The sequence below is a fragment of the Duganella sp. AC917 genome, from assembly GCF_979258245.1.
Genome location: NZ_OZ409848.1, coordinates 2,578,453 through 2,692,204, shown reverse-complemented (window position 1 = coordinate 2,692,204; position 113,752 = coordinate 2,578,453). Strand labels below are relative to the sequence as shown.

The 113,752-nt window shown below is 62.7% G+C and carries 99 protein-coding genes and 2 pseudogenes (1 of these 101 cut by a window edge); 61 read left to right on the top strand and 40 right to left on the bottom strand.

Annotation, left to right across the window (positions count from 1 at the left end; translation table 11 throughout):
* Nucleotides 1-37 precede the first annotated feature (37 nt).
* A complete protein-coding gene (locus ACZ0BA_RS11590; RefSeq protein WP_463451427.1) occupies nt 38-2,065 on the top strand; it encodes a hybrid sensor histidine kinase/response regulator in 2,028 nt (675 codons plus the stop codon).
* Between the two features lie 224 nt (nt 2,066-2,289).
* On the opposite strand, the gene ACZ0BA_RS11585 is transcribed toward ACZ0BA_RS11590, so the two are convergent.
* Together ACZ0BA_RS11585 and ACZ0BA_RS11580 are read right to left on the bottom strand one after the other, a co-directional pair.
* A complete protein-coding gene (locus ACZ0BA_RS11585) occupies nt 2,290-3,264 on the bottom strand; it encodes a D-2-hydroxyacid dehydrogenase (RefSeq protein WP_463451426.1) in 975 nt (324 codons plus the stop codon).
* Nucleotides 3,261-4,220, bottom strand: coding sequence for a LysR family transcriptional regulator (locus tag ACZ0BA_RS11580; RefSeq protein ID WP_463451425.1), 960 nt, complete (start codon nt 4,218-4,220; stop codon nt 3,261-3,263). The genes ACZ0BA_RS11585 and ACZ0BA_RS11580 overlap by 4 nt, the downstream gene beginning before the upstream one ends.
* A gap of 159 nt (nt 4,221-4,379) precedes the next feature.
* Here ACZ0BA_RS11580 and ACZ0BA_RS11575 point away from each other — a divergent pair, with 159 nt between their 5' ends.
* From ACZ0BA_RS11575 to ACZ0BA_RS11555, 5 genes are all read left to right on the top strand, one after another.
* The gene (locus tag ACZ0BA_RS11575) at nt 4,380-4,592 is read left to right on the top strand and encodes a hypothetical protein (RefSeq protein ID WP_463451424.1); all 213 of its coding nucleotides are present in this window, start codon (nt 4,380-4,382) and stop codon (nt 4,590-4,592) included.
* Complete coding sequence (locus ACZ0BA_RS11570) at nt 4,589-5,461, top strand: alpha/beta hydrolase (protein WP_463451423.1); 873 nt, start codon at nt 4,589-4,591, stop codon at nt 5,459-5,461. The genes ACZ0BA_RS11575 and ACZ0BA_RS11570 overlap by 4 nt, the downstream gene beginning before the upstream one ends.
* 154 nt (nt 5,462-5,615) lie before the next feature.
* A complete protein-coding gene (locus tag ACZ0BA_RS11565; RefSeq protein WP_463451422.1) occupies nt 5,616-6,872 on the top strand; it encodes an efflux RND transporter periplasmic adaptor subunit in 1,257 nt (418 codons plus the stop codon).
* 4 nt (nt 6,873-6,876) lie between these two features.
* The gene (locus tag ACZ0BA_RS11560) at nt 6,877-10,062 is read left to right on the top strand and encodes an efflux RND transporter permease subunit (RefSeq protein WP_463451421.1); all 3,186 of its coding nucleotides are present in this window, start codon (nt 6,877-6,879) and stop codon (nt 10,060-10,062) included.
* 1 nt (nt 10,063) lies between these two features.
* Nucleotides 10,064-11,593 carry an efflux transporter outer membrane subunit gene (locus ACZ0BA_RS11555; RefSeq protein WP_463451420.1) on the top strand — a complete coding sequence of 510 codons (1,530 nt, stop codon included), beginning with the start codon at nt 10,064-10,066 and terminating at the stop codon, nt 11,591-11,593.
* Nucleotides 11,594-11,667: 74 nt separating this feature from the next.
* Here the strand turns inward: ACZ0BA_RS11555 and ACZ0BA_RS11550 are convergent, their stop codons facing one another.
* A complete protein-coding gene (locus ACZ0BA_RS11550) occupies nt 11,668-12,015 on the bottom strand; it encodes a hypothetical protein (RefSeq protein WP_463451419.1) in 348 nt (115 codons plus the stop codon).
* 157 nt (nt 12,016-12,172) lie between these two features.
* Here ACZ0BA_RS11550 and ligD point away from each other — a divergent pair, with 157 nt between their 5' ends.
* Entirely contained in the window at nt 12,173-14,731 is a 2,559-nt protein-coding gene (gene ligD / locus ACZ0BA_RS11545; RefSeq protein ID WP_463451418.1) for a DNA ligase D, read from the top strand.
* Nucleotides 14,732-14,842: 111 nt separating this feature from the next.
* Here ligD and ku read toward each other — a convergent pair whose 3' ends face one another.
* Both ku and ACZ0BA_RS11535 read right to left on the bottom strand, forming a co-directional pair.
* Nucleotides 14,843-15,820: a non-homologous end joining protein Ku gene (ku, locus tag ACZ0BA_RS11540; protein WP_463451417.1), complete on the bottom strand. Its 978-nt coding sequence runs from the start codon at nt 15,818-15,820 to the stop codon at nt 14,843-14,845.
* A gap of 3 nt (nt 15,821-15,823) precedes the next feature.
* Nucleotides 15,824-16,819 (bottom strand): SDR family oxidoreductase, encoded by a 996-nt coding sequence (locus ACZ0BA_RS11535; RefSeq protein WP_463451416.1) that lies wholly within the window; start codon nt 16,817-16,819, stop codon nt 15,824-15,826.
* A 164-nt stretch (nt 16,820-16,983) separates the two neighbouring features.
* Between ACZ0BA_RS11535 and ACZ0BA_RS11530 the strand changes: the two genes are divergently transcribed.
* A complete protein-coding gene (locus ACZ0BA_RS11530) occupies nt 16,984-18,474 on the top strand; it encodes a GGDEF domain-containing protein (protein WP_463451415.1) in 1,491 nt (496 codons plus the stop codon).
* A gap of 151 nt (nt 18,475-18,625) precedes the next feature.
* The gene (locus tag ACZ0BA_RS11525) at nt 18,626-19,027 is read left to right on the top strand and encodes a DUF4019 domain-containing protein (protein ID WP_463451414.1); all 402 of its coding nucleotides are present in this window, start codon (nt 18,626-18,628) and stop codon (nt 19,025-19,027) included.
* 150 nt (nt 19,028-19,177) lie between these two features.
* Here ACZ0BA_RS11525 and ACZ0BA_RS11520 read toward each other — a convergent pair whose 3' ends face one another.
* A complete protein-coding gene (locus ACZ0BA_RS11520) occupies nt 19,178-19,678 on the bottom strand; it encodes a hypothetical protein (protein WP_463451413.1) in 501 nt (166 codons plus the stop codon).
* A 542-nt stretch (nt 19,679-20,220) separates the two neighbouring features.
* On the opposite strand from ACZ0BA_RS11520, the gene ACZ0BA_RS11515 reads away from it, so the two are divergent.
* The 7 genes from ACZ0BA_RS11515 to ACZ0BA_RS11485 all read left to right on the top strand — a co-directional run bounded on the left by ACZ0BA_RS11515 (nt 20,221) and on the right by ACZ0BA_RS11485 (nt 32,399).
* Nucleotides 20,221-20,580 (top strand): hypothetical protein, encoded by a 360-nt coding sequence (locus ACZ0BA_RS11515; RefSeq protein WP_463451412.1) that lies wholly within the window; start codon nt 20,221-20,223, stop codon nt 20,578-20,580.
* Between the two features lie 856 nt (nt 20,581-21,436).
* Nucleotides 21,437-23,068 carry an AAA family ATPase gene (locus tag ACZ0BA_RS11510; protein WP_463451411.1) on the top strand — a complete coding sequence of 544 codons (1,632 nt, stop codon included), beginning with the start codon at nt 21,437-21,439 and terminating at the stop codon, nt 23,066-23,068.
* 379 nt (nt 23,069-23,447) lie between these two features.
* Nucleotides 23,448-24,026, top strand: a complete 579-nt coding sequence (locus ACZ0BA_RS11505) for a TetR/AcrR family transcriptional regulator (RefSeq protein ID WP_463451410.1) — start codon at nt 23,448-23,450, stop codon at nt 24,024-24,026.
* 192 nt (nt 24,027-24,218) lie between these two features.
* Nucleotides 24,219-25,877 carry a SulP family inorganic anion transporter gene (locus tag ACZ0BA_RS11500; protein WP_463451409.1) on the top strand — a complete coding sequence of 553 codons (1,659 nt, stop codon included), beginning with the start codon at nt 24,219-24,221 and terminating at the stop codon, nt 25,875-25,877.
* 202 nt (nt 25,878-26,079) lie between these two features.
* Nucleotides 26,080-28,242, top strand: coding sequence for a sensor histidine kinase (locus ACZ0BA_RS11495; RefSeq protein ID WP_463451408.1), 2,163 nt, complete (start codon nt 26,080-26,082; stop codon nt 28,240-28,242).
* A gap of 148 nt (nt 28,243-28,390) precedes the next feature.
* Nucleotides 28,391-30,574: an EAL domain-containing response regulator gene (locus tag ACZ0BA_RS11490; RefSeq protein ID WP_463451407.1), complete on the top strand. Its 2,184-nt coding sequence runs from the start codon at nt 28,391-28,393 to the stop codon at nt 30,572-30,574.
* 64 nt (nt 30,575-30,638) lie between these two features.
* Nucleotides 30,639-32,399 (top strand): DUF885 domain-containing protein, encoded by a 1,761-nt coding sequence (locus ACZ0BA_RS11485; RefSeq protein ID WP_463451406.1) that lies wholly within the window; start codon nt 30,639-30,641, stop codon nt 32,397-32,399.
* Between the two features lie 48 nt (nt 32,400-32,447).
* On the opposite strand, the gene ACZ0BA_RS11480 is transcribed toward ACZ0BA_RS11485, so the two are convergent.
* Both ACZ0BA_RS11480 and ACZ0BA_RS11475 read right to left on the bottom strand, forming a co-directional pair.
* A complete protein-coding gene (locus ACZ0BA_RS11480; RefSeq protein WP_463450239.1) occupies nt 32,448-33,425 on the bottom strand; it encodes an IS110 family RNA-guided transposase in 978 nt (325 codons plus the stop codon).
* Between the two features lie 269 nt (nt 33,426-33,694).
* Nucleotides 33,695-34,603, bottom strand: coding sequence for an NAD-dependent epimerase/dehydratase family protein (locus ACZ0BA_RS11475; protein WP_463451405.1), 909 nt, complete (start codon nt 34,601-34,603; stop codon nt 33,695-33,697).
* A 237-nt stretch (nt 34,604-34,840) separates the two neighbouring features.
* Here ACZ0BA_RS11475 and ACZ0BA_RS11470 point away from each other — a divergent pair, with 237 nt between their 5' ends.
* From ACZ0BA_RS11470 to ACZ0BA_RS11435, 8 genes are all read left to right on the top strand, one after another.
* Nucleotides 34,841-35,716 (top strand): urease accessory protein UreD, encoded by an 876-nt coding sequence (locus ACZ0BA_RS11470; RefSeq protein ID WP_463451404.1) that lies wholly within the window; start codon nt 34,841-34,843, stop codon nt 35,714-35,716.
* A 16-nt stretch (nt 35,717-35,732) separates the two neighbouring features.
* Complete coding sequence (locus ACZ0BA_RS11465; RefSeq protein ID WP_209718341.1) at nt 35,733-36,035, top strand: urease subunit gamma; 303 nt, start codon at nt 35,733-35,735, stop codon at nt 36,033-36,035.
* Between the two features lie 70 nt (nt 36,036-36,105).
* Nucleotides 36,106-36,432 (top strand): urease subunit beta, encoded by a 327-nt coding sequence (locus ACZ0BA_RS11460; RefSeq protein WP_315212619.1) that lies wholly within the window; start codon nt 36,106-36,108, stop codon nt 36,430-36,432.
* Nucleotides 36,433-36,448: 16 nt separating this feature from the next.
* Entirely contained in the window at nt 36,449-38,155 is a 1,707-nt protein-coding gene (gene ureC, locus ACZ0BA_RS11455) for an urease subunit alpha (protein WP_463451403.1), read from the top strand.
* A gap of 6 nt (nt 38,156-38,161) precedes the next feature.
* The gene (gene ureE / locus ACZ0BA_RS11450) at nt 38,162-38,683 is read left to right on the top strand and encodes an urease accessory protein UreE (protein ID WP_463451402.1); all 522 of its coding nucleotides are present in this window, start codon (nt 38,162-38,164) and stop codon (nt 38,681-38,683) included.
* A gap of 13 nt (nt 38,684-38,696) precedes the next feature.
* Nucleotides 38,697-39,377, top strand: a complete 681-nt coding sequence (locus ACZ0BA_RS11445) for an urease accessory protein UreF (RefSeq protein ID WP_463451401.1) — start codon at nt 38,697-38,699, stop codon at nt 39,375-39,377.
* A gap of 22 nt (nt 39,378-39,399) precedes the next feature.
* The gene (gene ureG / locus ACZ0BA_RS11440; protein ID WP_463451400.1) at nt 39,400-40,029 is read left to right on the top strand and encodes an urease accessory protein UreG; all 630 of its coding nucleotides are present in this window, start codon (nt 39,400-39,402) and stop codon (nt 40,027-40,029) included.
* A gap of 22 nt (nt 40,030-40,051) precedes the next feature.
* Nucleotides 40,052-40,606 (top strand): HupE/UreJ family protein, encoded by a 555-nt coding sequence (locus tag ACZ0BA_RS11435; protein ID WP_463451399.1) that lies wholly within the window; start codon nt 40,052-40,054, stop codon nt 40,604-40,606.
* 12 nt (nt 40,607-40,618) lie between these two features.
* On the opposite strand, the gene ACZ0BA_RS11430 is transcribed toward ACZ0BA_RS11435, so the two are convergent.
* Nucleotides 40,619-41,236: a 1-acyl-sn-glycerol-3-phosphate acyltransferase gene (locus ACZ0BA_RS11430; protein WP_463451398.1), complete on the bottom strand. Its 618-nt coding sequence runs from the start codon at nt 41,234-41,236 to the stop codon at nt 40,619-40,621.
* A gap of 241 nt (nt 41,237-41,477) precedes the next feature.
* Here ACZ0BA_RS11430 and ACZ0BA_RS11425 point away from each other — a divergent pair, with 241 nt between their 5' ends.
* The gene (locus tag ACZ0BA_RS11425; protein ID WP_463451397.1) at nt 41,478-42,440 is read left to right on the top strand and encodes an MBL fold metallo-hydrolase; all 963 of its coding nucleotides are present in this window, start codon (nt 41,478-41,480) and stop codon (nt 42,438-42,440) included.
* A gap of 91 nt (nt 42,441-42,531) precedes the next feature.
* Here the strand turns inward: ACZ0BA_RS11425 and ACZ0BA_RS11420 are convergent, their stop codons facing one another.
* The gene (locus ACZ0BA_RS11420; RefSeq protein ID WP_463451396.1) at nt 42,532-43,587 is read right to left on the bottom strand and encodes an alkene reductase; all 1,056 of its coding nucleotides are present in this window, start codon (nt 43,585-43,587) and stop codon (nt 42,532-42,534) included.
* Between the two features lie 10 nt (nt 43,588-43,597).
* On the bottom strand, nt 43,598-43,888 hold the full coding sequence (locus ACZ0BA_RS11415; protein WP_463451395.1) for an ArsR/SmtB family transcription factor: 291 nt from the start codon (nt 43,886-43,888) through the stop codon (nt 43,598-43,600).
* Between the two features lie 175 nt (nt 43,889-44,063).
* On the opposite strand from ACZ0BA_RS11415, the gene ACZ0BA_RS11410 reads away from it, so the two are divergent.
* Nucleotides 44,064-45,128, top strand: a complete 1,065-nt coding sequence (locus ACZ0BA_RS11410; protein WP_463451394.1) for a hypothetical protein — start codon at nt 44,064-44,066, stop codon at nt 45,126-45,128.
* On the opposite strand, the gene ACZ0BA_RS11405 is transcribed toward ACZ0BA_RS11410, so the two are convergent.
* Nucleotides 45,129-45,488, bottom strand: coding sequence for a DUF1304 domain-containing protein (locus tag ACZ0BA_RS11405; RefSeq protein WP_090321476.1), 360 nt, complete (start codon nt 45,486-45,488; stop codon nt 45,129-45,131).
* Nucleotides 45,489-45,675: 187 nt separating this feature from the next.
* Between ACZ0BA_RS11405 and sugE the strand changes: the two genes are divergently transcribed.
* Nucleotides 45,676-45,993 (top strand): quaternary ammonium compound efflux SMR transporter SugE, encoded by a 318-nt coding sequence (gene sugE / locus ACZ0BA_RS11400; protein ID WP_315212634.1) that lies wholly within the window; start codon nt 45,676-45,678, stop codon nt 45,991-45,993.
* Between the two features lie 19 nt (nt 45,994-46,012).
* On the opposite strand, the gene ACZ0BA_RS11395 is transcribed toward sugE, so the two are convergent.
* From ACZ0BA_RS11395 to ACZ0BA_RS11385, 3 genes are all read right to left on the bottom strand, one after another.
* Nucleotides 46,013-46,972, bottom strand: a complete 960-nt coding sequence (locus ACZ0BA_RS11395) for a M14 family metallopeptidase (RefSeq protein WP_463451393.1) — start codon at nt 46,970-46,972, stop codon at nt 46,013-46,015.
* Between the two features lie 64 nt (nt 46,973-47,036).
* Nucleotides 47,037-47,411 carry a DP-EP family protein gene (locus tag ACZ0BA_RS11390; RefSeq protein ID WP_463451392.1) on the bottom strand — a complete coding sequence of 125 codons (375 nt, stop codon included), beginning with the start codon at nt 47,409-47,411 and terminating at the stop codon, nt 47,037-47,039.
* Nucleotides 47,408-50,677 (bottom strand): nSTAND1 domain-containing NTPase, encoded by a 3,270-nt coding sequence (locus ACZ0BA_RS11385; RefSeq protein WP_463451391.1) that lies wholly within the window; start codon nt 50,675-50,677, stop codon nt 47,408-47,410. The genes ACZ0BA_RS11390 and ACZ0BA_RS11385 overlap by 4 nt, the downstream gene beginning before the upstream one ends.
* A gap of 170 nt (nt 50,678-50,847) precedes the next feature.
* Between ACZ0BA_RS11385 and ACZ0BA_RS11380 the strand changes: the two genes are divergently transcribed.
* Genes ACZ0BA_RS11380 through ACZ0BA_RS11365 form a run of 4 tightly spaced genes read left to right on the top strand, consistent with a single transcriptional unit; the run spans nt 50,848 to nt 53,383 of the window.
* Nucleotides 50,848-51,225: a hypothetical protein gene (locus ACZ0BA_RS11380; RefSeq protein ID WP_463451390.1), complete on the top strand. Its 378-nt coding sequence runs from the start codon at nt 50,848-50,850 to the stop codon at nt 51,223-51,225.
* 34 nt (nt 51,226-51,259) lie between these two features.
* On the top strand, nt 51,260-51,898 hold the full coding sequence (locus ACZ0BA_RS11375) for a DUF1906 domain-containing protein (protein ID WP_463451389.1): 639 nt from the start codon (nt 51,260-51,262) through the stop codon (nt 51,896-51,898).
* Nucleotides 51,898-52,188: a hypothetical protein gene (locus tag ACZ0BA_RS11370; RefSeq protein ID WP_463451388.1), complete on the top strand. Its 291-nt coding sequence runs from the start codon at nt 51,898-51,900 to the stop codon at nt 52,186-52,188. The genes ACZ0BA_RS11375 and ACZ0BA_RS11370 overlap by 1 nt, the downstream gene beginning before the upstream one ends.
* Nucleotides 52,189-52,225: 37 nt before the next feature.
* The gene (locus ACZ0BA_RS11365; protein WP_463451387.1) at nt 52,226-53,383 is read left to right on the top strand and encodes an acyltransferase family protein; all 1,158 of its coding nucleotides are present in this window, start codon (nt 52,226-52,228) and stop codon (nt 53,381-53,383) included.
* Here the strand turns inward: ACZ0BA_RS11365 and ACZ0BA_RS11360 are convergent.
* The 3 genes from ACZ0BA_RS11360 to ACZ0BA_RS11350 form a co-directional block, all read right to left on the bottom strand.
* A complete protein-coding gene (locus tag ACZ0BA_RS11360) occupies nt 53,380-53,844 on the bottom strand; it encodes a hypothetical protein (RefSeq protein ID WP_463451386.1) in 465 nt (154 codons plus the stop codon). The genes ACZ0BA_RS11365 and ACZ0BA_RS11360 overlap by 4 nt on opposite strands.
* 75 nt (nt 53,845-53,919) lie before the next feature.
* Nucleotides 53,920-54,813, bottom strand: coding sequence for a pirin family protein (locus ACZ0BA_RS11355; protein WP_463451385.1), 894 nt, complete (start codon nt 54,811-54,813; stop codon nt 53,920-53,922).
* Nucleotides 54,814-54,859: 46 nt separating this feature from the next.
* A complete protein-coding gene (locus ACZ0BA_RS11350) occupies nt 54,860-55,459 on the bottom strand; it encodes an FMN-dependent NADH-azoreductase (protein WP_463451384.1) in 600 nt (199 codons plus the stop codon).
* A 130-nt stretch (nt 55,460-55,589) separates the two neighbouring features.
* Here ACZ0BA_RS11350 and ACZ0BA_RS11345 point away from each other — a divergent pair, with 130 nt between their 5' ends.
* On the top strand, nt 55,590-56,492 hold the full coding sequence (locus tag ACZ0BA_RS11345; RefSeq protein ID WP_463451383.1) for a LysR family transcriptional regulator: 903 nt from the start codon (nt 55,590-55,592) through the stop codon (nt 56,490-56,492).
* Nucleotides 56,493-56,501: 9 nt separating this feature from the next.
* On the opposite strand, the gene asd is transcribed toward ACZ0BA_RS11345, so the two are convergent.
* Entirely contained in the window at nt 56,502-57,347 is an 846-nt protein-coding gene (gene asd, locus ACZ0BA_RS11340) for an archaetidylserine decarboxylase (RefSeq protein WP_463454743.1), read from the bottom strand.
* 295 nt (nt 57,348-57,642) lie between these two features.
* Between asd and ACZ0BA_RS11335 the strand changes: the two genes are divergently transcribed.
* The 4 genes from ACZ0BA_RS11335 to ACZ0BA_RS11320 all read left to right on the top strand — a co-directional run bounded on the left by ACZ0BA_RS11335 (nt 57,643) and on the right by ACZ0BA_RS11320 (nt 62,522).
* Nucleotides 57,643-59,841, top strand: a complete 2,199-nt coding sequence (locus tag ACZ0BA_RS11335; protein ID WP_463451382.1) for a TonB-dependent receptor plug domain-containing protein — start codon at nt 57,643-57,645, stop codon at nt 59,839-59,841.
* 57 nt (nt 59,842-59,898) lie between these two features.
* Nucleotides 59,899-60,813, top strand: a complete 915-nt coding sequence (locus ACZ0BA_RS11330) for a LysR family transcriptional regulator (RefSeq protein ID WP_463451381.1) — start codon at nt 59,899-59,901, stop codon at nt 60,811-60,813.
* Nucleotides 60,814-61,209: 396 nt separating this feature from the next.
* A complete protein-coding gene (locus ACZ0BA_RS11325) occupies nt 61,210-61,500 on the top strand; it encodes an H-NS histone family protein (protein WP_463451380.1) in 291 nt (96 codons plus the stop codon).
* Nucleotides 61,501-61,907: 407 nt separating this feature from the next.
* Nucleotides 61,908-62,522 carry an LON peptidase substrate-binding domain-containing protein gene (locus ACZ0BA_RS11320; protein ID WP_463451379.1) on the top strand — a complete coding sequence of 205 codons (615 nt, stop codon included), beginning with the start codon at nt 61,908-61,910 and terminating at the stop codon, nt 62,520-62,522.
* Between the two features lie 22 nt (nt 62,523-62,544).
* Here ACZ0BA_RS11320 and ACZ0BA_RS11315 read toward each other — a convergent pair whose 3' ends face one another.
* The 3 genes from ACZ0BA_RS11315 to trpS are packed head-to-tail and all read right to left on the bottom strand — an operon-like array spanning nt 62,545 to nt 64,904.
* Complete coding sequence (locus tag ACZ0BA_RS11315; RefSeq protein WP_463451378.1) at nt 62,545-63,504, bottom strand: DMT family transporter; 960 nt, start codon at nt 63,502-63,504, stop codon at nt 62,545-62,547.
* A 12-nt stretch (nt 63,505-63,516) separates the two neighbouring features.
* Complete coding sequence (locus ACZ0BA_RS11310; RefSeq protein WP_463451377.1) at nt 63,517-63,816, bottom strand: DUF1294 domain-containing protein; 300 nt, start codon at nt 63,814-63,816, stop codon at nt 63,517-63,519.
* A 29-nt stretch (nt 63,817-63,845) separates the two neighbouring features.
* Nucleotides 63,846-64,904 (bottom strand): tryptophan--tRNA ligase, encoded by a 1,059-nt coding sequence (gene trpS, locus ACZ0BA_RS11305; RefSeq protein ID WP_463451376.1) that lies wholly within the window; start codon nt 64,902-64,904, stop codon nt 63,846-63,848.
* Nucleotides 64,905-65,158: 254 nt separating this feature from the next.
* On the opposite strand from trpS, the gene ACZ0BA_RS11300 reads away from it, so the two are divergent.
* Nucleotides 65,159-65,419 (top strand): hypothetical protein, encoded by a 261-nt coding sequence (locus tag ACZ0BA_RS11300; RefSeq protein ID WP_463451375.1) that lies wholly within the window; start codon nt 65,159-65,161, stop codon nt 65,417-65,419.
* 77 nt (nt 65,420-65,496) lie between these two features.
* Nucleotides 65,497-67,446: a CocE/NonD family hydrolase gene (locus ACZ0BA_RS11295; protein ID WP_463451374.1), complete on the top strand. Its 1,950-nt coding sequence runs from the start codon at nt 65,497-65,499 to the stop codon at nt 67,444-67,446.
* Between the two features lie 18 nt (nt 67,447-67,464).
* Here the strand turns inward: ACZ0BA_RS11295 and ACZ0BA_RS11290 are convergent, their stop codons facing one another.
* Genes ACZ0BA_RS11290 through ACZ0BA_RS11280 form a run of 3 tightly spaced genes read right to left on the bottom strand, consistent with a single transcriptional unit; the run spans nt 67,465 to nt 70,240 of the window.
* Nucleotides 67,465-68,277 carry a substrate-binding periplasmic protein gene (locus ACZ0BA_RS11290; protein WP_463451373.1) on the bottom strand — a complete coding sequence of 271 codons (813 nt, stop codon included), beginning with the start codon at nt 68,275-68,277 and terminating at the stop codon, nt 67,465-67,467.
* On the bottom strand, nt 68,274-69,548 hold the full coding sequence (locus ACZ0BA_RS11285; RefSeq protein WP_463451372.1) for an MFS transporter: 1,275 nt from the start codon (nt 69,546-69,548) through the stop codon (nt 68,274-68,276). Before ACZ0BA_RS11285 ends, ACZ0BA_RS11290 begins: the two co-directional genes overlap by 4 nt.
* Nucleotides 69,549-69,580: 32 nt before the next feature.
* Nucleotides 69,581-70,240 carry an HD domain-containing protein gene (locus tag ACZ0BA_RS11280; RefSeq protein WP_463451371.1) on the bottom strand — a complete coding sequence of 220 codons (660 nt, stop codon included), beginning with the start codon at nt 70,238-70,240 and terminating at the stop codon, nt 69,581-69,583.
* A gap of 243 nt (nt 70,241-70,483) precedes the next feature.
* Here ACZ0BA_RS11280 and ACZ0BA_RS11275 point away from each other — a divergent pair, with 243 nt between their 5' ends.
* Both ACZ0BA_RS11275 and ACZ0BA_RS11270 read left to right on the top strand, forming a co-directional pair.
* Entirely contained in the window at nt 70,484-70,978 is a 495-nt protein-coding gene (locus tag ACZ0BA_RS11275) for a chemotaxis protein CheW (protein WP_463451370.1), read from the top strand.
* Nucleotides 70,979-71,052: 74 nt separating this feature from the next.
* A complete protein-coding gene (locus ACZ0BA_RS11270; RefSeq protein WP_463451369.1) occupies nt 71,053-72,681 on the top strand; it encodes a methyl-accepting chemotaxis protein in 1,629 nt (542 codons plus the stop codon).
* 36 nt (nt 72,682-72,717) lie between these two features.
* On the opposite strand, the gene ACZ0BA_RS11265 is transcribed toward ACZ0BA_RS11270, so the two are convergent.
* The 4 genes and pseudogenes from ACZ0BA_RS11265 to ACZ0BA_RS11250 form a co-directional block, all read right to left on the bottom strand.
* The gene (locus ACZ0BA_RS11265) at nt 72,718-73,350 is read right to left on the bottom strand and encodes a reverse transcriptase-like protein (RefSeq protein WP_463451368.1); all 633 of its coding nucleotides are present in this window, start codon (nt 73,348-73,350) and stop codon (nt 72,718-72,720) included.
* 65 nt (nt 73,351-73,415) lie between these two features.
* Nucleotides 73,416-73,871 (bottom strand): YXWGXW repeat-containing protein, encoded by a 456-nt coding sequence (locus ACZ0BA_RS11260; protein WP_463454742.1) that lies wholly within the window; start codon nt 73,869-73,871, stop codon nt 73,416-73,418.
* Nucleotides 73,872-73,985: 114 nt separating this feature from the next.
* A pseudogene (locus tag ACZ0BA_RS11255) lies at nt 73,986-74,168 on the bottom strand (YXWGXW repeat-containing protein); the annotation flags it as partial.
* A 290-nt stretch (nt 74,169-74,458) separates the two neighbouring features.
* Nucleotides 74,459-74,683 (bottom strand): hypothetical protein, encoded by a 225-nt coding sequence (locus tag ACZ0BA_RS11250; protein WP_463451367.1) that lies wholly within the window; start codon nt 74,681-74,683, stop codon nt 74,459-74,461.
* A 211-nt stretch (nt 74,684-74,894) separates the two neighbouring features.
* On the opposite strand from ACZ0BA_RS11250, the gene ACZ0BA_RS11245 reads away from it, so the two are divergent.
* The 10 genes from ACZ0BA_RS11245 to ACZ0BA_RS11200 all read left to right on the top strand — a co-directional run bounded on the left by ACZ0BA_RS11245 (nt 74,895) and on the right by ACZ0BA_RS11200 (nt 89,028).
* Nucleotides 74,895-78,236, top strand: coding sequence for a penicillin-binding transpeptidase domain-containing protein (locus ACZ0BA_RS11245; RefSeq protein ID WP_463451366.1), 3,342 nt, complete (start codon nt 74,895-74,897; stop codon nt 78,234-78,236).
* 98 nt (nt 78,237-78,334) lie between these two features.
* Entirely contained in the window at nt 78,335-79,675 is a 1,341-nt protein-coding gene (locus ACZ0BA_RS11240; RefSeq protein WP_463451365.1) for a hypothetical protein, read from the top strand.
* Between the two features lie 11 nt (nt 79,676-79,686).
* On the top strand, nt 79,687-80,274 hold the full coding sequence (locus ACZ0BA_RS11235; protein ID WP_463451364.1) for a hypothetical protein: 588 nt from the start codon (nt 79,687-79,689) through the stop codon (nt 80,272-80,274).
* Nucleotides 80,275-80,280: 6 nt separating this feature from the next.
* On the top strand, nt 80,281-81,387 hold the full coding sequence (locus ACZ0BA_RS11230; RefSeq protein ID WP_463451363.1) for a hypothetical protein: 1,107 nt from the start codon (nt 80,281-80,283) through the stop codon (nt 81,385-81,387).
* Nucleotides 81,384-82,442 (top strand): hypothetical protein, encoded by a 1,059-nt coding sequence (locus tag ACZ0BA_RS11225; protein WP_463451362.1) that lies wholly within the window; start codon nt 81,384-81,386, stop codon nt 82,440-82,442. The genes ACZ0BA_RS11230 and ACZ0BA_RS11225 overlap by 4 nt, the downstream gene beginning before the upstream one ends.
* A gap of 99 nt (nt 82,443-82,541) precedes the next feature.
* Nucleotides 82,542-84,812 carry a hypothetical protein gene (locus ACZ0BA_RS11220; protein WP_463451361.1) on the top strand — a complete coding sequence of 757 codons (2,271 nt, stop codon included), beginning with the start codon at nt 82,542-82,544 and terminating at the stop codon, nt 84,810-84,812.
* Nucleotides 84,813-84,925: 113 nt separating this feature from the next.
* Entirely contained in the window at nt 84,926-87,247 is a 2,322-nt protein-coding gene (locus ACZ0BA_RS11215) for an SUMF1/EgtB/PvdO family nonheme iron enzyme (RefSeq protein WP_463451360.1), read from the top strand.
* Nucleotides 87,248-87,305: 58 nt separating this feature from the next.
* Complete coding sequence (locus tag ACZ0BA_RS11210; protein WP_463451359.1) at nt 87,306-87,650, top strand: zinc ribbon domain-containing protein YjdM; 345 nt, start codon at nt 87,306-87,308, stop codon at nt 87,648-87,650.
* Nucleotides 87,651-87,731: 81 nt separating this feature from the next.
* Complete coding sequence (locus ACZ0BA_RS11205; protein WP_463451358.1) at nt 87,732-88,130, top strand: OsmC family protein; 399 nt, start codon at nt 87,732-87,734, stop codon at nt 88,128-88,130.
* Nucleotides 88,131-88,134: 4 nt separating this feature from the next.
* Nucleotides 88,135-89,028, top strand: a complete 894-nt coding sequence (locus ACZ0BA_RS11200; RefSeq protein ID WP_463451357.1) for a pirin family protein — start codon at nt 88,135-88,137, stop codon at nt 89,026-89,028.
* Between the two features lie 27 nt (nt 89,029-89,055).
* Here the strand turns inward: ACZ0BA_RS11200 and ACZ0BA_RS11195 are convergent, their stop codons facing one another.
* Nucleotides 89,056-90,126 (bottom strand): SDR family oxidoreductase, encoded by a 1,071-nt coding sequence (locus ACZ0BA_RS11195; protein ID WP_463451356.1) that lies wholly within the window; start codon nt 90,124-90,126, stop codon nt 89,056-89,058.
* 101 nt (nt 90,127-90,227) lie between these two features.
* On the opposite strand from ACZ0BA_RS11195, the gene ACZ0BA_RS11190 reads away from it, so the two are divergent.
* The gene (locus tag ACZ0BA_RS11190) at nt 90,228-91,133 is read left to right on the top strand and encodes a LysR family transcriptional regulator (protein WP_463451355.1); all 906 of its coding nucleotides are present in this window, start codon (nt 90,228-90,230) and stop codon (nt 91,131-91,133) included.
* Here the strand turns inward: ACZ0BA_RS11190 and ACZ0BA_RS11185 are convergent.
* From ACZ0BA_RS11185 to ACZ0BA_RS11150, 8 genes are all read right to left on the bottom strand, one after another.
* Entirely contained in the window at nt 91,130-92,704 is a 1,575-nt protein-coding gene (locus ACZ0BA_RS11185; RefSeq protein WP_463451354.1) for an FHA domain-containing protein, read from the bottom strand. The genes ACZ0BA_RS11190 and ACZ0BA_RS11185 overlap by 4 nt on opposite strands.
* A 138-nt stretch (nt 92,705-92,842) precedes the next feature.
* A complete protein-coding gene (locus ACZ0BA_RS11180; protein WP_463451353.1) occupies nt 92,843-93,853 on the bottom strand; it encodes a protein phosphatase in 1,011 nt (336 codons plus the stop codon).
* A gap of 119 nt (nt 93,854-93,972) precedes the next feature.
* Nucleotides 93,973-94,467 (bottom strand): SH3 domain-containing protein, encoded by a 495-nt coding sequence (locus ACZ0BA_RS11175; RefSeq protein ID WP_463451352.1) that lies wholly within the window; start codon nt 94,465-94,467, stop codon nt 93,973-93,975.
* A gap of 11 nt (nt 94,468-94,478) precedes the next feature.
* Nucleotides 94,479-96,080 (bottom strand): hypothetical protein, encoded by a 1,602-nt coding sequence (locus tag ACZ0BA_RS11170; RefSeq protein ID WP_463451351.1) that lies wholly within the window; start codon nt 96,078-96,080, stop codon nt 94,479-94,481.
* Between the two features lie 3 nt (nt 96,081-96,083).
* Nucleotides 96,084-98,564 (bottom strand): FtsW/RodA/SpoVE family cell cycle protein, encoded by a 2,481-nt coding sequence (locus ACZ0BA_RS11165; RefSeq protein ID WP_463451350.1) that lies wholly within the window; start codon nt 98,562-98,564, stop codon nt 96,084-96,086.
* Nucleotides 98,564-99,601, bottom strand: coding sequence for a serine/threonine-protein kinase (locus tag ACZ0BA_RS11160; protein ID WP_463451349.1), 1,038 nt, complete (start codon nt 99,599-99,601; stop codon nt 98,564-98,566). Before ACZ0BA_RS11160 ends, ACZ0BA_RS11165 begins: the two co-directional genes overlap by 1 nt.
* Nucleotides 99,602-99,694: 93 nt before the next feature.
* Nucleotides 99,695-100,126 carry a glycine zipper domain-containing protein gene (locus ACZ0BA_RS11155; protein WP_463451348.1) on the bottom strand — a complete coding sequence of 144 codons (432 nt, stop codon included), beginning with the start codon at nt 100,124-100,126 and terminating at the stop codon, nt 99,695-99,697.
* A gap of 160 nt (nt 100,127-100,286) precedes the next feature.
* The gene (locus ACZ0BA_RS11150; protein ID WP_463451347.1) at nt 100,287-100,817 is read right to left on the bottom strand and encodes a GNAT family N-acetyltransferase; all 531 of its coding nucleotides are present in this window, start codon (nt 100,815-100,817) and stop codon (nt 100,287-100,289) included.
* Nucleotides 100,818-100,948: 131 nt separating this feature from the next.
* Here ACZ0BA_RS11150 and ACZ0BA_RS11145 point away from each other — a divergent pair, with 131 nt between their 5' ends.
* The gene (locus tag ACZ0BA_RS11145) at nt 100,949-102,382 is read left to right on the top strand and encodes a M20/M25/M40 family metallo-hydrolase (RefSeq protein WP_463451346.1); all 1,434 of its coding nucleotides are present in this window, start codon (nt 100,949-100,951) and stop codon (nt 102,380-102,382) included.
* Here the strand turns inward: ACZ0BA_RS11145 and ACZ0BA_RS11140 are convergent.
* Nucleotides 102,379-103,230 carry an MBL fold metallo-hydrolase gene (locus tag ACZ0BA_RS11140; RefSeq protein ID WP_463451345.1) on the bottom strand — a complete coding sequence of 284 codons (852 nt, stop codon included), beginning with the start codon at nt 103,228-103,230 and terminating at the stop codon, nt 102,379-102,381. The genes ACZ0BA_RS11145 and ACZ0BA_RS11140 overlap by 4 nt on opposite strands.
* Nucleotides 103,231-103,355: 125 nt before the next feature.
* Between ACZ0BA_RS11140 and ACZ0BA_RS11135 the strand changes: the two genes are divergently transcribed.
* From ACZ0BA_RS11135 to ACZ0BA_RS11115, 5 genes are all read left to right on the top strand, one after another.
* Nucleotides 103,356-103,595, top strand: a complete 240-nt coding sequence (locus ACZ0BA_RS11135) for a hypothetical protein (RefSeq protein WP_463451344.1) — start codon at nt 103,356-103,358, stop codon at nt 103,593-103,595.
* A 53-nt stretch (nt 103,596-103,648) separates the two neighbouring features.
* Nucleotides 103,649-104,056: a hypothetical protein gene (locus tag ACZ0BA_RS11130; protein ID WP_463451343.1), complete on the top strand. Its 408-nt coding sequence runs from the start codon at nt 103,649-103,651 to the stop codon at nt 104,054-104,056.
* A 68-nt stretch (nt 104,057-104,124) separates the two neighbouring features.
* On the top strand, nt 104,125-105,516 hold the full coding sequence (locus tag ACZ0BA_RS11125) for a TolC family protein (RefSeq protein ID WP_463451342.1): 1,392 nt from the start codon (nt 104,125-104,127) through the stop codon (nt 105,514-105,516).
* Nucleotides 105,513-106,877 (top strand): multicopper oxidase family protein, encoded by a 1,365-nt coding sequence (locus ACZ0BA_RS11120; RefSeq protein WP_463451341.1) that lies wholly within the window; start codon nt 105,513-105,515, stop codon nt 106,875-106,877. The genes ACZ0BA_RS11125 and ACZ0BA_RS11120 overlap by 4 nt, the downstream gene beginning before the upstream one ends.
* Before the next feature lie 99 nt (nt 106,878-106,976).
* The gene (locus tag ACZ0BA_RS11115; RefSeq protein ID WP_463451340.1) at nt 106,977-108,245 is read left to right on the top strand and encodes a voltage-gated chloride channel family protein; all 1,269 of its coding nucleotides are present in this window, start codon (nt 106,977-106,979) and stop codon (nt 108,243-108,245) included.
* Here ACZ0BA_RS11115 and ACZ0BA_RS11110 read toward each other — a convergent pair.
* A pseudogene (locus ACZ0BA_RS11110) lies at nt 108,234-109,129 on the bottom strand (DUF72 domain-containing protein). The gene ACZ0BA_RS11115 and the pseudogene ACZ0BA_RS11110 overlap by 12 nt on opposite strands.
* Nucleotides 109,130-109,298: 169 nt before the next feature.
* Here ACZ0BA_RS11110 and ACZ0BA_RS11105 point away from each other — a divergent pair.
* From ACZ0BA_RS11105 to ACZ0BA_RS11090, 4 genes are all read left to right on the top strand, one after another.
* Nucleotides 109,299-110,024: a MotA/TolQ/ExbB proton channel family protein gene (locus ACZ0BA_RS11105; RefSeq protein WP_463451339.1), complete on the top strand. Its 726-nt coding sequence runs from the start codon at nt 109,299-109,301 to the stop codon at nt 110,022-110,024.
* Nucleotides 110,014-110,442 (top strand): ExbD/TolR family protein, encoded by a 429-nt coding sequence (locus ACZ0BA_RS11100; protein ID WP_463451338.1) that lies wholly within the window; start codon nt 110,014-110,016, stop codon nt 110,440-110,442. The genes ACZ0BA_RS11105 and ACZ0BA_RS11100 overlap by 11 nt, the downstream gene beginning before the upstream one ends.
* On the top strand, nt 110,439-111,905 hold the full coding sequence (locus ACZ0BA_RS11095) for a hypothetical protein (protein WP_463451337.1): 1,467 nt from the start codon (nt 110,439-110,441) through the stop codon (nt 111,903-111,905). Before ACZ0BA_RS11100 ends, ACZ0BA_RS11095 begins: the two co-directional genes overlap by 4 nt.
* A gap of 571 nt (nt 111,906-112,476) precedes the next feature.
* On the top strand, nt 112,477-113,752 hold the beginning of the coding sequence (locus ACZ0BA_RS11090) for a TonB-dependent receptor (RefSeq protein WP_463451336.1). Its footprint extends 1,724 nt past the window's final position; 1,276 of the gene's 3,000 nt are visible here — the first part of the coding sequence; it begins with the start codon at nt 112,477-112,479; the stop codon falls past the right edge of the window.

Sequence of the window (113,752 nt, the reverse complement as noted above, 5' to 3'; positions counted from 1 at the left end):
CCTTCCATCGCTCAACTCAACAGTAACAGTACTTTCCGTGAATAATAACTTGCCTATAGAACAAGCATTTCCGCTCGCTGGCGCAAGTGGAAAATGCATCTCTAATCAGGACTGGTCCGCTCATCCATTGGGCAGTGTTAATGAGTGGCCATTCGTACTTCGCGCAAATTTAAGTACAGCGTTGTGCTCTAGCTTCGCATCGTTCGTCGCTTGGGGACCTCAGTTCTATACTTTCTATAATGACGAATATGCGAGAGTCTTAGGGGACAAAGCTTCGCTGGGACAAGGTCTTCCTCTGACAGAGCTATGGCCTGAGATTTCACACGTTGTGCAATCACTCGCTCAGGAGGCTTTCGCAGGTACAACCCAACATTTCGAAGACAGGCCATTCGTACTTCAGCGTCATGGCTACGCCGAGCGCACCTACTTTACATTCTGTTTTAGTCCCGTACACGACAAAGACGGCCTCGTTGGCGGCATCTTGGGAACTCTCGTAGAGACGACCGAAAAGGTAGCTGCGCTATCACGGATTCAGGAAAGCGATGAGCGCTACCGCCTAGCTTTGGAGGCTTCAGGAAATATTGGTACATGGGTTGTTGATCCCGAAACAAATGTGACCTCTATGGACGAGCGCTTTGCTACGCTTTTCGAGGTCGATCTCCAGGTCGCACAAAAGGGTACTGACATCGACGTCTTTACCGACCGGATTCACCCTGAAGATCGCTCGTTGGTGGAAGCAGCTGTCGCAGAAGCCATCAAGAATGGAGAACGCTACGACATCGATTACCGGATCAAACAACGGTCAGGAAAGGTGGTCTGGGTTACCGCGAAAGGGAAAATGTTTTCTGACGCGAGATCCGGTAAGCAGCGGTTTGCAGGAGTAGCCGTTGAAATAACAGAGCAAAAGCAGATGGAGGAAGCTTTGCTTGAGAATGACCGCCGCAAGGATGAGTTCCTGGCGATGTTGGCGCACGAACTACGCAATCCTTTGGCTCCCATCATGGCTGCTGCGGAAGTGCTTCGGCTTGCCCAGTTCGACGAAGCGCGTGTCAAGCAAACGAGCGAGATTATTTCGCGTCAGGGCAGGCATATGACCAGCCTGATTGATGACCTGCTTGACGTCTCTCGTGTAACGCGTGGCCTCGTGACGCTGGATACGATTGACCTTGATGCAAAACGTATCGTGTCGGAGGCTGTTGAACAAGTCCGCCCACTGATCGAAGTACGTCGCCATCACATCGCCGTTCACATATGCCCTGAGTCGTCCTATATTCGGGGCGATAGCAAGCGCCTCGTGCAGGTAGTCGCAAACTTGCTGAACAATGCTACGAAGTACACTCCTGAAGGTGGCGCAATCGATCTAAAACTAGCAGTGCGTAGCGACACTGTTATGATTACTGTAGAAGATAATGGCATTGGCATGGCGTCTGATTATTTGAGCAAAGTGTTTGACATGTTCAGCCAGGCGCAAAGAACAACAGATCGCTCGCAGGGTGGCTTGGGAATCGGACTATCACTGGCGAAAAGCTTAGTCGAAAAACACGGTGGTTCGGTGAAAGCGGAGAGTGCCGGCTTGGGCCAAGGTAGTAGATTCACGGTTTCGCTGCCACGAATTTCCGTTTCAACCACGGAAATAGAAATACAGCCAGATCGTTCGGACAGCATCCGGCATAGCGGCCTGCGAATCATGGTAGTAGACGACAATGTTGATGCCGCCACCATGCTCGCCATGTTCCTTGAAGCGGAAGGACACCAAGTGATTGTCGAGCATGACTCTCGACGCGCGCTTGAGTTGGCTCGCGGAAACCGCCTGGACGCTTTTCTGCTGGATATTGGCTTGCCGTATATTGATGGCAACGAACTTGCAAGGCGGTTGCGTGCGCAGCCCGAATCAGCATCTTCGCTTTTGATTGCAGTGACCGGCTATGGACAGGAGCAGGACAAGCGAAGCACCTCTGCTGCCGGATTTGATCATCATCTTGTCAAGCCAGTCGACATGACGCAGTTGGCCTTGCTACTTGCTAACTTAGCGCAAAAAAACGTCGCGGGACGTTGGCGACCTTGAGCGCTTTATCCTTTATGAACGCCACGAACTTACACTTGCTTCCAGCGTGATACACATCGCTGCGAGGCGAGGTCTGAACATTAGGCATGTCGAATGGCCGCTTTGGGGCGGTAGCTGCCGGTCGTCGACGCCCTGTGCCAGGCCAAGTCTGAACTAGCACGATTAGGCGCGGGCGGAGCTTGGCCGGTTACGCTTCGCTAACCCGCCGACGCGTTTTCGTGGTGTTAGCCGACGACATTGCGCGGCGCGCCGCCTTGCCACGCTTCGATGTTGTCAATCAGCTGATCCGCCAGCACCTGCATCGCTTGCGAACTGGCCCACGCCGAATGCGGTGTGAGGATGAAGTTCGGCAGCCGCAGGTTCAGCAGCACGTTGTCTTCCGGCGGCGGCTCCTTTACCAGCACGTCGAATCCGGCGCCGGCGATCACGCCGGTGCGCAGCGCGTCTGCCAGCGCCACCTCGTCCACCAGGCCGCCGCGCGCGGTGTTGATCAGCAGCGCCGAGCTTTTCATCCGTATCAATTCCTTGGCGCAGATGATGTTGCGTGTGTTGTCGTTGAGCGGCAGGTGCAGGCTGAGGACATCCGATGTCTCCAGCAGCTCGTCCCATGAGACCTGCTTGATGCCTTCGTCCGTCACCGGCGAGCGGTTGAATACAACCACCTCCATGCCGAAGGCGCGGGCGATCTGCGCCACCGATTTGCCTAGCGCGCCGTAGCCTGCAAGGCCAAGCCGGCTGCCGGCCAGATCGGAAATCGGGTGCCCGAACAGGCAGAATCGCTCCGACTTTTGCCACAGGCCCGCTTCGATGTCCTCGCGGTAGGCCACCAGCTGCCGGCGCAGCGCCAGGATCAGCGCGAAGGTATGCTCGGGCAGCGTGTGCACCGCGTAGTTGCGGATGTTGGAGACGACGATGCCGCGCTCGCGGCAGGCTTGCAGGTCGACGATGTCGGTGCCGGTGGCTGCCACCGCGATCATTTTCAGATCCGGCAACTGCGCCAGGTCGTCGGCGCGCAGCGGCACCTTGTTGGTGATGGCGATGGTGGCGCGCGCGTCGCGAAGGCGCTGCACCGCGTCGGCGGCTTTGGTGGCCGGGTATTCGCTCCACTCGTGCGCGAAGGATGGCTTGCGGACCTTGGCGATGACGCTGTCGCGGTCGAGGAAAACGATGCGCTGGGTGTCCTGCACGGTGTCGGTCATAGGGCTACCTCATAAGTTGTGGCGCGTGCCGCCGGTGGTGGTGCTTTCGGCAGGCGCATGCCTGGATGATTGGAGAACAGTTCGGCGACCCATTCGACAAATACCCGCACCTTGGCCGACAGGTGGCGGTTTTGCGGGTAGACCAGGTGCACTGGTATCGAGTCCGAGCTCCATTCCGGCAGCACCGTCTCGAAGCTGCCGTCGACGAGCATCGGGTCGAGCAAAAAATTCGGCATCTGCACGATGCCCAATCCGGCCAGCCCCGCCGCCGTATAGGCGGTGGTGTCGTTCAGGGCGATGTGGCCGGGCAGGGCGACCTGCACCCGCTCGGCGCCGCGCGAAAAGTCCCACTCGATGATTTTACCGGTCCTCGATGAAAAATAGTTAACGCACAGGTGGCGCGTCAATTCGTCCGGGTGCGCAGGGCGGCCGTACCGGTCCAGATACGCCGGCGTGGCGCAGGTGACGAAGTGCAGGATGCCGACGCGCCGCGCGATCAGGCTCGAATCGACCAGATGGCCGGCGCGTACCGCACAATCGACGCCTTCCTCGACCAGGTCGACCGCGCGGTCGCTGCAGCCCATTTCCATCTGGATGTCGGGGTAGCGCGTGAAAAAATCGGGCAGCGCCGGCACCAACACGCTGGCGGCCAGCCCGGTGGGGACATCGACCCGCAGCCGTCCGCTGGGACTCAGGCGCGTGCGCGACAGCGATTCCTCGGCGTCGCGGACGTCCGACAAGATGCGCAGGCAGCGCTCGTAATAGGCCGCGCCGTCGGCCGTGACGCTGACGTGGCGGGTGGTCCGGTGCAGCAGCTTGACCGCCAGCGACGCCTCCAGCGACTGGATCAGCGTCGAGACCGTGGCCTTGGGCAGTTGCATGATTTCGGCCGCGCGCGTGAAGCCGCCGGAATCGACCACGTTCACAAACACTTCCATCGCTTGCAGTTTATTCACTTGTGACCTCCATTGTTCACAATCCTGAACAATCAATTCGAATTTAAGCTATTTATCAGATTGTAGAACAAGTTTAAGATTGCTGTACTGCACCAAGGAAAGCATGGGCTGTTCCGGGGCAGAGGCAAGTTGTTACACCACGCAGGAAGGGGAACCATCATGAAACATCGGGACGGAATTTTTTCTACGGTTGCGATCGCGCTGACGGCGTTCGCGCTGGCGGGCGTCGTCTACACCGATGCCTACTTACAGACGGCCAAGGCCGAAGTGAGCGGCGTTCGTGCCCTGACCGAAGTGGCCAGCGGCGACGCGCTGGCTTGCGTTGATGCGTCGCTGATGTCCGCCGACGCGACTGGCACGGTGCAGCAGTGACCATCAAGCCACAGGATAAAGCGCTGCCGGAGCTGTCGGATCGGCTGAAGATCCGCAACCTGGAAGTGCGCGGCGCCGAAGGCCCGCTGCCGGCACGTCTGTACACCAGCGGCGACGCCGGCGCCAAGCGCGATACGCTGACGGTGTTTTTCCACGCCGGCGGTTTCGTCGGCGGCGATCTGGACGACGCGGACAGCTTCCTGCGCCATCTGGCCGACGACCATCCGGGGATGGCCGTGCTGGCCTCCGGCTACACGCTGGCGTGTGTCAGCCCGTTCCCCGCCGCGGTGGAAGACGCCCACGCCGTGCTGACGTGGGCCAAAAAGAACAAGGGCAAGATCGGCTGGACCGGCAAGCAGCTGATGGTGGCCGGTATCGAGGCCGGCGCCAATCTGGCGGCGGTGTGCGCACTGATGTCGCGCGACCGCGGCGGCCCGGCGCTGACCGGACAAATCCTCATCATGCCGATGCTGGACCCGGGCCTGACCACCTGCTCGATGCGCGAAATGCAGCAGGCGCCGGAGCTGCTGGACGTGGCCGACGCCTGCGCGGCGGCCTACCGTGGCTACCTGCCCAACGCCGCCGACCGCACGCACCCGTACGCGTCGCCGCTGCAATCGAGCCGTTTGAAAAACCTGCCCCCCGCGCTGATCCTGTCGTCCCAGGACGATCCGCTGCGCGACGAGGCGGAACAATACGGCGCCAAGCTGATTTCGTGCGGTGTCAAAACCACCGTCATCAGGATGGCGCCGCAACCCCTGCAGGATCCGGGGGCCCGTAACGACTGCGCGTGCAAATGTGCCGCGCTGGGCGAAATCGCCAGCTTTGTCACTAACCTGGAACGGTCCGAGACGCCGCCAGCTTCATAGATCACTAGGGACAGCACCCTAACCAATTGCAGTATCAGTAGTCACGTCCCCACTGGCTTGCCGGCGGGGCGCTAGTACCGTGTTTTCTCGATTTTCGTCGAGGCAGCCGGTGCCGCCATTTCTATTAAATATTTTCATACAAAAAGGAACTAAAATGAAAAACATTAAACAATTAACCGCTGTAGCCCGGCCGTTGGCCGCCGCTATGGCGCTGGCGGGACTGGCCGCTTTCGGTCTCACGGGTTGCGACGACGCCAAGGGCAAGACCGAAGCGCCGGCGGCGGGCGGCGGCGGGCCACCGATTTCGGCGGCCACCGTGGTCGAGAAAACCATCACCGAGACCCAGGAGTTCTCGGGTCGCCTGGAAGCGGTCGAGCAGGTGCAGATTCGCCCGCGCGTCGGCGGCTTCATCACCGCGATCAACTTCAAGCCGGGCAGCCAGGTCAAGAAAGGCGACGTCTTGTTCGTCATCGACGCGCGTCCTTATCAAGCCGAGGCCAATCGCGCCGAAGCGGCCGCCGGCTCGGCGCGCGCCAAGGCCGAACTGGCCAAGCTGGAACTGAACCGCGCCGAAAAACTGCTGGCCGATAAAGCCATCGCCCAGCGCGAATACGACGAACGCGCTTCGAACCAGAAGCAGCTTGACGCCGACGCCCGCGCCGCACAGGCGCAGTACGAAGCGGCCAAGCTCAATCTGGCCTACACCCGCGTCGAATCGCCGATCAACGGCCGCGTGTCGAAAGCGGAAATCACCCTCGGTAACCTGGTCGATGCGTCGGCCGTGCTGACCTCCGTGGTCTCGCTGGAAAACATCTACGCTTCCTTCGACGGTGACGAGGACACCTATCTGCGCGTCGGCGCGGCCGCCCACAAGGGCGAACCGGCCATCGTCAAGATCGGCCTGGCTAACGAAACCGGCTTCCCGCATGAAGGCAAGCTCGAATTCGTCGACAACCAGCTCGATCCACGCAGCGGTTCGGTGCGCATGCGCGCGACCCTGGCCAACAAGGACGGCACCCTGGTTCCAGGTCTGTTCGCCCGCGTGCAGCTGTCCGGCACCACCGGCGCCAAGTCGACGCTGTTGATCAACGAGCGCGCCGTCAGCACCGATCAAAGCCGCAAGTTCGTGTTCGTGGTCGGCGCCGGCAACAAGGCCGAGTACCGCGCCGTCACGCTGGGCCCACAGGTCGATGGCCTGCGCGTCGTGCGCGAGGGTCTGAAACCGGGCGAGAAGATCGTCATCAATGGTCTGCAGCGCGTGCGTCCCGGCGCGCCGATCACGCCTACCGTGGTGCCGATGGATTCCGATCCGCTGGCCGCCAACGTGGCCAAGCCGGAGTCGAAACCCGACGCCAAAAAAGATGAAAAAGTAGCCGCCGCTAACACCAAGGCCGGCACCTCCAAGGAATAAGAATATGAATATCTCCCGATTTTTTGTCGACAAGCCGATTTTCGCGGCCGTACTGTCGATCATTATCTTCGTCGCCGGCTTGATATCGATCTTCAAGCTGCCGATCTCGGAATACCCGGACGTGGTGCCGCCATCGGTGGTGGTGCGCGCGCAGTATCCGGGCGCGAATCCGAAGATCATCGCCGAAACCGTGGCCGCGCCGCTTGAGGAACAGATCAACGGCGTCGAGAACATGCTGTACATGTCCTCGCAAAACACCTCGGACGGCGCGCTGGCGCTGACCGTCACCTTCAAGATCGGCACCAACGTCGAGCAGGCCGAAACGCAGGTGCAAAACCGCGTTCAGCGTGCGCTTCCGCGTCTGCCGGAAGAGGTGCGCCAGATCGGCGTGACGACCGTCAAGTCGTCGCCCAATCTGACCATGGTGGTCCACCTGTCCTCGCCGAACGGCCGTTACGACGACCTGTATCTGCGTAACTACGCGGTGTTGAACGTCAAGGACCAACTGGCCCGCCTGCCCGGCATGGGCGAGGTGCAGCTGTTCGGCGCCGGCGACTATTCGATGCGCGTCTGGCTCGATCCGCAAAAGGTCGCGCAGCGTAACCTGACCGCCGGCGACATCGTCGATTCGATCCGCGAGCAGAACGTGCAGGTCGCCGCCGGTGTGATCGGCCAGGGCCCGAGCAAGGGCGCCGACTTCCAGCTGACCGTCAACACGCACGGCCGCCTGCAAAGCGAAGAAGAGTTTGGCGACATCGTCGTCAAGACCAATGCCGACGGCGCCGTGACGCGTCTGCGCGATGTGGCGCGCCTGGAAATGGGCTCGAACTCGTATGCCCTGCGCTCGCTGTTGAACAACAAATCGGCTGCCGCGATTCCTATTTTCGAAGCACCTAACGCCAACGCCTTGCAGCTGTCGGCCGACGTACGCTCGACGATGGAACGCCTGTCGAAAGATTTCCCGGAAGGCGTCGCTTACGACATCGTATACGACCCGACCCAATTCGTGCGGGAGTCGATCCGCTCCGTGATCCACACTTTGGTCGAAGCGATCATCCTGGTGGCGCTGGTGGTGATCATCTTCCTGCAAACCTGGCGCGCATCGGTGATTCCGCTGCTGGCCGTTCCCGTCTCGGTGGTTGGTACCTTCGCCGTGATGCTGGCCTTTGGCTTCTCGATCAACACGTTGTCGCTGTTCGGCCTTGTTCTGGCGATCGGTATCGTGGTCGATGACGCGATCGTGGTGGTGGAAAACGTCGAACGGAATATTCACGAAGGCCTGGCGCCGCGTGAAGCGACCATTCAGGCGATGAAAGAGGTGAGCGGTCCGATTATCGCCATCGCGCTGGTGCTGTGCGCCGTGTTCGTGCCGATCGCGTTCGTTTCGGGCTTGTCCGGCCAGTTCTACAAACAGTTCGCACTGACCATCGCTATTTCGACCGTGATCTCGGCATTCAGCTCGCTGACGCTGGCTCCGGCCCTGGCCGCAGCGCTGCTCAAACCGCACGATGCGCCGAAAGACGCGCTGACTCGTGGCATGGACAAGGTCTTCGGCCGCTTCTTCGGCTGGTTCAACCGCTTCTTCAACCGCGCCTCGGATCGTTATGAAAAGGGTGTGACCGGTGTATTGAAGCGCAAAGGCGGTTCGCTGGTTGTCTACGCTGTATTGGCTGTCGCCGCCGGCTTCATGTTCAAGCTGGTGCCACCGGGCTTCGTTCCGGCACAGGACAAGCAGTACCTGATCGGCTTCGCCCAGTTGCCTGACGCCGCATCCCTGGACCGTACCGACGCCGTGATCCGCAAGATGTCGGACATCGCCAAGGACATCCCGGGTATCGACAACTCGATCGCTTTCCCGGGCCTGTCGATCAATGGCTTCACCAACGCGCCAAACGCCGGTATCGTCTTCGTGGGCCTGAGCGCCTTCGACAAGCGTCACGGTAAAGAGCAGTCGGCTGAAGGCATCGCCGCTGAAATGAACAAGCGTATGGGTTCGATCGAAGGCGCGTTCGTGATGGTGCTGCCACCGCCGCCGGTCAACGGCCTCGGTACCACCGGCGGCTTCAAGCTGATGCTGCAGGACCGTGAGAACCAGGGTTACGACGCGCTGTATAAAGCTGTGCAGGCGGTGCAGGCGAAAGCGGCCACCAATCCTAAACTGGCCGGCGTCTTCTCGGGCTACCAGATCAATGTGCCGCAGCTGTTCGCCGACGTCGATCGCGTCAAGGCCAAGCAGTTGGGTATTCCGCTGCAGACGATTTACCAGACCTTGCAGATCAATCTGGGCTCGCTGTATGTGAACGACTTCAATCAGTTCGGCCGTACCTACCAGGTGCGCGTCCAGGCCGACCAGCAATTCCGTTCGCACCCGGAGGATATCGCCCAGCTGAAGGTCCGTAACGACAAGGGCGAGATGATTCCGCTGTCGTCGCTGATGCGCGTCAAGGATACCTATGGCCCGGACCGCGTACAACGCTATAACGCCTTCGTTGCTGCCGAAATCAACGGTGCACCGGCTCCCGGCGTGTCGTCGGGCGAAGCGCAGGCTGAAATGACGCGGATCGTCGAAGAGGTTCTGCCGAAGGGTATCGGCTACGAGTGGACGGAACTGGTGTACCAGGACATCCTGTCCGGTAACACGATGATTTACGTGTTCCCGCTGTGCGTACTGCTGGTGTTCCTGGTGCTGGCCGCCCAATACGAAAGCTGGACCCTGCCGCTGGCCGTGATCCTGATCGTGCCGATGTCGATTCTGTGCGCGCTGATCGGCGTCAAGCTGACCGCTGGCGACAACAACGTCTTCACGCAGATCGCATTGTTCGTGCTGGTGGGCTTGGCCTCGAAGAACGCGATTCTGATCGTGGAATTCGCCCGTGAACTGGAACACCAGGGCCGTAGCGTGGTCGAAGCGGCGCTCGAAGCTTGCCGCCTGCGTCTGCGTCCGATTCTGATGACGTCGATCGCATTCATCATGGGCGTGCTGCCGCTGGTGTTCTCCAGCGGCGCGGGTTCGGAAATGCGTCATGCGATGGGTGTGGCGGTGTTTGCCGGCATGCTGGGCGTGACCTTCTTCGGCCTGTTCCTGACGCCCGTGTTCTACGTCCTGCTGCGTAACCTGGCCATCCGCATGGAGAAAAAACCTGCCGCCGCTGGCGACGGCGCGGTGGTAAAACTGGAAGGGACCCACTAATATGAACAAGCTGCAAATGATCGCCAAAGGTGTGGCACCGGTACTGGCAGCGCTGCTGATGACGGCATGCGCCGCGCCGGAATTCAAACAGCCGGCGGTGGAAGTGCCAACCGCCTTCAAGGAATCGCAAACGCCAACGGCCGCCGATGTGTCGGTAGCGGTGCAAACCGCAGCCGATGGCAGCACCTGGAAACAGGCGCAGGCCGCCGAAGCGCAGCCGCGCGGCGAATGGTGGCTGGCCTTCAACGATCCAGCCCTCAATGAGCTGATCGCGGAAGCCGCCCGCGCCAACGCCAACCTGTCGGTGGCTGCCGCCCGCGTCAAGCAGGCCCGCGCCATCGCCGGCGTGGCGGAAGCGGATCGCATTCCGCAAGTCGGCGTCAACGCCGGCGCCCAGCGTCAGCGCCAGTCGGCGACGTCGCTCGGCCTGCCCACCGGCACGGACGTTCCGGCGGGCAAGGTATTTAGCGCCAACCTGACCGCCAGCTACGAGGTCGATCTGTTCGGCCGCGTATCGTCGAACGTCAGCGCCGCCCGCAGCGACGCCGCCTCGATCGAGGCGACCTACCGCTCGGTGCTGCTGTCGGTGCAAGCCGACGTGGCGCAGACTTACTTCCGTCTGCGCGCCACCGACGCCGAACTGGAAACGTTGAACCGCACGGTGCAGACGCGTGAAGAGGATGTCAAAGTCAACCAGCGTCGTTTCGACCTGGGCGACATCGGCGAATTCGATCTGGCGCGCTCCAAGACCGAGCTGGCAACGACGCGCTCCGAATTCATCGGCCTGCAGCGTCAGCGCGTGACCACCGAACATGCGCTGGCGGTCCTGCTGGGTAAACCGGCGGCCAGTTACACGGCCGGCGTGACGCCGCTGCTGGACACCGCGCTGCTGCCGGTGATCCCGGCCGGCATGCCGTCGTCGCTGCTGGAGCGCCGTCCCGATATCGCCGCCGCGCAGCGTACGATGGAAGCGTCCAACGCCCGCATCGGCGTGGCCCGTTCGGCCATGTTCCCGGCGCTGACGTTGAGCGCAAGCGGTGGCGGCTCGTCGGCCGACACCGTGGCCGAAGTGTTCAAGTGGAGCAGCCGTTCGTGGGTGTTGGGCGCGCTGATGTCGATGCCGATCATCGACGGTGGCCGCAACAAGAACAACATCCTGCGCAGCGAAGCCGCACTGGAGGAGTCGGTCGGTACTTACCGTCAGAGCGTGCTGGTGGCCTTCGCCGAGGTGGAAGACAACCTGGCCGGCCTGCGTATCCTGGCCGGTCAGACGGCGCAGATGGAAGCGGCCCTGGTGTCGGCACGCCGTTCCGCCGACCTGGCGCAAAAGCTGTACACGGCCGGCCGTTCGAGCTACCTCGAACTGCTGGACGCGCAGCGCAACCTGGCGGCGGTGGAACGCACCGCCGTGCAGTTGCGCGGCACGCGTGCGGTGACCACCGTGGCGCTGATCCGCGCCCTGGGTGGTGGCTGGGATAGCGCCGGCGGCACCGCCACCGCGCCTGCGGCACCGGCGGTCGCGCAGCAATAAGCCGATCGCCCATAGAAAAAGCGGACCCGAATCAAATCGGGTCCGCTTTTTTTTTACGTCTTACAGAACGAAGATTACTTCACGACGGCTGGAGATGCGACGCCATCGGTTGCTTCGGTCTTGGCGGCCTTGGCGTGTGCTTTGGCTTTGGTTTTGTTTGCCTTGGCGTGGGCGTCGGCCTTGTCGGCGTTGGCTTCAGCGTGAGCGACAGCGACGTCTTTCTTGGCGTCGGCTTCTACCTTGGCGGTTTTTGCGTCGGCCTTGATTTCAGCTTTGGTTTCTTTCGCTTCGGCTTTGACGGCGGCTTTGGTTTCTTTAGCTTCTGCCTTGGCAGCTGCTGGAGTAGCGGTGGTGGCAGGAGTTTGCGCAAAAGCTGCGGTTGCGAACAGGCCGGCGATCAGGGTAGCGATAAGTTTGTTCATGATGAAATCCTCATTCAGGTTTTGATTAGGGCCGGGACAATTCCCGTGTCACTGAGCAGAAAACGCGGCCCGGATTGCCCTCGTTGACGGGCTTTACAATCGCTTACATGTTCGTCATCGCACAGAAGTCGCATGCGCGCGGCGCTACGCTGAGGTTATGAGCGAATCCCTGAAAACCTATAAAGCCAAGCGTAACTTCGCGATCACCCCCGAACCTGCCGAAGGCGGCGAGGAAGGCGGAGAGTCGCTGACGTTCGTCATTCAAAAGCATTGGGCCAGCCGGCTGCATTACGACTTCCGGCTCGAACTCGATGGCGTCATGATGAGTTGGGCCGTCCCCAAGGGGCCGAGCTACGACACGCACGACAAGCGCATGGCGGTGCATGTCGAAGACCATCCAATCTCGTACAACGATTTCGAGGGCACCATCCCGCCGAAGCAGTACGGCGCCGGCAAGGTGATCATCTGGGATAAGGGCTACTGGAAGCCGCTGGACGACCCGCGCAAGGCGCTGGCCGCCGGGAATCTGAAATTCGAGTTGACCGGCCATAAAATGCACGGTAAATGGGTGCTGGTGCGGATGAAGGGCAAGGGCGAAAAACAGGAACCCTGGCTGCTGATTAAAGAGAAGGACGAACATGCCCGTCCGGCCGAGGAGTTTAGCGTGGTCGATGAGATGCCGGACAGCGTGAAGGCCTTGCCTTTGCCTGGGACATCCACCACGGTGCCGGCAAAAGTGGCGAAGGGCGCGACGAAAGCCCCAACGAAAACCACAACGAAGGCCGCTCCCAAGGCAGCCCCGAAGACCGCAGCCCCCAAAACCGATCTGCCGGAGACCTTGACACCGCAACTGGCGACGCTGGTCGACGGTCCGCCGTCGTCGCCGGAAGACTGGCTGTTCGAGATCAAGTTCGACGGCTACCGGATACTCACGCGTGTCGACGGCGCGGATATCCGCCTGATTACCCGCAACGGAAACGACTGGACGCACAAAATGGGTCCGCTGCACGACGCGATTGCGAAAATGAAGCTGCCATCGGGCTGGTATGACGGCGAGATCGTCGTGCACGATGAAGAAGGGCGCCCCGACTTCGGCCTGCTGCAAAACGCCTTCGACGAGAATCACGCCGGCGACATGGTGTACTTCATTTTCGACATCCCGTTCCATGACGGCCGGGACCTGCGCGATATGCCGCTTGAGGAGCGTCGCGCCATCCTGGAACAGGTACTGGCAAAGAAGGCCAACGACACCGTTCGCTACAGCGCCGCGCTGAACGCCACGCCGGAGGATATGATCGCCGCCGCCTGCAGCATGGGATTGGAGGGCATCATCGGCAAGCGGCGCGATTCGGCATACACGTCGCGTCGCAGCGGCAGCTGGATCAAGCTCAAATGCGGGCAGCGGCAGGAATTCGTCATCGGCGGCTACACCGACCCGCAAGGCTCGCGCAGCGGCTTCGGTTCGCTGCTACTGGGGACGTACGACAAGGACGGCAAGCTGCAATACGCCGGCAATGTCGGCAGCGGCTTTAACGGCGCGTCGCTGAAGGAGTTGAAAGCCAAGATGGATCAACTGACGGCCGACAAGAGCCCGTTCGTGCCGAACAAGGATATCGACAAGCATGCGCACTGGCTCAAGCCGACTTTGGTGGCGGAAGTGGCGTTCGGCGAATGGACGCGATCCGGTTCGATTCGTCATTCCGTATTCAAAGGCCTGCGCAAGGACAAAAAAGCCAGCGTCATCACGCGCGAGCTCCCTGCCCATATGAAGGAGAAGGAGAACACCGACATGGAAACCTCTAGCGCCGTGCAGGGCAAGCTTCCAGCATCGCTGAAAGTGACCAACCCCGATCGCGTGATCGACAAACAAAGCGGAGCGACCAAGATCACGCTGGTGCGGTACTACGCGCTGGTTGGCGCGCTGATGCTTCCGCACTTAAAAGGCAGGCCGGTATCGCTGGTGCGGGCGCCGGCCGGCGTCGGCGGCGAGCTGTTTTTCCAGAAGCACGTGGAGAGCAACAAGCTGCCCGGCGTGAAGAGTTTGAACCAGGCGCTGGACCCGGACCATCCGCCGATGCTGGAAGTGTCGACGGAGCAGGGCTTGCTGTCGTCCGCGCAGTGGAACGTGGTGGAGCTGCATACGCAAAACGCCAGCGCCACCAGTTATGAGAAACCGAACCGCATGGTGTTCGATCTTGACCCGGGAAAGAACGTCACATGGAAGCAGATACAGGAGGCCGCACAGTTGATGCGCGCTTTCCTCGATCATTTGGGTTTGCCGGCGTTTTTGAAGACCAGTGGCGGCAAGGGTTTGCACGTGGTGGTGCCGATCAAGCCGGGGTACGGCTGGGATGACGTGAAGGCGTTTTCGCAGGCGATCGTGGCCCATATGGCGCACAATATTCCCGAAAGGTTTGTGCTCAAGAGCGGGCCTAGTAATCGGGTGGGTAAGATCTTTATCGATTATTTGCGTAATGGGCGTGGCGCGACGACCGCCTGCGCCTGGTCGGCGCGCGCGCGGCCGGGGTTGGGGATTTCTGTGCCGGTGGCTTGGGAGGAGCTGGATAAGCTGACCGGTGGCGATCATTGGACCGTGGGGACCGTGCATACGCGGCTTGATGTCGGCAATTCGCCGTGGGACGGCTACGCGAAGGCGGCCAAAGGATTGGCGCCGGCGATGAAGATGCTGGATTTTAAACCGGGGGCGGGGAGCTGAACTGCCAGCGGTTCCGCTCCTTGATTTTCGCTGCTCGAACGAGGGCGTATTAAGGCTTTGCCTAATCCGCCCTACTTGCTTCCGTGGTTTGTTGGCGCCGCGGTGCGAAGCTTAAGCCGCCTTGCGTGATGTCGATGATTTCGCGGTGCTTTTGGCTCTTGCCGCTGCGGCGGGCGCCTTTTTAGCCGTGCTGGTTTTGCGGCGCGGAGCTGGTGCTTCTTCTTCTTCCTCCTCCTCGTCGGCCTTTGCGGCGCTTTTGCGCGGCGCCGGTTTGGCCGCACCTTTGCCAGGGCGCTTGCCCAGGCTGTCCTGCAACAGCGCGACCAGATCGACCACATTCGATGGCTTGGCCGGCTTGTCCTCCGCCTCGGCGGCGGTGATGGTCTTGGTCTGACCGGCCTTGACCTTTTTCTTCACCAGTTCGAGAACGTCGTCCTTGTAGGTGTCGCGATACTGCTCCGGCTTCCATTCCTCGCTCATGCCTTCGACCAGCGATAATGCCATCTGCAGTTCCTTGTCGCTGATGCCGGCCGCTTTGGCGCTCGCCGGCGGCAGCTTCAGTTCCTCGGCGCTGCGGATCTCCGCTTCATACCGCAGTGTATTGAGTACGATCTTGTCATCGATGCAGACCAGCGCGCACAGGTGCTGCTTGGTGCGGATCACCACCGTCGCGATGCCGATCTTGCCGGCCTTGCGCAGCGTTTCGCGCAGCAGCGCGTAGACCTTGGCGCCGCCCTTGGACGGCGCCAGGTAGTACGGCTGTTCGTAATAGGTCAGCGGCACGTCGGCGGCGTCGACGAAGGCCTGGATGTCGATGGTGCCGGTGGCTTCGACGTTGGCCCGTTTCAGGTCCTCGTCGGAGAGGACGACATATTCGTCTTCTTCATACTCATAGCCTTTGACGATGTCGTCCCAGGTCACGTCCTTGCCGGTCTTTTTGTTATAGCGCTTGTAGCCCACCGGTGAAAAGTCGCGGCGGTCGAGCATCGTCAAATCCAGCTCGTGCGTCTGCACCGCCGAATACAGTTCGACCGGAATATGCACCAGCCCGAAGCTGATGGCGCCTTTCCACATCGCGCGGGCGGCCATGGCTCAGGACCCCACGGAACCGGTAATCGGCAGCACGATGCCGCTGATATAGCTGGAGCACGACGGCGCGGCCAGGAACACGTAGGCCGGCGACAGCTCCTGCGGCTGCGCGGCGCGGCGCATGTCGGTAGCCTGGCCGAATTTCGCGATCTTCTCGGGCGACTGGTCGGCCGGGTTGAGCGGCGTCCACACCGGTCCCGGCGCCACCGCGTTCACGCGGATGCCCTGGTCCAGCAGATTGGAGGCCAGCGACATCGTGAACGCGTGGATCGCGCCTTTGGTCGTCGAGTAGTCGAGCAGCTGGCTGGAGCCCTGCAGACCGACCACCGAGCCGGTATTGATGATGGAGGCGCCGCGCTTGAGGAAGGGCAGCACCGCCTTGGCCATGTGGAAGTAGCCGTAGACGTTGGTTTTCATCGTCATGTCGAAGCGGTCTTCGGTGATGTCGGTCAGCTTCTCGGCGTGCTCCTGGAAAGCGGCGTTATTGACCAGGATATCGAGCCGGCCGAAGTGGTCGTGGGCCTGCTGGGCGGCCTGGCGGCAGAAGGCCGCGTCGCGCACATCGCCGCGCAGCAGCAGGCAGCGCTGGCCTTCCGCTTCGACATAGCTCTTGGTGTCGTTCGCGTCCTGGTCTTCGTCCAGATAGATGATGGCAACGTCCGCGCCTTCGCGCGCATACAGCACCGCCACCGCGCGGCCGATGCCGGAGTCACCGCCGGTGATCAAGGCTGTCATGCCGGCCAGCTTGCCGCTGCCGGCGTAGTCGGGCGCGAGGAATTCCGGCTTGAGCTGCATTTGCGCCTCCACGCCTGGCTTTTCCAGGTGCTGCGAGGGCATCGTGCCCGGATAGTCATGTTCGGTGGTTTGCACCGGTCCCTGACGGTCACCCGACTGGCTGCCAGAGGATTTTTCCTGCTGGTCCGCCTGGTCCTGGCGCTGTTGAATTTCGCGTTGCTGGCTCGCGGTACCCGCGTCTGCCCGGTTTTCCGAATTTGGCATAATTTTCTCCCTGTTGCGTAGAAGGTCTAGTATTCGTCTTGGTTGCCGAGATGACGGTGCGCTTTTTCACACATGGAAGCAGATGCGGACGGAAGTTTGGGAGCCGTTCTGTGGCACACTGGAAGCAAGCGGTTCCGCACAAAAATAAAGTACCTAGGGGCAACATGATGACCGACATTCCAGCGCGCTCCGGCAGCGTCGGCGCGTATTTCAATACCAGCCGCGAGCGGCGCGAGCATTTCCAGTCGATCTGTGGGGAGATGTTCTCCCGGCTCGTTATCGCCAACAGCGTCGATGACATAACGGTGGCTTCTGCGGGCAAGGCAACCGGCTTGCTGGTGCTGGACCTGAATGGTTACGCGCGTCCGGGCGGATTGGCCGCGATCGGCCATCTCATCGCCGACCGCGCCGGCGCGCCGCTGTTGGTGTTGTGCGGCTATGAGCAGTGCGCATGGTTACCCGAACTGATGGTTTTCGGACCCTTCGACTACCTGATTTGCCCCGCGCTGGATGACGAACTGCGGCACGCCGTCAGGCAGGCCTTGTCGGTGTCCGACGATCCGGCAGCCGCCACGCAACAGCGCCTGTTCGACAAAGAACGCGAGCTGCGCGATCTCGTCGCCTTGCAGCGCGGCGTGCAGCACGCCATCGGCGCCATCGACAATATCGACAGGATGGCAGCCAAGGTATGTCAGGCTTTGTGCGGTTTTCCGGGTGTTTATCACGCCTCGCTGCTGCATGTGAAGCACCACGGCGACCTGCGGCTGGTGGCGCAGGCGTCGCCCGATGATCTCAATCTGGCCACGCTGCTGGGACGGACCGACCATCTGCTGCAATCGGCGCTGCGTGACGTTTTTCCGCCGTTGATGGCGGTATCGTCAGGGCGCATGGTGCTGCTGGACGCGCCGGAGAAGACCGGCGATCCGGAATTGGCCATGCGCTTGCACGATCGTTACGTGCGGATGGTGCTGGCGCTGCCGCTGCGCTCCGAGGCGGGCAACCTGGAGACGGAATCGGTCCTCGGCGCGGTTTGTCTGATGTTCGACCGCCACATCGCCTTCTCCCGCGATCAATTTTCGACGTTCGCCAGCCTGGCGCAGTTTGTCAGCCTGGGTCTGGGTATGAGCGAATTAAAGCATCGGAACGACGAGCTTTCGGGGCAGCTCTCGCAACTGAGCACGGTCGACCATCTGACGGGCGCCGCCAACCGGCGCGCCGGCGAGGCGACGCTGGACAACGAATTGCAGCGCGCGCGCCGATACGGGCTGCCGCTGGCGGCGATGTCGTTCGAGGTAAGCAGCTTCCGCTCGGCGAACGACCCCTATGGACATCCGCTCGGCGACGCCGCCTTGCGTCTGGCGGCGGAGACGGTAGTGCGCCGGCTGCGCGCGTCCGACATGCTGGCCCGGATGCGCGGCCAGGAGTTTTTAATCATCGCCACGCACACCACGGCCGCCGATGCGATGCTGCTGGTGGAAAAACTGCGCCAGGCGATCGCTGACGCGGATTTGCCGGGTTGCGACAGCGTCAGCGTCAGTTTGGCCATCGCGCAGGTGAGGCCGGAGGAGGGTGTCGATGCGGTGCTGGACCGGCTCGACGCGGCATTGCAGCGCGCCAAACGGGCCGGGCGGAATCATATCGAGTTGGCTGGATAGCAGCGGCGGTGCGCGAAATCTGTCCAGCGGCTCTGCCCGAGCGCTGGCGGCCGATGAAGTGACAATGCGCGCATTTTCTACGATGTCAGCCTGCTATGCTTCCGCTTAATTATCGCTCTTGTGACGGGATCCCATGCGGAAGTTAATCTCCATGCTGCTGATCGCTTCGACTACGCTATGCGTATCTGTTCGCGCCGATAACGAAGATGCTGTTCGACAAGCACAGGAGGCCGCGCAGCGATGGTTTGCAGCGGCAGATGCTGGCCTCTATCAGAAAACATGGGAGCAGGCCGCAATCCCTTTCCAGCAAGCGGTGGCCAAGACCGAGTGGGAGAAAGCGCTAAGGACGGTGCGCGCACCAATTGGCGAGGTAAAGAATCGTTCGGTAACTTCTGCAACGTTCACCGAAAGACTTCCTGGCGCCCCCAAAGGGCAATATGTGGTGATTCAGTACGCCAGTAAATATACGAAAAATGCTGAGGTCACAGAGACCGTTATCCCGATGTTGAGTGAGGACGGCATCTGGAGAGTTTCCGGCTATTTCGTCAAATAGGGCACGCAGGCATGACTTCAGTGCATGCGCAGTTGCTAAGTGAAGACTTGCATGCAGGGTTGTGGATTAAAAAACTCAGAGCTACGGCTGGGATGGTATTCCAAGTTCGATCCGTTGTCCTCTGTGCACTAGCCAGACCTGCATGTTGGATCAGTTCTTGTCCTTATAGGTGATGCGACCGCTCAGTTTCATCGTGCCTTGGCCCGTGCTGATGTCTTCAGCGCCGGTCATGTCACCGCCGCCGCTGGCCTTGCTGAATTTCCCCGTGCCACCCGTCACTTGGAATGTCGCGCCACTGAATACGAAGTTCGACCCTACGCCCGTTGGAACAAACTGACCGCTGTAGTCGGCGAAGATCTGGTCGCCGGCGACAGTGAGGATAATCAACTTTCCGGCGCTGAACGTAAACAACGTGCCGCTCTGGGTGATGCAATCACTGGAGATGAATGCCACCGGGCCGGTAAGGGCGCCGTCGCCACGCCCGATGATCACGCCGCCGAACTTGGACGGACAGCGCAGCGACGGGCCGGGAGTTTCCGTCAGCATGCCGTTGATTTCAATTGGCACAGTAACGGAAGAATGAGCCATCGACGCGCTCGAAACCGCGAACCAAAGGGCGCCGGCAGCGACGCGCAGGGGCAATTTATTCATCGAGCATCTTTCGGGGAGAAGTGGATGCCTAATCATAAAGCTTAATTATAAAAATGACAATCTAACGTTGTCTTTTGTTGTTATTCCGCTCACCTGATTGTTCTAGTAACAGCTGCTTCGGGACGACTTTTAACCGACAGTGATAAAGCGTGAACCTTTCGCATGAGCAAGATGCTATGCTGCTGATGGCTACCGGCTGGGTCCGGCCAGAAGCGGACCTATACTTAGTGACGGGAGATGAGTGTGACAGAATTCCGATGGACGACTGCGAGTACAGTTTCCGAGGGCGAACTATTCGCCATCGATGGCGAGAACGTCTGGTCGCACAAATGGTTAAATATCAGCGATGATGCTGTCCAGTTGCCCCATCCTGATTACCGGCGCAGACACATCGTTTCAACATATACCGAATTGAAAAGCTAGCGGGGCGTGCATTTGCTGCATCCGAGGTTTCCCCCCAATGTGTGGGCTTTTTATGCCTAAGCCGGATACGGCCAAGAGCAGACGTCGAAAATTTTGAGTGCAATGTTGGGAGGGGCGTCATGAAGAGTAAAAGTCTAATTTTAATAGGGGCTTCAGCACTCAGTTTCGGCGCAGGTGCCGTTGCCGCCGAGATTGACTCCACGGTGGTGTCTGTGCATTACTCGGTGCGAGAAAACGACCCGGAGAAGCTAGTACAAATATTATTGAACCCGATAGAGCGCAGCATGCAAAAGCTTAACCGTGTCGTTGAAGTAAAGTCCGCCGCCAGCCACGGGGTAGTCGATATGGAAGTTGGCTTTGAAGGCAATGTGACGACGAAAGACTTGGCAGAGGTCATCACTCAAATCGAGATGCTGAAGCTCGCTGAGGGCTTAGTAGTTCTATCGTGCGTTATAGAAATGCGGCCAGCGCGTCTTTGACAAAGCCTCGACACCCATCGGCCAAAAGCGGTTTCTCATAAAATAGGAGCTCCAATGTCTATTAATAAGGTAGTTCTTGGATTTGTCATCGCTCTGCTAGTTTCTACTGCCAGTGCGCAGCAGGAGTTGCGTATCCCGGGAAATGCAAGCTATCTCGAACTGAATAACGGTGGTGTAATCTGCGGGCAGGAGTACGCGGGCTACCACGAAACCGTGACTGGTCTTGCTTGCACTGGAGGGCGTTACGCAGGCAACTATGAAAGTAGAACTGGGCAGGTTTCCTGCGGTGGAGATTATGGCGGTTCACAAGAAGGCCGCACAGGACTAGTATGTGCAGGAGGCCGCTTCGCGGGCTACCAAGAGAGCAGCGCCGGCGAGGTGGCTTGCGGTGGCGAGTACAGTGGCTCCCACGAAAGTCGCACAGGAAAAGTTTGCGCAGGCGGCCGCTATTCAGGCTACCAAGAAAGTCCGACTGGAGAAGTTGCCTGCGGCGGAACATACGGCGGCTATCATGAGAGCCGTACTGGAAAGGCTTGCGCCGGGGGCGGATATTCCAGCTACCATGAGAGCCGCACAGGGGAAATTGCGTGCGGCGGTCAGTTTAGTGGAATGCAAACGAGTCGCACTGGGCGCATTTGTTATGGCGGACGGTACGCGGGCGGCTCGGTGGAATAAGCTGACGGCGACTGTCTTGGCAGCTCTAGGCGCCGCCGCTGAAGTGGAATTGTAGAGCGCAAGATGCCAATCTAACCGGAGTCGTCCGAGTTCGGCCAAAAGCGGACATGGCTGCCCGAACTTTGGATATTGCATCGAGAAAAATGATGTTAATAGATGCATGATGAAGTTAAATTAAAAAATGACTGAGACAAAAATTTTGCTAGCCACTTCTTATATACCAACGAAATCAGGTCACCTGCCATTTGAAATTAATGCAGGACAGTCCATATTTATTCTTGGAAGAAATGGCACCGGCAAATCTGCCCTCGTGCACCTGATTAATAGGACACTAGGCGGAGCTGTGATATATATGCCAGGATCGCGACCTAGTTACTTCGATCAAGATAGCCTGTTGATGAACGCTACCTCCCGGAAAGCGTACGATAAGAATAAGATAAACTGGGATGCCTCGCCAGACACCCGCATTCGTCCAGTCTCAGGAACCACCAGAAACGAAAAAGCCATTCACGATATTCAGTCTGCACAGAACCAGTATCTAATTGACGCAACTGAGGACATCAAACTTAATGGTGTCAATTCCACTTCCATCAAGAAACTTCAATCCAACCAATCGCCTTTGGATCGAGTTAACTCAATATTTTCTCAAGCAAATCTGCCGATTCAAATTCTGCTGCAAGACGGGGAGCTACGCGCAAAACAAGGAGAAGCTATTTATAGTTATGCTCGCATGTCCGATGGTGAGCGTTCCGCTCTCGTTTTTGCATCTGAAGTTATAGCGGCTAAAGACGGCAGCATTTTTTTGATCGATGAACCAGAACTTCACCTGCATCCCGCTATCGTTGTACCTTTTTTGAAGGCATTAATAGTTGAACGACCCAATTGTGGATTCGTTGTTTGCACTCATGTGCTGGAGCTCCCGGAAAGCTCAAGCGATTCAAAGATTATTCTGGTAAGAGGTTGTCAATGGATAGGAGATTCCCCGCAATATTGGGATGTTGATATATTAGAATCCGTCAGTGAAGTTCCTGAGCAGCTTAGGGTAGATTTAATAGGGTCGAGAAGAAAGATATTATTTATAGAAGGAACGAAAACTAGCCTCGATCAACCGCTGTATTCGCTACTTTTCCCCACTCTTTCGGTAAAGCCTCGCCACTCTTGCCGCGACGTGATCCAAGCTGTCGAGGGCCTGCGTTCTACTAATGCCCTACATCGCGCTGAGGCCTTCGGCCTCATTGACCATGATGGTATGGATGCTGAACAACGAATGATGTTTGAATCTAAAGGTATTTTTCCACTTTCCATATTCTCGGTAGAAAGCTTGTACTATTGTGCAGAGGTTCTACACGCAATCGCTTCTATCCAGGCGAGTACCCGTGGCATAAACGAAGTGGAACTCTTGGAAAATGCCAAGATGACCGCTTTAGCTTCATTAAACGGCGCTGAAGATCAAGAACGATTGGTTTATAGGATTGTTGAGCGTCAAATTCGGGATAAGATTCTGCTCGCCCTTCCAAAACGTGAAAAGATAATCGCAATGGGGGCACAAAATATCGAACTAATATTTCCATCGCCATATCTTCGCGAATTGCAAATTTTTTCCAATATGTTGGAAAATAAAAATTTAGATGGCATCGTTGCTCGATATCCGGTCAGAGAGTCGAATGTATTAAGTACTCTAGCTAAATTGCTTCTGTTTATTAACCGTGAAGACTATGAGAGGTCCGTGCTAGCGCTAATACGGAACGATGCAAACCTCAAAAATTTGTTAAAAGCTAAGCTAGGTGTACTTGCCGAACATCTCAGTTCGTAGTACAACTCGAATTCGACCGCGAGCTTGCTGCCCCTTGGTGATTATACGAAAAAATAATTAAAAATCTTAGAATACTTGCTTTCGGCAGATTAATGAGCGGCATCCACTTTTGCAATCCGCCTAGGCACTGAAGATCGTGTCTAATTGCTAGCGCTTAATATATGAAGTTCGCCAGCTTTCGAACAGCGACCGCTACGGGGCGGAAGCTGCCGCGCACGTCTGCGATTCTTGCCCCCGCGCAGATATAACTCCACGGAGAAGTTGGACTCGGGCCGACAAAGACAATTCTGCTAATGCATATCTAGCTGATTCATCTATGCGTCAAACATTACGACCATCATGTATGATTGTGGCGATTGGTTCAGATCCGGAGTCGCATATGAAAGTCAGCAGGGAGCAGGTCGCGCTCAACCGTGAGCGCATCGTCGAGACGGCGGCGCGGTTGTTCCGCCAGAAGGGCTACGACGGCATCGGTGTGGTCGACCTGATGAAAAGCGCCGGTTTGACGCACGGCGGATTTTACGGCCACTTCGCCTCCAAGGAGGACTTGCTGGCCGAAGCCACCGCCCATGCGTTCAAGACGTCGGTCGAACGCTGGCGCGGCAAGGCGGCCGCAGCTCCCGACGCGCCGCAAAAGGCGATGGCGAGCATCGGCGATAGTTATTTGTCGGTGAGTCACCGTGATCAGCCGGAGTTGGGGTGCTCGATCACCTCATTGGGCGCGGATATCGCGCGGCTTGGTTCCAAGGCGCGCCAGGCCCTGACCGAGGGCGCTAAAGGCCAGATCGCAGTGCTGGAAGAATTGGTTCCGGGCCGTGACGAGGCGGCAAAGCGCAAGCAGGCCTTGTCCACTTATGCCGCGATGGTCGGTGCGATCGTGCTGGCAAGGGCGGTCGATGACGAGGAAATGTCGGTGGAGGTTTTGGAGGCGGTTCGGGCGTCGTTGCCTGGCATTTGACGGTGTCTGCGGCGCTTGGCGGATTACGCCGTGCCGGCTAATCCGCCCTAAGGTTTTGCGATGCCATTTGATGGTCTTGGCTTGGCTTTCTATATGCGTTTTTCGCATTACCTAATGTAAAAAACGAGTTTGGCTCTGGACCGGCTGTGCTCGATCGCGTACGCTGGCGGTTTTCAGGTTTTCGGAACGAAGATGCTGCATTGGCTGAAGCACTACCGGCGCGCGCTGCTGCCTGGCGATATCAGCGCCGGCTTGGTGGTGGCGATGATGATGATCCCGCAGGGGATGGCGTATGCGCTGGTCGCCGGACTGCCGCCGGTTGTCGGCATCTACGCCAGCATCCTGCCGCCGGTCGTCTACGCGCTGTTCGGCAGCAGCATGACCCAATCGGTGGGGCCGATGGCCATCGTGTCGCTGATGACGGCGGCTGCCATCGGACCGCTGGCGCCGGCCGGTTCCGCGCTGGCCACCGTGCTGGCGGCGCAGCTGGCGATGGTGTCAGGCGCCGTGCTGCTGTTGTGCGGCCTGCTGCGCATGGGCTTCCTGGCCAATTTCTTTTCCCGTCCCGTGATGAGCGGCTTCACCGTCGGCTCGGCGATCGTCATCGCTTTCGATCAAATCCATACGCTGCTTGGCGCGCCGCCGCACCTACTCGATCTCCACGTACACGCTGCCAGCGCGATGCTGGGCGTCGGCTCGCTGGTGCTGCTCTTGCTGTCGAAGTTTTATCTGGCCGGCCTGTTGCGCCGCTGCGGCTTGCCGCCGGCAGCCGCCGATATCGGCGCCAAGCTGGCGCCGATGCTGGTGGTCCTCGGCGGCATTCTGTTGATGGCCACCACCGGCCTGGCCGAGATGGGCGTGCGCACCACCGGCTCCGTGCCGCCAGGCTTGCCGCGCCTGAACCTGGCCACCTCCAGCGCCCACTGGCCGCAGTTGCTGCAACCGGGCCTGCTGATCGGCTTTATCGTGTTCCTGATGTCGATGTCGGCGGCGCAGTCGCTCGCGCTCAAACGCAACGAGAAACTTGTCAGCAACCATGAACTGATTGGCTTGGGCGCGGCCAATGTGGCCAGCGCGCTGTCGGGCGGCTTTCCGGTGACCGGCAGCCTGTCGCGCTCCGCCGTCAACTTCGCCGCCGGCGCCAACACGCCGCTGGCGAGCCTGATCACGGCGGCGCTGCTGGCCTGCGCGCTGCTGGCGCCGACAGGCTGGCTGGCGCTGCTGCCGCTGCCGACGCTGGCCGCGACCATCATCGTCGCCGTGTTGGGCATGCTGGAACTGGGCGTGCTGCGCACCGCCTGGCAGTACGACCGCAGCGATGCGCTGGCGTGGGGCGCGACTTGCCTGGGCGTGCTGACCATGGGCGTGGAAGCCGGCGTGATCGTCGGTGTGGCGCTGTCGATGGGCACCCTGATCTGGCGCGCCAGCCGGCCGCACATCGCGGTCCTGGGACGCATCGCCGGCAGCGAGCATTTCCGCAATATCGAACGCTATCCGGCCGAGACCAGGCCGGAACTGCTGGTGCTGCGCATCGACGCGAATCTATTTTTCGGCAACGTGGAGGCGGTGTCCGAGCGCATCGAGTGCGAGCTGGCGACCCACCCGAGCGCGCGCCATCTGGTGCTGGTGATGACTGCCGTCAGTTCGATCGACACCACCGCGCTGTTCGCGCTGTCGGAGCTCAATCAAAGCCTCAAGCGGCGCGGCATCGGCATGCATCTGGCCGAGGTGAAGGGGCCGGTGATGGACCGCCTGCGTCAGAGCGACCTGCTGCGCGACCTGAATGGCAAACTGTTTCTCAGCACCGCCATGGCGTCCGACCATCTGCAGGCGGCCGGCCGGATCGGATAAAGCGTTGTGCAAATAACCATTATGAATATTATTTATACATTTAATGCTTTTGGGTAATAATACGCATGGACTTCCGGTCGGTTTGAAACTATGATTTAACTCCTGGGTTATCGGGCTGACACCGCCGCCCCACAGACTAACTATCGACTGGTTGCCGATGCTGTACCGACTTGCCCGCCGTGCAGGAAGAATTTCCGTCGCCATGTTCGTCAGCGTTACGCTGACCGCCGTGGTGACCTTGGTATTGACCACCTTTGCGCTGTATTTCTACCAGGTCGAGCGGGTGCACCGCTGGGAGCAGCTGCGCCAGACGCTGTCCAACAGCGCCGACGAGCTGGCGTCGGCCGTGGCGCTGCCGGCCTGGAATTTCGACGAAACCCAGATCACCACCATCATGCGCAGCGGGTTGAGCAACCGCGATCTGTACGCCAGCGCCGTGGTGCCGGCCGTCGGCAGCCGTCCCTTCATCCTGACCCGCGACGACGCCGGACATCTGGTCGAGGTGGCGCGCGTGCCGGACAATCCGGAGCTGCTGTCGGAGCGGCGTTCGATCGTGGCCGCCGGCCGCAACATCGGCACCATCACCGTGTACGCCTCGCCGGTGGTGCTGCTCGAGCAGCTGCGCCAGCGGCTCTACACCATCGGCGGCATGATCTTCGTGCTCGATGTGACGCTCGTGCTTAGCCTCTATCTGCTGCTGTCGCGGCTTATCTTCAAACCCATCACCACCATCGAACGCTACGCCGCCAACGTCAAGGCGGGCCAGAATCCGGGCGCCTTGCCGCCGCGCGACTGGTTTTTCGGCGAGCTGAAAACCCTCAATTCCTCGATCCGCGACATGGTGCGCCTGATGGACAGCCGCTACGTGGCCATGCACGCCAGCGAGGAGCGTCTGCAGATCGCCAGCAGTGCGGCGTCCATCGGCATCTGGGACTGGAACATCGTTAGCGACGAATTGGTGTGGGACGAGCAGATGCATCGCCTGTACGGCATGAATCAGGGCACCGCCGCCGGCGCCGTCGGCTCCATGGACCAGTGGACCGCGCGCATGCATCCCGACGACGCGATTCCGGTGCGCGCGCTGCTGGAGCGCGCGCTGAGCGGGAGCGGCGATTTCGACGCCGAATTCCGTGTGGTGTGGCCGGACGGCTCGCTGCACTACATAAAGGGCGAGGCGATGATCTTCCGCGACGCCGACGGCCATCCGGCGCGCGTGGTGGGCGTCAACTACGACATCACCGGACAAAAGGTGGCCGAGCAGGAGCTACGCCGGCACCGCATCCACCTCGAGGAGCTGGTTGCCGAACGCACCAACGCGCTGTCGGTGGCGGTGCGCCAGGCGCAGGCGGCCAACCAGGCCAAGAGCATCTTCCTGGCCAATATGAGCCACGAGCTGCGTACGCCGCTCAATTCCGTGATCGGCTTTTCGCGCCTGATGGCCGATTCCAAGAACATGCTGCCCGAGGAAAAGCGCAACCTGGCGATCATCCACCGCTCCGGCGAGCATCTGCTTACCCTGATCAACGATATCCTGGAGCTGTCGAAGATCGAAGCCGGACGCGCGGTGCTGCAGACGGAGATCATGAGCATCGACGAGATTCTGCAAGAGGTGATGGACATGGTCAGCATGCGCGCCGGCCAGACCGGCGTCGAGCTGGAACTCGACAGCGCCGGCGTGCCGGCCGGGGCGCGGGTGGACGGCACCAAGCTGCGCCAGGTGCTGCTTAACCTGATGTCGAACGCGGTCAAGTTCACCGGCCAGGGCAAGGTGACGTTGCGGGTGCGCGGCGCCATGCGCAAGGTGGAGGGCGCATGCCAGTGCGAGCTGACGTTCGCCGTCATCGACGACGGGCCGGGCATCTCGCCGATCGACCAGACCCGCATTTTCGAGCCGTTCGTCCAGGCCGACGGACCTGGCGCGAAGGAGGGCACCGGCCTGGGACTGGCGATTTCGCGCGAATTCGTCCAGCTGATGGGGGGCGTGCTGTCGGTGCAGTCGGTGCGCGGAGACGGCGCCACGTTCCAGTTCGGGATCAAGGTCCCGGTGGCCGACGCCGAGGCGGACCAGGACGCGTCGGCGCTGGAAGCACCCCAGCGGGGACGCCGCGTGGTGGTGGCCGACGACGGCGCCGACGCCAAAGCGCCGCTGTCGGGCGCGGACCTGGCGCGGCTCGATCCGGCGCTGCGCAACCAGCTCAAGGTGGCGCTGCAGGAGCTCAATCTGGCGCGCGTCGCAGTGCTGCTGCGGCCCTTGCCGGCGTCGCTGGCTGGCGTGGTCCAGCGCATCGAGCACATGGTACGGCTGCACCAGTACCCGCAGCTATGCGCGTTGCTGGATCAGGCGGGTAGCGAACTGGAGGCTTAGGGCGGACAGGTATATCATAGTAGTTAGTGTATAGATCAGTAATATAGATAGTACCGGTTTAAAGATGAGTTTTCGGGGCGGTTCGTGACATCACGACCGCCGGTATCTGTGCGGACAGCGGCGGCGAAACAAGGCGAGAGAGTTTTACATGCACCGGGATTTATCGGAACAACACACCAAGGGCGAAGTGCTGATCGTGGAGGACACGCCGGCCTCGCTCAAGTTGCTGAGCGACTTGCTGACGGAGGCGGGCTACTACGTGCGCCAGGCGCCCAATGGGGAGCTGGCGCTGTGGACCGCCCAATCGCGGCCCCCGGAGTTGATTTTGCTCGACATCCGCATGCCCGGCATCGACGGCTTCGAGGTATGCCGCCGCCTGAAGGCGTCGCCGGAGCTGTGCAACGTGCCGGTGATCTTCCTGTCGGCGCAGCACGACACCGACGACAAGGTGCGCGGTTTCGCGCTCGGCGCGGTCGATTTCATCGCCAAGCCGTTCCAGGCCGAGGAAATCCTGGCCCGCACCGACGCCCATGTGCGCCTGAGCCGCGCGCAGCACGCGCTGACGGTCGAACGCGCGCTGCTCGAGCAGCGGGTGGCCGAACGCACCGAGGAACTGGCCAAGGAAGTCGAGCAGCGACGCGCCAGCGAGGAGTTCCTGCGCCTGGCCAGCCAGGTGTTCGAGGCCACCCAGGACGCGATCGTCGTCACGGACCGCGAAGCGCGCATCGTCGCCACCAATCCCGCCTTCACGCAGATCTCCGGCTACGAGGCGCAGGAGGTGATCGGCAAAAACGTGGTCATGCTACACGCCGGCGAGCAGGACGCCGCCGCCTTCGAGCAGATGCTGCAATCGGTGATGAGCACCGGCCTGTGGTCGGGCGAGATCATGGCGCGCCGCAAAAACGGCGACGTCTATCCCGGCCTGCTAAGCGCCTCCGTGGTGCGCGACGACACCGGCCAGGTGGTCAACCACGTGGCCGTGTTCATGGATATCACGGAGCGCAAGGCCGAGCAGCACCTGATCGACTTCCTGTCCAACCACGACGCGCTCACCGGGCTGCCCAACCGCCTGCTGGCGCGCCAGCGCTTCGAGCAAACCCTCGGCACCGCGCGCCGCGAGGGCGGCTGCGTGGCCGTCATGTGCCTGGACATGGACCGCTTCAAGAGCATCAACGACTCCTATGGCCACGAGGTCGGCGACAAGGCGCTGCAGGTCATCTCGCGCTTCCTGACCGATTGCGTGCGCGAGGGCGACACCGTCACCCGGCAGGGCGGCGACGAGTTCCAAATTATCGTGGCCGACGACGCCCAATTGAGTGCGACGATGCCGATGGCGCAAAAGATCCTGGCCGGTTTGCGCAAGGAGCTGGTGATCGACGGCCAGCAGATCACCGTCACCTCGAGCATCGGCATCGCCGTCAGCCTGACCGATGGCGACAGCTTCGATGAACTGCTGCGCAACGCCGACACGGCGCTGTTCCGGGCCAAGGAGATCGGTCGCGACAACTACGCCTTCTTCACCGAGCGCATGGACGCTGAAATCCGCGACAAGCTGGCGATCCAGAGCCAGCTGCGCGGCGCCATCGCCCGCAATGAGTTCGAGGTCCACTACCAGCCGCAAATGTGCCTGAAGAGCGGCGTGATGGCCGGCGCCGAGGCGCTGCTGCGCTGGAACAACGCGGTGCTGGGCAGGGTGCCGCCCAACCGCTTCATTCCGCTGGCCGAGGAATATGGCCTGGTCAATACGATCGGCGAGTGGGTGCTCGAAAGCGTGTGCGCGCAGATCAAGGTGTGGCAGGACCAGGGCTTGGGCGACATCAAGGTGGCGGTCAACCTGGCCGCCGGGCAGTTCGCCAACGACGCCACGGTGCCGTATGTCGAAAGCACCTTGCGCAAATACGGCGTCGCGCCGGCCTGCCTGGGCCTGGAGATCACCGAGGGCACCGTGATGGGCGATCCGAACAAGGCGGTGGCGGCGCTGCGCAAGCTCAAGGACATCGGCGTCAGCATTTCGCTCGACGACTTCGGCACCGGCTATTCGAGCCTCAGTTACCTGAAGCGCTTCCCGATCGACGTGCTCAAGATCGACAAATCGTTCGTCGACGATGTCACCACGAGCGCCAACGACGCCGCGATCGCGTTGTCGGTGATCTCGTTGGCGCACAACTTGAACATGCGCGTGATCGCCGAGGGTGTGGAGACGCGCGAGCAGGCGCGCTTCCTGACCGAGCGCGGATGCGACGAGATGCAGGGGTATTATTTCAGTCCTCCGCTCAACGCCGAGGCCTTTACCGCGCTGCTGCGCGAACGACGCAATCTGTTGGACATGTAATCAACCCTTCCACCACTGGAGTTCTATGGAAAAGAAGTTCGGCGCCGTTATCGCTGGCGCATGCATGGTTTTATCCCTCAATGCCGCCGCGGCCCCGGTGACTCCGGCTTCGGCTACGGCCGCCGCGCCGATGGCCAAACCGGGACCCGCCGACGCCCAGTTCAAAGCCATCTACACGCAAGAGTGGGCCTGGCGCCTGGGCCAGAAGATGGAGGAGGGCGAGGACGACGAAAAGGGCGGAACGACCACGCTGCCCCGCATCGACCCGGCCACCCAGCAAAAACGCCTGGCCTACTGGCAGGACGTGATGAAAAAGCTCGACGGCATCAAGCAAGACAAGCTGTCGGCCGAAGAAGTGATCAACTACCAGGTCTACAAGGCGCAGATCGCGGCGCTGATCGACGCGCAGAAATTCCGCGAGTATGAAAAGCCGCTCAACGCCGACACGGCCTTCTGGTCCAACATGGCGTCCGGCGCGCGCAATACGCTGACCAAGGAAAAGGAATATCAGGACTACATCAAGCAGCTGTCGGACGTGCCGCGCTACTTCAACGACCAGATCGTGAACATGCGCGCCGGGATGGCGCGCGGCTTCACGCCGCCGAAGGTTACCTTGATCGGCCGCGATGGCTCCATCACCTCCGTGACCGAGGCCAAAACGCCGCAGGACACTGTGTTCTACATGCCGTTCAAGGCGATGCCGGCCACGATTCCGGCGGCGCGGCAAGAACAACTGCGCGCGGAGGGCGTCAAGGCGATCGAGACCTACGTGCTGCCTTCGTACCGCAATCTGCTCAAGTTCATGCGCGACGAGTATGTGCCGAAGTCGCGCGAGGACTTGGCGGCGGAAAATCTGCCGGACGGTAAGGCCTACTACCAGTCGAAGATCGTCGAATTCACCACCACCACGATGAGCGCCGACGAGATCCACCAGATCGGCGTCAGCGAAATGGCAAATATCCGCGCCGAAATGCTCGAAGTGATCAAGCAGACCGGCTTCGAAGGCGACCTGCCGGCCTTCCTGCAGTTCCTGCGCACCGATTCGCGCTTCTATGCCAAGACGCCGGAGGAACTGCTGATGCGCTCCGCGTGGGTGGCCAAGAAGTTCGACGCCAAGGTTGGCCAGTACTTCGGCTACCTGCCGCGCCGCCGCTTTGCCGTGATTCCGGTGCCGGACGACCAGGCGCCGTTCTACACCTCGGGACGCGGTGGTCCGGGCGTCTATCTGGTCAACACCTACAACCTGCCGTCGCGCGCCTTGTACAGCATGCCGGCGCTGACCCTGCACGAATCGGCGCCGGGCCACGCCTTCCAGATGCCGGTGGCGATGGAGCAGAAGGGCCGTCCGGCGTTCCGCAACGCTTACATTTCGGCATATGGCGAAGGTTGGGCGCTATACAGCGAACGGCTGGGTGTCGAGATGGGCATGTACGAGACGCCGTACGAGGTGTTCGGCATGCTCAGTTACCAGGCGTGGCGTGCTTCGCGGCTGGTGGTCGATACCGGTATCCACAGCAAGGGCTGGACGCGCAAACAGGCGCAGGATTACCTGAAGGCCAATACAGCGCTGTCGGAGCACGAGATCGAGACGGAAGTGGACCGCTATATTTCGTGGCCTGGCCAGGCGCTGTCCTATTATCTGGGCGAGATGAGCATCATCAACGCGCGCAAGAAGGCCGAAGCGGCGCTGGGATCGAAGTTCGACATCCGCGCGTTCCACGACACGGTGCTGCAATTGGGTTCGGTGCCGCTGCCGGTGCTGGAGGCGCGTATCGACTTGTTCATCAAGGAAGGTGGCAAGAGCCCATATCCTAGCCTGGATTAAGTGCGACTCATGGTCCGTCGTCGATCCAAGTAGATACCGTCTTGATCGTCAAGACAGAATGGCAAAATTTTTATCGTAAGCCCGTCCAGTCTTGACGACACCGAAGCACAAATGTGCGAGCTTGCGCATGGCGGCCCCAATGGCGGACATTTTGGATTTGCCGCGCTCAAGCAAGCGCTCGTAGAGTGCTTTAATGTGTGGATTGCGCTTTACCGCCACGATTGCTGGCATGTACAACAGCTTCCTCAAATGGGCCGGCCCGGCTTTGGACATGTGTGGCGGTACGCGCACTGAGGTTCCGGACTCCCAGCTGACCGGAATCAGGCCAAGGTAAGCAGCAAGTTGCTCCCCACTTTTAAAATCACGCCCGGCGAGCAGGCAAGTCATGTGATTGGAGACCCGTTCCCCCACGCCTGGAATGGAGTTCAACAACTCTTTTTTCCCGCGCATGTCCGGATCGTTATCTATCAGGTCATCGATGCAGTGCTGTAGGCGCTTTAACTCGGCCTCGATGAATTTGATTGACCCTTCCACCGACTCAGTCACCAACTGGGGCGTCTCAGTGGCCTCCAGTTTTTCCTGTCGATTCTTCTCACGCAGCAGATCGTCCGCGACGGCGTCACGTCGTGCCAGCAAGGCTTTGAGGGTGCGGGCCGCAGCAGAAGGCGGCTGCCAGGGTGCGGGCTTTCGCTCGGTGCCAAAGCGAGCCAGGACCTGGCTATCCATCTTATCGGTCTTGGTTCTCACGCCCAGTCCACCAGCATATTCGCGAAGCTGGGCGGGATTAACCAATGAAATAGTAAGGCCAGCATCGACAAAAAAGAAGGCAGCTAACTCGTGATACACACCGGTGGGCTCCATGATGATGTGTGGCGACGGCGCGTCGTTCTTCGTCAACCACTCCAAAAGTTTTTTGAACCCATCAGCTGTGTTTGGGATTACCTTCGTCTTTACTTTGCCGCTGTCAGCGTTGCGCAAGGCGCAGTCTAATTTTACTTTGGAAACATCAATGCCGAGATAGAACATAAACTAAAATATTTTGAAGTTGATCAATCACACCCACTCACCTTGTACATACAGGGTCCTTGCCCTTGGCTACCGTCCAGTGTCAAATAATTGGTGTGGAGGAGAGGTGAAGGGCCTAATCTACGTCACAAGGTCGAGCCTTCAGGGCGGATACAGGATGTCCCTCACCTCAGTTAATGGTAGCTAACCACTAACTCGATCAAGATACAAGGGCGGATTAGGCGGCACGCCGTAATCCGCCACCGGAGCCGCCAGCGGCTTCCGCTTGGTCACGCGCCAGCGGAAGCCGTCAACATATCGTTGGCAATCCACTCCAGCACCGACGGCCGGTGCGGCTTCCACCCCAACTGCTCGCGCCCGCGCTTGCCCCGCACGCGGCTGTTGGATCCCAACCCGTACGACGCCATCTCGTACCCCCATTCCTCCTTGGCCTGCTCCAGCGGCCAATCCTGCGCCTCGCCAAATCCGAGCGCACGTGCCATGGCCGCCGTCATATCGCGGAACGACGCCTCTCCGCTCTCGACGAAGTAAAACGCGCCAGGCTCGGTCTTCTCCAACGCCAGCAGATACAGGTCGACCACATCGTCGATATGCACATTGGACCAGACATTCAACCCCGGTCCCACATGCCGCACTATGCCGCTCTTGCGCGCTTGCTTGAGCAGTCGAGGCAATTGCACGCTATCGCGGGGCAGCGCGCCATGGCCGTAGATCAGCGTATTGCACAGCACCGCCGACCGCACGCCATCCTTGGCGGCGGCCAGCACCAGGTTGTCGATGGCGACGCGGGCCGCCTTGTCCGGCGTCGGCTCCGGCAGCTGATCCTCGTAATAAATGCGGTCGGTGCCCAAACCGCCAGAGGCGTCGCCGACGATGCTCGATCCGCTGGTGTGCAGGAACACCTTGCCTGTGCCGGCGAGGCCCTCGATGATGGCTTCCACCGCCGCGCGGTTGTCGCTGCTGGCCGCGTTGATGACGGCATCCGCGTCCCGCGCCTGCGCTTTTAACAATTCGCGGTCATCGAGCGTCCCGACCACGCCGGACACGCCGATTTTCTTCAGTTCCTCGATCTGCTCCGGATTGCGCACCAGACCAACAACCTGGTGCCCGGCCTTGACCAGCCCCGCCGCGATTGAACCGCCGATAAATCCTGCCGCCCCTGTGACAAATACCTTCATGCTGCGCTCCCGTTAAATTTGCGTGCTCACAGTATGGCGATGCACAGTCCCCACACAAAGACCTCGCTGCGCAAAGCATAGTTGAAGCCGAGTCAATAATGAAGATGGGGTCATCGCACCGCAGTGGTGCGTGTGCGCCAAAGTGGTGCAATAAGGTCATGTGGGCTAGCCTGCATCACTCCTTCTGCTGGCACATAGCTTGCATAAGACAGACATTATTTAGAAAACCACCAAGCCATGCCCGATTGCACCGCACCTTCCGACTTTGCCGCCAGCGCAGCCCATGCCGCGTGGCAGGCCAGTCTCACGCTCGGATTCGCGGACGATGCCGGCACCACGCGGCTGTTCAACAATATCCACTATGGCCCGCTACGTGTGCAGAAGGCGCTGTACCCGGAAGACCGCAAGGTGTGCCACGCGATCGTGGTCCATCCGCCGGGTGGCGTGGTTGGCGGCGACCAGCTGGCGATCGACATCGGCGTCGGCGACCGGGCCCACGCCTTCATCACCACGCCCGGTGCGGCGAAATGGTACAAGGCAAACGGCAAAGTCTCGCGCCAGGTCGTCCATCTGCACCTGAACGAGGGCGCCACCCTCGAATGGCTGCCGCAGGAGACCATCTTTTTTGATACCGCTAACGTGACGCTGGAGCAGCATGTGGAGCTTGCCGCCGGCGCCACCTTCATCGGCTGCGAGATCCTGTGCATGGGCCGTCGCGGCTCCGGCGAGGTATTCAACACCGGCACCGTCACGCAGCGCAGCAGCATACGCCGCGACGGCAAATTGATCTGGTGGGACCAGGGCGCGATGGTGGGCGGTCGGCTGGGTAGTCCGCTGGCCCTGAATGGCCACACCGTCTGCGCCACCTTGATCGCCGCCGGCAAACCGCTACCCGCAGCCGTGCTGACCGAGCTGCTGTCACACATCCGCGCCGACATCGCCGCCGACGGCGACCACGCCTTCGGCATCACCCACACAAAAGGCGTACTGGTGGCACGCCATTTGGGCGACGACAGCGAAACCGCGCGCCGCCTGATGCTCACCGTGTGGCGCCGTGTGCGCCCGCATCTGCTGGAGCGCGAGGCCGTCACGCCGCGCATCTGGCAAACCTGATACTGGAATCCCGAACATGGACCTGACCCCAAGAGAAAAAGACAAGCTGCTGATTTTCACCGCCGGCATCGTGGCCGAGCGCCGCCTCGCGCGCGGCCTGAAACTGAATTATCCGGAGGCGATCGCATTGATCACTTGCGCCATCATGGAGGGTGCGCGCGACGGCAAGTCGGTGGCGCAGCTGATGGCCGACGGCACCCAGATACTGACGCGCGACCAGGTGATGGAGGGAATCCCGGAGATGATCCCGGACATCCAGGTGGAAGCTACTTTCCCCGATGGCAGCAAATTAGTCACCGTGCACAACCCGATACCGTGAACCGCATCATGAACACCCATTTACGATCCAACCCGAACCACCACAAGACAGCTTTTTCAAGGAGCTCACTATGATACCCGGTGAATATCTGCTCACGGAGGGCGAGATCGGCCTCAATGAGGGCCGCGAAACCGAAAGCGTGGTGGTAACCAACCAGGGCGACCGGCCGGTGCAGGTCGGCTCGCACTTCCACTTCTTCGAGGTGAACACGGAGCTCAAGTTCGAGCGCTGGAAGGCTTACGGACGGCGCCTGAACATCGCCGCCGGCACCGCCGTGCGCTTCGAGCCGGGACAACAGCGCACGGTGGAACTGGTGAAGCTGGGCGGGGACCAGAAGGTCTACGGCTTCAATGGAAAAGTGATGGGCAAGCTGGATACCAATCCACCGAAAAGCTAATAATAAAAAGGCTAACATGGCTACAATCTCGCGCCGCGCCTACTCGGAAATGTTCGGTCCCACCAAAGGGGATCGCGTCCGTCTGGCAGACACCGAACTGTTTATCGAAATCGAGCACGATTACGCCATCTACGGCGAGGAAGTCAAATTTGGCGGCGGCAAAGTGATCCGCGACGGCATGGGTCAGTCGCAGCGCGTGCGCTCCGATCCGATGGTGATGGACACCGTGATCACCAACGCGATCATCATCGACCATTGGGGCATCGTCAAGGCCGACATTGGCCTGAAGGACGGCATGATCGCCGCCATCGGCAAGGCCGGCAACCCGGACATCCAGTCCGGCGTGACGATGGCGATTGCCGGCGCCACCGAGATCATTGCCGGCGAGGGCATGATCGTCACCGCCGGCGGGGTCGACACCCACATCCACTTCATCTGCCCGCAACAGATCGAGGAAGCCCTGATGAGCGGCGTGACGACGATGATCGGCGGCGGCACCGGTCCGTCGGCCGGCACCTCGGCCACCACCTGCACGCCGGGGCCGTGGCATCTGCATTCGATGCTGGGCGCGGCCGATGCGTTTCCGATGAACCTGGGCTTCCTCGGCAAGGGCAATGTCAGCCTGCCGGAGCCGCTGGAAGAGCAGGTGCGGGCCGGCGCCATCGGCCTGAAACTGCACGAGGACTGGGGCAGCACGCCGGCCGCCATCGACAACTGCCTGAGCGTGGCCGACAAGATGGATATCCAGGTGGCGATCCATAGCGACACACTGAACGAGGGCGGCTACCTGGCCGACACGCTGGCAGCTTTCAAGGACCGCACCATCCACACCTTCCACACGGAAGGAGCGGGCGGCGGCCATGCGCCGGACATTATCGCCGCCGTCGGCGAGAGCAATGTGCTGCCGTCGTCGACCAATCCAACGCGTCCGTTCACCGTCAACACGCTCGACGAGCACCTCGATATGCTGATGGTCTGCCACCACCTGGACGCGGCCATCGCCGAGGATGTGGCCTTCGCCGAATCGCGCATCCGCCGCGAGACCATCGCCGCCGAGGACATCCTGCACGACATCGGCGCCATCTCGATGATGTCGTCCGACTCGCAGGCCATGGGCCGTGTCGGTGAAGTCATCATGCGCACATGGCAGACGGCGCACAAGATGAAGGTGCAGCGCGGACCGCTGGCGCCGGATTCCGCGCGCAACGACAACTTCCGCGTCAAGCGCTACGTCGCCAAGTACACCATCAATCCGGCCATCACGCATGGCATCGCGCACGCGGTGGGCTCGGTGGAAGTGGGCAAGATCGCCGACCTGGTGTTGTGGAAGCCGGCCTTTTTCGGCGTCAAGCCGTCGACAATACTCAAGGGCGGCATGATCGCCGCCGCGCAGATGGGCGACCCGAACGCGTCGATTCCGACACCGCAGCCGGTGCACTACCGGATGATGTTCGGCGCCTTTGGCGGCGGCCTGAAAAAGTCGTTCACCTTCGTTTCGCAGGCGGCGTTTGACGACGGCATCGGCGACAAGCTCAAACTGAACAAAACCCTCATCGTCGCCAAGGATATGCGCGCGCTGCGCAAACACCACATGATCCACAACGGCGCCACGCCGAAAATGGAAGTCGATCCCGAAACCTACGAAGTGCGCGCCGACGGCGAGCTGCTAGTCTGTGAAGCGGCCTCCGTGCTGCCGATGGCGCAGCGTTACTTCCTGTTCTAAACACCTATGCTGACACTTCATACCAAAATATCAGCGGCCGACCATGCGGCTGCAAACATCACCGCCCAACTGGTGCTGCCCTACGAACTACGCGAAAAATGCCGCCTGCGCGCCACGCTGGATACCGGGGAGGACGTCGCCGTGTTTACCGTACGCGGCACCGTCCTGCGCGACGGCGACCTGCTGACGGGAGAGGATAAGCGTGTGGTCAAGGTGGTGGCCGCGCCGGAGCCGACCTACAAGGTCACCTGCGCGGACGCCCACACCCTGCTGCGCTGCGCCTTCCATCTCGGTAACCGCCACACGCAGGCGCAGGTCGGTGACGGTTTCCTGCGCATTCGCGCCGACGCCGTGCTCAAGGAAATGCTGGCCGGCCTGGGAGCAAAGGTGGAGGAAGAGCAGGCGGCCTTCGAGCCGGAATCGGGGGCATACGGCGGCGGTCACGCGCACCACGACGACGGCGGACACCATCCGCTGGCGCCGATCCCGCTGCGCCAGAAGATCCACCGTCCTAGCGATCCGAAATGAGCGGGTCATTCTGATGCAAGCATCGGCGCTACTCCATCTGCTGCAATTCGCCAGTCCGGCCCTCCCGATTGGCGCGTACAGCTATTCGCAGGGGCTGGAGGCCGCACTGGAAAACGGCATGGTCGCCAACGCCGAGCAGGCGCGCGCGTGGATACTGCGTCACTTGCACGAGGTGGTGGCGCAATGGGAAGCGCCGGTCGCATGGCGGTTGATGCAAGCGTGGTCGCGCCGCGACCGCGCGGCGGTGTCCGAATGGGGCGAACGTTTCATTGCCTCGCGCGACAGCGCAGAATTCCGCGCCGAGACGATCCAGATGGGCTATTCGCTGACCAAACTGGTGGCAGAATTGGGCATCGTCGACGCCGAGATGCTGGCGCACCTGCAAGGCGAGCCGGAGGTGGCGCTGCCGACCGCTTTCGCCTGCGCCGTGGCCGCGCTGGAAATCCCGCACGACTCGGCGCTGCTGGCGATGCTGTTCGCGTGGGCCGAGAACCAGGTGCTGGTGTGCGTCAAGTCCGTGCCGCTGGGGCAGGTGGCCGGCCAGCGCATGCTGCTGTCGCTGCGCGAAGATATCGAGGCGGCGGCGCGCTACGCGCAAACCGTTTCCGACGACGACATGTGCAACTGGGCGCCCGGATTGTCGCTGCTGTCGATGCGGCACGAGGTCCAGTACAGCCGTCTTTATAGATCATAACCAGATAAACAATATAAAACATATGAATACTTCCAATCCTTTACGCGTCGGCATCGGTGGTCCGGTAGGCTCGGGCAAAACCGCCTTGTGCGAGATGCTCTGCAAGGGCATGCGCGACCAGTTCGACATGGCCGTCATTACCAACGACATCTACACCAAGGAAGACATGGAGATCCTGCTGCGTGCCGACGCGCTGCCTGCCGAGCGTCTGATGGGGGTGGAGACCGGCGGTTGCCCGCACACGGCAATCCGCGAAGATGCTTCGATCAATCTGGAGGCGATCGCCCGCATGCAGGCGGATTTTCCGAATCTGGATCTGATACTGGTCGAATCCGGCGGCGACAACCTGGCCGCCACTTTCAGCCCGGAGCTGTCGGATTTGACGATCTACGTGATCGACGTCGCCGGTGGCGAGAAAATCCCGCGCAAGGGTGGACCGGGCATCACACGCTCGGATCTGCTGATCATCAACAAGACCGATCTGGCGCCGCATGTGGGCGCGGACCTGGATGTGATGGCGCGCGACGCCAAGCAGCAGCGCGGCACGCGTCCGTTCATCTTCACCAATCTGCGCAGCGGTGACGGCGTCGCCGCCGTCATCGATTTCATTCGCGAACAGGGATTGTTGGGACAAACCCCGCACGCCGCATAACCCACTCGTACAGGAAAATCACATGTCGAATAAATCCGCACTCGCTGTTTTGCTGGCGCTGGCCAGCACCGCCGCCGTCGCCCATCCCCAGGCCGGCGGCGCCCATGCGCATGACTTCCTCAGCGGCTTTGCCCACCCGTTCACCGGCGTCGATCACTTGCTGGCGATGCTCGCCGTCGGCATCTGGAGCGTGCGCCAGTCCAACGCCCGTTGGCTGCCGCCGACCTTCATCGGCATGGTGCTGGTCGGGGTGCTGACCGGTGTGGCCGGCCTGACGATCCCCGGCCTGGAAACCGGCATCGCATTGACGGTGGCGACGATGGGCGTGTTGATCGCGGTGGCGGCGCGCTTGCCGTCGGCGGTTGGCGTGACGATGGTGGGCGTGTTCGCCGTCCTGCATGGCAACGCGCACGGCCACGAGCTGCCGGCGGCGGCTAGCGCCTTCGGCATGCTGTTGGCGACCACGGTGCTGGTCTACAGCGGCAGGGCGTCGGGCCGCATCAGCCCAGCGCTGGCGGTGAAGGTGTCCGGCGCGGCGATCGCCGCCACCGGCGTGATTCTGGCGGCAACGGTCTGACGACGGCCGAAGCTACTCGCGCGGTTCGGCGCGGCGCTCGGACAGCACGATCGGCGCCGCGTTTTCGGGATACAGGCCCTGGTGGCCTTTGAAACCGGCGCGGATGGCAGCCAGATCGGCCTCCTGGTCGCCGGTGAGGAACACATGGTCCACCAGCCCGAGCGTCTTGCTGGGATAGTCGAAATACACCAACACCAGCGGCACCTTGGCCTCCAGCGCCAGATGATAAAAGCCGCTTTTCCAGTGCGGACGATAGGCACGCGTGCCCTCGGGCGTGATGCCGACCCAATACCAGTCGGCCCCGTTCATGCGCGCCGCCTGCGTTTTGATGGTGCCGCTCGGCGTGCCGCGTTCGACCGGTTCGCCGCCGATCGCGCGCAACCATTTGCCCAACGGTGACTTGAACAGCGAATCTTTGGCCAGGAAGCGGAACGGCAGGTTCAGCGCCCATTTGCACAGCAGGCCGATGGGAAAGTCCCAGTTCGACGTGTGCGGGTAGATGAGCATGATCCCACGCGGACCGGGTAGCGGGCGGTAAAGCACGCGCCAGCCGACCATATTCAGCGCGCGCAGCGACAGGCGCTGCGCAAGGGTCGGCAACGTGTCCGGTTTTAATTCAAAATCGCTCATCCATCCGCCCTGTTTTAGTTTTAACTTATTATCACTCTTGACAGGCTGGCATGGACCTCGTCAAAAACCGCGCACGCATTCTATATTGGCGACCTTGGCCGGGCAAGGTTCAAAATTACCGCAGCGGATAGGGAGTACGCGAAAACGCGGTGTCAAGAAGGCAAATAGGTCGCCGGGCAGCACAATTAGTGCATTTGAGGTATTGTAGCGGTCCTGATAATTCTCACAAAAAAGGGCTGCCATGACCTCGACAACATTGACCCAACGTGCCGCCATCGTGGTGGCCATCGCCGGTGCTTTCGTGGCCGCAGCGGCCCAGGCTGCCGCGCCGATGGCCAAGTTCCAGGCGCCGGGCTTTTATCGCACCACCTTGGGCGACTTTGAAGTCACGGTGCTCAACGACGGCACCCTGGACCTGCCGGTCAACAAACTACTCAAGCAGCCGCAAGCGAAGACCGACGCGGCGCTGGCCAAGGTGTTTGAAAAGAGCCCGATCCAAACCTCGGTCAACGGTTTCCTGATTAACACCGGCAGCAAACTGGTCCTGATCGACACCGGCGCCGCCAGCCTTTTCGGCCCGACGTTGGGACAGTTGCTGGGCAACTTGAAGGCGTCCGGCTACAAGCCGGAGCAAGTCGATGAAATCTACATCACGCACATGCACAGCGACCACGTCGGCGGCTTGGCAAGCAACGAGCAGCGCGTGTTCCCGAACGCCATCGTCCGTGCTGGCAAGCTCGACGCGGATTACTATCTGAGCCAAGCCAATCTGGACAAGGCGCCGCCTGAGGGTAAGGATGGTTTCCAGGGGCCGATGCTGTCGGTCAATCCCTACGTTAAAGCCGGCAAGTTCCAGCCTATCGTCGCCAACAGCGAGTTGGTGCCGGGGATCAAGTCCTACTTCAATGGCGGGCATACGGTCGGCCACATCACCTATGTGATCGAGAGCAAGGGGCAGAAGCTGGTGTTGCTGGGGGATTTGCTGCACGTGCAAGGTGTGCAGTTTGACGATCCTGGCGTCGGCATCCAGTTCGACACCGACAGCACGGTCGCCATCGCCGAACGCAAGGAAGCGTTCGCGGCAGCGGCCAAGGGCGGATATTTGATCGGCGCCGCGCACCTGTCGTTCCCGGGATTGGGACACGTGCGCGCGCATGGCAAGGGCTACCAGTACGTGCCGGTCAATTACACCCAGCCCCGCTGATCCACCGGGGTCAAGTCTGTCATTCGGACACGGACTGGGCTTGAGCGCTGCTGAGCTCCTGTCCGAATGACAGACTTGACCCCCGATGGGGTTAAGCGAGCGCCGGATAGTCGGTGTAGCCGACGTCGTCCTTGCCGTAGAAGGTTTCCGGCTTCCATTCGTTGAGCGGCGCTTCGGTCTGCAGGCGGCGCGGCAAATCCGGGTTGGAGATGAATGCCTTGCCGAAGGCGACCGCGTCGGCCGTGCCGGCATCCAGCAACTTTTGCGCGCTGTGCTTGTCCAGGCTTTCGTTGGCGATGTAGACGCCGCCGAATTCCTTCTTCAACAACGGTCCCAGGCTGTCCTCGCCCACCGCTTCACGCGCGCAGATGAAGGCGATCTTGCGCTTGCCCAGTTCGCGCGCCACGTAGCCGAAGGTTGCCGCCGGGTCGGAGTCGCCCATGTCGTGCGAGTCGCGGCGCGGCGCCAGGTGCATGCCCACGCGGTCGGCGCCCCAGACGTCGATGCAGGCATCGGTCACTTCCAGCATCAGGCGGGCGCGGTTTTCGATCGTGCCGCCATAATTGTCGGTGCGCTGATTGGTTTTGTCCTGCAGGAACTGGTCAAGCAGGTAACCATTGGCGCCGTGGACTTCCACGCCGTCAAAGCCCGCCTTCTTGGCATTTTCGGCGCCTTTCTTGTAGGCGGCGACGATGCCCGCGAGCTCCGCCGTTTCCAGCGCGCGCGGTACCGGATAAGCGCGCATCGGACGCAGCAGGCTGACGTGGCCTTCCGCCGCAATTGCGCTTGGCGCCACCGGTGCTTCGCCGTTCAGCAATTCCGGATCGGAGATGCGGCCCACGTGCCACAGCTGCGCGAAGATCACGCCGCCGGCCTTGTGCACGGCCGCCGTCACTTCTTTCCAACCTTCGACCTGCTCGTCCGACCACAGCCCCGGCGTGTCGGCGTAGCCCACGCCCTGCGGCGTGACCGAGGTCGCCTCGCTCAGGATCAGGCCGGCGCTAGCGCGCTGCTCGTAGTACTTGGCCATCAGCGCGTTCGGCACGCGGGCGCCACCGATGGCGCGGGCGCGCGTGAGCGGCGCCATGATGATGCGGTTTTTCAGCGTGAGGTCGCCGATGGTGATCGGGTCGAAGAGGTTGGCCATGTCGAGTTTCCTATAGTGTCATTTGGTCGATGAAGGCCTGGATGGCGGCTTCATCGCGTTGAAAGTAGTTCCATTGCCCGACCCGGTTGGACTTGATCAGGCCCGCCTTGAGCAGAATGGACAAGTGCGCCGATACGGTCGATTGCGACAGCGCGGCGCGATGGTCGATCTGGCCCGCGCACACGCCGAAGCTGTGCGGGTGCGCCTGATCCGGGAAGTATTGCTCCGGGTCCTTCAGCCACGCCAGAATCTGGCGGCGCATCGGGTTGGCGAGGGCTTTGTGTATCGCGTCCATGTCCATCTGAGGTTCACCTGGGTCGAAAAATGAAATCGTCTTATGACGATATATGTATCGCTTTTTTCCGATTTCAATATCGGTATCTTACGATATAAAAGAAATTCGTGCTTGCGGCTGGCTTGCGGCCCGAAAATCCATTATGTTACTGGAACATTGACCGAATTCTAACGAGGCCTGTATGTCGAGTCATTATCTGGATGTGGCCATAGGGCTGTCGTATACCTTCCTGGCCGTCAGCCTGCTGTGCAGCGCGACGCGCGAGGCGATCGCCTCGTTGTTCCAGACCCGCGCCAAGGTGTTGCTCGACGGCGTGCTGACGATGTTGCACGAGTCCGCCGGCAAACCGCGTCTGCGCGGCATTGTTCCATCGATCAAGCGGCTGTTGCGCATGGATTCCAGCTTCGGGCTCGACAAGCTCGGCGCCGGATCGCTGACGGCCGCCGTCATGGAGCATCCGCTGATCCAGGGCATGGCGCAGCGGGGCCGCATGCCGTCGTACATTCCGTCGACCATCTTCGCGCGCGCCTTCGTCTCGACCCTGACGGGCAAATACGGCAAGGCGCAGACGGCCGCGATGCTGCTGGCGCAGGTCGGCAACGAAGGCCTCACCCGCACCTTGCTGGCGATCATGGGGGAGGGGCCGGACGATGTGGCGGCGCTGGAAAATGCCGTGCGCATCTGGTACGAAACGGTGATGGAACGCATCACCGGCTGGTACAAGCGACGCTCGCAGCTGGTGCTGTTTTGCGTCGGCTTGTTCTACGCGGCATCGATGAACATCGACGCGATTTCATTGAGCAAGCGCTTGTGGGGCGACGATCAGGTCGCGGCGCAGCTCGCTCAGCAGGGCGCCGACGGCATTGCCAGCGGCCTGGTGAAGCGCCCGGTGGCGCCCGCCACCGACGCGCCGGCCGTTACGCCGCTGGAGCAGGCCGCCATCGCCAAAAAAGAATGGCAGATGGTGGAAAAACTGCCGATCGGCTGGCCGTCGTCGCGCTTCGACGATGTCGCCGGCAAGGGCGTGGCGGCGTTTCTCGGCGCGCTGGTGTTCGCGTTGATGGGCTGGATCGTCACCGCGTTCGCCTCGTCGCTAGGTGCGCCGTTCTGGTTCGACGGCATCGGCTGGCTGCTGGCGCTGCGCGGCAGCGGGGCGCGGCCGCAGACCGATACCTCGCCGGTGGTGGTGCAAACCATCGCGTTGCCGAGCATGGCGGTCACCGTCGTCAAACCGCCGCTGGGCTGATTACGCCGCGAAATGCAAGGCCAGCGCGATCACCGCCGGCAGTGTCTGGATCAGCAGGATGCTGCGCTTGACGGTCAGGCCGCCCCACACGCCGGCCACTGCCACGCAGCACAGGCCGAACACCGTGAAGGCCGACGCGATGGCTGGGTTCGGATGGACGAAGCCCACCACCAGCGCGGCGACCAGAAAGCCGTTGTAGCAACCCTGATTCGACATGGCCGGCCGCACGATGTCCGCTTTCTCCTTGCTCAGGCCAAAGACCTTGCGCCCGCGCGTGTCGAACAGCGCCGTCTCCAGCAGCACGATATAAATGTGTATCAGTGCCACGATGGCGGTGACAATTTGGGCCAGTAAAAGCATGGTCGCTCCTTTTTTTTAGTTGAGCGTTGATTATCACCGAGGCAAGGCTTCGATGGACATAATTTTGTTGCAACTGGTATAGTTTCGGCTCACAGCTCCGGCGGGGACGACCCCGCAAACGAAGGAGCGCGGCGTCCGCAGCGGCGCTTTCAGGCGGGGACGACCCTGTCGCGAAACTGGAGTAGCAATGACCTGGATCATCCTCATCATCGCCGGCCTGCTGGAAGTCACCTGGGCGGTCGGACTCAAATACACGCACGGCTTCACGAAGCTCATGCCGACCTTGTGGACCTTGACCGCGATGCTGGGCAGCATCGGCATGCTGGGCCTGGCGCTGCGCACGCTGCCGCTGGGCACGGCCTACGCGATCTGGACCGGCATCGGCACGGTCGGCACCGTCATCTACGGCATCGTCGCGCTGAACGAGCCGGCCAGCGCGGTGCGGCTGGCGTGCATTGCCATGATCGTCGGCGGCATCATCGGGCTCAAGCTCACTACTACCTGAGTGTTACTGTGCGGCAGCGTCAGAAGGTCGGGTTGGCGCGGGTGAGGTAATACCACTCGCTGTTGGCGCCGGCCGCGCTGTCCGGGAACAGGATGCGACCGTCGAACTCGGCCAGCACCGGCGTGCCGTCGGCGCGCGTGCCGATCTGCTCGTCCTTGCGGACCGGATCAAAGCTCGACCAGGCGCGGGTGAAGGTATCGTCCGCACTGACCTTGTCGTAGACCGCGACCATGCTCAGCGCCTCCATCGCCTCGTCGGCGATCGGCTGCGGGGAGGGCGCGTCGATCAGGCCGAGGAAGGCGAGGGTGTTCATGATGGCGCGGTAGGCGACTTCGGGCGCTTGCGGATCGGTGTGTTCGCCGCATTCGAGCGTGAGCGCGTAGCCGCCGATGCTGCGCATGTATTCGGTGGTGCCCATGCCGTAGCGCAGGACGGTTTCCAGTTGGCTGTCACCGCGCAGGCGGCGTTGCACGCCAGCGCCGTAGGTGCGCAGCCAGCCGTCGACGAAGCGGCGCACGCCGAGGCGGCGCGCCATCGCGCGTTCCTGTTGTTCGTGTTGGAAGGGTTCGAGCGGGCCGTCGTTGTTGCGCGGACCGACCATAACGAAGGGTTCGCCGGAGGCTTTGAACGAGTGCAGGTCGAGCAGCACGTCGTGGCGGGCGAGGAGGGGGCACAGCCAGTTGGCGACGCGGTCCTCGAAATCCTGCGGGTGTTCGTTGGGGAAGAGATTGCGGTTCAGATTGCGGTCGCCGAAGCGTTCGCCTTTGGCGTAGGCCAGCGGGTTGGCAATCGGGACGAAGGTGACGGCGCCGTTGCGAATGACGAGGGCGCCGCTGTCGAGTTCCCGCATCACGCGCTGGATGGCCTTGGTGCCGCAGGTTTCGTTGCCGTGGACGGCGCCGGTGACGATTAGGCGCGTGCCGGCGTGTTGGCCGCCGTATTCAACGGATTTGAACTGCAATTGTTGGGTAAGGGTCATGCGGTATTTATACCAGCTAAGGTCTGCCGACGCTATTCTACTTGCGCCGGCAGGAATAAAATGTTTAGGCTGGTGGACGGTTGCTAATCTGCGGATCGTGACTGAATACGATCTCTGGCTTGAGCCGGTCCTGGAATTTGAGAGTGATATTCATGTTCATCTTTTCTGTGTTTGCGTCACTGAACGTCAGCAATTTTCCGCTGACGCTGACGCTGGCGGTGCTGAGTTGATTGTTGCTTTCCGGAATAACGGACATGCCCGTAAAGATAATGTCGTACCCATCCGTGTCGAAAATCTGGTAGTTGACGACCGTGTCTGTTTCAGTGATCACTGGCACAGCTGGCGCCGTTACAACGTCGTAACTACCTGGGGTGATCGCACTAGGCTTGACAAAAACCAGAATGTTGACGAACGAAGTAGATGCTGGAAATGTAGTCATGAGGTCGCTTTCTTTGCTGGGTGGGTGGATAAATACTTCAGGTAGTTCACGTCGCGATAGGACATCGTCTCGAGTTGCTTTTTGACGGTTTTTACTTGATCGTTTTGGTTGAGGCACGCATGTGCTTTAACCCAAGGGGCGAGTAGTTGGAAGTCCGAGCTTCCCGGGATAGACCGAATCAGTATTGCGCGTACGCTCTCGCAATGTTCAGTCCCATCTGATTCGTTTTGCAGGGAGCGCAGATCGGCAGCGAGCAGCAGGGCGTCAATCCTTGCATCCCGGATAGTGATGTCCGTCGGAGATGTTGAGCTGAGTCGTGTTAGCGTATTGAGGGCAGGCTGCAAGCTTTGCGAAGCGAGCATCAACTGGGCTTGTTGCATCAGTAGCGCCGCTTTTCTTTGATTTAGTTTCGCTATCATTATTTGCAGGTTGACCGATTTGGGCTCAAGATTGCTCATTTGGGCAACAACTTGCTGCAGCTTATCCAGCCGATTTAATAATTGGACTGGCTTTTGTTCGTCGTCCGTGTCAATGACGCGCAGTTCAGCAACATGCATTTTGCGGCGCCAATCGAGATTGCCCGGGTCTTTTTCGACCATTTTTTGTGACAGCGAAAATGCGATTTGTGCATCTTTAAAACTGCCACTTAGATCGCCGCGCGCTTGTTTCAGCTCGGACTGGCGCGACCATACGCCGGCCAGTTGTTCAATCCACAATGTATCTTCTGGATGGGTTTTATGCAGCGGTTCCAATATGGCCAGGGCACGGTGGTAAAGGGACTCTGATTGAACAAGTTGCCCTAATCGCAATTGGGCGCTGGCTTGCCAGGAAAGACTATCTGCCAAGTCTGCCGCTAGTTGCTTTTCATCGGGCGTGATGGCGTAGGCGCGCGTTTTGAGCGCGACCGACAACGCAAACTCGCTCGCCGCGCTTCGGGTATCGCCACGCTGCAACGCCAGGGTACCCAAGCTGTTATGCGCATAGGATTGCTCTATCCAGGCACTGACGTCGTCGGGATACGCTTCCGATTGGCGGTTTGCATAAGCCAAATACTCGTCGAAGTATCGCCGCGCTTCCGGCCATTCTTTTTGTTCATAATGAATCTGTCCCAGCCAAAAGGCGTTTTCTCCAGCACTTTTTAGCAAGGCGGCGTCTATGGGCCTCGCGTGGAGCTGTTGCTGCAAAATCTGACGTCCCGCTAACAGGGCGGTCTTCGCGCCGGCTGGATCGGAGCGCGCGATCCGCACTTCGGAAATCAGCTGCAGTGATTTTGCACGCTGCGCCAGCGCCGCCTCGCTATCGCCGACGCGCGATGAATCGGATAGATACGACAGAGCGCGACCACTGACACTGTCGAGCAAGTCCAGCTTTCCTAGCGGGCGCAGTTTCTCAACAAATTCGCCCAGCATATAACCCATAAGCCCCTCGGCTTCGGTCCTGTGCGTTTCTGCCTGGGTTTGCGCCGAGCGCGCTGCTAGGCCGAGACCAACGGCCAACACTGCCAGCGTCGCCATTGCAAACGTGATTCCTAGCCGCAGCCGTTCGCCATGGCGGACGCCCACCAGCGAGGCTTGGACGAAATCCTGTTCTTGTTGGGTGAAGCTGAATCCGGTTGTTTTTATTAATTGGCGCGCCTGATTTGCCTGGGTTCCGGAGGGCAGCAGCATGTCGCGCTTGCGGCCGCTGTCCTGCCAGCGTTTGGCTTGGGCGCTAATGCGGCTACGCGTCTGTAGCGCTTGGCGGTGCTCGTCGATCCAGGCGACCACGCGCGGCCAGCGGCGCAGCAGGGCTTCGTGGGCGATACCGAAGGCGGGAGCTCCGCCGTGCAGATCGCTGACGAAGAGGTGGGCGTCGACCAGTGCTTGCACTAACTTGATCTCATCGTCGCTGCTCAATGATGTCCACAACACGCGGCGGGATGTGACCGTCGATTCGTCCTCGGCCACGAGCACCAACCGCGACAAGAGCTGGGGCAGGGCGGCGATCTGGGATGCACCCAATTCGGAAATTACTTGTTCGGCGCGCGCACCGATTGCGCCCTCCAAGCCCCCCATATCGTGGTAAGCCTTGTGGCTCAACTCCCCATCGGGACTGCGCTGGCGATACAGTTCTTGTAGACAGTATTGCAACAACGGTAATGTGTCCGGTCCCGCCTTGGCGGCGCTGATCAGTATTTCGTCCAGACTCTCGCCATGCCCGTCGACCGTGTAGCGCAACTCCGCCACCTGCGCCGGATGGCGGATGATCTGTGCGATATCTGCGCTGCCGGGCGGCGTCAGGTCAAAATGGCCACCGCGCAGTTTCATGCTCATCAGCGCTGGGTAGGCCGTCAAGTGCGGGTAGAAATCGTTGCGGCAAGCCAAAACCAACAGCACACATCCGGAGCGCGCCAGTTGGTCCAGCACGTTGATGAAGACGGCGCGCTCCTGCTCACTAATATGTGGCAGGCGGAAGATTGCCTCGAAACGGTCGATGAACACCGCCAGCCGGATTGTTGGCAGCCGTTTTTGCAACTGTTCGACCAAACCCGGCAAATCCTGCGCCATATATTGCGCGAGGGTGGCGGCGCTGGTGTTTTCAAACAGCAGGCGGTCGTCGATTTCCGCGTCGAGCAGCACGCTGGCAAGCGTTTCCAGCAGGCCCGACTGCCCCATGTCGGCGCAATCGAGCTGCACATGGTCGCTGATCGCCAGTCCGGATTCCGCCGGCGCGGCGCCGGCCTTCAGCGCCGGAATCAATCCAGCCTGGACCAGCGAAGTCTTGCCGGCCCCCGACGGTCCGAGCACCAGCACCATCGCGCAAGCCGCCTGGACTTGCGCCACCACCACCTGCACCAACTGGTCGACGCTGAGCTTGCGGCCGAAGAAGATGGCCGCGTGTTGTTCCTCGAAAGCTTCCAGACCCCGGAACGGGGAGGCGTGCGTCCAGCTGCCGTTGCTGACGTCGTCGTCGTAGCTGAGCTCGGCTAACAGGCGGTAACCACGCTTACGAATAGTTTCGATATAGCGCGGCTCGGCGGCCGAGTCGTCGAGCGCGCGGCGCAGCTGGGTGATGATTTTGTGAACCGCGTTGTCGCTCGCCGGGGTATCGCCCCAGCAGGCGTCCAGCAGCGCGTCGGCCGAGACGACGTCGTGCGGGTGCTTGCAAAAATGTAACAAAACATCCATTGCGCGGGGTTCCAGCTGCCGGCTAAGCACACCAAAACTGAGCGTGTTGGTGGCCGGATCGACGCGCCACTGACCAAAACGGAAGCTTTTACGGTTCACTCTAACCTTCTTTGCCCATGAATAAAAACTTTTAAATCAAACAGTTAGCACTCCGAAGGTTTCCAGAAGGCCATTTGTATAGTTAATCCGTACAGTTAGTTCAAATCTGTATCTTTAATGAATATTAACATTAGGCTGGGGAAACTATTAAACATTCTGCACTCACTGTTGTGTCTTCGCGCGGTCGGTACGCCGGCGCCGCTTCCGTTCCCCATCCTAACGATGTGCAGGCCGAGCTGCGCCGCATCGCGGTCAGTCGCACCTTCGCGGCGTCGCAACGCTGCTGCGCGCTACTGGACCACCTGGTCCGTGACCATGGTAACCAAAAGTATCAAGGCGCTGATGCAGCGATCGCCGCCGGCGCCCGTTCGGGGCCGGGCTGCAGCTTTGGAATGGACCTGGCCGCCGCTGTCCAGTTGGCGCGTTTGCGCAACCGGCTGAGTGATTATTACGAGGTCGAAGGCCATCAAAATCCCTTGCGCATCCGCGTGCCGGACGACGGTTATCAGGTAAGCATCGAAGTCGCCGAACAGGCCCCAAGCCCATGAATTCAAACTTAACCCTGCATCCCACGGAGGTCCCATGGTTGTTTTAACCGGCGTCAAAGCTCCGTTCGAGCTGACCCAGCACGCGATACCAATTAAGCAACAAGGAATCGATTTCGCCATTCGCTATTACAGTCACCATGCCGGCAAGAACTTGTCGCTGGCGGAGGCGAGGGCGCTGACCGACGCCGGCATTCAGATCGGCGTGGTCTGGGAGACCATCGGCGCGCATTTGCATTCGTTCAGTCGTGCGCAGGGATTGGCGGACGGCGCCGCCGCGTACCTGATGGCGCAATCGGCCATTACGCAGCCATCGGGTTCGGCCATCTATTTCGAGGTCGACTGCCATCCCACCGACGAGGATATCGCCGGTCCCATCACGCGCTATTTCGAAGGGGTCAATCAGGCGTTCAATGCGGCGCGGCCGGGCGAGCCGCATTATCAGATCGGCATCTACGGGTCCGCTGCCAGTTGCCAAGCCATCGTCGCCAGCGGTTTGGCGTCGCTGAGCTGGCTCTCGCCATCGGAGGAGGCCTTCCTGGGCGGGGACTTCGCCGGCTATAACCTCAGGCAACTCTCATCGAGCGTATTGCCTGTCGATGACGGCAAGAAGATTCATGTCGACCTGGCCCGTAGCAACGACGGTTTACCAACCGGTTTATTCAGGGTGCTCTAGTGCCGACCATTCAATTCACCGAGATCCCCACGCTTAAGACCGTCAAGCCGTCCAAGACCGTCTTTCTGAATAGTACCGGGCAGGATCTGGTGCTCAAGTTCGTCACTGCGCCGGATCTGCTGCTGCCGGCGTACACCATCAGCACGCGCATCAGCGCGGCGATCGATTGCATTTGCCTGGGCGCGACCAATTATTATTCGACCCACAGCCAGAACTACGCGATCGCCGAGGATTGCACCGCCGTGCTGACACTGGCCGATCAAACGCTGGTCATGGTGATCTCGCCCTGACTTTGGGAAAACAGCGCGGCGCTGTAAGATGCGGGGCATGAATCTTCAGCTTACTGCCCGCGACCACGGCCGCAACGTCGGCCTCGATACCTTGCGCGCGCTTGCGATCGTTCTGGTGTTCATGAATCACTACATGATCTTCGTCAGCTTCCGGCCCACCTTCGGCTGGATGAGCGAGATCGGCTGGGCCGGCGTGGACCTGTTCTTCGCGCTGAGCGGCTATTTGATCGGCAACCAGATCCTGTCGGGGATACAGCGCCAGACCGGGCCGGAGCGGTTTTCGTTGCCGCGTTTTTACGCGCGCCGCTTCCTGCGCACGCTGCCGAATTTCTACTTTGTGCTGGCGCTGTATGCCTTGTGGCCGTATTGGCGCGGGGAGAGCGTGCTGCCGCCGCTGTGGAAGTTCATCACCTTCACGCAAAATATCCAGCTGACGCCGGGGACGGCCTTTTCGCACGCATGGTCGCTGTGCGTCGAGGAGCAGTTCTACGTGCTGCTGCCGGCGGTGGCGTTGTTGATCGCGGCTTGCCGCAAGTCGTTGCTTTGGGCTTGGGTCGCGGTGATCGGCACCCTGCTGGCCGGCATGGCGGTGCGCGGTTATTTATGGAACGAGGAAGCCGGCCTCGGCGGCCTCTATTACTACACCAATATCTATTACGCCTCCTGGTGCCGCTTCGATGAGCTGGTGTTCGGCGTGGCGTTGGCACTGGTGAAGAACTACCACGGCGGCGCCTGGAAGGTCATCACGTCGCGCGGCAACTGGGCGCTGGCCGCAGGGGCAGGCGTGCTGGCGCTGACCTGGTCGATGTTGCTGGAAGATCACTACGGCCACGTGATGACGGTGATTGGTTATCCGATGCTGGGCGTGGGCTTCACCTTGTTGCTGATCGCGGCGCTCAGTCCCGGATCGCTGCTGCAGCGCTGGCGCGTGCCGGGCGCGGCCAGCATCGCGCTGTGGTCCTACGCGATTTACCTGACGCACAAGCAGCTGTGCGTGCTGCTGCGCGTGCCCTTGCGCGGCTATGGCTGGGGGCCGGATACGTGGCAGGCGATCGCCATCATGAGCCTGGCCAGTGTCCTGGTCGGCTGGCTTCTGTTCCTGCTGGTGGAGACGCCGTTTATGAAATTGCGCGACCGCTTCGTCCCGGGCAATTTCGCCAGGCCGAAGGGGGCCACGGAAGCGGTCGCCGCCTAGTTCATCTCGATCACGTCGAACGGCGATTGGGTCGAGCCGAGGAAAGCCATGACGCTGCGGGCGCGCTCGCCCATGTCGTCCTGACGCGTGCCGGCGATGGCCGCGCGCAGACCGGGAATGATTTCGGTGATGTGCGGGCTGTCGTAAGCGTTGACCAGCAGCGCGGCCAATTCGCTGGCGCGGCCACGGTTGTTGCGCATGCGCTCTTCCAGCATCGCCAGCAAAGTGCGCTGCATGCGCGGCGTGGGATTGGTGATGTAGCCGAACACCAGCGGCGTGTTGCTGATCGCGTCGCACAGACGGCTCTCGATCTGGTCGGGTTTGACGTCGGAGGCGATGTCGAAATAGGCGCCGTTCCAGCGCGTGCGTTCGTACGGGTGGCCGGGCGGGAAGGAATCGGCCGTCTCGAAGCCGAGGACGTGGCTGAGATAGCGTAACCATTTAAGAATAGTGGGCATCATGGCAGCATTTTAACCCAGCCGCAGACGGGAGGAGGCCGCCCCGGGCAACGCATGCCCGGCGGCGGTTGTAACGGTTTAGACGTGGGCTTCCTCACCCAGTTTCCCGGCGCGGAAGTCCTCGACGGCGGCGAAGACTTCGGCCTGCGTGTTCATCACGAACGGGCCGTATTGCGCGATCGGCTCGTTCAACGGCTTGCCCGCCACCAGAATAAAGCGGCTGGCGTCGGTCGCATGGATGTTCACGCCGTCGGCGCCCACCGTGTTGGCCAGGATTGCCATTTTGCCCGACGCTACATCCTTGTCGCCCACGCGCACCGAACCGCGATACGCGAAGATGAAGGCGTTGTGGCCTTGCGGCAGCGCCTGGCTGAACGAGGCGCCGGCCGGCAGATCGACGTCAATATAGATCGGCTCGGTCACTTCGCGCTGCACGGCGCCATCGACGCCATGGCTGCTACCGGCAATCACTTTCACTTTCGCGCCATTTGCCGTGGTGAAGACGGGTACTTCGTCGCCGTTGAAGTCGCGATACCACGGATCGCGCATCTTGTCCTTGGCGGGCAGGTTCAGCCACAGCTGGAATCCCGACATCATGCCTTCTTCCTGCTCCGGCATTTCCGAGTGGATCACGCCACGGCCGGCGGTCATCCATTGCACGCCGCCGTTGGTCAGCAGCCCTTCGTTGCCGCTGCTGTCCTTGTGGCGCATCCGGCCTTCGAGCATGTAGGTGACGGTTTCGAAGCCGCGATGCGGGTGGCTCGGGAAGCCGGCCAGGTAGTCGCTGGCCTGGTCGCTACCGAAGTTGTCCAGCATCAGGAACGGGTCGAGGCGGCGCTGCAGGGGCTGGGTCAAGACGCGGTTGATCTTGACGCCGGCGCCGTCGGACACGGCTTGGCCGGTGATCACGCGTTCCACGGTGCGTTCTTGTAGTACGCGATCGCTTGCGACGTTGTTAAATACCTTGCTCATTGACTCTCTCCTTTACGGACCGCGCCACCCGGCGCGATCGATGAATTTATACCAGTACCGAATTGATGTCGGCGTCAGCCAGGGCTTGCGCCTTGGCGACCGCGTCCGGGCCCATGCCCATGCCTTCGGCGAAGAAGAACTGGACGTCGGTCAGGCCGACAAAGCCCAGGAAAGTCTTCAGGTGCGCCAGCTGGACATCGTTCGGACCATCCTTGTGCAGGCCGCCACGCGCCACGGCGACGTAGACTTTTTTGCCGGTCAGCAGGCCGACCGGGCCGGTCGGACCGTACTTGAACGTCACGCCGGCACGGGCAATCGCGTCGAACCACGATTTCAGCTGCACGGTCACGCCGAAGTTGTACATCGGCGAACCGATGACAATGGCGTCGGCCGCTTGCACCTGGGCGATCAGGGCGTCGTCCAGGGCCACGCGGGCGGCTTGCTCGGCGCTGCGTTGGTCGGCCGGGGTGAACAGCGCTTGCAAGGTCGGCTCGTCCAGCACTGGATGCGGGTGGGCCGCCAGATCGCGGCGCACCACGGTCGCGTCGGGATTGCCGGCTTGCAGTTTGGCGACGATGCTGTCGGCCATGCGGGTCGATTCGGAACCGGTGCTGCGGGCGCTGGAGTTGATTTGCAAGATGTTCATGGTGTTGCTCCTGTATGTGGTTGTTGGTTTGTTTGCTGCGATGGAGTTACTTTAATCGTTTCAAAACCAATGCGGAAGCCGTTAAAATGGATAACATTAATCCATTGATGGAACAATCGAGGAGCGTGACGTGGAAATAGACCCTGGCGACCTGCTGTTATTCGCCCGCATCGTTGAATGTGGCAGCTTCAGCCTGGCGGCCGAGCGGGTGCAGTTGCCGAAGTCGACGGTGTCGCGCCGGATTTCGCTGCTGGAGGCGCATCTGGGCGAGCGCCTGCTTCAGCGCACCACGCGCAAGCTGGTGCTGACCGAGTTCGGCGCGAGTTTGCTGGAGCACGCGCGCAAGGTGGCCGACGAAACCGAGGCGGCCGGCGCGCTGGCGCAGCACCGGCAGGGCGCGCCGAGCGGTTTGCTCCGGGTATCGATGCCGGCGGACTTCGCCAGCGTGGGTGTCAGCGAAATGATGGCGCAATTCATGCACCGCTATCCGGCCATCTCGCTGGAGCTCGATTTGTCGCCGCGCCGGGTGGACCTGGTTGCCGAGAATTTCGACCTGGCCATCCGCATGGGCAATCTGCCGGACGATGCTTCGCTGGCCGCGCGGCGCATCACCTTCAGTTCGCTGGCGCTGTATGCCTCGCCGGCCTATACCAGCTTGCGCGGGCTGCCCGAGCACCCGGACGATTTGTTCAAGCACGATTTGTTGAGTTTGCCGCCGCGTATGAACGGTTTGATACGGTGGACGCTGCTGCGCGGCAAGGTGCGCTGGGAGCGCGAGTTGCCGGTTAGGCTAATGGGCAATTCGCCGGAGATGATCGTGCGCATGGTCAGCAACGGGGTCGGGATCGGCGTCTCGACCGAGGCAATTGCGGCGCCGTTTTTAAAAGCGGGGACGTTGGTGCGGGTGTTGCCGGAATGGTCGTTCCCCGAGGTGACGGGGTGGGCGGTGTTCCCGGGCCGGCGCTTGATGCCGGCCAAGACCCGGGTGTTTCTGGATATGCTGGAGGAGGCGTTCGACCGGCAGCTACCCTGATAGCGCCAATTACTTTAAATCGGCCATCATCTCGCCCAGCTTGACCGGACCAGCCGGCTGCCACGCGGGATTGAAGCTCATTGTGTCCTTCGGGAACAGCATGACCACGGTCGATCCCAGCAGGAATCGGCCCAGTTCATCGCCTTTTTTCAGCAAAATGTTCTGATCGGCATACGTCCATTCGGTCACCTTCGCCAGGCGCGGCGGATTGATCACCCCGTGCCAGACCGTTGCCATGCTGCCGACGATGGTGGCGCCGACCAAGGTCATGACGAACGGACCGTTGGCGGTATCGAACACGCAGACCACGCGCTCGTTGCGGGCGAACAAGCCGGGAATGCCGCGCGCGGTGGTCGGATTCACCGAGAACAGCTCGCCCGGAATGTAGATCATACGCGTCAGCTTGCCGTCGCAAGGCATGTGGATGCGGTGATAGTCGCGCGGGCTCAGATACAGGTTGGCGAAGCTGCCATGCTGGAACTTGGCGGCCAACGTGGCGTCGCCGCCGACCAGCGCGTTGGTGCTGAACTTGTGGCCCTTGGCCTGGAAGATCTGGTCGTCGTCGATCGCGCCGAACTGGCTGATGCGGCCGTCGACTGGACAGATGAAGTCGGCATTGGCGAGCGGGCGGGCGTCCGGGTGCAGCGCGCGGGTGAAAAATTCATTGAAGCTGGCATAGCTGGCGATGTCCGGATTGAGCGCCTCGCCCATGTTGACGTCGTATTTGCCGACGAACCAGCGTATCAGGCGCGTGGTCATGGCGCCGCCCTTGGCCCCCGCAACGCGGCCGGCGAAGTTGGTCAACGCTCCCTTGGGGAGCAGGTATTGCGGCAGAACGGCAAGTCGGGACACGATGGCAATCCATACAAAATAGCGATCGAGCATTATAACGCCCCGGCCGGGGCGATTTACCTATTCCGGTCTATTCACGCGTCTATTCATTTTTTCACTATTTATGTTTATGAAAATTCGCTAATCGGGGACACGTTATCTTGGATTAAGGAAACTTTCGTTCGAATCAAGGCATAATGGCCGTTCTCTCTCGTCTCCCACTTGCCATTTTATGATGCCTGCCCGCCAACTCCGTTTGACGCAGACCGCTGCGGCCGTCCTTTGCTTATGTTTCGCTGCCGGCGCCCGCGCCGATATCGTGGCAGCGGCAGTCGAATCCGCCGAGGCGCCCGTGCCGGCCGACGGCAAGCCGACGGCGGCACAGCCCGCCGCCGCGCCGATGCAGACGGTGCGCATCAAAGGCAGCGCCGCGAGCTACGACGCACGCCGCGATGATACCGCTAGCAAGATCGTCGTCGGCAGCGAGGAGATCCAGAAATACGGCGACACCTCGGTCAACGATGTCCTCAAGCGGTTGCCCGGTATCACTGTCGGCGGCGCGGCGGGGCGGTCGGGCGGCGAGATCCGCATGCGCGGCCTGGGCGCCGGCTACACCCAGATCCTGATCAACGGCGAACGCGCGCCGGCCGGTTTTTCCATCGACAACCTGGCGCCCGACGTGATCGAACGCATCGAAGTGCTGCGCGCGGCCAGCGCCGAGTTCAGCACGCAGTCGATCGCCGGCACCATCAACATCGTGCTGAAGAAATCCGTGAAGGTGGCCCAGCACGAACTAAAAGTCAGCGGCGCCAAGGGCAGCAAGTTCAGCTCGCCGAGCGCCAGCATCCAACTGTCGGACAAGCGCGAGGACATGTCGTACTCGTTCGGCGCCAACGCTTGGCGCTATATGTATAACCGCATGACGCCATCGACCGAGTTCGGCACCGATGCAGCCGGCGTGCCGAACGTCGACCGTACCGGCACCTGGCAGGATCAGGGCCGTTCGGACGGCTTCAACCTGGCGCCGCGCATCAACTGGACGCTGGCGGGCGGCGATACGTTGACCTCGCAGACCTTTGTCAATCTGAACCGCTTTGAAAGCAACAGCCACGGCCGCACCACGGTGAACCTGGCCGCAGACGAAGGTCCGAACTTCGACCGCATCGACAATACCTTCAGCAGCCACAACGGCTACGGCCGCACCGATCTGAACTGGGTGCACAAGATGGCCGAGGGCGCCAAGCTGGATATCAAAGTGGGCGTCGCCAAGAACCGCAACACCGGCATGTCGCTGCAATTGGGCGGCAACCGCGACGGCTCGCCTAACCTGTACCGCACCGTGGAATCGCACAGCGGCGAGCTGAGCTACAGCACGCAAGGCAAATACTCGACGCCGCTGACCTTCGGCACGCAGGCCGAGGGATCGGAAGAAGCGCCAACGGAGCACGCGCTGGCGCTGGGCTGGGACGCCGGCCTCACGGACCGCGACGATACCCGCATCCAGCGCGAATTGCCGATTGCGGGCAGTCTGCCGCCGGACAACAACGACGAGGATTTTTCCGCCAGGGCGACCCGGGTGGCCGTCTACGGGCAGGATGAGTGGAATGTGACGCCGCGCTGGTCGATCTACACCGGCGTGCGCTGGGAAGGGCTGCAGACGGAAATTGAAGGCGTCAATCTCGAGCGCGTGAGCCAGCGCTCAAGCGTGCTCAGTCCGCTGTTCCAGACGTTGTTCAAACTGCCGAACAAGAAGGACCAGGTGCGCCTGGCGCTGACCCGCACCTACAAGGCGCCGTCCACGGCCAACCTGGTGCCGCGCCGCTTCACGTCGGCCAACAACAGCCGCCTGGACCCGGACCGTCGCGGCAATCCGCGCCTGAAGCCGGAAGTGGCGCTGGGCCTCGATGCTTCGTTCGAGCACTACTGGGGCGACGGCGGCATGCTGAGCGCAAGCGCGTCGATCCGCCGCATCGAAGATTATATGCACCAGGGATTGGTGCAGGAGGGCGACCGTTGGGTGTCGACGCTGATCAACGACGGCCGCGCCGAAACGCGCGGTATCGAGCTCGAGGTCAAGTTCCCGCTGCGCGTGGTGATGGACCACGCGCCGGCGCTCGACCTGCGCGCCAGTATCAGCCGCAACTGGTCGCAGGTCGATAGCGTGCCGGGTCCGGACAACCGCCTGGACCAGCAGGTCCCGCTGAGCGCCACGCTTGGCGTGGACTACAAAAGCCCGGACGGCATGCTCAGCACCGGCAGCAGCCTGAGCTTCCGCAACGGCGGCATGGCGCGCTTGAGCGAGACGCAGAGCGCCTACAACTCGGTGCGGCGCGACCTCGACGTCTACGCGCTGGTCAAACTGGATAAGGAAAACAGCTTGCGCTTTGCGGTGTCCAATTTGCTGGCGCAGGACTACACGACGGAAAGCATCTATTCGGATGCCCGTGGCACGCTCAACCGCGCGTCCGTGGCCGACGGCGAGACCCAGTTCCGGGTGACGGTGGAACGGCGCTTCTGATCCGGGCGCCGGGGCCGGTGGTATGATTCTTCGCTGAACTTCAGGCGCGGAACACCGATGAAAATCCCCAAGAGCACGCTGGAACAATGGCAGGTGTTGCAAGCGATCGTTGAATGCGGCGGTTACGCGCAGGCGGCCGAGGCTTTGCACCGCAGCCAGTCCTCGGTCAGCTACATGGTGGCCAAGCTGCAAGAGCAACTGGGCGTCGAACTGCTGGAAATCGACGGCCGCCGCGCCCGCCTCACGCCGAACGGCACGGCGCTGCTGAACAAGGCGCGCGAGCTGCTCGGCGGCGCCTTCCAGCTCGAACAACTGGCCGGCAGCCTGGCCGAAGGTTGGGAGCCGCAGATCAGCATTGCCGTCGACAGCCTGTTCCCGGTTCAGCTGTTGGTGCAGGTGATGCGCGAGTTCGAGCCCTGGGCCAAGCAAACCCGCGTCAATCTGGAGGAAACGGTGCTGTCCGGCTCCGAAGACGCGTTGCTCGATAAGCGGGTCGATATCGCCATCGCCAGCCGCGTTCCGGCCGGCTTCCTTGGCGACGCCCTGATGGATATCCACTTCGTCGCCGTCGCCCATCCTTGTCATCCACTGCACGCGCTCGGGCGGGAGCTGGAGATGGAGGACCTGACCCGCAATCTGCAAATCGTCGTGCGCGATTCGGGCACCTTGAATCCGCGCGATCACGGCTGGATCAATACCGACCAGCGCTGGAGCGTAACCAATCCACAAACGCGCATGGAGATGATTTGCAACGGTATCGGCTTCGGCTGGCTGGCCGAGCACAAAATGCAGGCGCAGCTGGATCAGGGCCTGCTCAAACCGCTGCCGCTGCGGGTGGGGCAGCGCCGCAAGCTATCGTTGTCGCTGATCGTCGCCAATCCGGAGGTGGCCGGTCCGGCCACATGCAGGCTCGCCAATCTGATACGCAAGGTGGTGGCCGAAGGCATCGAGCCACGGCCTTTGTGCGCCTGAGCGCAACATCCACAATTAATTGACCGGGCAAGCGCTCGGCAAGCATTTCTTGCTGACTTATTCCAGCAGTATTCGCGCCGCATTCCACAGCCATTGCCACCGTATTCACTCCGGATTACCATCGCACCAACGCGGAAATGGTAATGACGTGAGCTGGTTGTCACTATTCTTTATTACTGGACTTTCGGCCGGATTCTCAGCCGGAGGCCCCGAATTTCGTCGTGTTTCGATTGCGGAGTTGTGGAAAATATTCATATTTATCGCTATATTGGTATTTCGCACGTATAAGTCTGGAGAATCAAGGCAAAGTTATGGTAAATTGCGCTTTATAAAATTCTCACACATTCTCACATGTGGTATTTTAGAAACTAACCAGCCGATAAGAGGAAAAATAAGATGACGACTTACCAAGAATACAAAGCGAAGATCGCCGAACTTGAAAACCTGGCGGAGACCGCGCGCAAAAACGAAATCGCCAAGGCGAAAGAGCAAGTCACCGCCATCATGCGCGAGTATGGCCTGACCGTGGCGGATCTGGGCGCCGTGACCAAAGTTAAACCAGTCAAAACGCGCGCGCCGGTGCCGACCAAATACCGCGACGACGCCACCGGCCAAACCTGGACCGGCCGTGGCCGCGCGCCAAAATGGCTCGAAGGCAAAGACAAAAATCAGTTTCTGATTAAGTAATTCATCGGAAGCCGGTGTACTCTGGTTTATCGTCGATAAACCCGGCACCGGCTTTTGTTTTGTGGCCGCCGTTCCGCCGGGGGGGGCGCACACCCGCCGCATTGATGCCGTCTTCGAGCACGCTTATTCTCTCGGCATGGTTCGCTGTTTCTCTTGATTCAGACCATGCCGAGGCGATTGAGGCCTAAAAGCGATCTCTATACGGCGGGCCGCTCGAATAATCGCCGCCGAACAGATCTAGTCCGCCAGTGGCGCACCGCGCGCGTTGTCACAAACAGCTGCCGCAGTGCATGCGGCGCCAATAGGCGTTGCTTTTGTGATGAAAGTAGCCGTGCTTTGTCCGGTCTTTCCACACGTCCTGCAAGTCATGTTCGCCGAGCCCGGCTGTTTCATGAGATGATAATGGGATGTCATCTATTCCCTTATTCCCGCTGAATACAATCCTATTTCCGGATGGACATTTGCCGTTGCAAGTGTTTGAAGTGCGTTATCTGGATATGATCAAGCGCTGCATCGCGAGCGGCGAGGAGTTTGGCGTGGTATCGCTGGTGGAGGGGACCGAAATCCGCGTGCCGGACAAGCAGGAAACCTTGTCGGACGCCGGGACGATGGCGCGCATCGTCGAGTGGACCGCGCCGTTGCCGGGACTGCTGCAGGTATCGTGCATCGGCACGACGCGGTTTCAGGTCAAGTCGGCCGAGCAACTCAAGCATGGCTTGTGGATGGCGGAAGTCGACGCCGTCGCCGAGGATATGGTCGTGCCCGTTCCCACCGAGCAGCAGGATGTCGCCAATGCGCTGGGCGCGTTGATCCGCTCGCTGCAAAAGAAACAGATCTCCACCGCGAAGATGCCATTGGCACCACCTTATCGGCTCGATGAAGCCGGCTGGGTGGCCAATCGCTGGTGCGAGTTGCTGCGGCTGGACCTGGAGGAGAAGCAGCGCTTGTTGCTGCAGGAGAATCCGGTGCTGCGGCTGGAACTGATCCAGGATGTGCTGAGCGAGAACGGTCTGCTGGACTGACCCGGAAGCTACACCCGACAGGTCAGCCCGCATGCGCCTCACTGGCATCGTCCAGCGCGTGGATGCGCACCGACCACATGACGCCAACGGCCAGCAACACCATCGCCGCCACCTCCAGCCCGCGCGGCAGCTGCTGTTTATAGATGAAACCATATAGCAGCGCGAACAGCGTTTCGAACAGGATCAGTTGACCCGATAACGTCAGCGGCACCTTGCGGCTGGCGACATTCCACAGATGATTGCCGATCACCGACGCTCCCAGCGCGAGCAGGCCGTTGACGATCCAGAACAGCGTCCAGTCGCGCCCACTGGCCAGCGCGCCGGCGCCGGTGACGTCCGCATGGAACAGCGCCAGTGCCGGCAGCGCGATGACCAGCGCGATCAAGCCGCTCGACACGCCATACAACGCCGACCACTCGCCGCTGCTGAAATGCGGGTTGCGTTTCAGGTAGCGCGCGTTGTCGACCGAGTACCAGGTCCAGCACAGCAGCGCGCCGACCGCGCACAGCACGCCGAGCAGCTTGTCGACCAGTGGCGCTGCCTGCCCTTGCGTGTGCGTGAAGACGTCGATGTTGATGCAGACGATGCCCGCCGCCACCAGCAACAGCGGCAGCATCAGCTGCTTGAGCGGCACCGAGCCGTGATCCTTTTGCCCCATCAGCGTGACCGATATCGGCAGCACGCCGATGATCAGCGATGTCGCCGACACGCCGGCCAGCTGCACGCCCAGCGCAAGCAGCATGTAGTAGACGATGTTACCGGCCAGCGCGTGTTTGACCATCGCTGCCACGTCGCCACGGTCAAGTCGGCGCAGCAGCGCGGGCAGGCGTGGCAGCATCAGGCCGGCGGCGATGACGCCATAGGCGATATAGCGCCCGCAGGCCATCTCCAGCGCCGTGAAGGAGGTCAGGAACGCCGGCACGATGAACACCATGCCCCACATTGCCCCCGCCAGCAAACCGCACAACACGCCTTGCAACATCGTTCGATTTCCTCAGTAGAGAGTGCACAGCCACCAGACGGCGGCGACGTTGAAGGCGACGCTGCACCAGAAGGCGATCTGGAACGAGGTCTTGGCGGTTTTATGCCGCAGCCAGCGCTGCGCCAGCAGGCCGCCCGGCCAGCCGCAGGCCAGCCCCGCCAGCAGCAAAATGCGTTCAGGTATGCGCCGGCGATGTTCGACGGCGGACGATTTGTCGGCCGCGTAGACGATGAAGCACACCACGCTGGCGACGCCGTACACCGACGCCAGCCAAAGCAGCATGGGCAGCAGGGAAGGCAGCAGGGAAGGCACGACGGACGCGCTGTCCGGCGTCACCGCGATCAGAAGTAGCGCAGGCCGAGGGCGGCCTTGACTTCATCGGCGGTCTGCGCGGCCACTTCGCGCGCGCGCAGCGTGCCTTCCTTCAGCATCTGCATGATGTAGCCGCGATCCTCGGCCAGCTCCTCGCGACGCGCGCGGATCGGCGCCAGCATCTCCTGCAGCACCACTTCCAGGCGCTTCTTGACGATCGAATCACCCAGGCCGCCGCGCACATAGTGCGCCTTCATTTCCGCCAGCTTGTCCTTTTCGGGATCGAAGGCGTCCAGGTAGATGAAGGCGACGTTGCCCTCCAGGTGGCCCGGATCTTCGACGCGCAGGTGCAGCGGATCGGTATAAACCTTTTTGACGGCGGCGGTGATCTCCGCGGCGGTGGCGCCCAGGTTGATCGTGTTGCCCAGCGATTTACTCATCTTCGCTTTGCCGTCGGTGCCTGGCAGGCGGCCGATCTCCGGCACCAGCGCCTTGCACTCGACCAGGATGTCCTTGTTGGCGATGCGATTGAAGCGGCGGACGATTTCGTTGGTCTGTTCGATCATCGGGATCTGGTCTTCGCCGACCGGCACCAGCGAGGCCTTGAACGCCGAGATGTCGGCCGCCTGCGAGGCCGGGTAGGTGAGGAAGCCGGCCGGGATGTCGCGCTCGAAGCCGCGCAGCGCGATCTCGGTCTTGACGGTCGGGTTGCGTTCCAGGCGCGCCACGGTGACCATGTTCAGGTAGTAGAACGTCAGTTCGGCCAGTTCCGGAATCTGCGACTGGATCAGTATCGTCGATTTGGCCGGGTCGATGCCGACGGCCAGATAGTCCAGCGCCACTTCCACCACGTTGCGGTGCACCTTGTTGGTGTCGTCCATGTTGTCGGTCAGCGCCTGGGCGTCGGCCAGCATGATGAACTGCTTGTAATCGTGCTGGTAGGCGACGCGGTTGCGCAGGCTGCCGACGAAGTGGCCGAGGTGCAGGGGGCCGGTCGGGCGATCGCCGGTCAGGATCACGGTCGGACCCTTGGCGGCGGTGGCGGCGGGGGCCGAGGCGGTAACTTGGGACTGGTCAGGCAGACTCATCAGGGGTTCCTTTACGTTGCCCCATCCGGCGCGACGAATAAAAAACGCCACCAGAAGAGGGCGGCGTTGATAAAAATATCACATCACTATGGGTAGACAGTGGCCGCGCGCTAGGAGCGGCGCCAAGTCAGGCGGGCGTGAGGTGTGGTGAAAAAAATCATGCGCGTATGGTTGCAGTTCGGCGACGGTCTGTCAAGGTCCGTTCCGGGAACCAAACAGGGAGGGAGGCGGTCTAAACCAAACTGGAGAACGATGTGGCCGACAACTTCAATTCGATTGAGTTCATGGATACCCTGATTGAGGGTGGCTTTCCCGAAAAGCAAATAAAAGCGCTGTCGTTGGCGATGTTTCAGCTGATCGACAGCCAGCTCGTGACCAAGGATCATCTCGACATGCGAATGGCTGAGTTGCGTGGGGAGCTGGCGCAACTTAAGGCTGAGCTTATTCAATGGATGGTCGCGATCCTGATCGTGCAAACCGGCGCCACGGCTGTGTTGTTCAAACTGCTGCACTGAAGTTGTTCCGTTGCGGCATCCGCAATCCATGAGGTAGTATTGCCCATCGTACAAGGCAATCCCTTTTTGGAGTCTCCATGCGTCTTCCCGTCGTTGCCGTGCTGTCCTCGCTCGTATCCTCCCTGATCGCATCCGCCGCCGTGGCGCAAACCGCGCCGATGGCTCCCGATATTCCCGCCAAATTCGAAGCCGACATTCCCAACGCGGACTACGTCAAGCGCGACGTCATGATACCGATGCGCGACGGCGTCAAACTCCACACCGTCATCGTCATCCCCAAGGGCGCGCAGCACGCGCCCATCGTCCTGACCCGCACCCCGTACAACGCCAGCGGCCGCGCCCAACGCAATATCAGCCCCAGTATCACGGCCACTGTCGGCCAGGGCGACGAGGTGATGGTGGACGCCGGCTACATCCGCGTGTTCCAGGACGTGCGCGGCAAGTACGGCTCCGAGGGCGACTACGTCATGACGCGTCCCCTCAAAGGTCCGCTCAACGACACCCGCACCGATCACGCGACCGACGCCTGGGACACCATCGAATGGCTGGTCAAAAATATCCCCGAGACCAATGGCAAGGTCGGCATGATCGGCTCCTCGTACGAAGGCTTCACCGTGCTGATGGCGTTGACCGACCCGCACCCGGCGCTCAAGGTCGCGGTGCCGATGAGCCCCATGGTCGACGGCTGGCGCGGCGACGACTGGTTCCACAACGGCGCCTTCCGCATGCCAAACCTCAGTTACATCGCCAGCCAGACCAGCGCCAAGGGCAGCGGCAAGGCGCTCGCCACCGGTGTCTACGACGACTATGACGGCGTGCTGCGCGCCGGTTCGGCGGCGGACTACGCGAAGCAGTTCGGCCTCGATAAACTGAATTTCACGCGCAAGCTGTTCGAGCACCCCGCCTACGACAGCTATTGGCAGCACCAGGCGCTCGACAAGATCCTCGCCAAGCGCACGCTCAAGGTGCCGACGATGACGGTGGTCGGCTACTGGGACCAGGAGGACATCTACGGCGCCTACGCGACCTACGCGGCGGTCGAACCGCAAGATAAATCGAACAACAAGAACTTCCTGGTGGTCGGGCCGTGGCGCCACAGCGGCGTCAATTACGAGGGTTCGACCCTCGGCGCGCTCAAATTCACCGGCGACACGGCGCTGGAATTCCGCCGTGACGTCATGCTGCCGTTCCTGGATCAATACCTGAAGGACGGCGCGCCGGTCGCCGACACGCCGCCGGTGCTGTTCTACCAGACCGGCGTCAATCGCTGGCAGCGCCTGCAGCAATGGCCGCTGGCCTGCGCCGAAGGCTGCGCTGCGCCGCTCAAGCCCCTGTATCTGAAGCCGGATTTCAAACTGGGCTTCGATGCGCCCCCGTCGCAGTCGCAGGCCGGGGCGCCAGGCAAGGATGGTGGCAGCTACGATGAGTATGTCGCCGACCCGGCCAAGCCGGTGCCGTTCGTGGCGCGTCCGGTGCGCATGGGCGAGGCCGATGTTTGGCGCCCATGGCTGGTCAGCGACCAGCGCGGCTTTTCCGACCGCACGGATGTCCTCAGCTACGTCACCGAACCGCTCAACGCGCCGCTGCGGATCGCCGGCGCGACGATGGTCAATCTGTTTGCCGCCACCAGCGGCACCGACGCCGACTGGGTGGTCAAGCTGATCGACGTCTACCCGGACCAGGTGCCGTCGCAACCGGAGCTCGGTGGCTACCAGTTGGGCATCGCGATGGACATCTTCCGTGGCCGCTACCGCAACAGCCTGGAAAATCCGTCGCCGATTACCGCCAACGCCGTCGAGAAGTATCGCTTCGCGCTGCCGAACGCGAACCACGTTTTCCTGCCGGGCCACCGGGTGATGGTGCAGGTCCAATCCAGCTGGTTCCCGCTGTACGACCGCAATCCGCAAACCTACGTGCCGAACATCTTCCACGCCAAGGCTGCCGATTACAAGAAGGCGACCGTGAAGGTTTACCACGCCGGCGCGCAGGCCAGCGCGGTCGAATTGCCGGTGGTGGAGGGGAAGTAGTCGCCGGCTCCGGCCGCGCTAGCGCGGCCGCACGTTACCGTTCAACAGGTCGGCGCTGAAGTAGCGCAGGTAGGCATCCATCACCTGGCTTGACCTGGCCATTTTATCCAGCGCCTCTTGCAGCGTGCGCTGGTCCTCCTTATGCAGCGCATGCGAGATGTACACGCCGCTGTGCTTCCACTGCAGCTCCGGGATCGCCTCCACCCGCAGCCGCTCCGCCATGCCCTGCACGCGCGGCTCGCCGCGAATGGCGCCGGCGATCAGCGTCGGCCCAAGGATGGTCAGATCGACCGCCCCGGCGTGCAGCAGCCGCGCCACCGCCGTGGTATCGACCTCGGTGAACAAGCGTCCTTGTTTGCCCAGTTCATTGATCAGCGCTGTGTATTCCTCGCCGTAGTCGAAGCCGCGCACCACCGCCACCCGCAACTCGCGCCGCGACAATAGCTCGCTGGCGCTGGCGATCGGCGTGCGTTTGCCGGCAAGCGATATAAGCATGGGGCGGTTGTTGACCATCGGGACGAAGGTGCCCAGCTTGTCGCGCTCCGGCGTGCGGGTCGCCGGCAGCAGGATGTCGGCCTGGCCGACCCGGTACAGCGCCACCAGGCGCGCGCGCGGCACGACGTTGAAGACGAACTTGCAGCCGGTCTTGCGCGACATCTCGCGCAGCAGATCGGGGAAAATGCCTTTGATTTCAGGTCCGTCGACAATCACCCCCGACCCGCTGGCCGACACGGGAACGGCGATATCGCGCGAACAGCCGGCGGTCGCGTTCAGCGAGAATAGCGCCGGCATCAATGCGGCCACTGCGGCCGTGAGCAGACGCCTGGTCATGACCTGGTCTCCATATGATGGTTGCCGAAGTAGCGCCGCGCGACGACGATCGCCGCCGCCTGCATCGCCGCGCAGACGAAGAAGGTGGTGCCGATGCGCCAGTCGCCGGGCGGCAGGTGGCTGACTTTGCCGAGGATGGCGGCGCCGATCAACGGCATGAAGATGACGCCGATGCTGCTGATCGATTGCAGGGACCCCATCAACTCGCCCTGTTCGTCATGCGGGGTTTGTTTGGAGACGATGGCCTGCAGCGCCGGGCCGACGGCAAACGCCAGCACGTTACAGAGGATCAGCGCATACATCATCCAGCCGTGGGTGGCGAGGCCGTACAGCAGGTAGGTCAGGCAGCCGGACGTCAGTCCCAGCAGCGACAGGCGGATTTCGCCCAGGCGCTTGATCAACACGCCCAGCAGGCCGGCCTGCACCACGGCGGCGGTGACGCCGACGCAGAATAGCGCCGCGCCGTTCTGGCCCGGCGTCCAGTCGAAGCGGAACGTGGTGTACAGCACCCAGGTCGTTTGCAGCATCATCTGTGCGCAGGTCACCAGCGTGTAAGTGACGATCAGCCCACGGATGTCGCGCCGGCGCGCCAGCTTGACCAGCGCGGCGAACGGATTGATTTTAGCGATGCTGAACGGCGCGCGGCGCGACGGCGGCAGCGACTCCGGCACCGCGAAGTAGCCGTAGGCGAAATTGGCCGCCGACAGCGCGGCGGCGACATAGAACGGCAGATGCAGGTCGACCCCGCCCAGCAGGCCGCCCAGCATCGGCCCGCAGATGAACCCCAGCCCGAACGCGGCGCCGACCTTGCCGAAGCTCTTGGCGCGGTTCTCCGGGGTCGAGATGTCCGAAGCGTAGGCCGACGCCACCGACATGCTGGCCGACGACATGCCGCCGACCACGCGGCCGATGAACAGGCAGGCGAGGTTGGGCGCCCAGGCCGTGGCCAGGAAGTTGGCGCACATGCCGGCCATCGAATACAGCAGCACAGGGCGGCGTCCGACCCGGTCGCTGAAGGCGCCCAGCATCGGCATGAAGATGAATTGCATCAGGCCGAAAGTGGCGCTCAGGATGCCGTACCAGTACGACTGGTCGTCGCGCGAGCTGGTAAATTCGCCGACCAGCAGCGGTAGCACCGGCACGATCAGGCCGATGCCGAGCATGTCGATGAAGACGCAAATGAGGACGAAATTCAGGTTGCCCGGCGACGGCGCCGGTGGCGTTATGGCGGCAGGCGCGGCGTCCGGCGCTACGGAATCAGGGCCGCTCATGCGAAGTCGTTATCCAAGGTCATGATGCGCGGTCACGGGGCCGCCGGGCTGGCGGCCCATTCGGCGATGAAGTGGTCGCGGAAGGCTGTCAGCTCGTTCAGGCGCGTTTGCGCCAGGCGGCGGCCGGCGGCGGTCTGCATCTTGCCGGGGAGGGTGGCCAGCTTGGTGTCGATATGGTCCAGCGCATAGGCTTTTTCATCGAGCTCGCGGTGCAGCGCCATCGGATCGTCGGCGTGCGCCAGGGCGGTGCCCATGCGGCCGGCCGTGTAAAAAAGCCGCGCCAGACCGACGGCGCCGAGGGCGTCGAGGCGGTCGGCGTCCTGCACGATCTTCGCTTCGATGGTCTCGGGGCGAATGCCGGCCGAAAAACTGTGGCTCTCGATGGCGTGGGCGACCGCCGCCAGCTTATCGGGCGGGAAGTCGAGCGCCGCCAACTGGCGGCTCGCCAGCAGCGCCGCCTTGCGCGAGGCCAGGTGGCGTTCCGGGTCGTTTTTGGGAAGGTTGACCAGATCGTGCAGGTAGCAGCCGGCCAGCACGATCAGCGGATCGGCGTCCGGGTAGTCGTCCAGCAGCAGGCTGGCGTTGCGCCAGACGCGGTGCAGGTGGTTGGTATCGTGCGCTCCATCAGACCCCTGGGCGGCGCCGGCCAGAGCGACCAGGCGGGGGTGCCAGCTGTTCAGCAAGCTATTCATCGTTCTCCCATGACATAACAAACGGTTGATTTTTTAATCATACAGCCTGCCGTGACGGTTGTGCAGGCGAACCGGGTACCGGACAAAAATTGTTTGCTTGCCAAGTCGCCCGCCTTAGTTATAAGAAAACTAATTTTGAAAAAGCAACTGTCTTATTTGTTGCTCTGCCGCATTTTATTGCTGCTATAAATCTTTACTTGAGGTAACATCGGGTCAATAAATTTAGCAATGAAGGGAAATCTAATGTCCAGCAACGTCAGCGAACTACGCGCCAATGCTTCCGCCAGCGAGTACCTGGCCTTTACTCTTGGTCAAGAAGAGTACGGTATCGATATACAAAAAGTCAGCGAAATCCGCAGCTACGAAACCCCGACCCGCATCGCCAATGCGCCGGAATTCGTCAAGGGCGTCGTCAACCTGCGCGGCATCATCGTGCCGATCGTCGACATGCGCATCAAGTTCAATCTCGGCACGCCAACCTACGACCAGTTCACCGTCGTCATCATCCTGAACATCGGCCATCGCGTGGTCGGCATGGTGGTCGACCGCGTCTCCGACGTGACCACGCTGCTGCCCGAGCAGATCAAGCCGGCGCCGGAGATCGGCTCGGCGCTCAACACCGACCATATCGTCGGCCTGGGCACCATCGACGAACGCATGCTGATCCTGGTCGATATCGACAAACTGATGTCCAGCGCGGACATGGGCCTGATCGAAAACACCGCGATGGCCGCCTAACCGCCAGCCCTCCACGCCGGCATGTACCCGATGCTGACTTAACGTTGTATTGTTTTTGATCGAGAGGTACAAGAATGAATATGTTGGAAAACATCAGCATCGGCAAACGCCTGGCGTCCGGCTTCACCGTCATCCTGGCGTTCGCGATGCTGATCACCGGCATCAGCGTCTGGCGCCTTCAAGGCGTGGCTTCGGCCACCGCCGACATGATGCAAGTGCCGCTGGCCAAGGAGCGCCTGATCGGCGACTGGTCGAGCAATATTGATAGCGCTATCCGACGCACCACCGCCATCGCGCGCAGCACCGACACCACGCTCGGCACATATTTCGCGGACGAAGCCAAGGCGTCGTCGGCCAAGTCGAGCGACTACCAGAAGCGCATCGAGGCATTGATCACCGACGCCGACGAGAAGGATCTGTTCGCGCGCATCGGCGAGCAGCGCAAGATCTATCTGTCGTCGCGCGAAAAACTGACAAAGCTGAAAGCGGCCGGTGAGCTGGAGGAATCCAACAAAGTCTTCGAGATGGTTTTCCGTCCGTGTACCGTCGCCTATCAGGCGCTGGTCGGCGATCTGCTGAAAATGCAGCGCGCGAAAATCGACGCCACCGCCGCCCGCATCGACGCCGTCGCCGCCAGCAGCCGCAATCTGTTGTACGTGCTGGCCGCGCTGGTGCTGACCTTTGGTGTGGTGTGCGCATGGCTGCTGACCACCGGGATCACCCGTCCGCTGCGTGAAGCGGTGGTGGTGGCGCGCCGCGTCGCCAGCGGCGACCTGACCGGACATATCGACGCCAGCGCCAAGGACGAAACCGGCCAGCTGCTGTCGGCGCTGAAGGAAATGAACGCCAGCCTGCTCGGCATCGTCACCGAGGTGCGTAGCGGTACCGACCATATCTCCACCTCGTCGAGCGAAATCGCCGCCGGCAACCAGGACCTGTCGCGCCGCACCGAGCAGCAGGCCGGCGCGCTGGAGGAAACCGCGTCGTCGATGGAGGAGCTGACATCGACCGTCAAGCACAACGCCGACAATGCCCGCCAGGCCAACCAGCTGGCCGCGTCGGCCGCGCAGGTCGCCGTCAAGGGCGGCGCCGTGGTGGCCGAGGTGGTCGGCACCATGGATTCGATCAACGAGTCGTCCAAGCGCATCGTCGACATCATCTCCGTCATCGACGGCATCGCCTTCCAGACCAATATCCTTGCGTTGAACGCGGCGGTGGAAGCGGCGCGCGCCGGCGAGCAGGGACGCGGCTTTGCCGTGGTGGCGTCGGAAGTGCGCAACCTGGCGCAGCGTTCGGCGTCGGCGGCCAAGGAGATCAAGGCGCTCATCGGCGACTCGGTCGACAAGGTCAATCAGGGCAGCCGCCTGGTGGCCAACGCCGGCGTGACGATGGAGGAAATCGTCAGCAGCGTGCACCGTGTCAGCGACATCATCTCCGAAATCACCGCCGCCAGCTCCGAGCAAAGCGCCGGCATCAACGAAGTCAATCAGGCGATCGGCTCGATGGACGCGGTCACGCAGCAGAACGCCGCGCTGGTCGAGCAAGCGGCAGCCGCCGCCGAATCCATGCAACAACAGGCAGCGGCCCTGGCGCAAGTGGTCAGCGTCTTCAAGGTCAACGACTCGACCAGGCCATACCAGCCAAACAAGGTAACTGCACCCGCGCGTCGCCTACACCAGGTAGGGCGGATTAGGGCAGCATAATCCGCCATGCATGCGCCGCCACCGGCGCATGCCTCGTCACATCGCGGTCGCTCCATCAACGGCCAGCTGCGACAAGCGGTCCGCGTCTCCATTACGGTGACGCGGCACCCACCGCACACTCACCATCCCCAGCGGCGCCAGCAACTCCAGCACGCGCGCCCGATGCGCTTCCAGGCCCTTTGCCCCACGCCCGGCGGCCACCGCCTGCGCGCTCAGGTTGACGTCATCGACCACCACCCGGCTATCGCCGCTCACCACCAGATCCTTCGCACCCAGCCGCGCCGCCGCTTCCAGCAGCGCGGTCAGCGCCAGATACTCCGCCTCGCCGCTGTTGCCATAACCGGCGCGACGGCTGATTTCCAGCCGTTCCCCAGCAGGCCCGCAAAGCAGCGCACCGATACCGATTTGTCCCGGATTGGGATGCGCCGAGCCGTCGAACCAGCCGCGCCAGGCGTCGGCCGGCGCCTGCATGCGCGCCAGGCGCAGGGACTCCCGCTGCGCCTTCTCCTGCGCTTTGGCGGCGCGCCGCAGCTCCTCGTCAAGGCGCGCCTGCGCGCGCTCCTCAAGCAGACTGGCCAAACCGGCCAGACCGGCGACATCCGTCAAAACCTGATGCAGCGCGTCGGCCTCCGTCAACCGCATCCGCGCCGCCAAACGACGAGCGGCCACGCGCTCGCCCTTGTAGGCGGCCGTGGCCAGCTGTTCAAACCCGGTGTCGAGCATCGGCACGCCGATCAATTGCGGCGCGGATTATCGGGACGGTGATCGTAGCGGTTCGGCACGCCGTCACCATCGCGGTCGCGGTCATACCGGTTTGGCACGCCGTCGCGATCGCGGTCGCCACGGCCGCCGTCGCGGTGGTCGTTGCGGTAATCACCGCGATGGTCGCCACGGTAGTCGCGATTGTCGTGACGGTCGTAACGGTTGGGGATACCGTCATGATCGCGGTCGCCGTTAGGACCGCGCTCCCAGCGGCCGTCCAGTCGTTCCCAGCGGCCCCCATGATCGATCCAGCGCGGTTGGCTGTAGACGTAACCGGGGCGGGCGCCGACCCAATTGCCGCCTACCCAAATATGACGGTTGCCGCGCCAGTCCCAGTAGCCCGGCGCCCAGATATAGCCTTGACGCGGTGGCGGCACGACTTCATAGCGCGGCGGTGGCGGGGCGACGGTGATGTAATCGACCTGCACCGGGCGCGAATCGACGGTGACCCAGCCACCCTGGTCCAGGCGCCAGCCGTCGTTATCGCGTATCCACTCGGCGCGGCGGTACTGGGCGCCACGGCGCTCGGCTTCCCAGCGGCCGGCGGCCCACACGTGGCGATGGCCGTCCCAGTTCCAATAACCGGGCGCCCACACGTACCCGCGCCGGGCGACCGGAACGCTCTCGAAGCGCGGTGGTGGCGGGGCGTCCCCGATGACGATGCTCAGGCCGACCTGCGCGGATGCGGTGGCGGGAGCGAAGGCGGCGGCGCTCAGCGCGAGCATGGCGGCGGCGAAAATAGTGTGCGAGCGTTTGATCATGATGTTCTCCTGGACTGCGTCGATTGCGTCGATTGCGGCGCATGGACGAACTATATCAAGCGCGTAACGGAGGGGCGCCGAATGATGCAGTTTTTTACATATGACACAAACATGCGGGGCAAATTTGTACGCTGGCGTACAGATGAAGGGCTGCGTGAGGGGAGGGACTGCGGAGTGTGGAACGGTAGCGCTGGCCGGCTTCGCCTGTCACACCTTGTTGGGCATGTGCGAACAGGCGAAGGGGTGGCGCGGGTTCAAATCTTTGTCGACGTGGAGACGTCGGTTGCCAGTTTGGTGCTTTCATCGATGAGCGATTGCTTTTTTTGCTCTTCGGTCAGGCGTTTGGCGCTGACGACGACCACTTGCATCTCCTGTTTCGCCACTGGGTCTTGTACTGGCGCTTGCAGCGCGAAGTCTGCGGCAAATACCAGGCCAAGGGTGACGATGAATACGGCTTCGAAGTTTTTCAGGACGTTCATTTTGCTTCCTTTCGGTGGTTAAAAGTGTGTTTCGATGTGCTCACTTTATGCAAAGGCCCGTCAAGGCGCCACCGGATTGCGACGAGCCGCGTTTTTCGCGGCGCGAACTGCGAATAGGCGCGATAAGCCCGTGATCAGCCATGTCAAGACGGGAGTTTTCGCCGGCCCTCCGCTAAGGTTGGGCAGATACCGTTCACCAGCGCGAGGGCATATGCCGCCATTCATCAGCACTTTTCTGCAAGCTTGGGCCGAGCGCCGCCGCGCACGCCGCCGCCGGGCCAATCTGCGCGCCGGTGCACACGGCGATTCGGCTCACCCGGGCCGCCCGTCGCTAACGCTGATACGGTCCAATGCCGATGTCGATGCTGATAACGCTTCCACTCGCCCCAAAGCCGGGTCGCGCCGCGCAATCCGGATCATCGCCGCCGCTGTCTGCATCGCCGCCGGCGGCGGCGCGGTGATCGCCGGCCATGCGCGCCACCTGGCGGCGACCACCGCCAGCACGCCGGAGGCGGCCAACAACGTGCGCGCAGCAAACGCCTATCAATCCGTCCTGCCCGGCGTCTCCTTCACTGTGCCGTCGCAGCCGGGCATCACCACCAGTCTTCATCCGGGTGGCGTTTTGTTGGTGGCTGCGGGAATGCAAGCTTCGCCGGCGGTGCGGGTGGATCTGTGCAGCCAGTTGCGCAGCCCGACCGGCAATGATGGACGCCTGCTGCCGCTGAGGATCGGCTACCGCTTCGACGACGTCAAGCGCTGGGTCGCGCGCAATCAGGAGCCCAATGTTCAAATCGCGCTGCGCAACGTTCTGCTGGTGGCCGACAGCGGAGCTGGCGCGAACGCGATGCCGGAAGTGCAAATAGAGGGCACCGCGCGTGCCAACTTCACCGATCCCCTGGGCGAACCGCTGCAGCTACGATGGAACAGCCGTCGGGCCGACGTGCGCTGGGTGAGCGACGCCAGTTTGGGTCAGGTCGAGCAGGGCGCCAGCGGCCAGGTCGCGCTGCGCCAGCAAGGCTGGCTGCTGTGGGGCGCCGCGTCTGCGCTGCGTATCGAGCGACGCGCCAACGTCATGTGTCCACAGGCAGGCGAACTGCTGGTGCAGATGTACCGGCCGGCGGCGGATACTTCCGTCGCCTCGGGTTCTGCGCTCGTCACCGCCTTCCCCGCGCGCGGCAGGGCCGTCGGTGCGTATCTGGCCGCCGGACGGTACGAGGTTCCCGCGTCGGCCCCGAAAGCGCTGGAAGACCAGGCGTTGTTCACCGCGTTGCAGGAGCATGGGCTGGTGCGCCTGAACGCCGCCGGGGCCATCGAGCTGGCGCCGCGCGATTTGCCGCAATGGCTGGCTGCGGATGTATCCGCCCGCGCGGCGGAGCTGGCGGACTGGAAGCAGGTGAAGGCCGATACCGCCACCGTCAAATTGTTCAAGCGCCTGTATTACCAGGCCGATGGCGCCTACGTCCGTCAGCAAATCGATATATACAACAGCGAGCGCCGGTTGCTTGCATGGCGTGTCAAGGCTCCCGCCGGCATGGTGCCGGAATGGAGCGCAAGCGTGGGCGGGCCGTCGAACGCCGGCCGTGCGCCCGTGATGGTTGCCACCACCAGCCAGATGCCGGTGGCCGCCTCGCGCCTGTTCGCGTCGTTGCCGCAGGGCTGGCAGCCGTGGACGCGTGTGGCCCGCTGGCCGCAGGCTGGGGAGCTTCCCGGAGGCCGTCCGGTGCTGCGGCTCGCGCTGGCGCTGCCGCGTCCCGCGACCGGCGGCGAAACGCTGCAGATGATGGTGGCGGGCCGCCTTGTAAGCGGCGGCGTCTCCGGCGCCGTGGTGCAGATATCTGCCGCGTGCACCGGGCGCGCATGCGCCGACAAGAGCGATGTGCAGCAATTGACGCTCACGTTGCAGGCCGGCGCCCGCGAGGTGGCGCTCGACCTGCAACCGGTCGACTTCAACGCGCCGGAAGACCAGAAGTACCGCCACCTGCGCGTCGCCGGTGGCCGTCTTGGCTGGCAGGCGCTCGCCCTGGCCGACACCGGGGGCTATCCTGGCCGCGTTCCCGCAGCTGCGCCGGCGCCGGTGCGGCTGGAAGACCGCAACGGAACGCCGTTGTGGAACGACGGCGCGCCGACACAACCCGCCATCGATGCCGGCCTGGCGCCGCTGCTGGGCGTCGGGCCGGAACACGCCAACAGCGTCGCCGGCATGCTGTCGCGGCTACCGTCGGCGGGCACGCAGGTCGAGGCCAGGCTCACGCTCGACCTGCCGTTGCAGGCGCTCGGCCAACGCATACTCGATTGCGTCGGCATGCGCCAGGGGCGCTGGGATGGCAAGAGCTGCATCGGCGGCCAGGCCGCGCCGGAAGGCCGTCACGCGGGTCTTGTGATCCTCGATACCGAAACCGGCGATGTGCTGGCTGCCGCCGGCGCCGGCGCGGGAGAGCTTAACAGCGGCAACTGGGCCGAGGTGCGTGACTTCGACCGCACCAGCCCCGCGCGTAGTCCATTGCGCCTGCCGGCGTTGCAGCACGACGGCGGCGCCCATCAAAGCCCGGGTTCCACCTTCAAGGTTGTCAGCGCGCTGGGGCTCGAAATGGCCGCGAAAGCCGATCCACAGATCGACGCACTGCTGGGCGGTATGCCGCTGCCGGCCATCAATCGCCTGGCGCTGCAACGCGGCTTCGGCTTCCAGACCGACGCCGCGACCTACCCGCTCAATCCCAAACTGGCGCATATCACCAACTACCGCGAGCAAAGCCTCGACCGCCGCGCGCAGGAGGGACGTCTGGGACTGGCGCAGGCGCTGACCTACAGCCTCAATACCTGGTTCGCCTGGTCCAGTGAATTGAGCGATCATAGCCTGTTCGGCCGTCCCGACGGCGGCGCGCCGGACGTGCAGGCGCTGGACGCGGACGCACTCGATAGCGTACGCCCCATCGTCGCTGCCGCGCACCGGCTCGGCTTCGAGCAGGCGGTACGCCTCGACGGCGGCTTGCTGCCGGCGGATTTCAACTGGCGCACCTGGGATGCGCTGCAAGCCACGCCGGCCCACATCGACACCATCCACACCCGCCACGAGCTGCGGCAGATGGCGATAGGGCTGCGGATGCAGGTCACGCCGCTGCAAATGGCGCTGGCGTCGGCGGCGGTCGGGCAGGGCAAGGTGGTGGCGCCGCGTATGCTGCTGTCGCTCGATGGCGCCCACAGCGTGGTGCCGGCCATGAAGCCGATCGGCATCCGCCTGGACCGCATCAAGGCCGGCATGAAGGGCGTGGTCGATGTCGGCACCGGCGCCGGCGCCTTCGGTGGCGCCGCATTGGCCGGCGTTCGCCCTGGCCTGTATGGCAAAACCGGCACCGCGCCCACCGGCGACGACACGGCCACCGTCTGGTTCACCGGCTGGCTGGAGCCGGGCAGCCTGCCCGGCCAGACGCACCGGCTGGCGATGGCGGCATTTGTCAGCCATTCCGGCGTCACCGGTGGCGCCCACGCGGCGCCGGTGGTGGCGGCGGTGCTGTCCACGCTGGCCGGGCAGAATCGGGAACAGAAGGGGAAATAGGCTTGTAAACGGGATAATGAAAGTGGTCTGTCTGTGGCATCATTTACGAGCGTGAGCCATAGCGCCCATTTTTGTTTTTCTATCATTTACAGGACCTTATGCGGTTGCCAGGAACCCGGTATCAGGAGCACGGCTGGGAACAAGTGCGCAAGCTGTTGGGACACTGCTCGTTGCAGGCTTTCCGGCGGATTGAGATGCACCATATGCTCGAACCAAGTGCGCACGCGGAGCTGCTCGACACCTATACCGACGCGGTGGCGGTGGCCTTGCACGCGGGCGCGCGCTCGGCGCGCGGCGAGGCCGAGGGCAACAGCTATGGTGAAAGTGTCTACGAGCTGTCGCTCGGTTTGTTGTATGAACTGGGCGCGCATCCGGGCTTCTGGCACGCCTTTGTAGCCACGGTGGCAGTCGAACACGCGCGCAGCGGCGCCTTTTGGCTTGACGCGGCGGCCGATGGCGTGATGCGCAAAAAGGTCAACGACATGTACGCGGGCCTGCGCGACAAGGTCGACGCGGATAGCTACATCGTCACCACGGGGCGCGACTGCTCGCCCAACAAAATCTACACCTACCGGATGCTGGACACGGCCTATCGCGAGATTGCCGGCTTGTTCGCCGCCTGGAAGGAGCATGAGGCCCAGGTGGGTGCGATATTGGGACGGGCGCTGGAAGGCAGTCCTATCGAAGTGCGGCAGATGAAGTCCATCGGCGGGTGCAAGGCGGATTGGATCATCCGCTGGAGCGAATCACTGGAAAGCTTTGGCGGTGCTCCCGGTCCGCTGCACACCCGCTCCAAGCGCTTCGCCAGCCTGAAAAACAGTCCGGACAAAATCGCGGCGATGTTGGCCGAAATCGGCGATTATGAGGAACTGTCGTCGAATATGGATCGCGCGGACGACTGGCAGGGCGACGCCGGCGAGGCGGCGTCATGGCTGGAAGACTACTGGCGCGTGAACGGCGAATCCGAGCGGATGCAGGCGCAAGGCGGCGTGTTCGACGACGATCGCATATTGGCCGCTTCCGTCCCGCAAGGGTTTGGGGAGGAGGACGAGGACGAGCAGGGCGGGGACGCCTGCGTTGAGGAGGACGGGGCCAATCCACCGATTCCTGAGCCGACCGTTCTGGCGATGGAGCAGGCGCTGGCCGGCGGGCTTTCCCTGCCCCCCCGCTTCATGGAGTTGGCACGGGCCGCGCAGCAACCGGGCAGCTGGATGTCGCGCGTTTTGAGTGAAGAGTCGCTGCCGATACGCCTGGCCGTGTATCACAAGCTGCTGGGCCCCGCCGACGATACCTATCCGGACGCCTGGCTGGACCCGGCCACCGGCGAGCTGCCGGCGTTGCAGCAGTTGGCTGCGCTGGACCGGATTTCGATGCCGACGCTGCGCAAGCGCCGCAACGAAGCGATCGACAAGCTGCACGCGGCCAGTGCGGCAAAATGAAGGAGAACGAATTGAATTCAGCAAAAGATGAGCAGGACGTCAAGGCGTTGGACGCGCGGCTGCGCGAGCGCGCGCTGCTGGCGCGCGCCGTGCCGGGCGACCGGTTGATGCTGGCCGATGCGACGCTGCTGGCGGCGCTCGATGGCAGCCGGGTGTTGACGCCGAACGAGCGCCAGGCGCTGGCCGCGTCGCCGTTGACGTTGCGCCGGTTCCGTCAGTTGTCGCTGGAGCGCCACGCGGTATCGGCGCCAGCGGCCAACGACGCCCGCTGGTCGGGCAGTACCGGCATGTTGCGCGCGGCTTCCAGCGCGGTGGCGCTGGAAGCGCTGGTCACCGACGACAATTACTGGACACTGAATTTTTTGCCGCAGGATGGCGGCTGGCACGTAATCCTGTCGCTGTCGGCGCAGGCGCCGTTCGCCGCGCGATTGTTGAGCGAGCAGCCGCAGTTGCGCGTGATCGACGGCGGCGGCGCCATCGTGCTGCAAGGCCGTCTGGACGCCGACGGCGAGTGCGAACGCGCCTGGCCGTTCGATACCGCGCCGGCGCCGCATTTTCAGATGTACGGCGCCGGTTTCGCCGTCGAGCCGGTCGCTTAGCAGATCATGGGTTTTTTCACGCGCCGTCGCCAACACGCCACCGACACCGGCGGTCTGGGTGTCAGCCTGATCGCGCTGCGGCTCGATGGGGGTGACGTCGCGCCGGCCGACAGCATCGTCGTGGTTTTCAACGCCGCAGGCCATGCGCGACGCGCGACGTCGGGCAAGGTGGCGTGCGAGCCGGGCGAATCGGTGTTTTGCTTCCATCCCGGACCTTACACGATCGACTTGATACCCTTCGCCGCCGCCCCCGAGTGGGGCTTGCGATTGTGCTTTGTGGTCGATGCTTCCAATCCGCGCGTGTCGCAGCAGCGCTTCGACCTGTATTTGTACAGCGAGACGTCGGGACGTCTGCAACTGGCGGGCTTCGGCGCGTCTGTCCAGGCGGCGTTGCAGGCGGAGTTGGCGCAGGGGGCACTCGATCTGCCGCCTTGCACTTCGCTCGATGAATGGCACGCCTTCCGCGCCGGGCTGAATCAGCTGTTGTACACGCGCTATGGCGTGACCGTCGACGACTGCGTTCCCGTCGACCTGGGCGAGCAAGTCGATTTCGCCGACATTCTCAACGCCCGTGCCCAGCGCGCGGCGGAAACCGAGCGTCTCGCGGCCGACGAGATGCATGTGCCGGACGAGCAGGCAAGCGATTTGTCTCCCGCGTCAGACTCAGTGCCACCGCTGCCACCGCCGTCATCGCAGCCGATCGCGCAAAACGATGCGCAAGCATTGCGACGCCTGTTCCTGGAACTGCCCGTGTTGAGCCGTGATTTGCGACTGCTGCAACTGCCCCCAGGCCTGCCGATCTTCGAACAACATCAAGCATTGTTGCTGCGCCTGGGCATGGCAAGCCTGAATGTCACCACCATGCCGGCCCTGGCCTGGGCCGCGCCGGACCAGCCGCTGGCCGGGGAGGAGCAGAATCGCCGCAGCCGCCACACGTTGGTCGCCCGTGCCGCACTCGATGAAGCCTGGTCGTTGTTGGCGCGCTTTCAACTGGCCAGCCACGACCAATGGCCGCAATTGCTGGACGAAGCGGACCGCATCTGCGCCAACCTGGAAACCGGCTTGTCGCTGCGCCGCGCGCCGCATGCTGAACGGGTGGAGCCATCCTTATGACCATCATGTCCATCACCTCCGTGCCAACGATCGCCGAATGCCGCAGCATATTGGCCGACGGCCGAGTCGTCACGATCACCGCCAGCCGCCGTCCGCGCGCCAATCGGGCCGAGGTCAAATGCAGCGTGCCCGGAGCGCCGGCGGTCGCGGACCGTATGCAGGAAGTGGTGCGTCTTGCGCGGCACACCGAAGCGCGCTTCGACAGCCGCGATCAGGTTGTCCTGAGCATGGATATCGCGCCGGGCGACGCGGAGCGCGACTGGGAACTGGCGGCCGTGTTGGCCGACCGCTCGGTGCGCGGCCTGTTCCAGCCCGCAGCTGGCGTACAAACGCTTGCCCATGGCTGGTCCGACCGCTGGCATCTCGGTCAATTGTCGGGCCGCGCCGATGGCGGCAATGCCTCTGTCGGCACGATGCAAGTCACCCATCTTGGCGCCTTGACCGGCCACGCCGACCCGTCGGCCGCCGTGTCGACGGTGCGCGCCTGGTTCCCGCTGCACAGCGGGGGCATCAACGATGAACTGGCGTGGGTGGAGGTGAGCGTGTTCCCTATTAATTCCGGGGAGGCTGCCGTCGACGTATCGGCCGACGCCACGCACACCGCCGCCACCAACAGCGAGGAAGACACCATCGCCGCGCCGGGGCTGGACCTGAGCGCGCAGCAGCAGATCCGGCAGACGCTGGCCGGCGCGCGCCACTTTGACGGTAAATGGCTGGGCCGCTGGCGCAGCGTGGTGCGCTTCGGCCAACCGCGCTTCCAGGGCGGTTCGTACCAACTGGCGCTGGTGATGGCCGACCGCCTGGCGCGCGGGCGCGAGTTCGTGCCGCGCGGTCGCATCATCGCAACCGGCTGCTCGAGCGCTTGGCACGCCGGCCGTGTCGATACCGTCGAAGGACGCGAACCGAAGCTGGAGTTAATACTAAGACAAGTCAACGCGGGCGACAGGGTGCTGCTGCCCAAAGCCTGGGAGGAGGGGCTGCCACCCGGATTCCGCGCCGACGTACGCCAGAAGGGCGCGACGTTGGCCTGCATAGACCGTATTGGCATGATTTAAGCTAGCGCTGAATCGTGCGCAAGAATGAAACCGGCTTGCCCTGCTAAAATCGACGGATGACAGGGCGGCACGGAAGATGAATCGAAGAAGGAGTCTGACATGTTCCAAATGTTTGGTTTTGGCGGCGTTAAATGCCCGCGTTGCGAGCACAAAAACGATGACCAGTCGGGCTACTGCAAGCATTGCGGTTTGACCCTGGGCGCGCCGCGCAACGAGCCTGTCCTGCGCGACAACCGCTGGATTCCCGGCGATGACGAGCTGGCGGTCTATTTCGGCGTCAGCGCCTTGTCCGGCATCTTCACCAAAACGCTGCGCGTGCCGGCCACGTCGCGCGCCTACATCCTGCAAGCCGACAAGGCGACCGAGGTGCCGCAGGGCGAATACGAAATCGAAGGCTTCTTCACCCGCCTCAATCATCTGCTGCGCAACCAGAACGCGGAAATCCTGATCACCCGCAGCGCGCCGCTGCCGGTGGAGTTCTCGTTCAGCGACCTGCAAACGGCGGAGCACCTCAAGATAGCGGCGCGCTTCACCGTAGCCATCCGCATCGAGAACGTGCCGGCTTTCGCGCAGCACTTCATGACCGTGCCCGGCGTGGTCAGTACCTTGCATCTGCACGAATTGCTGTCGCCGTCGGTGCGTCAGCTGGCGGCGGAATTTGTCGGTAGCCGTTCGATGCGCGACATGGCGCAAAACGCCGATCTTCGACTGCAACTGGACGAACGCCTGCAGGCCGCGCTCAAACTGCGGCTGGCGGCCTACGGGCTGGCGGTCGAACGTGTCGAGACGGCGGCGCTGCGCCACGATAAATTCGATCATAACCGCGAGCGCATCGGCACCCTGTGGCTGGTGGCCGACGAGCGCCATGTGCAGCTCGAACATGTCAAGCAGCTTGACCAGATCTACGACGAGGAAGAATGGCAGGCCATCTGGCGTGAAGAGCAGAAGATGCGCTCCGAGTTCCGCCGCGCGGAGCTGCGCCAGGACGCCAGCGTCGACAAGGCCGAACTGACCCTGAAAGAGAGCGAGCGCCTGCAGTCGTTGCGCGCGCGCGAGGTCGAGCTGTATAGCCGCGTCATGGAATCGAAGACCCGCAAGGTGGCGCTGGACAAAGGCGCCGGCACCATCCTGGCCGACCTCGAACACGAGCTGGCGAAGGGCAAGTCACACCGCGCCGGCGAGCAGGCCGATTGGGAACATATACGCCAGCTGGCCCAGATCAAGATGCGCACCGAGTTGGAAGTGCTGCAGCAGACCGCCGCAGAGCAGCGCCAGTTGGCGCAGCAACGCCTGTCGCACCAGTTGCGCCAGCAGGCGATTGAAAACCAGATCGCCCAGGCGCTGCTGATCGAGGACGAATCGCACCGCCGCAACGAGCTGGCAGCGTTGCGCCAGCGCGAAAAAGACGAAAAAGCGCGCGAGCTGCAAGTGGAGTCGGAAGCGCACGAAGCGCGTATCCAGGGCATGACACTGGCCGCTGCCGCCCGCCGCCGCGAGGCCGAGCGGGTCCACGAATGGGAAGACCAGCTTGCGCTGGCGCGTCAGCGCGAGCTGCTGCGCGGCGACGCCGTCAAGGACGCCGCCAACGCGGTGCAGGTGGCCGAGATCAATCAGAAGATCGAGGAGTTGAAGCGCGCCGGCGCGCAGGCCGACTCCATCGCGCAATACGAAAAGCTGCTGCGCACGATCGAGGCGGACGGCATCCACGCGCGCCAGAACCAGGCCAACAGCAAACAGGCCTTGCTGGACCAGCTGGCGGTCGACGAGCAGCGCCAGATCCTCAAGCAAAAGGACCAGGAAGCGGAATGGCAACGCGAGCTCAAAAAGCTCGAGCACGAGCGCGAAGAGAAGTTTGCGCGCTGGAAGGGCGAGTACGATGTGCTGTTGGCGCAGCAATCGCATGAGATCAAGCGTATCGAAACCATCGGCGGCTTGAGCGACACCGGCAAGGTGGCCACCGCCGCCGAGCCGAACGCGCAGGCGCTGTCGCAGATCATGAAGATGCAGATCCAGGGCGGCATGTCGGCCGAACAGATACAGGCGCTGGCGCAGGTGGTGGCGGCCGAACATGGCATGACGCCGGCCGAAGCCTCGCAGCAGGCCTACGAGCGGGTGCTCGAAGAGCGCGCGCACCGCGACGCGGAACTGGACAAGGATCGCCGCCACCAGCTTGACCTGCTCAATGTGCAGAACGCGGCAAGCGCCAGTGCGCTGACGACCCAGAGCCAGTTGGGCATCGGCGTCGCACGGGCAGGCGTGCCGCTGCCGGCCACGCCGAAAAGTGTGGGCTACTGCGTCAACGGCCACCCGACGCGGATAGACCACCCGCACGACAAGTTCTGCGCCCAATGCGGCGTCCCACTAACTTAAAGGTACGACGGAAACCCGGAGCGGATTGGGCGCCAGCCGTAATCCGCCAAGCGCCGCCAACGGCCTGGTATTAGACGAAACGCCAAACAGCAGGAACGGTTACACTTCAGTCAATGATGCAAACGGCAAGAGACAAGATCCGCGAACTGCGGGCCTTACATGATGACGGTTTGTTGAGCCTCCAAGAGTTCGACCGTCGCAAGAACGCCATCCTGGATGCGGAGTACGCGCCGCCGGGAGGCAGCGCCACGACCGTCCAGATACCGGTACGCCAGGGTACGGAGCTTGGCTTGATGTCCGGCCAGGAGATCGGCCCGCAAAACCGCCGCTACCGGCTGGAGCGCCTGATCGGCATGGGCGGCATGGGGCAGGTGTGGCAGGCCACCGACCTGGCCACGCACGCGGAGCTGGGCCACAGCGAGATGGTGGCGCTGAAGATCCTGCCGCCGCAGCTCACCCAAAGCGCCACCCACGCCAAGCTGTTGATCGAGGAAGCGACCCAGGCGCGCAAGCTGGCGCATGAAAACATCGTCCGCGTCTACGAATGGGCGCAGGACCCGGCCACGTCCAGCTACTTCATCATCATGGAATACCTGGAAGGCCAGGATCTGGATGCCTACCTGGCCGCGCAAGGGCCCTTCCCGCTGGAGGCGGTCTTCAAGCTGCTGTCGCCGGTCGGCGAAGCGCTGCAGTACGCGTGGGAGAAGCACAAGCTAGTGCACCGCGACATCAAGCCCGGCAACGTCTTCCTGACCCAGCGCGGGGAAATTAAACTACTTGATTTCGGCATCGCCTCGCGTGCGCGCAGCGCCGGCAGCAGCCTCGGTCTGCAGACGCCCAACGCCGGCACCGCAGGCTATCGCGCGCCGGAAGCAGGCACGCATCAACGCCAGCCCGCGCCCAAGCTGGATGTGTATGCGGTGGCCGTCATGATCTACCAATTGCTGGAAGGCCGGATGCCGTTCGACGACATGCGACCCGCCGACTTTCATCCATCGCCTCCGAACGGCTTGAACGAGCGCCAATGGCAGGTGCTGCAAACGGGGTTCGCCTACCAGCAGGAGCGGCGCCCGGCGTCGGTCAACGAGCTGCTGGCGCAACTGCACCGCGCGACCGGACCGACCGACGACGAGCTGGCCGCGCAGGCCGCGCAAAAAGCGGCGCAGCAGGCGAAGGATCAACAGGAGCAGCTGGAGCGCGAACGGCAGCGCAGGAAGGAGCTGGCGGCGCAGGCCGAGCAAGCCCGCCTGGCGGAGCAGAAGCGTCAGGCGCAGGCAGTGGAGATGGCGGCGCGCCGCGAGGCGGAAGCCAAGGCTGCGGCGGTGGAGAAGGTGCGGCTCGACCAGCAGCGCCGCGCGCTGGAGGCCAAACAACGCGCGGAAGCGGAAGCCGCCGCGCTGGCGCGCAAGCAAACCTTGCGCGAGCAATTGCAGGCCCGTCGCGACGCCGATGCCAAGAAAGCCCGCGACGAGCGCGAAGAATTGCAGCGCAAGGCCGCGCAATTGAAGGCCGAAGCCGCATATCGCTCGGAACAGGAACGCCACCGCAAGCAGCTGGCCGAGCGCAATGCCGCCGAGCTGGCAGCCCTGATGCCGACGGCGGCCAGTCCGGTGGCGGACCCCAGCGGCGTGCTGCGCGACCGCTTTATCGACGGTACCGGCGTCGGTCCCGATCTGGTGTTGATCCCCACCGGGCGTTTTCAGATGGGGTCCCACGAGCACGAACACGCGGTCGCGATCAAGGCCGGCGCGCAGAAAAACTGGCTGGATCGGGAGACGCCGCAGCACTGGGTCGGCATCGAACAGCCGATCGCGATGGGGCGTTTTCCGGTGACGGTGGGACAGTGGCGCCAGTTCGTCCGCGCCACCGGCTGGGAATCGCAGTCCGACACCGACTGGCGCGCGCCCGGTTTCGCGCAGGACGACGACCATCCGGTGATAGGCGTCAGCTGGATGGACGTGCAGCTGTATCTGCGCTGGCTGTCCGAAAAGACCGGCCAGACCTATCGCTTGCCGAGCGAATCGGAATGGGAGTACGCCTGCCGCGCCGGCACCAAAACCGCCTTCAGCTTCGGCGACAGCATCACCACCGAGCAGGCAAACTACGACGGCAATTACACCTACAACGGCAGCGCGCGCGGCGCCTTCCGCCAGGGCACCAGCAAAGCGGGCACCTTCCCGCCCAATCCCTGGGGGCTGTTCGACATGCACGGCAACGTGTGGGAGTGGACCCAGGATGTGGTCCACGACAGTTACGTCGGCGCTCCGGTGGACGGCAGCGCGTGGGAAGAGGGCGGCGATCCGGTGCGGCGGATACTGCGCGGCGGTTCGTGGCTGTACAACCCGCGCTACCTGCGCTCATCGGTGCGCAATGGCTACTCGGCGGTGCTGGCTAACGATATCGTCGGCTTCCGCGTCGCCCGCAAGCTGGTCTAGTTGCTGATCGGAGGTGTATACTGCCGCCTTCTTTGCAGCACAACCACCAGGACCCACGATGAGCGCTTTGCCCCCATGCCCGAAATGTCACTCCGAATTCACCTATGAAGATGGCGCCCAGCTGGTGTGCCCGGAATGCGCGCACGAGTGGAGCGCAACGGCCGCCGACGCCGCCGAAGAGGGCGCACGCGTCTATCGCGATTCGGTCGGGAACATTCTGCAGGATGGCGACACCGTCACCGTCATCAAGGATCTGAAGCTCAAGGGCGGTGGCGGCACCGTCAAAGTCGGCACCAAGGTCAAGAACATCCGCCTGGTCGACAGCGACCACGATATCGACTGCAAGATCGACGGCTTCGGTGCCATGAGCCTGAAGACGGAATTCGTCAAGAAAGTGGTGTGAAGGTTCTCCGTTTAGGGGGAAGCGAAACTCTACCAAACGGTGTAAATTGTGGGTTCTGCTTACCGCCACAAGGAACTTGGAATGACTATCAAAGTACTGCGCGACCAATCGCTGCCGATGCGCCACATCGTCCATGTGCGCAATCACATCCTGTCGACCGACGGTTCGGTCGAAGAGGGCGGCAACGACGCCGGCCCGTCGCCGCATGACCTTTACGACGCGGCGCTCAGCGCTTGCAAGGCGCTGACGGTGGTATGGTTCGCCAAGCGCAAGAACATCCCGCTCCAACATGTGGAAGTAAGCATGGAGCGCGACGCCAGCGAAGAGCGACAGGGCGTGTATCGCCTGGCTGCCACGCTGCACCTCACGGGCGATCTGAGCGACACCCAACGCGCCGAACTGCTGGCCGCCGCGCAGAAATGCCCGATCCACAAATTGATGACGTCCGTGACCACGGAAGTCACCACCGTTCTGGGATAAGCCGATGACAATCTCGAATCTGTTGAAGGGCCATGAAAAGGATCTGGGCGGCGGCTTCGTCGTGCGCCGTTATCTGCCGTCCGCGATCAAGCAGGCCGTGGGCCCGTTTATTTTCTTCGACCATTTCGGTCCGGTCGACGTGCCGGTCGACGCCGACCATGACGTGCGTCCGCATCCGCATATCGGACTGGCCACGGTGACGTATCTGTTCGAGGGCGCGATGGATCACCGCGACAGTATCGGCACCTTCCAGCGCATCGAACCTGGTGCGATCAACTGGATGACGGCGGGGCGCGGCATCGTCCATTCTGAGCGCACGCCGAAGGATTTGGTGGGCAAGCCACACCGCACGCACGGCCTGCAACTGTGGGCCGCGCTGCCGGTGGCGCACGAGGAGGATGAGCCGGGCTTTTGTCATACGCCTTCCGCCGACATTCCTGAATTGACGGTCGACGGCGCCCGGGTGCGGGTGCTGATCGGCACCGCGTTCGGCAAAACTTCGCCGGTCAAAACCTTTAGTCGCACTTTGTATCTGGATGTGATGTTGAAGGCGGGGCAGGAGCTGGCGCTGAGCGGGTTGCCCGAGGAAGCGGCGATTTATCCGGTGGCCGGCGATCTCGAGATCGACGGTACGGCGCTGGAGAAAAACAATATGGCACTGATTGACACCGGCGGCACGCAGCTGGTGAAGGCGGCGTCGGACGCCCACTTTGTGGTCATCGGCGGCGAACCGCTGGATGGACGGCGCTTCATGTCTTGGAATTTCGTCTCGTCGAGCAAAGAGCGCATTGTGAAGGCCGGCGAGGATTGGGAGGCGCAGCGCTTCGACAAGGTGCCCGGCGAGACGGAATGGATACCGCTGCCGGTCAAGAAGCCGGCGGGCGGGCAGTACCTCTAAGCCACGCGTCGCCGGCTCGGTGCCGCTTTAGCCGCCCGGAATGATACGCTCGGCTTTCAAGCGCTCGAACAAGTCAAAGAACGCATCCGGCGTGCTTTGATACGCCAAAAAGCCCGCCTTGCGGCTCTTGGTCATGTCGGCGAGGACTTCCATTGGCCGGCCAAGGTCGGCGTCGGTGTGCCACCACGACGCCAGCTTGCCGACATCCGCCTCCGCCAGCCCGTGCCGGGACGCGATGTCCGTCCACGCACGCGGCGCGTCATCCATCCTGCCCTCCAACGGCTGGACAGCCCCGTCGAACGGCGCCGCCTCGACGCCGAAATACTCCGCCAGCTTAGGCCACAGCCACTTCCACCGGAACACGTCGCCATTCACGACATTGAAGTCCTCGTTGGCGCCCGCCGCGCTGGTCGCCGCCCATTCCAGGTGTGCCGCCAGCAGCCGCGCGTCGGTCATGTCGGTCAGCCCGTTCCACTGCGCCGCCGAACCCGGGAACACAAACGGTGCGCCGGATTCCTTGCACAGCGTCGCGTAGACTGCCAAGGTCAAGCCCATATTCATCGCGTTGCCGACCGCGTAGCCGATCACCGTGTGCGGACGATGCACGCTCCAGCTAAAGCCGCCGCGCTGCGCCGCCGCGAACAGCCGGTCTTCCTGCTCGTAATAGAAATTGTCGACCGGCTTGCGCCCTTGCTCCTCGCGGAACGGCGTCTCCGGTACCGCGCCCGTCGCATAAGCCTCGAATGGCCCGAGATAATGCTTCAACCCCGTCACCAGCGCCGCATGCTTCAGCGTCGCCGCGTCCTGCAAAGCGTCCAGCACATTGCCGACCATCGCGCCGTTGACGCGGATGTTCTCCTTTTCGTTGGCCTGGCGCGCCCACGCGGTAAAGAACACATGGGTGACGGCACGCCCGGCCAATGCCTGCGCCACTTCGTCGCGCGAGGTCAGGTCCGCGCGGATTGGCTCGACGCCGTCCAGCAGGGGCGTGCGGCCGCGTGACAGGCCAAGGACCGACCAGCCATTGGCGAGAAGCCGCTCGGCCAACGCGCTACCCGTCACGCCACTGGCGCCGACGATCAATGCGGTATTTTTCATTGGAAAACTCCTTCAAGTAAGCGATATCACATGATAAGCGCGAAGGGAATTCGTATTTACGATAAGATTTCAATCAATTCATGAAAATTATTCGGCCAATAATGCACGCCTCCGACCATTTGAAAGACATCGCTTACTTCGTGCAGGCCGCCGACGCCGGCAGCTTTACGGTAGCCGCCGCGAGGCTTCAACTCAGCAGCTCGGCCGTGAGCAAAAGCCTCGCGCGGCTGGAGGCGCGCATCGGCGTCAAACTGTTCGAGCGCAGCACGCGCAGCCTGACGCTGACGGACGCCGGCCGCAAATACCACGAGACCTGCCGTCGCGTGCTGATGGAACTCGGGGAGACCGAAGCCGCGCTGACGCAGGACGCCGAACCGGCCGGTCGCCTGGTCCTCGGCTTGCCGGCGACTTTCGGACGCATGCGCGTGATGCCGGAGCTGCTGCGCTTTTGCGCGCAATACCCCAATCTGCGTCCGCAGGTCGCCTTCACCGACCGCTTTGTCGATGTGCAGGAGGAGGGCTTGGACCTGGCGGTGCGTATCGGCGGCCCGGCACATTGGCCCGCGTCTCTGGGACACGTCCATCTGGGCGATGAGCGCCTGATTTTCTGCGCCACCCCGGCCTACCTGGCGCGTCGCGGCGTGCCGCATTCTATCGCCGATCTGGCGCAGCACGACTGCGTCGTCTACGGGCGTGCCGACGGTACTGCGAGTCCATGGCTGTTCGCGTCCGCAGGCGGGCAAACCGAGCGCCGCACCATGGCGCACCGGATCATGGCCGGCGACGGCGAGGCGCAAATGACGGCGGTGCTGGCGGATATGGGCGTGGCGCAGCTGGCGACCTGGCTGGTGCGCGAGCATCTGGCGTCCGGCGCAGTGGTGGAGGTGATGGCGGAAAAGGCGATCGACGGGCTGCCGCTACACATCGTGTGGCCACTGGCGCGGCCGATGTCGCCCAAGGTCGCGGCGCTGCTCGATCAGTTGAAGGCGGAACTGAAAATACGTTAAGCGGTATGCATGTCGCGCGCGGCGATGGTGTTGTACATATCGGCGGCGCCGGTGCGGATGATCCAGTGCTCCGGATACGGATCGCTGGCGAAACGGCTATGGCGCGGAATCCGACTCAGTTTGTCCAGCGAGACGCCCGGCGCCAGCGCGGTCTCCTTGCCGGTCAACTGGTCGAGGTGCCAGAAGCCGCCGTCGCGATGCAGCAGCAGCGGCAGCGCGGCCGCGTGCGGCGCGGCGGCAAACGATTTGACCGGGTAGCCGGGATGCGTTTCCGGCATCAGCACATAGAAGCATTCGGCGTTCGCGCCTTGGTCGACGCGGTGCAGGATCACGCCATGCGGCATGATGGCAGACACCGACAGCACGACGATGCCCTTGATGCTGGCGCTCAGTTCAATGCGCATGCCGAGGCGCAGCGTGGTCGGTTTGTTCTTGCCCGGCCAGACACCGTCGAGCAGGATACCGTAGCGGGACACGTCTTCGATCTCGAAGCCCTGGCCGCAACGGCGTATCACCGCATGGCGGCCGGATAGGCGCCGCGTCAAGCCATTGGTATCCTGGCCGTCGGCGGTGTAGTGCGTCAGCATGACGTCGGATTCCGGATCGACCAGTTCAAAGCGGCCCAACACGCATTCTTCCATCGCGAACAATCGGATCTGGCGCTGCGCGCCGCTTTCCGGCGCGGCGTTGACAAAGCTGGCCGCCCGGCTGGCGTGCGGATGCACGGCGTTGGTGACGGGGATGTCAATTTCGATCAGGTCCTCGTCCCAGGCGATGGTCGTAAAGCCCAGGTCCACTTTGCCAGCCGGCGCGTTCAGGTCCAGATGTGCGATGCCGGCGTTGCGGGCGGTGACGTCGATATCCAGGCTGTCGCCGCCTTGCGCGCTGACGCGGGCGATGGAGGCGTCGTCCGCCATCACGCGCACGTTCTTGTGGGTGCTCAGGAAAATGCGGTGGATTTCGGTCAGGGTGGCATCGAGGCGCGGCACCAGGATAACAAAGGTGCACACCCATTTGCGGGCCGCCATGCCGGGGTGCTGGCTTAGCAGCTCGATGCTGATCTGGTATTGGCCGTGCTCTTTACCGCGCGACGAAAACTCGGCAAACACCGGGCGCCATTCGCCATTGGTGGCGCGCACAAACTGCTGGCGCGCGGCGCCGTTGGGGATCAGGTCCGATTGCAGTTGCAGCGTCAGTTGGGGTGCGCAGGCGTCGGGCATGGCGCGCAGTTCCATCTTCAGCGTTTGACGGCCGCCGGCTGCGCGCGGGTCGAAGCCGCTGATATGCAGTTGCGGGCGCTCCGATTGGGCGCGTTGCAGCGGACGGGCATAGCCCGATGGCGCGGTGGTGATGTCGGCCGCAGCGGAGAGCAGCGGAGCGGTGATACCGGTCGCCGAGGCCTGCGCGGCAGCCGGCGTCGGCGCCGGCTCGCTGGCGCGCGCGCTGCGCACGGCATTCAGCAGGTCATAGCTGGACGGCTCGGCTTGGGCGTGACCGCCTTCGCAAGCTTGTTCTCCAGACATGACCCAGAAGGTGCAATGCGGATGCTGGGCATTACTGCATTTTTTCATGGCGTACCGACCGATGGAATACCTGTCAGTTTATGCGGTTTACGTCGTGCTTGCCAATCAAACCCGCATCCGATCGGCATATTTTTGCCTAAAGGCAAATGCGGCGATCACCACGCAACACTTACCCCCCGTCAAGGCTCAAAAATGCGGAGGGATTGATGCGGCCGGCAGTGCCGTTTCGTCAAGATTGCGGGTTTGCTTCGGCAGCTTTGGTTGTGCAAATTGCAGCACGATGGCGGTTACGTTATCGATGTGGAGGTCTGCCGGCGGATGGTCGGCATAATCATTGAACAACGCATCGAGGGCGGCGCCGGCGGCGTGGCCCGGGCTGACCATCAACGCCGGCCAGCGCGCGGTCCAGGGCAGCGGACGGCCGCACGACCAGAAGCCGTCGGTGGCGAGCAAATAGGTGGCGTCGGCGCGCACCGTCAGCGCGCGGCGGTCGGACAAATGCCCCAGAAACGGCGGCAGGTTGGCCGCGTCCAGCGGCAGCAGACCGTCCTCCAGCACCTGTGGATTGGCGAAGGCGTTGCCGAGAATGTAGGCCTGCGAGATCTGCGGCCGGTGTTCGCCGTGCACCTGCTGCCACCATTCGTCTTCGCCCAGCAGCCCGTGCATCGCGAAGCAGGTGGCCGGCACATGGTCCACCGTCAGCGGCCGTACCGATTGCGCGGTGATCTCGTACAGCCGCGAATCGCCGGCGTGGTACAGCATCGGCGCCTGGCCGGGCGGGATTTCCAGCAGCGTGAGCGTGGTGCCGGGCCGGCGGAAGCTGTCGGTATCGCCGGGCTGGCGGAAGCGCTGCTGCAGTTCGTCGTGCAGTCGGTCGAGGTGCTCGGCCAGTTCCTCCACGGAGCCGCAAGCGGGCACGCGCAGCAGGCCGTCGGCGACCGCCTCGGCGGCCTCGCGTCCGTGACCGTGACCGCCCATGCCGTCCATGACGGCGAGGCGCACATGGCCCTGCGGCCAATTCGGGAGCGTGGCCGACTGGCCGGCCTGGTCGCGCAGGAACACCGCGCGGCCGTTGGTATCGACGATGAACAGGTTGTCCTGGTTCTCCGGCACCTGCAGTTTGCTGATGCTGGCGCTGCTGCGGGCCGCGATATCGAGTCCGGGGCCGAAGTCCAGCATGTCGGTGATTCTAGTCATCGTGGCGGGCGGCGCGGCGCGAAGTCCGAAAGGCCACAGCTTAGCTGAAAAACCGGCACCTGCGGAAGCGGACGGCGAAGTGTGCATGGACGGGGACAAGGACGCGCTGCGCGGAGACGTCATTCGCCGCCCCGGCGCAGCCACAAGCTGCTGACCCAGCCGGTTTGTTCGCGTCCGTTCGCGCTGGTCGTAACCTGCCACCAGTCGCCTTCGCGCACGCCGGTGGGCGTGACGGTGGCGCCGGCGGGCACGGTGCCCAGACGCGCCGCGTGCACCCCGGCGGCGGCGCGCACGTTCAGGTCGCGGTGGACCTGGAAGGGCTTCCCGGCGGTGAGTTCAGCCGGGACGCGCGCCGGCGCGGATATCGCCGCCGGTGTGATAGACGATGACGGATCGGGAGCGCCATCCAGCGTGCCCGCCGCCACCGGTCGCGTACCCTGGACCGCGTACAGGATCAGGCTACCGAAACCCCATGCGCCAACCACCATGATCGTCAACGCCCGCGCGTTGGCGCGGCGCCACCATTGCCTTGGTGTCAGATAGGCGGCCAGGAAAAGCGTGATCACCAGTCCTGCCGGGAATGCAATTGCCGCGTACAGTTTTGCCGTCTCCATCGCAGGTCTCCTCAGGCGTCGAAACGCAGCACGTAGTGGCCGGCGACGAGATGATGACCGCTGGGCAGCAGATACGGGGCGTCGGTGCCGGTATCGCCGATGCTGGCGACGAACTCCATCTTCTCGTTCAGGTGATACAGACCCTGGGTGGCGGTCAGCCGGCCGATTTTGTAGCCATCGGCGGTTGCTTCAAAACTGAAAGCGTTGCGCGACAGGCCGATACGGTCGGCGCTTGCCGCGTTGACGCCGTCGGCGCGCTTCACGAACCGGGGAGAGTCGAGCAAACGCAACCCCGCCAGCATCGGCGAATTGCGCCCAAAGGTGAAGCGCGCGCCACCGGCGACCGCCGCGCCGACAGGCTGCGCGAGGCAGAGCAGCGCGCGATAGCGGTCGGCCATTTCCGGCGCTGCTGGCAGTAGGCGGATCGTGCGCCCGTCGACCGGCGAGAAGGTGGACGGCGCGTTGATGCGCTGGCGGCCTTCGGCGGTGCAGGCATACAGCTCGTCGGCCGCGTCGACCACGAAACTGATGACCGGCGCCGCGTCGGCGGACAAGGACAGCGCGCGGTCGAAAGGCAGCTCCAGCGTCTGGGCGCCGGTGTCGCGATAGCGGCTCAGGCGGGGCAGGGCCAGCGCCACCAGGTTGACGCGTTGCTGGGAGACCGGCGCGTAGGTGGCGTCGCTCTCGCCTGGCTTGTTGGCCGGCTTGTGGCTGACCGGGATGGCCGTCAATTCCAGCGGAGCGCCGTCGATGCGGCTTTGCCAGACCGCCGGCTTGGCGGGCATGGCGTGTGCTGCGGCCATAGGTGCGTGCATCGGCGCCTGCGCTGGGGCGGGATTGATGCTGATGCCTTCCTCGGCGCCGGTCTGCGTGGCAAGGGGCGCGCCCGAGGCACGTGTGATTTTGAGCATAAAACGGGGGCTGCCACCCGGCGCCTCGCGCAGGCATTTGATGGTGTAGTAGCCGCTGCGCGGATCGAAGCGGCATTCGAAGGCATCCTTGGGGCGCATCTGCACCACCGGCGCCGCATCGGGACCGTCGTTGATGATCAGGATCGCGCCTTCGGGACCGAATGGCCAGCCGCTGGCGGTCACGCTGGCCGCGCCGCCTTCGCCGCCGATGAGCGCCAGGCGCTGGTTCGGATAGATCGAGCAGACCGGATGCCAGATCGCGCTGTCGCGCGAGACGCTGACATTGAAGAGGATTTTTTCGTCGGCCGCAGGAAGATACACGGCGTGCCCGAACTTGACCTCGATCTCGCCCGGCGATAGCGCCTCGGTGCCGACGACGTCATAGCGCACCTGATCGCCGCCCAGCAGATCGCCGAAGTCTTTTTGATGCAGAGCGGTCAAGGTCTGCGCCAGATCGCGGGCGCGGGCGCCGCGTGTCAGGTGGTAGTCGTCGTCGACGTCCTCCTGCGGCAGCATCAGCGTCACATGGGAGAAGCAGCGGGTCGCGGCGCGGCCTTTGTGCTCGCGCGGGCTGCGTTCCAGCAGGTCGCGCAGCAGCGGACGGCGCGAGAACAGCGCCAGACCCGGAGCCTGCCAGATCGCCTCGCCGTTGAAAACGTCGGGAATACGGCCCAGGACTTCGTGTTGGACATAGATCGGCATGATTCAGTCTCCTTCTAAAGATTGCGCGCTGATGGCACTAAACGCTAGCAGGGGGCAGAGGAAAAATAGCAGATGGCTGCCGCCGGCCGACAGAAAACTCATCGGCTGCCCCATGATCGGGAAGATCGCCAGATTGGTCCCCCACGACAGCAAAAAGTGGCCGAGGACGAAGGCGCCGCCGCCGCACAGCGCGAAATAATGGAAGCGGCCGGACCAGGCCTGGCGGAAATTGCGCGCCGTGGCGCCGGCGTGGTGGGCGCGCAGCGCGGTCAGCACGATCCCGGTTAGGAAGGCCGCCTGCACGCCCCACAGCAGCAGCGCGCCGGCCAGGCCGTGGCGGTTGATGAAGAAGGTGGCCGCGAAATCGTCCTGCACGGCCGGGATCTGCACCACGCCGCCGGCCGGCTGGCCGAGGGCGCGCAATCCCATCCAGTGGTCCGCCCCCAGCCAGCCGCCTTCGCCGATGGCGCGGGCGCCCAGCAGCAGCTGCTGGCCGGTGTGGGGGTGTTCGGCGGGGTTGAGCCAGACCAGGAAGCGGTCGGCGTAGAAGCCCCAACGTATCAAATCATCGGTGCCGGCCAGGCGCAGGTAGACCACGGCGCCCACTGCCAGCAGTGTCATCGCCGTCAGCGCTGCAGCCAGCATGCGGTGGCGGGCGGCGAGAGCATAGGCGAAGGCCATGGCGGTGCTCCACACCAGTAGTAATATGAGTGGCGAGAAGTCATCGATCTGCACCAATGACACGCCGAGTAGCGCGAGGAAGAGCAGGGCCGGCGCGATCAGCTGCAGCCAGCGGGCGCGGTGATCGGCCGGGTGACGCGTTTCGCTATGCCAGCCGAAGCGCAGCGCCAGACAGTGGGCGGTCAGCGCGGTCAGAGCCAGCTTGGCCAGTTCCACCGGTTGCAGGTCGAAGACCCCGGTCTCGTCGCCCCACAATACCTGTGCGGCCAGCGCCGCCAGTGCGACGGCGGCGAACACCGCCAGTATCCATTCGACGCTGCGTTGCTGCAGGTGCGCGGCGCGAGCGGCCTGGTATTGCGCCCAAAGACGCAGCAGGCCGCCAATGCCGGCGCCGATCGCCAGCATCGCGGCGCTTTTCTGGTAGTAGCGCAGCCACGAGGTTTGCGGCGCGCCCAGGCCGAGTTCCAACTGCGCCAGCAGGCCGGTGGCCAGCAGCACGACGGCGGCGGCGGTCAACAGCGTGAGACGGCCGGGGAAGGACAGCCAAAGCAGCAGCGCGCAGGCTGCGAGCACCATTGACAGCGCGGCGCTGGGCGGCAGTCCCGCACGTTGCGAAATCAGCGCGGCGACGCCGGCGGTCAGCACGATCGTCGCGCCCAGCAGCTTGGCGCCTGTGGCCGCGCGGCGCTGCCACGGGCCTGCCGGCGACATCGCGCACATCGCGCCAATGGCGATGCAGGCCAGACAGCCGGCGATGGCGACCCACAGCACGTTGGCATGGCCGCTGTTCCACAGCGAGCGCTTTTGCCATTGCCAGCTGACCGCCTGCGGCAGTTTCAGATCCGGCACGCTGAACAGGCTCACATGGCGGCTCGGCGTCAGCGTCAACTGGTCGCGGGCTGGCGTCAGCTGGAAACGGGTGTGGCCGACGATCATCGCGCTCACCCCTGTCAGCGAGGCCTCCTGGCGACGTAAGTCGGTCTGTACGCCGTCGCTACGCACCAGCACCGAGGCGCGGTCGCCATCCGGATTACCGGCCGAAAGCTCCAGTCGGCCGTTGATGCGCGACAGCTGCGCGGCGCCCGGCGTGGTCTGCGCCAGCCCGAGGCGGTTACCGCAATACAGATTGCCGCCGAATGACAGCGGACGGGCGATCGTTAGCATCATAGGCATGGCGCGGTTCCACAGCGACAGCGCCTGTCCGGACAGGCGAGCGTCCGGGCAACTGGCTTGCGGACGGCCGTCGCGGTACAACACGGCGCCGTCGTAGCGCCACTCATGGCCGTCGCGGGCGAAAACGATGGTATTCCCATCCGAGGCCGCGACGTCGAACAGCGCGCCATCGATCTGGAAGCTTTGCCGGGCGCGTAGCACCACGCTGCCCATACGCTGCTCGCCGCCGTCGCGCAGCAGTATCACCTGCTTGGATGGACTGATGTTACGCAGCATCCAGCCGTCTTGTGGATCGCGGCGCAGCGAAATGTGGCTGCGGTCGGTCTGCGGCGCGGCCAGTTCGCGCTGGCCTAGCGTGATGGTCTCGCCGGGCGCCAGTGCGACCGCGATGGTGGACGGCAGCCAGCTTGCCGGTGCGCGCAGAAGGGCCAGCGCCTGCAAGCCGAAAAGTGCGGACAGCAGCGCGAGGGTGGCGGCAAGGCCGATGTTTTGCGCGGCGAAGCGCGCCAGCCATGCGGCGGTATCGGCGATGATCTCGCCGGCACGCCAACCATGCGGCCAGTGCAGCGGCGACCTCGCGCCGGATGGGACGCGCGAAGGCGCCTTTTGCAAACGCAGTGGTGCCGCCATCACGCCCCCTGGATGTGACGCCAGCCATTAATCGCGCTGGGGCGACGCATGGCATGAATCGGATCGGCCGGGTTGAATGAGCCGCGCGCCGGCTTCACGCCCTGGATCGCGTTGAGCATGCGGCTGATCTGAATCGCATGGCGCGGGCGTTGGGCCGGATCGACATGCAGCAGGGCGCGCAGCAGCTCCAGCGCCGGGTCGCGCGCTTCAACCGGTATGGCGAGGGCGAAGCGCGCCTCCTCCTCCGGCAGCAGGGCGCCGGGAATCGCGCCGCCGTGCATCTGGCGCAGCAGGTCGGCGCCGGCGGTGTGGTATTCGCGGTAGGCCTGGCCGCAATCGGTGCAGAAGCGCAGCGGCAGGCCACCGGTGACCATATAGTAAAACATCGCGCCCAGCGAAAAATAGTCGCTGCGCGGACCTGTCGCATAGCCGCCGCCATCGGCGGGGAAAAACTGCTCCGGCGCCTGCCAATTCGCGGTGCCGGCATACGAGTGCGCTTGCAGGCTGCCGAGATGGCGATTGGTGCCGAAGTCCGCCAGCTTGACGGTGTGCAGATGCCGGTCCAGCAGCACGTTGGCCGGTTTCAGGTCCAGGTAACGCCAGCCATATTGGTGGACCTTGGCCAGCGCCTGATTGATTTGAGCGATCCAGCCCAGCGCCATCGGCATCGGGACCGTGTCTTCGGCGCTTTTCAGGGCCGCCATGTGCTGGCCCAGATCCGTTGACATCAACTCCAGCGCGAGCACGGGCAAGCCTTCGTGCCATCCGCTGTCGAGCAAGCGCACGATGTGGCGCTCGTCCCACGGCTCCAGCGACTGCAGGAACGCGATCTCGTTGTTGGCGCAGTCCACCCAGCGCTCGCGCTGGGCGGGCAGGGCGCGCGCCATCTGCTCCTGGTTGATTAACTTGATCGCGACGTCGCCGGTGGGGCCGGGAGCGCTGGCGCGCCAGATGATGCCGTAGGCCGACCCGCCAATCTGCTCCCGCAGGCGGTAGTGTCCCAGTTCCAAAGCGATGATTGCGTCTGTTGTCGTCATGATTTCCCCTCGGCGCTGGCCGTCAAGGCTAGCTAGCGGAGGGAGACGAAAAAAAAGCCTGTCGGATGACAGGCTTTCTATATTGGCTACGAATTAACGGTCGTAGCGGTCATGGCGGTGGCCACGGTCGTAACGGTCGCCATAGTAATAGTCGCGGCGCGATTCGCGGTAGTACGGGCGCACCGGTTCCACATACACTACGCGTGGTGGCGGCGAGTAGTAGCGCGGTGGCGGCGCGTAGTACACCGGGGCAGGCTCGTAGTAGACCGGCGCCGGCTGCGAATACACGCGGGTCTCGACGTAACGGCCGCCGCGATCGTCGCGGTAGCCGCGATGACGGTCGCCCGAATTGATGCTGTTGCCGACCGCCGCGCCAACCAGACCGCCGACGATGGCGCCGTCACGGCCGCCGGCGCTGTTGCCGATCGCCGCTCCGACCACAGCACCGGCCACCGTGTTGAACCCACGGTCGCTCGCGTAGACCGACGATGATACTGTCGCTGCGGCCACTAACGCTACAGCCATAAATTTTTTACTCAACATGGTGATTCCCCTTGCTGCGGCTTCGGATCGGAATGATTCGTTAGCCAGTAATCCCACTATAAACTTCCGGGGAAAAACCGCTATTGGTTATACACATCCTTACAAAGGCGATGTTTTGGTAATGGCTTGTAACATTTACCGATCAGCGCCGCCGGGCTTCCCACTCCGGCCGCAGCAGGCCGAATATCTGCACATCCTGATACCTTCCGTTGATGAAAAAGCTCTGGCGCATCATGCCTTCGGCCGTGAAACCGCATTTTTGCGCGACCCGGATCGACGCCACGTTTTCGGGCGTCGACAGCAGTTCGAGCCGATGGTACTGGTGGACGTTGAACAGGTAGTCGACCAGCAGGCCGCACGCTTCGGTGACATAACCGCGTCCGGACAGCTTGGCGTCGAACAGGCGGTAGCCGATTTCCCGCGTGACCGGGGTGCGGCTTTTGAAGTGGGTGATGACGCCGACGATGTGGTGCAGGCTGTCCTCGATGACAAACAGTTCGCTGTCGTCGGTGACGAAGCTGTTCTGCATGAACTCCTTGCGCAGCGTTTCGGGCGACTTGAAATGGAGCGAGAAATGGTCGCCGCGCGAGGGCAGGTCGTTGACCAGCGCGATGAAGGTATTCAGATCGGTGCCGACCACGTGGCGCACCGTGCAAATTTGACCCTTGAGCATAGGCTTCCCGATGGTGTGAAAGCACATGGTAGTGCAGCGCCGATGACAAATCAATATGGATGACAAGTGCGCCACGATCGGTTATCGTCTGATTCGTTCTTGCAATTCACCCACTCATATACAGGACCCGCATGAAATCCGCCTTTCCGTTCAAACTGTCCCTGACCATCCTTGCCGGCGCCATGCTGAGCGCCGGCGCGATCGCCGCCCCGGCCAACGATCCCGCGACGCTGGGTCAAATACGCGACAGCGCGATGAAAGAGGATTGGGCCTACGCCCGCCTGGCCGACCTGACCGATCTGGTGGGACCGCGACTGTCCGGTTCCGCCGGCGCGGCGGCGGCCGTCGAGCAGGTGGCCGAGGCGATGCGCAAGATCGGCGCCAAGGTCACGCTGCAGCCGGTCAAGGTGCCGCACTGGGTGCGCGGCGTCGAGACGGCAGAACTGGTCGACTACACGGGACGTCCGGCCGGCGTCACGCAGAAGGTCGTGCTGACGGCGTTGGGCGGCTCGGGCGCCACGCCGGCCGCCGGCCTGACCGCGCCGGTGATCGTGGTGCGCGATTTCGATGAGTTGAAGGCGCGCGCGGCGCAGGTCAAAGGCAGCATCGTGCTGTTCGACGTCGCCTTCGACCAGGAGATGGCCGAGCGCGGACATGCCGGTCCGGCATACGGGCGTGGTTCCAACTTCCGCGTCAACGGTCCCAAGGTGGCGGCCGAGATGGGCGCGGCGGCGGCGCTGGTGCGTTCGGTCGGCGGCGCCGACTACCGCATCCCGCACACCGGCGTCACCGGCCTGGTGGACGGCGCGCGCATTCCGGCGGCTGCGGTGACGGCCGAAGACGCGATGCTGATCACCCGTCTGACGGCGCGCGGCCCGATCAAGATGCACCTGACCTTGACGCCGCAGAACCTGCCGGACGCCGACAGTTTCAACGTCATCGCCGACCTGCCGGGCAGCGACAAGGCCGACGAAGTGGTGATCGTCTCCGGCCACCTCGATTCGTGGGACCTGGCCACGGGCGCCCATGACGACGGCACCGGCGTCGCCGCCGCGATGGCGGTGATCGACACGTTGAAAAAGCTGAACCTGAAGCCGCGCCGCACGATCCGCGTGATCGCCTGGATGAACGAGGAAAACGGCACCCGGGGTGGTAAGGGCTATTTCGACGCCAATAAGGACAAGGTGGAGCGACACTTCGCCGCGATCGAATCGGACAGCGGCGGTGGGCGTCCGTTCGGCGTGATCGGCAGCGTGCGGCCGTCGGTGGTGAAGTACTTCGCGCCGCTGCAAAAATCGCTGGAGCCGATCGGCGCGTCGATGTTCGATCGCCGCGACGTGGCCGGCGCCGCCGATACCGGGCCGCTCGAACGCGCCGGGGTGCCGGTGTTTATGCCGCTGGTGGATTCGAGCAGCTATTTCAGCTACCACCACACACCGGCCGATACGCTGGACAAGGTCAATCCGCTGGAGTTGAAGCGCCATGTGGCGGTGATGACGGGGCTGACCTGGTATCTCGCCAATATGGATGAAAACATCGGCCGCACGCCCAAGCGCGAGGATTAAAAGGCGTTCAGCGGTATTTTTAAATATCGCACGCCGTTTTCCTCGGCCTCCGGCAGTTCTCCGGCGCTGATGTTGACCTGAATCGCCGGCAGTATCAGCACCGGCATGTCCAGGGTCGCATCGCGTTTGGTGCGCATCTCCACGAACTGCGCTTCGGTCACGCCGGCGCGGATGTGGATGTTGTTTTCGCTCTGCTCGGCCACCGTCACCTCCCAGCGCGCCTCGCGGCCCTCCGGCGGATAGTCGTGGCACATGAACAAGCGCGTTTGCGGCGGCAGCTCCAGCAGCCTGCGCACGGAACGATACAAGGTGGCCGCGCAGCCACCGGGGAAGTCGCAGCGCGCGGTGCCCACGTCCGGCATGAACATGGTATCGCCGACAAAGACGTTGTCGCCGATCTGGTACGCCATGTCCGCAGGCGTGTGGCCCGGCACATGCAGCGCGCGTGCCTGCAAGGCGCCGATGGTAAACGCCTCGTCGGGCTGGAACAGGTGATCGAAGCTGCGCTCTATGCCCGGCCGCTGCGGGAACAGCCGCGCGAAAGCCTGCTGCACGACCGAGATCTCGGCGCCGATGCCGGTGCGTCCGCCCAGCTGTTTCGAAAGATACGGCGCTGCCGACAGATGGTCGGCGTGGGCGTGCGTCTCGAGCAGCCACACGGTATTGAGACGGTGCGCGCGGACGAAATCGACCACCAGGTCGGCGGAGGCGGTGCAGGTGCGGCCCGATTTCGGGTCGTAATCGAGCACGGAATCGATGATCGCGCAGTCGCTGCCGTCGGTTTCGTACACGACATAGGTGACGGTACCCGTGTTTTTGTCGTGGAAGGCTTGTATAAGTGGCTTCATCCGTTCATTATAATTAAAAATCATAACGATTTCGCTACTCGCATGTTTTTAGTCGGAAAGATCCTCAGGCGTGCGCGTAAGCGATATCTCTTCATGATAGTCTGTCCTTAAATAAGGAGTCAGTTATGGATAAAATTCACTACAAAGGCTGGGAAATCATTCCAACGGCTTTGCCGACCAGCGACAACAAATGGACCGCCAGCTGCGACATCGAACGTGCGGACGCCAATGGCGTCGAGGTATTCGAGGGCGCGACCATGCAATTCGTCCGCGAGAACGAGGACGAAGCCATCGCCGCCGCGTGCGACGAGGCGATCCGGCAAATCGACAATATCATCGCCAACCCGCTGGTGCGGCTGGCCTGACGGCGCCGGGGGCCGACCCTCGCGTGGGTCGTGGCTTGTGATAACATAGCCGCATGACCCTGTTCCGAACCTTCATCGTCTGGCTGATGCTGCTGGCGCTCCCTTATCAGGGATACGCGTCGGCGGGGATGATGGTGTGCGCGCCTGCCGCTCCGGTGTCGTCGGCGACGTCGCCGATGGCCATGCCGGCCGGTCCGCACGACCATGCGGCGATGATGGCCTCCATGCAGGATCAAGATCACTCGGCATCGCCGGACCAGTCGGACCATGCCGGCCACTCCCACGGCGGCATCAAATGCGGCGGCGCTGCCTGCTGCGTCGCCAGCGCGCCGTTCACGGCGCAGACCATGGACGTGCCGGTGCTGCCGGCGGTATCCTCGGCCATTCCGTTTTACTCCGAATTCCCCCGCGCGGTCGATCTGGCCCACCCTGAACGTCCCCCTCAAGTCAATTTCGCCTGACCCCGCGACAGCTCCGTCCGTGAGCTGCGCAACGCATCCCATTTCTACATTTACCTGAGGTGTTGGACATGAATTGTCTGCATAAACTCGCCGGCGGCGCCAGCTTGGCGCTGCTGCTTGGCGGCTGCGCATCGCTATCCGGTGATGGCGGCTTCGGCGCCGCCGCCGGCGTCAGCGAACAACGTACGGGCCTGAGCGCCAGCGTCGCCGGCCGCCTGCCGCGCAACGACGACGACGCCCGCGCGCTGTCCGCCGTGATCGACAAAAAACTGGAGCAGCCGGTGGCTGTCGACGAAGCGGTGCATATCGCGCTGCTAAATAACCGCGGACTGCAGGCCAGCTATTGGTCGCTCGGCATCGCCGAGGCGGACCTTGTGCAGGCTGGCCGCCTGCAAAATCCCGTATTCGATTTCAAGCGCAGCCGCGGCGGCGGCGAAGTCGGTATCGAACGCACGCTGACCTTCAATCTTCTCAGCCTGATCACCGCGCCGCTGGCCGGCCGCATTGAGGGACGCCGCTACGAGCAGACAAAACTGCTGGTCTCGAACGAGGCGCTCAAGGTCGCCGCCGACACGCGCCGCGCGTGGGTGGAGGCGGTGGCCGCCAACCAGAGCGCCGAGTACGCGGTGCAGGTGGAGGAATCGGCGCAGGCCAGCGCCGAACTGGCCGACCGCATGCGCAAGGCAGGCAACTGGAGCGCCATGGACGTGGCGCGCGAACAGGCCTACCACGCGCAAACGGTGGCCGACGTCAGCGCCGCGCGCAAAACCGCTGTCGCGGCGCGCGAAAAGCTGACCCGCCTGATGGGACTAAGCGGCGCGCAGACCGCATACAAGCTGCCGGAGCATTTGCCCGAGCTGCCCGCCGTGCCGCAGGAGTTGGGCGACATCGAGCAGATCGCCGTCAACGAGCGGCTGGACATCCAGGCCGCCAAACTCGATACCGCGCATACCGCATCGACGCTGGGCCTGACCAGGACCACGCGCTTTATCAACGTGCTCGATCTGGGCGTGGTAAGCAACAGCGAAGGGCCGGCCAATGCGCGCGGCTATGAGCTGTCGCTGGAGATCCCGCTGTTCGACTGGGGTTCGACGCGGGTGGCGCGGGCGGAAGCGACCTATATGCAATCGGTCAATCTGCTGGCGCAGGCGGCCATCAACGCCCGCAGCGAGGCGCGCGAAAGCTACGCCGACTACCGCGCATCGTACGAGCTGGCGCGCCACTACCGCGACCAGGTGCTACCGCTGCGTAAAAAGCTGGCCGACGAAACGCTGTTGCGCTACAACGGCATGCTGATGAGCGTCTTCGAACTGCTGGCCGACGCCCGCGAGCAATCGACCGCCGTCAATGGCTATATCGGCGCGCTGAAGGACTACTGGACCGCGCAAGCCAACCTCGAAGCCGCATTGGGTGGTCGCCTCGGTGGCCGCCTGTCAACCAACAAAGGAGTAACACCATGACCACCCGCAGATCATTCCTCAGCGGCGCAGCCCTCATCGGAGCCGGCATGGTCACCAAGGCCGGCGCGGCCTCGCTGCCGGAGGCGCCGGTGCAATCGTCGGCCGCCACCGCGCCGCCGCTGATGCCGCCCAACGGCCGCCCGTACAATCCCGTCGTCACGCTCAATGGCTGGACTTTGCCGTGGCGGATGAAGGACGGCGTCAAGGAGTTCCACCTGGTTGCCGAACCGGTGGTGCGCGAGCTGGCGCCCGGCATGACCGCCAACCTGTGGGGCTACAACGGACAAAGCCCCGGCCCGACGATCGAGGTGGTGGAGGGCGACCGTGTGCGCATCTTCGTCACCAACAAACTGCCGGAGCACACCAGCGTGCACTGGCACGGCCAGCTTCTGCCGAACGGCATGGACGGCATCACCGGCCTGACGCAGCCCGGCATCCAGCCGGGGAAGACCTTCGTCTACGAATTCGTCGCGCGCCACGCCGGCACCTTTATGTACCATCCACATGCCGACGAGATGGCGCAAATGGCGATGGGGATGATGGGCTTCTGGATCACGCATCCGAAGGACCCCAGGCAGCATGCGGTGGATCGCGACTTCGTCTTCCTGCTCAGCGCCTACGACATAGACCCGGGCAGCTACACGCCGAAGATCAACACGATGCTCGACTTTAATCTGTGGACTTTCAACAGCCGCGCCTTCCCCGGCATCGACCCGATGGTGGTACGCAAGAACGACAGGGTGCGCATCCGCGCCGGCAATCTGACGATGACTAATCACCCGATCCACCTGCACGGCCACACCTTCGAGGTGACGGGCACGGACGGCGGCTGGGTGCGGCCGTCGGCGCGCTGGCCGGAAGTGACCACCGATGTCGCGGTCGGCCAGATGCGGGCGATCGAATTTATCGCCGACGCACCGGGCGACTGGGCCTTCCACTGCCACAAATCGCACCACACGATGAACGCGATGGGGCACAACGTGCCGACCATGATTGGGGTCGACCACACCGGCGTGGCCGAGAAGATCAACAAGCTGGTGCCGGGCTACATGGTCATGGGCGACAAGGGTGGCTCGATGGGCGACATGCAGATGCCGCTGCCGGAGAACACGCTGCCGATGATGAGCGGGGAGGGACCGTTCGGCGGGCTTGAGATGGGCGGGATGTTCACCACGGTCAAAGTGCGCGAGGGATTGGCGCGCAATGATTACAAGGACCCTGGCTGGTATCAGCATCCCAAGGGCACGGTCGCTTACGAATGGACCGGCGAGACGCCGCCGGCGCCACGCGCGCCGGGTGCGCCGCCTTCAAAACCCGCCGAGGCGGTGGACATCAAGCGCGACGCCAAGCATCATCATTGAGCCGGAGGGTAAGGGAGGCGGAGGTTTCCCTTACAGCCGGCGGCAGCGAGGGGCTCGTGTAGAATTGACAGCCCTGACCCCGGAGTTGCCGCTGGCTGCATGAAATTCTCTCTTTATCCCGAACAAACAGCCTTGCTGGCGTATGTCGCCAAATGGACTTGCATCGCCGGCGCGATCGCGGCGCTGAGCGGCACCGCGTCGGCCTTCTTCCTGTTTGCGCTCGATTACGCGACCCAGAGTCGCGAGGCGCATGCCTGGATCATCTGGCTGCTGCCGTTGGCCGGTTTCGCTGTCGGATGGCTGTATCTGAAGACCGGCGCGAGTGTCGAAACCGGCAACAACCTGCTGATCGACGAAATCCACGATCCCCAGAAGGTCGTCCCGCTGCGCATGGCGCCGCTGGTGTTGATCGGCACCGTTGTTTCGCATTTGTTCGGCGCCTCGGTGGGCCGTGAGGGCACCGCCGTGCAGATGGGCGGCGCCCTGGCCGACCAGCTGACCTACGCGCTGCGGCTGCGCCACGCCGACCGCCGCATCGTTCTCATGGCCGGCATCAGCGCCGGTTTCGCCTCCGTCTTCGGCACGCCGCTGGCTGGCGCCATCTTTGGCATGGAGGTGCTGGCCGTCGGCCGCCTGCGGTACGATGCCATTTTTCCCTGCATCGTCGCGGCCGTCGTGGCCGACCAGGTGGGCATGGCCTGGGGCGTGCATCACACGCACTATCCGATGGATACGGTGGTGGCGATCGGCTTTGCCAGCGTCGCCGCCGTGCTGGTGGCGGGCATCGTATTCGGGCTGGCCGGCATGGCGTTCGCCAAATCCACGCACGCGGCGTCGGCTTTCATGAAACGGCATATTTCGTACGCGCCTTTGCGGCCGATGATCGGCGGCGTGGTCGTCGCCGTTGCCGTGTGGCTGGTCGGCACGCGCTATATCGGACTCGGTATTCCAGTGATCGTCGAAGCGTTCCTGAAGCCGCTGGCGCCGTGGGATTTCTTCGGCAAGTTCGCCTTTACAGTGGTTTCGCTCGGCAGCGGTTTCAAAGGCGGGGAGGTGACGCCGCTGTTCTTCATCGGCGCCACGCTCGGTAACGCGCTCGCGCCTTTGCTGCATCTGCCTTTCCCGTTGCTGGCGGCGCTGGGCTTTGTCGCGGTGTTCGCGGGTGCGGCCAATACGCCGCTGGCGTCGACCATCATGGCGATTGAGCTGTTTGGCCCGCAGATCGGTCCTTTCGCGGCGCTGGCGTGCGTGGTCGCGTACCTGTTCTCGGGCCGCTGCGGCATCTACCGCTCGCAAAAACCGGGTATGGCCAAGTACCGCGTGCCGCCGGTGCCGCGCGACCGACTGCCGCCGCCTTCACCCAAATGACGCAAGGCCGTCGTCAAGTCCCAATTTTTCGATCAGGCTGCGCGCGTCGAACGGCGCCCGCACCTTGATGTCGTTGTCGAAGTAGCAGTAGACGTCGCGTTTGGCCCTTGCCGGCGGCGGCTTGTCAGATATCAGTCTGGCGTCATCCGGTTGCGCGCCCGTGCTCCAGGCGCGGATGCGCGCGGCCCAGCGTTCCAGGGATTCATCGTCATACCCGCTGGCGTACAGTTCTTCGGCGCCGTGCAGGCGTATATAGATGAAGTCCGACGTCACGTCTTCGTAGTAGGGGAATTTGCCGGCGGTGTCGGCCACCACCAGCGCCACCTTGTATTTACGCAGCAGCGCCACGAACGCCGGATCGATAAAGCTCTCGTGGCGGATCTCCAGCGCGTGGCGCAGTTTGTGGTTGGCGTCGATGTCGAGCGCGACCTTGCGTTCATGCGCGGTTCGTGCTGGCGCGCGAGGCGCTGCGCCTGTTCCAGGTCGTGCGGCAGCAGGCTGAAAAAATGCTCCAGCCGCTCGGCGTCGAAGCGGAAGTTGGGCGGCAGCTGCCATAGGAACGGTCCCAGTTTTTCGCGCAACTCGAACACGCCGGAGGCCATGACGTTGGCTAGCGCCTTGTCGATGCCGTCGCCCAGGCGCAGGATGTGGGTCAGGAAGCGATTGCCCTTGTGGCTGAAGACGAAGCCGGGCGGCGTGGCCTCGTACCAGGCGGTGTAACTGGAAGGGCGCTGAAGTGAGTAAAAGGCGCCGTTCAATTCTATCGTCGGCAGCGCGCGCGAGGCGAATTCAAGCTCGCGCGCCTGCGCCAGCCCGTCCGGATAAAACGCGCCGCGCCAGCCCTGGTAGCGCCAGCCGGAAATGCCGATGTAGATTTTTCCCATAACTAAAATATAGCCAAATCCACAGCGTGGCGAAGCACGGTTGCCTACAGGCAGTGTTCACTTTCGCACGGTCCAGTGTCCGGGAGCGGACAACTGGTGATGGGCCACCATGAGATACCACGCAAATGCGTCGGATCAGGCATGGCCCACAATTTGCTGTGCTCTGTGCATGAAAAAAAATCTCCCCATCCTGTTTGCCGCCACATTCGTCCTTCATAACATCGCCCACGCCGCCGATATCAATATCGTCGAACAGGCGGCGGAGGGTGGCGCGGCCATCGTCGTGACGCTAGGTTTGTCGATCCTGTTCCTGGCGGTGACGATCGAGCGCTTGAGGCACTTCCGGGCCCGCGCCATCGCGCCTGCGGGCTTGGTCGAAAGGGTCAAGCCACTGTGGTCGGCGCAGGATTTCACCAGGCTTCAGCAGCTGCTTGCCGACGAGGACAGCACGCTGGCGCGCGTGATCGCCTACATGGTCGCGCACCGCCAGCACGGATACGCCATCGTCAACAGCGGCGCCGGCGACATCGCGTCGATGGAACTGCGGCACCATCAGCAAAAGGCCTATCCGCTGGCGATCGTCGCCACCGTGGCGCCCATCGTCGGTTTGCTCGGCACCGTCGTCGGCATGATCGACGCCTTCCACGTGATCGCGTTCTCGGAGGGGATGGGCAATCCCGCGCTGCTGGCGGGCGGCATTTCGAAGGCGTTGATCAACACCGCCGCCGGATTGTGCGTGGCTTTGCCGGCGCTGGGCATGCACCATTTCCTCAAGAACCGCCAGGCGTTTTTCGGCCTGACGCTGGAAAAGCGGATCAATAGTTTGATCAACGAGTGGTTCCTGCCGGGCGACGCCGCGCCACAAAACCTGCACGTGGTGTCACATGCGCATTAACCTGGGCGAGGACGAGCAACCCGAAATCGGCTTGATCGCCCTGATCGACTGTATCTTTTTCCTGCTGATGTTTTTCATGGTGGCGACGTCGTTTAAACAGCCGGACCAGCGCAAGCCGCAGAAGGAATTGCCGGTGACCTTGCCAACGTCGCAGATCAGCCTTGAGCGTGACGAGGCCGGCCCGGCGCCGCTGGCGATCGGCGTCGACAAGGACGGCAAGTTTTTTCTTGATGGCGAGCCGGTGTCGACGCAGACCCTGCACGGCCGCCTGAAGGCGGAAGCGGCGCGCGATCCCGGTCGCCGCATCCGCATCGACGGCGATCAACTGGCGAAATACCAGGACATCGTGCACGTGCTGGATCTGTGCCAGTTCGAGCGGCTGACCAACATCTCCATGCATACCCGTGGCGCGCGATGAGATTCGGACAGGTCGATGATTGGGCGCCGAGCGCGCGCCACGAGGCGCTACGGCGGCATGGTTACGTGCTGGTCTCACTGGCGGTGCACGCGCTGTTGATCGTGCTGCTGTACTACTTTGGCGCCTATCAGGTGGACATGGCGCAGCAACGCGAACAGGCGAGCGTTGGCGCCCGTTTGTCCAGACAGTCCACCATCGAAAAGCGCGTGCAGGATATGGAGAAAATCAAGGACTTGATGGACCAAAGCCGGCCCGGTGCACCGCCCACCGATGGCGCAGGGAAGGTGGACGAGCCGGACTTCAGCGCCACCTCGCTGCCGAAGCCACCGGAGCAACTGCTCGCCCAGGCGAGGGAACTGGCGGCCGCCATCGCGCAGACTGAGAAGGATCTCAAAGCGGCCGAGTTGGCGAGGATCGAGAATATCCCGAAGGAGGAGGCGCTGGAGCGGTTGGAGCCGCCGCCGGCCGTGAGCGCGGTGGCGCCGCCGGTTGCCACGCCACCGCCACCGGGCGCCGCGCCGCCGGACGGCGCCGCAGCCGAGAAGTTAGCGTCGGAGATCCAACAGCTTGAAACGCGCGCACGCGCGGCGCTGGCGCAGCGCAAGCAGGAACTCGAACGGCGGCGTAACGGCGTGTCGGTCAAGAACGGCCAGGCTGCGTCCCCGCAGGCCATGGCCGGCCGCGGCGAACCCGGAACGCCGCTTGGCGGTATCGGCGCCGGCGATGAAAAAGGGGACGACCACGGCGGCGTCGCCCCCGGCACCGACGGCAACGCCATCGTGCAGCGGATGGTGGCCTTCATCAACCGGGAGGCCGCGTTGCCGACGGGCGCCGCGCGTAACTACGGCCGCGGCGGCGAGCCGATCTTCAACCCGGGAACCGGCGCCATTCCGCCGGTCGATGCGCGCACGATGATCAAGGGCGCCGGCCGCATGCTGGGCAAGGGCGGCGAATTTGCCAATCGCGTCTACGTCAACAGCTGGTATTTGATCGGTCCCTTTGAAGGCAAACATGGCAGCGGACTGTTTTCCAACAATCGCTATCCGCCCGAACGAGGTGTGATCCTCGACGCAGTCTATGTCGGCAAGGGCAACCGGCCGGTGAAGTGGCGCTACGTGAATGCCGCCAGCTATCCGCTGGTGCCGCCGGAACCGGACGAGGACGCGGTGTACTACGGCTATACCGAGGTAATGATGGACCGCGACCAGGAGCTGACGATGTGGATAGGTGCCGACGACGACGGCCAGATTTGGCTGAACGATGTGCAGGTCTGGGCAGGGGGCAATATCAACAAACTGTCGTTTTGGCCGGCGCTCTACGACGTTCCCAACACCCATGCACGCGATTACAACATGACCGAGGGCAAACGTACGGTCCGCTTCAGGAAGGGCCGCAACAAGATCTTCTTCAAGATGGCCAACGGGCCGACGCGTCTGTTTTTCTCGCTGGTGTTGACTAAATAAGCTGGCGCTTTAGGCGACAGGCACGCCATCACGGGTGCCTGTCCTGGCATTGCCAGAGAGCACGCGCTCGGCGACATGCCGGGGTATTCCATTCGCTTCCATATATGCGGCGGCGTCTTCCGCACCCAACATCTTCCTGAACACGATCGCGACGTCCACGCGTCCCGCCATTAATCTGTCCACTCTTCTCGATTCGCTCATATCCCTCCGTTGGTCGTCGTTCCGCCATGCGACGCAATCGTTCGCGCATGGGGTACGCACTATACTGTATTTTTGTACAGTATATAACATTTTGGTCGGTGTTGCGACCGGCAAGCACCTTCTCCGGTCGCTTGGCGGCAGCGCCCGCGTTTCGCGAAACGGCGCTAAACAATGGCATAAAAGCCTTGCAAAACCGTTCTCGCCTGAATGTAAGTGTAATAATCCGTACATCTACAGTTAATGTTGGCGATGATCTTCATCCCGGCAACGACCGTGGACTTGGCGCGAAAGCGCTCGTGTTGACATTGGTTCACCGTAAATGAACCAGCAAAGCGCCGCATTCGACGGCTTGATCTGATAAAGGGGACGTATGAAACGCTTCAACAAAACCGCCATCGCGCTCGCGGTGGCTCATCTCGCCTGGGCCGCGAGCGTGGCGCATGCTCAGACAACCAACGACAGTCCTGCCGTCGTCGTGGTCTCGGGCCAGCGCGCTGCGCTGGCTTCCGCGCAAAAGCTCAAGCAGGACGCCGACGAGCTGATCGACTCGGTCGTTGCCGACGATATCGGCAAGCTGCCGGACCGGTCGGTTACCGAGGTGCTGCAGCGCGTGGTCGGCGTCAGCATCAACCGCCAGGCGGGCGACAACGAACGATTCTCGGTGGAAGGCGCAGGCGTCAATATTCGCGGCTTGAATTACGTCCGCTCCGAACTCAATGGCCGCGAAGCGTTTTCGTCCAACGGCGGCCGCTCGATCAGCTGGGGCGATATTCCCCCGGAGTTGATGGCCGGCGTGGATGTGTACAAGAACCCGTCCGCTGAACAGACCGAAGGCGGCATTTCCGGCCTTGTCAACCTGCGCACTGCGTTGCCGTTCGATCACAAGGGGCAGCGCGTTGCATTGTCCGTGGAAGGCACCCATTCCACGCTCAGAAAGGGCAAACCCGACGCTTCGATTTCCGGCTTGTACTCGAACCGGTGGAAAACCGGCCTTGGCGAATTTGGCGTGGTGGTCGATCTGGCGTCGTCCGACAGCTCCACGCAGACGGACACGTTCCAGTTCGAGCCATTCTTCCCACGCACGGATATCGAGCCGGGCCGCACGGTGTGGATACCGAAAGGCGCGCAATGGCGCACCTACCAATACGACCGCAAACGCCAGGGGGCATATGGCGCGCTGCAGTGGAAGCGCGATAATCTGCAGAGCCACGTGACGTACTTCCAGTCGCGCTACAAGGACAGCGCGATCGAGCAGTCGATCTTTTCGTCAGCCAGTCCGTACGACCTGCAGGTGAGCGGCGATACCACGTACGATAGCAAGGGGGCCTTCCAGACCGGCACCATCAGCGACAAGAAAAACGGCGGTATTCCGTTTAGCAACGCCGGCGGCTTTAACAAAGGCGAGTCGAAGACGACCGACATTTCGTGGAACTTGCAGTGGAAAGTTGCCGACAACTGGACGCTCACGAGCGACCTGCAAAGCGTCCGTTCGTCGGGCAGCCATTTTTCGTCGGCCGTCGGGCTGGGCATGCTGATGCCGAGCGAAAATCTGGACCTGCGCGGCAGCCTTCCTAGAATCAACTTCACCGACGCGCAGCGCACCTTCCTGGCCGATCCCGCCAATTACTATTGGGAGTCGACCATGG

What these genes read in the sequence shown, in the direction of transcription:
- ACZ0BA_RS11355 (WP_463451385.1), bottom strand. Translation starts at nt 54,813, where the DNA reads ATGAGCAAGGTATTTAACAACGTCGCAAGCGATCGCGTACTACAAGAA.
- ACZ0BA_RS11325 (WP_463451380.1), top strand. Translation starts at nt 61,210, where the DNA reads ATGACGACTTACCAAGAATACAAAGCGAAGATCGCCGAACTTGAAAAC.
- ACZ0BA_RS11495 (WP_463451408.1), top strand. Translation starts at nt 26,080, where the DNA reads ATGTTCGTCAGCGTTACGCTGACCGCCGTGGTGACCTTGGTATTGACC.
- ACZ0BA_RS11525 (WP_463451414.1), top strand. Translation starts at nt 18,626, where the DNA reads ATGCTGCTGATCGCTTCGACTACGCTATGCGTATCTGTTCGCGCCGAT.
- ACZ0BA_RS11175 (WP_463451352.1), bottom strand. Translation starts at nt 94,467, where the DNA reads ATGGAGACGGCAAAACTGTACGCGGCAATTGCATTCCCGGCAGGACTG.
- ACZ0BA_RS11435 (WP_463451399.1), top strand. Translation starts at nt 40,052, where the DNA reads ATGTCGAATAAATCCGCACTCGCTGTTTTGCTGGCGCTGGCCAGCACC.
- ACZ0BA_RS11230 (WP_463451363.1), top strand. Translation starts at nt 80,281, where the DNA reads ATGGGTTTTTTCACGCGCCGTCGCCAACACGCCACCGACACCGGCGGT.
- ku (WP_463451417.1), bottom strand. Translation starts at nt 15,820, where the DNA reads ATGGCCGCCCGCGCGATGTGGAAAGGCGCCATCAGCTTCGGGCTGGTG.
- ACZ0BA_RS11250 (WP_463451367.1), bottom strand. Translation starts at nt 74,683, where the DNA reads ATGAACGTCCTGAAAAACTTCGAAGCCGTATTCATCGTCACCCTTGGC.
- ACZ0BA_RS11390 (WP_463451392.1), bottom strand. Translation starts at nt 47,411, where the DNA reads ATGACTACATTTCCAGCATCTACTTCGTTCGTCAACATTCTGGTTTTT.
- ACZ0BA_RS11180 (WP_463451353.1), bottom strand. Translation starts at nt 93,853, where the DNA reads ATGACTAGAATCACCGACATGCTGGACTTCGGCCCCGGACTCGATATC.
- ACZ0BA_RS11285 (WP_463451372.1), bottom strand. Translation starts at nt 69,548, where the DNA reads ATGAGCGGCCCTGATTCCGTAGCGCCGGACGCCGCGCCTGCCGCCATA.
- ACZ0BA_RS11095 (WP_463451337.1), top strand. Translation starts at nt 110,439, where the DNA reads ATGAGATTCGGACAGGTCGATGATTGGGCGCCGAGCGCGCGCCACGAG.
- ACZ0BA_RS11275 (WP_463451370.1), top strand. Translation starts at nt 70,484, where the DNA reads ATGTCCAGCAACGTCAGCGAACTACGCGCCAATGCTTCCGCCAGCGAG.
- ACZ0BA_RS11445 (WP_463451401.1), top strand. Translation starts at nt 38,697, where the DNA reads ATGCAAGCATCGGCGCTACTCCATCTGCTGCAATTCGCCAGTCCGGCC.
- ACZ0BA_RS11200 (WP_463451357.1), top strand. Translation starts at nt 88,135, where the DNA reads ATGACAATCTCGAATCTGTTGAAGGGCCATGAAAAGGATCTGGGCGGC.
- ACZ0BA_RS11220 (WP_463451361.1), top strand. Translation starts at nt 82,542, where the DNA reads ATGTTCCAAATGTTTGGTTTTGGCGGCGTTAAATGCCCGCGTTGCGAG.
- ACZ0BA_RS11350 (WP_463451384.1), bottom strand. Translation starts at nt 55,459, where the DNA reads ATGAACATCTTGCAAATCAACTCCAGCGCCCGCAGCACCGGTTCCGAA.
- ACZ0BA_RS11140 (WP_463451345.1), bottom strand. Translation starts at nt 103,230, where the DNA reads ATGAAGCCACTTATACAAGCCTTCCACGACAAAAACACGGGTACCGTC.
- ACZ0BA_RS11410 (WP_463451394.1), top strand. Translation starts at nt 44,064, where the DNA reads ATGTCGAGTCATTATCTGGATGTGGCCATAGGGCTGTCGTATACCTTC.
- ACZ0BA_RS11360 (WP_463451386.1), bottom strand. Translation starts at nt 53,844, where the DNA reads ATGATGCCCACTATTCTTAAATGGTTACGCTATCTCAGCCACGTCCTC.
- ACZ0BA_RS11105 (WP_463451339.1), top strand. Translation starts at nt 109,299, where the DNA reads ATGAAAAAAAATCTCCCCATCCTGTTTGCCGCCACATTCGTCCTTCAT.
- ACZ0BA_RS11395 (WP_463451393.1), bottom strand. Translation starts at nt 46,972, where the DNA reads ATGACCCTTACCCAACAATTGCAGTTCAAATCCGTTGAATACGGCGGC.
- ACZ0BA_RS11475 (WP_463451405.1), bottom strand. Translation starts at nt 34,603, where the DNA reads ATGAAGGTATTTGTCACAGGGGCGGCAGGATTTATCGGCGGTTCAATC.
- ACZ0BA_RS11460 (WP_315212619.1), top strand. Translation starts at nt 36,106, where the DNA reads ATGATACCCGGTGAATATCTGCTCACGGAGGGCGAGATCGGCCTCAAT.
- ACZ0BA_RS11330 (WP_463451381.1), top strand. Translation starts at nt 59,899, where the DNA reads ATGAAAATCCCCAAGAGCACGCTGGAACAATGGCAGGTGTTGCAAGCG.
- ACZ0BA_RS11245 (WP_463451366.1), top strand. Translation starts at nt 74,895, where the DNA reads ATGCCGCCATTCATCAGCACTTTTCTGCAAGCTTGGGCCGAGCGCCGC.
- ACZ0BA_RS11225 (WP_463451362.1), top strand. Translation starts at nt 81,384, where the DNA reads ATGACCATCATGTCCATCACCTCCGTGCCAACGATCGCCGAATGCCGC.
- ureC (WP_463451403.1), top strand. Translation starts at nt 36,449, where the DNA reads ATGGCTACAATCTCGCGCCGCGCCTACTCGGAAATGTTCGGTCCCACC.
- ACZ0BA_RS11170 (WP_463451351.1), bottom strand. Translation starts at nt 96,080, where the DNA reads ATGCCGATCTATGTCCAACACGAAGTCCTGGGCCGTATTCCCGACGTT.
- ACZ0BA_RS11100 (WP_463451338.1), top strand. Translation starts at nt 110,014, where the DNA reads ATGCGCATTAACCTGGGCGAGGACGAGCAACCCGAAATCGGCTTGATC.
- ACZ0BA_RS11470 (WP_463451404.1), top strand. Translation starts at nt 34,841, where the DNA reads ATGCCCGATTGCACCGCACCTTCCGACTTTGCCGCCAGCGCAGCCCAT.
- ACZ0BA_RS11185 (WP_463451354.1), bottom strand. Translation starts at nt 92,704, where the DNA reads ATGAAAAAATGCAGTAATGCCCAGCATCCGCATTGCACCTTCTGGGTC.
- ACZ0BA_RS11190 (WP_463451355.1), top strand. Translation starts at nt 90,228, where the DNA reads ATGCACGCCTCCGACCATTTGAAAGACATCGCTTACTTCGTGCAGGCC.
- ACZ0BA_RS11375 (WP_463451389.1), top strand. Translation starts at nt 51,260, where the DNA reads ATGGTTGTTTTAACCGGCGTCAAAGCTCCGTTCGAGCTGACCCAGCAC.
- ACZ0BA_RS11520 (WP_463451413.1), bottom strand. Translation starts at nt 19,678, where the DNA reads ATGAATAAATTGCCCCTGCGCGTCGCTGCCGGCGCCCTTTGGTTCGCG.
- ACZ0BA_RS11500 (WP_463451409.1), top strand. Translation starts at nt 24,219, where the DNA reads ATGCTGCATTGGCTGAAGCACTACCGGCGCGCGCTGCTGCCTGGCGAT.
- sugE (WP_315212634.1), top strand. Translation starts at nt 45,676, where the DNA reads ATGACCTGGATCATCCTCATCATCGCCGGCCTGCTGGAAGTCACCTGG.
- ACZ0BA_RS11210 (WP_463451359.1), top strand. Translation starts at nt 87,306, where the DNA reads ATGAGCGCTTTGCCCCCATGCCCGAAATGTCACTCCGAATTCACCTAT.
- ACZ0BA_RS11480 (WP_463450239.1), bottom strand. Translation starts at nt 33,425, where the DNA reads ATGTTCTATCTCGGCATTGATGTTTCCAAAGTAAAATTAGACTGCGCC.
- ACZ0BA_RS11555 (WP_463451420.1), top strand. Translation starts at nt 10,064, where the DNA reads ATGAACAAGCTGCAAATGATCGCCAAAGGTGTGGCACCGGTACTGGCA.
- ACZ0BA_RS11145 (WP_463451346.1), top strand. Translation starts at nt 100,949, where the DNA reads ATGAAATCCGCCTTTCCGTTCAAACTGTCCCTGACCATCCTTGCCGGC.
- ACZ0BA_RS11425 (WP_463451397.1), top strand. Translation starts at nt 41,478, where the DNA reads ATGACCTCGACAACATTGACCCAACGTGCCGCCATCGTGGTGGCCATC.
- ACZ0BA_RS11155 (WP_463451348.1), bottom strand. Translation starts at nt 100,126, where the DNA reads ATGGCTGTAGCGTTAGTGGCCGCAGCGACAGTATCATCGTCGGTCTAC.
- ACZ0BA_RS11535 (WP_463451416.1), bottom strand. Translation starts at nt 16,819, where the DNA reads ATGCCAAATTCGGAAAACCGGGCAGACGCGGGTACCGCGAGCCAGCAA.
- ACZ0BA_RS11270 (WP_463451369.1), top strand. Translation starts at nt 71,053, where the DNA reads ATGAATATGTTGGAAAACATCAGCATCGGCAAACGCCTGGCGTCCGGC.
- ACZ0BA_RS11510 (WP_463451411.1), top strand. Translation starts at nt 21,437, where the DNA reads ATGACTGAGACAAAAATTTTGCTAGCCACTTCTTATATACCAACGAAA.
- ACZ0BA_RS11320 (WP_463451379.1), top strand. Translation starts at nt 61,908, where the DNA reads ATGTCATCTATTCCCTTATTCCCGCTGAATACAATCCTATTTCCGGAT.
- ACZ0BA_RS11490 (WP_463451407.1), top strand. Translation starts at nt 28,391, where the DNA reads ATGCACCGGGATTTATCGGAACAACACACCAAGGGCGAAGTGCTGATC.
- ACZ0BA_RS11415 (WP_463451395.1), bottom strand. Translation starts at nt 43,888, where the DNA reads ATGGACATGGACGCGATACACAAAGCCCTCGCCAACCCGATGCGCCGC.
- ACZ0BA_RS11560 (WP_463451421.1), top strand. Translation starts at nt 6,877, where the DNA reads ATGAATATCTCCCGATTTTTTGTCGACAAGCCGATTTTCGCGGCCGTA.
- ACZ0BA_RS11505 (WP_463451410.1), top strand. Translation starts at nt 23,448, where the DNA reads ATGAAAGTCAGCAGGGAGCAGGTCGCGCTCAACCGTGAGCGCATCGTC.
- ACZ0BA_RS11575 (WP_463451424.1), top strand. Translation starts at nt 4,380, where the DNA reads ATGAAACATCGGGACGGAATTTTTTCTACGGTTGCGATCGCGCTGACG.
- ACZ0BA_RS11550 (WP_463451419.1), bottom strand. Translation starts at nt 12,015, where the DNA reads ATGAACAAACTTATCGCTACCCTGATCGCCGGCCTGTTCGCAACCGCA.
- ureG (WP_463451400.1), top strand. Translation starts at nt 39,400, where the DNA reads ATGAATACTTCCAATCCTTTACGCGTCGGCATCGGTGGTCCGGTAGGC.
- ACZ0BA_RS11160 (WP_463451349.1), bottom strand. Translation starts at nt 99,601, where the DNA reads ATGACGACAACAGACGCAATCATCGCTTTGGAACTGGGACACTACCGC.
- ureE (WP_463451402.1), top strand. Translation starts at nt 38,162, where the DNA reads ATGCTGACACTTCATACCAAAATATCAGCGGCCGACCATGCGGCTGCA.
- ACZ0BA_RS11290 (WP_463451373.1), bottom strand. Translation starts at nt 68,277, where the DNA reads ATGACCAGGCGTCTGCTCACGGCCGCAGTGGCCGCATTGATGCCGGCG.
- ACZ0BA_RS11465 (WP_209718341.1), top strand. Translation starts at nt 35,733, where the DNA reads ATGGACCTGACCCCAAGAGAAAAAGACAAGCTGCTGATTTTCACCGCC.
- ACZ0BA_RS11315 (WP_463451378.1), bottom strand. Translation starts at nt 63,504, where the DNA reads ATGTTGCAAGGCGTGTTGTGCGGTTTGCTGGCGGGGGCAATGTGGGGC.
- ACZ0BA_RS11205 (WP_463451358.1), top strand. Translation starts at nt 87,732, where the DNA reads ATGACTATCAAAGTACTGCGCGACCAATCGCTGCCGATGCGCCACATC.
- ACZ0BA_RS11150 (WP_463451347.1), bottom strand. Translation starts at nt 100,817, where the DNA reads ATGCTCAAGGGTCAAATTTGCACGGTGCGCCACGTGGTCGGCACCGAT.
- ACZ0BA_RS11115 (WP_463451340.1), top strand. Translation starts at nt 106,977, where the DNA reads ATGAAATTCTCTCTTTATCCCGAACAAACAGCCTTGCTGGCGTATGTC.
- ligD (WP_463451418.1), top strand. Translation starts at nt 12,173, where the DNA reads ATGAGCGAATCCCTGAAAACCTATAAAGCCAAGCGTAACTTCGCGATC.
- ACZ0BA_RS11365 (WP_463451387.1), top strand. Translation starts at nt 52,226, where the DNA reads ATGAATCTTCAGCTTACTGCCCGCGACCACGGCCGCAACGTCGGCCTC.
- ACZ0BA_RS11295 (WP_463451374.1), top strand. Translation starts at nt 65,497, where the DNA reads ATGCGTCTTCCCGTCGTTGCCGTGCTGTCCTCGCTCGTATCCTCCCTG.
- ACZ0BA_RS11280 (WP_463451371.1), bottom strand. Translation starts at nt 70,240, where the DNA reads ATGAATAGCTTGCTGAACAGCTGGCACCCCCGCCTGGTCGCTCTGGCC.
- ACZ0BA_RS11195 (WP_463451356.1), bottom strand. Translation starts at nt 90,126, where the DNA reads ATGAAAAATACCGCATTGATCGTCGGCGCCAGTGGCGTGACGGGTAGC.
- ACZ0BA_RS11530 (WP_463451415.1), top strand. Translation starts at nt 16,984, where the DNA reads ATGATGACCGACATTCCAGCGCGCTCCGGCAGCGTCGGCGCGTATTTC.
- trpS (WP_463451376.1), bottom strand. Translation starts at nt 64,904, where the DNA reads ATGAGTCTGCCTGACCAGTCCCAAGTTACCGCCTCGGCCCCCGCCGCC.
- ACZ0BA_RS11120 (WP_463451341.1), top strand. Translation starts at nt 105,513, where the DNA reads ATGACCACCCGCAGATCATTCCTCAGCGGCGCAGCCCTCATCGGAGCC.
- ACZ0BA_RS11215 (WP_463451360.1), top strand. Translation starts at nt 84,926, where the DNA reads ATGATGCAAACGGCAAGAGACAAGATCCGCGAACTGCGGGCCTTACAT.
- ACZ0BA_RS11130 (WP_463451343.1), top strand. Translation starts at nt 103,649, where the DNA reads ATGACCCTGTTCCGAACCTTCATCGTCTGGCTGATGCTGCTGGCGCTC.
- ACZ0BA_RS11135 (WP_463451344.1), top strand. Translation starts at nt 103,356, where the DNA reads ATGGATAAAATTCACTACAAAGGCTGGGAAATCATTCCAACGGCTTTG.
- ACZ0BA_RS11515 (WP_463451412.1), top strand. Translation starts at nt 20,221, where the DNA reads ATGAAGAGTAAAAGTCTAATTTTAATAGGGGCTTCAGCACTCAGTTTC.
- ACZ0BA_RS11420 (WP_463451396.1), bottom strand. Translation starts at nt 43,587, where the DNA reads ATGGCCAACCTCTTCGACCCGATCACCATCGGCGACCTCACGCTGAAA.
- ACZ0BA_RS11485 (WP_463451406.1), top strand. Translation starts at nt 30,639, where the DNA reads ATGGTTTTATCCCTCAATGCCGCCGCGGCCCCGGTGACTCCGGCTTCG.
- ACZ0BA_RS11585 (WP_463451426.1), bottom strand. Translation starts at nt 3,264, where the DNA reads ATGACCGACACCGTGCAGGACACCCAGCGCATCGTTTTCCTCGACCGC.
- ACZ0BA_RS11565 (WP_463451422.1), top strand. Translation starts at nt 5,616, where the DNA reads ATGAAAAACATTAAACAATTAACCGCTGTAGCCCGGCCGTTGGCCGCC.
- ACZ0BA_RS11430 (WP_463451398.1), bottom strand. Translation starts at nt 41,236, where the DNA reads ATGAGCGATTTTGAATTAAAACCGGACACGTTGCCGACCCTTGCGCAG.
- ACZ0BA_RS11165 (WP_463451350.1), bottom strand. Translation starts at nt 98,564, where the DNA reads ATGGCGGCACCACTGCGTTTGCAAAAGGCGCCTTCGCGCGTCCCATCC.
- ACZ0BA_RS11240 (WP_463451365.1), top strand. Translation starts at nt 78,335, where the DNA reads ATGCGGTTGCCAGGAACCCGGTATCAGGAGCACGGCTGGGAACAAGTG.
- ACZ0BA_RS11125 (WP_463451342.1), top strand. Translation starts at nt 104,125, where the DNA reads ATGAATTGTCTGCATAAACTCGCCGGCGGCGCCAGCTTGGCGCTGCTG.
- ACZ0BA_RS11405 (WP_090321476.1), bottom strand. Translation starts at nt 45,488, where the DNA reads ATGCTTTTACTGGCCCAAATTGTCACCGCCATCGTGGCACTGATACAC.